The sequence below is a fragment of the Marinobacterium stanieri genome, assembly GCF_900155945.1.
Classification (GTDB): domain Bacteria; phylum Pseudomonadota; class Gammaproteobacteria; order Pseudomonadales; family Balneatricaceae; genus Marinobacterium; species Marinobacterium stanieri.
The window spans coordinates 114,164-226,778 of the sequence record NZ_FTMN01000008.1 but is presented as its reverse complement, the minus strand read 5'-3'; the positions used below and the strand labels follow the sequence as shown (position 1 = coordinate 226,778).

100 protein-coding genes, 4 tRNA genes and 1 pseudogene (1 of these 105 only partly in view) are annotated in these 112,615 nt (G+C 56.3%); 40 read left to right on the top strand and 65 right to left on the bottom strand.

Translation table 11 applies throughout. The annotated features are described in order from the left end of the window. The 4 genes from BW956_RS17210 to catB all read left to right on the top strand — a co-directional run. On the top strand, positions 1-282 hold a 282-nt coding region (locus BW956_RS17210; protein WP_476703395.1), incomplete at its 5' end, for an SPASM domain-containing protein. Positions 283-383: 101 nt separating this feature from the next. Further along, positions 384-794, top strand: coding sequence for a hypothetical protein (locus BW956_RS17205; protein ID WP_076464647.1), 411 nt, complete (start codon positions 384-386; stop codon positions 792-794). Between the two features lie 25 nt (positions 795-819). Further along, positions 820-1,332 carry a DinB family protein gene (locus BW956_RS17200; protein ID WP_076464643.1) on the top strand — a complete coding sequence of 171 codons (513 nt, stop codon included), beginning with the start codon at positions 820-822 and terminating at the stop codon, positions 1,330-1,332. Positions 1,333-1,373: 41 nt separating this feature from the next. Beyond that, positions 1,374-2,006 carry a type B chloramphenicol O-acetyltransferase gene (catB, locus tag BW956_RS17195; RefSeq protein WP_076464640.1) on the top strand — a complete coding sequence of 211 codons (633 nt, stop codon included), beginning with the start codon at positions 1,374-1,376 and terminating at the stop codon, positions 2,004-2,006. A gap of 68 nt (positions 2,007-2,074) precedes the next feature. On the opposite strand, the gene BW956_RS17190 is transcribed toward catB, so the two are convergent. Continuing rightward, the gene (locus BW956_RS17190; protein ID WP_076464637.1) at positions 2,075-2,611 is read right to left on the bottom strand and encodes a hypothetical protein; all 537 of its coding nucleotides are present in this window, start codon (positions 2,609-2,611) and stop codon (positions 2,075-2,077) included. 195 nt (positions 2,612-2,806) lie between these two features. After that, complete coding sequence (locus BW956_RS17185; protein WP_076464635.1) at positions 2,807-3,577, bottom strand: IclR family transcriptional regulator; 771 nt, start codon at positions 3,575-3,577, stop codon at positions 2,807-2,809. A 211-nt stretch (positions 3,578-3,788) separates the two neighbouring features. On the opposite strand from BW956_RS17185, the gene BW956_RS17180 reads away from it, so the two are divergent. The 3 genes and pseudogenes from BW956_RS17180 to tatA all read left to right on the top strand — a co-directional run. Continuing rightward, entirely contained in the window at positions 3,789-5,093 is a 1,305-nt protein-coding gene (locus BW956_RS17180; RefSeq protein ID WP_076464632.1) for an OprD family outer membrane porin, read from the top strand. Positions 5,094-5,107: 14 nt separating this feature from the next. Beyond that, positions 5,108-6,676 carry an amidase gene (locus tag BW956_RS17175; protein WP_083703127.1) on the top strand — a complete coding sequence of 523 codons (1,569 nt, stop codon included), beginning with the start codon at positions 5,108-5,110 and terminating at the stop codon, positions 6,674-6,676. A gap of 57 nt (positions 6,677-6,733) precedes the next feature. Next, positions 6,734-6,877, top strand: a pseudogene (gene tatA / locus BW956_RS17170) (twin-arginine translocase TatA/TatE family subunit); the annotation flags it as partial. Positions 6,878-6,942: 65 nt separating this feature from the next. On the opposite strand, the gene BW956_RS17165 reads toward tatA, so the two are convergent. Continuing rightward, entirely contained in the window at positions 6,943-7,674 is a 732-nt protein-coding gene (locus BW956_RS17165; RefSeq protein ID WP_076464630.1) for a calcium-binding protein, read from the bottom strand. A gap of 484 nt (positions 7,675-8,158) precedes the next feature. On the opposite strand from BW956_RS17165, the gene BW956_RS17160 reads away from it, so the two are divergent. Together BW956_RS17160 and BW956_RS22310 are read left to right on the top strand one after the other, a co-directional pair. Continuing rightward, positions 8,159-8,617, top strand: coding sequence for a hypothetical protein (locus BW956_RS17160; RefSeq protein WP_076464627.1), 459 nt, complete (start codon positions 8,159-8,161; stop codon positions 8,615-8,617). Between the two features lies 1 nt (position 8,618). Beyond that, positions 8,619-9,125 (top strand): hypothetical protein, encoded by a 507-nt coding sequence (locus tag BW956_RS22310; protein ID WP_139327220.1) that lies wholly within the window; start codon positions 8,619-8,621, stop codon positions 9,123-9,125. Between the two features lie 123 nt (positions 9,126-9,248). Here the strand turns inward: BW956_RS22310 and BW956_RS17155 are convergent, their stop codons facing one another. From BW956_RS17155 to BW956_RS17130, 6 genes are read right to left on the bottom strand one after another with little or no spacing between them, the layout of a single operon-like run. After that, on the bottom strand, positions 9,249-10,088 hold the full coding sequence (locus tag BW956_RS17155; protein ID WP_076464624.1) for a class III extradiol dioxygenase family protein: 840 nt from the start codon (positions 10,086-10,088) through the stop codon (positions 9,249-9,251). Next, positions 10,081-10,443 (bottom strand): protocatechuate 4,5-dioxygenase subunit alpha, encoded by a 363-nt coding sequence (locus BW956_RS17150; RefSeq protein ID WP_076464621.1) that lies wholly within the window; start codon positions 10,441-10,443, stop codon positions 10,081-10,083. The genes BW956_RS17155 and BW956_RS17150 overlap by 8 nt, the downstream gene beginning before the upstream one ends. Before the next feature lie 16 nt (positions 10,444-10,459). After that, a complete protein-coding gene (locus tag BW956_RS17145; RefSeq protein ID WP_217695145.1) occupies positions 10,460-11,332 on the bottom strand; it encodes an amidohydrolase family protein in 873 nt (290 codons plus the stop codon). 21 nt (positions 11,333-11,353) lie between these two features. Further along, positions 11,354-12,418, bottom strand: coding sequence for a 4-oxalomesaconate tautomerase (locus BW956_RS17140; RefSeq protein ID WP_076464618.1), 1,065 nt, complete (start codon positions 12,416-12,418; stop codon positions 11,354-11,356). Next, complete coding sequence (locus tag BW956_RS17135) at positions 12,411-13,088, bottom strand: 4-carboxy-4-hydroxy-2-oxoadipate aldolase/oxaloacetate decarboxylase (RefSeq protein WP_076464615.1); 678 nt, start codon at positions 13,086-13,088, stop codon at positions 12,411-12,413. The genes BW956_RS17140 and BW956_RS17135 overlap by 8 nt, the downstream gene beginning before the upstream one ends. 14 nt (positions 13,089-13,102) lie before the next feature. Next, positions 13,103-14,116: an amidohydrolase family protein gene (locus BW956_RS17130; protein ID WP_076464612.1), complete on the bottom strand. Its 1,014-nt coding sequence runs from the start codon at positions 14,114-14,116 to the stop codon at positions 13,103-13,105. Positions 14,117-14,300: 184 nt separating this feature from the next. Between BW956_RS17130 and BW956_RS17125 the strand changes: the two genes are divergently transcribed. The 8 genes from BW956_RS17125 to BW956_RS17090 all read left to right on the top strand — a co-directional run bounded on the left by BW956_RS17125 (position 14,301) and on the right by BW956_RS17090 (position 22,621). Beyond that, the gene (locus BW956_RS17125; protein WP_076464609.1) at positions 14,301-15,521 is read left to right on the top strand and encodes a LysR family transcriptional regulator; all 1,221 of its coding nucleotides are present in this window, start codon (positions 14,301-14,303) and stop codon (positions 15,519-15,521) included. A 164-nt stretch (positions 15,522-15,685) separates the two neighbouring features. Continuing rightward, positions 15,686-16,639, top strand: coding sequence for a Gfo/Idh/MocA family oxidoreductase (locus BW956_RS17120; RefSeq protein ID WP_076464607.1), 954 nt, complete (start codon positions 15,686-15,688; stop codon positions 16,637-16,639). Positions 16,640-16,686: 47 nt separating this feature from the next. Next, on the top strand, positions 16,687-17,682 hold the full coding sequence (locus BW956_RS17115; protein WP_076464605.1) for an aldo/keto reductase: 996 nt from the start codon (positions 16,687-16,689) through the stop codon (positions 17,680-17,682). A 105-nt stretch (positions 17,683-17,787) separates the two neighbouring features. Further along, positions 17,788-18,816 carry a TRAP transporter substrate-binding protein gene (locus BW956_RS17110; RefSeq protein ID WP_076464602.1) on the top strand — a complete coding sequence of 343 codons (1,029 nt, stop codon included), beginning with the start codon at positions 17,788-17,790 and terminating at the stop codon, positions 18,814-18,816. Between the two features lie 21 nt (positions 18,817-18,837). Continuing rightward, entirely contained in the window at positions 18,838-19,350 is a 513-nt protein-coding gene (locus BW956_RS17105) for a TRAP transporter small permease (RefSeq protein WP_076464599.1), read from the top strand. Continuing rightward, the gene (locus tag BW956_RS17100; protein WP_076464596.1) at positions 19,347-20,633 is read left to right on the top strand and encodes a TRAP transporter large permease; all 1,287 of its coding nucleotides are present in this window, start codon (positions 19,347-19,349) and stop codon (positions 20,631-20,633) included. Before BW956_RS17105 ends, BW956_RS17100 begins: the two co-directional genes overlap by 4 nt. Before the next feature lie 59 nt (positions 20,634-20,692). Then, positions 20,693-21,616 carry a helix-turn-helix domain-containing protein gene (locus BW956_RS17095; RefSeq protein ID WP_076464593.1) on the top strand — a complete coding sequence of 308 codons (924 nt, stop codon included), beginning with the start codon at positions 20,693-20,695 and terminating at the stop codon, positions 21,614-21,616. Positions 21,617-21,688: 72 nt separating this feature from the next. Then, complete coding sequence (locus tag BW956_RS17090; RefSeq protein WP_076464591.1) at positions 21,689-22,621, top strand: AEC family transporter; 933 nt, start codon at positions 21,689-21,691, stop codon at positions 22,619-22,621. A gap of 54 nt (positions 22,622-22,675) precedes the next feature. On the opposite strand, the gene BW956_RS17085 is transcribed toward BW956_RS17090, so the two are convergent. The 3 genes from BW956_RS17085 to BW956_RS17075 form a co-directional block, all read right to left on the bottom strand. Further along, on the bottom strand, positions 22,676-24,520 hold the full coding sequence (locus BW956_RS17085) for a bifunctional sugar phosphate isomerase/epimerase/4-hydroxyphenylpyruvate dioxygenase family protein (protein ID WP_076464588.1): 1,845 nt from the start codon (positions 24,518-24,520) through the stop codon (positions 22,676-22,678). A gap of 320 nt (positions 24,521-24,840) precedes the next feature. Continuing rightward, complete coding sequence (locus tag BW956_RS17080; protein WP_076464585.1) at positions 24,841-25,512, bottom strand: GntR family transcriptional regulator; 672 nt, start codon at positions 25,510-25,512, stop codon at positions 24,841-24,843. A gap of 187 nt (positions 25,513-25,699) precedes the next feature. Further along, positions 25,700-26,551, bottom strand: a complete 852-nt coding sequence (locus BW956_RS17075) for a shikimate dehydrogenase family protein (protein WP_076464582.1) — start codon at positions 26,549-26,551, stop codon at positions 25,700-25,702. Positions 26,552-26,997: 446 nt separating this feature from the next. On the opposite strand from BW956_RS17075, the gene BW956_RS17070 reads away from it, so the two are divergent. The 5 genes from BW956_RS17070 to pobA all read left to right on the top strand — a co-directional run bounded on the left by BW956_RS17070 (position 26,998) and on the right by pobA (position 31,726). Further along, entirely contained in the window at positions 26,998-28,017 is a 1,020-nt protein-coding gene (locus tag BW956_RS17070) for a DctP family TRAP transporter solute-binding subunit (RefSeq protein ID WP_076464579.1), read from the top strand. 93 nt (positions 28,018-28,110) lie between these two features. Then, on the top strand, positions 28,111-28,584 hold the full coding sequence (locus tag BW956_RS17065) for a TRAP transporter small permease (RefSeq protein WP_076464576.1): 474 nt from the start codon (positions 28,111-28,113) through the stop codon (positions 28,582-28,584). Between the two features lies 1 nt (position 28,585). Beyond that, positions 28,586-29,854 (top strand): TRAP transporter large permease, encoded by a 1,269-nt coding sequence (locus BW956_RS17060; protein WP_076464574.1) that lies wholly within the window; start codon positions 28,586-28,588, stop codon positions 29,852-29,854. A gap of 15 nt (positions 29,855-29,869) precedes the next feature. Further along, on the top strand, positions 29,870-30,298 hold the full coding sequence (gene aroQ, locus BW956_RS17055; RefSeq protein WP_076464571.1) for a type II 3-dehydroquinate dehydratase: 429 nt from the start codon (positions 29,870-29,872) through the stop codon (positions 30,296-30,298). Between the two features lie 216 nt (positions 30,299-30,514). After that, positions 30,515-31,726, top strand: a complete 1,212-nt coding sequence (pobA, locus tag BW956_RS17050; RefSeq protein ID WP_217695147.1) for a 4-hydroxybenzoate 3-monooxygenase — start codon at positions 30,515-30,517, stop codon at positions 31,724-31,726. 77 nt (positions 31,727-31,803) lie between these two features. On the opposite strand, the gene BW956_RS17045 is transcribed toward pobA, so the two are convergent. Next, positions 31,804-33,738 (bottom strand): FAD-dependent monooxygenase, encoded by a 1,935-nt coding sequence (locus BW956_RS17045; RefSeq protein ID WP_076464566.1) that lies wholly within the window; start codon positions 33,736-33,738, stop codon positions 31,804-31,806. A gap of 97 nt (positions 33,739-33,835) precedes the next feature. Here BW956_RS17045 and BW956_RS17040 point away from each other — a divergent pair, with 97 nt between their 5' ends. Further along, complete coding sequence (locus tag BW956_RS17040) at positions 33,836-34,759, top strand: LysR family transcriptional regulator (protein WP_076464563.1); 924 nt, start codon at positions 33,836-33,838, stop codon at positions 34,757-34,759. A 110-nt stretch (positions 34,760-34,869) separates the two neighbouring features. Next, positions 34,870-35,292, top strand: coding sequence for an acyl-CoA thioesterase (locus BW956_RS17035; RefSeq protein WP_010322716.1), 423 nt, complete (start codon positions 34,870-34,872; stop codon positions 35,290-35,292). A 97-nt stretch (positions 35,293-35,389) separates the two neighbouring features. On the opposite strand, the gene katG is transcribed toward BW956_RS17035, so the two are convergent. Next, positions 35,390-37,570: a catalase/peroxidase HPI gene (katG, locus tag BW956_RS17030; RefSeq protein WP_217695144.1), complete on the bottom strand. Its 2,181-nt coding sequence runs from the start codon at positions 37,568-37,570 to the stop codon at positions 35,390-35,392. A 224-nt stretch (positions 37,571-37,794) separates the two neighbouring features. Further along, the gene (locus BW956_RS17025) at positions 37,795-39,051 is read right to left on the bottom strand and encodes a GGDEF domain-containing protein (RefSeq protein ID WP_076464557.1); all 1,257 of its coding nucleotides are present in this window, start codon (positions 39,049-39,051) and stop codon (positions 37,795-37,797) included. Positions 39,052-39,226: 175 nt separating this feature from the next. Between BW956_RS17025 and BW956_RS17020 the strand changes: the two genes are divergently transcribed. Then, a complete protein-coding gene (locus tag BW956_RS17020; RefSeq protein WP_076464554.1) occupies positions 39,227-39,448 on the top strand; it encodes a hypothetical protein in 222 nt (73 codons plus the stop codon). Between the two features lie 167 nt (positions 39,449-39,615). Further along, a complete protein-coding gene (locus BW956_RS17015) occupies positions 39,616-41,145 on the top strand; it encodes a cryptochrome/photolyase family protein (protein WP_083703126.1) in 1,530 nt (509 codons plus the stop codon). 1 nt (position 41,146) lies between these two features. On the opposite strand, the gene BW956_RS17010 is transcribed toward BW956_RS17015, so the two are convergent. Beyond that, positions 41,147-42,754, bottom strand: coding sequence for a tetratricopeptide repeat protein (locus BW956_RS17010; protein WP_076464551.1), 1,608 nt, complete (start codon positions 42,752-42,754; stop codon positions 41,147-41,149). Positions 42,755-43,072: 318 nt separating this feature from the next. On the opposite strand from BW956_RS17010, the gene BW956_RS17005 reads away from it, so the two are divergent. Further along, positions 43,073-43,996 carry a histone deacetylase family protein gene (locus BW956_RS17005; protein WP_010322722.1) on the top strand — a complete coding sequence of 308 codons (924 nt, stop codon included), beginning with the start codon at positions 43,073-43,075 and terminating at the stop codon, positions 43,994-43,996. A gap of 95 nt (positions 43,997-44,091) precedes the next feature. On the opposite strand, the gene BW956_RS17000 is transcribed toward BW956_RS17005, so the two are convergent. From BW956_RS17000 to BW956_RS16940, 13 genes are all read right to left on the bottom strand, one after another. Beyond that, the gene (locus BW956_RS17000; RefSeq protein WP_076464548.1) at positions 44,092-45,393 is read right to left on the bottom strand and encodes a sodium ion-translocating decarboxylase subunit beta; all 1,302 of its coding nucleotides are present in this window, start codon (positions 45,391-45,393) and stop codon (positions 44,092-44,094) included. An 11-nt stretch (positions 45,394-45,404) separates the two neighbouring features. Beyond that, positions 45,405-47,198, bottom strand: coding sequence for a sodium-extruding oxaloacetate decarboxylase subunit alpha (gene oadA, locus BW956_RS16995; RefSeq protein ID WP_010322724.1), 1,794 nt, complete (start codon positions 47,196-47,198; stop codon positions 45,405-45,407). Between the two features lie 44 nt (positions 47,199-47,242). Next, complete coding sequence (locus BW956_RS16990; protein ID WP_010322725.1) at positions 47,243-47,491, bottom strand: OadG family protein; 249 nt, start codon at positions 47,489-47,491, stop codon at positions 47,243-47,245. 346 nt (positions 47,492-47,837) lie between these two features. Next, complete coding sequence (thiI, locus tag BW956_RS16985; RefSeq protein ID WP_076464545.1) at positions 47,838-49,298, bottom strand: tRNA uracil 4-sulfurtransferase ThiI; 1,461 nt, start codon at positions 49,296-49,298, stop codon at positions 47,838-47,840. 69 nt (positions 49,299-49,367) lie between these two features. Beyond that, a tRNA-Arg gene (locus BW956_RS16980) sits at positions 49,368-49,444 on the bottom strand. Positions 49,445-49,464: 20 nt separating this feature from the next. Continuing rightward, positions 49,465-49,541, bottom strand: a tRNA-Arg gene (locus BW956_RS16975). 28 nt (positions 49,542-49,569) lie between these two features. Beyond that, positions 49,570-49,646, bottom strand: a tRNA-Arg gene (locus BW956_RS16970). Positions 49,647-49,655: 9 nt separating this feature from the next. Continuing rightward, positions 49,656-49,743 (bottom strand) — tRNA-Ser (locus tag BW956_RS16965). A 64-nt stretch (positions 49,744-49,807) separates the two neighbouring features. Continuing rightward, a complete protein-coding gene (gene csrA / locus BW956_RS16960; protein ID WP_010323508.1) occupies positions 49,808-49,996 on the bottom strand; it encodes a carbon storage regulator CsrA in 189 nt (62 codons plus the stop codon). Between the two features lie 178 nt (positions 49,997-50,174). Then, positions 50,175-51,410, bottom strand: coding sequence for an aspartate kinase (locus tag BW956_RS16955; protein WP_076464542.1), 1,236 nt, complete (start codon positions 51,408-51,410; stop codon positions 50,175-50,177). A 54-nt stretch (positions 51,411-51,464) separates the two neighbouring features. Then, positions 51,465-54,059, bottom strand: coding sequence for an alanine--tRNA ligase (alaS, locus tag BW956_RS16950; protein ID WP_076464688.1), 2,595 nt, complete (start codon positions 54,057-54,059; stop codon positions 51,465-51,467). Positions 54,060-54,217: 158 nt separating this feature from the next. Then, positions 54,218-54,682, bottom strand: coding sequence for a regulatory protein RecX (locus BW956_RS16945; protein WP_076464539.1), 465 nt, complete (start codon positions 54,680-54,682; stop codon positions 54,218-54,220). 100 nt (positions 54,683-54,782) lie between these two features. Continuing rightward, positions 54,783-54,941: a DUF1127 domain-containing protein gene (locus tag BW956_RS16940; protein ID WP_083703125.1), complete on the bottom strand. Its 159-nt coding sequence runs from the start codon at positions 54,939-54,941 to the stop codon at positions 54,783-54,785. A 157-nt stretch (positions 54,942-55,098) separates the two neighbouring features. Between BW956_RS16940 and BW956_RS16935 the strand changes: the two genes are divergently transcribed. After that, positions 55,099-56,523, top strand: a complete 1,425-nt coding sequence (locus tag BW956_RS16935; RefSeq protein ID WP_076464536.1) for an aminotransferase-like domain-containing protein — start codon at positions 55,099-55,101, stop codon at positions 56,521-56,523. Between the two features lie 77 nt (positions 56,524-56,600). On the opposite strand, the gene recA is transcribed toward BW956_RS16935, so the two are convergent. Both recA and BW956_RS16925 read right to left on the bottom strand, forming a co-directional pair. Further along, complete coding sequence (gene recA, locus BW956_RS16930) at positions 56,601-57,644, bottom strand: recombinase RecA (RefSeq protein ID WP_010323514.1); 1,044 nt, start codon at positions 57,642-57,644, stop codon at positions 56,601-56,603. Positions 57,645-57,732: 88 nt separating this feature from the next. Then, the gene (locus tag BW956_RS16925) at positions 57,733-58,209 is read right to left on the bottom strand and encodes a CinA family protein (protein ID WP_076464533.1); all 477 of its coding nucleotides are present in this window, start codon (positions 58,207-58,209) and stop codon (positions 57,733-57,735) included. A 114-nt stretch (positions 58,210-58,323) separates the two neighbouring features. On the opposite strand from BW956_RS16925, the gene mutS reads away from it, so the two are divergent. Beyond that, entirely contained in the window at positions 58,324-60,924 is a 2,601-nt protein-coding gene (gene mutS / locus BW956_RS16920) for a DNA mismatch repair protein MutS (protein WP_076464530.1), read from the top strand. 67 nt (positions 60,925-60,991) lie between these two features. Then, on the top strand, positions 60,992-61,315 hold the full coding sequence (fdxA, locus tag BW956_RS16915) for a ferredoxin FdxA (RefSeq protein ID WP_076464528.1): 324 nt from the start codon (positions 60,992-60,994) through the stop codon (positions 61,313-61,315). Between the two features lie 53 nt (positions 61,316-61,368). Here the strand turns inward: fdxA and rpoS are convergent, their stop codons facing one another. From rpoS to rpsB, 26 genes are all read right to left on the bottom strand, one after another. After that, positions 61,369-62,406, bottom strand: coding sequence for an RNA polymerase sigma factor RpoS (gene rpoS, locus BW956_RS16910; RefSeq protein WP_244894386.1), 1,038 nt, complete (start codon positions 62,404-62,406; stop codon positions 61,369-61,371). A 62-nt stretch (positions 62,407-62,468) separates the two neighbouring features. Beyond that, positions 62,469-63,242: a peptidoglycan DD-metalloendopeptidase family protein gene (locus tag BW956_RS16905; RefSeq protein WP_139327219.1), complete on the bottom strand. Its 774-nt coding sequence runs from the start codon at positions 63,240-63,242 to the stop codon at positions 62,469-62,471. Positions 63,243-63,270: 28 nt separating this feature from the next. Then, positions 63,271-64,191 carry a DUF368 domain-containing protein gene (locus BW956_RS16900; protein WP_217695143.1) on the bottom strand — a complete coding sequence of 307 codons (921 nt, stop codon included), beginning with the start codon at positions 64,189-64,191 and terminating at the stop codon, positions 63,271-63,273. 14 nt (positions 64,192-64,205) lie between these two features. Continuing rightward, positions 64,206-64,868: a protein-L-isoaspartate(D-aspartate) O-methyltransferase gene (locus BW956_RS16895; protein WP_202798497.1), complete on the bottom strand. Its 663-nt coding sequence runs from the start codon at positions 64,866-64,868 to the stop codon at positions 64,206-64,208. Then, on the bottom strand, positions 64,868-65,623 hold the full coding sequence (surE, locus tag BW956_RS16890; protein ID WP_010323522.1) for a 5'/3'-nucleotidase SurE: 756 nt from the start codon (positions 65,621-65,623) through the stop codon (positions 64,868-64,870). The genes BW956_RS16895 and surE overlap by 1 nt, the downstream gene beginning before the upstream one ends. A 9-nt stretch (positions 65,624-65,632) precedes the next feature. Continuing rightward, positions 65,633-66,673 carry a tRNA pseudouridine(13) synthase TruD gene (gene truD / locus BW956_RS16885; RefSeq protein WP_076464519.1) on the bottom strand — a complete coding sequence of 347 codons (1,041 nt, stop codon included), beginning with the start codon at positions 66,671-66,673 and terminating at the stop codon, positions 65,633-65,635. After that, positions 66,670-66,966 (bottom strand): cell division protein FtsB, encoded by a 297-nt coding sequence (gene ftsB, locus BW956_RS16880; protein WP_010323524.1) that lies wholly within the window; start codon positions 66,964-66,966, stop codon positions 66,670-66,672. Before ftsB ends, truD begins: the two co-directional genes overlap by 4 nt. 85 nt (positions 66,967-67,051) lie before the next feature. Further along, positions 67,052-68,347 carry a phosphopyruvate hydratase gene (gene eno / locus BW956_RS16875; RefSeq protein WP_010323525.1) on the bottom strand — a complete coding sequence of 432 codons (1,296 nt, stop codon included), beginning with the start codon at positions 68,345-68,347 and terminating at the stop codon, positions 67,052-67,054. Between the two features lie 33 nt (positions 68,348-68,380). Further along, positions 68,381-70,009 carry a CTP synthase gene (locus BW956_RS16870; RefSeq protein ID WP_076464516.1) on the bottom strand — a complete coding sequence of 543 codons (1,629 nt, stop codon included), beginning with the start codon at positions 70,007-70,009 and terminating at the stop codon, positions 68,381-68,383. Positions 70,010-70,087: 78 nt separating this feature from the next. After that, on the bottom strand, positions 70,088-71,416 hold the full coding sequence (gene tilS, locus BW956_RS16865) for a tRNA lysidine(34) synthetase TilS (protein WP_083703124.1): 1,329 nt from the start codon (positions 71,414-71,416) through the stop codon (positions 70,088-70,090). Further along, the gene (accA, locus tag BW956_RS16860) at positions 71,400-72,359 is read right to left on the bottom strand and encodes an acetyl-CoA carboxylase carboxyl transferase subunit alpha (protein WP_010323528.1); all 960 of its coding nucleotides are present in this window, start codon (positions 72,357-72,359) and stop codon (positions 71,400-71,402) included. Before accA ends, tilS begins: the two co-directional genes overlap by 17 nt. 95 nt (positions 72,360-72,454) lie before the next feature. Continuing rightward, positions 72,455-75,955: a DNA polymerase III subunit alpha gene (gene dnaE / locus BW956_RS16855; protein WP_076464513.1), complete on the bottom strand. Its 3,501-nt coding sequence runs from the start codon at positions 75,953-75,955 to the stop codon at positions 72,455-72,457. Further along, positions 75,948-76,556 carry a ribonuclease HII gene (gene rnhB, locus BW956_RS16850; protein WP_076464510.1) on the bottom strand — a complete coding sequence of 203 codons (609 nt, stop codon included), beginning with the start codon at positions 76,554-76,556 and terminating at the stop codon, positions 75,948-75,950. The genes dnaE and rnhB overlap by 8 nt, the downstream gene beginning before the upstream one ends. Next, complete coding sequence (lpxB, locus tag BW956_RS16845) at positions 76,543-77,706, bottom strand: lipid-A-disaccharide synthase (protein ID WP_076464676.1); 1,164 nt, start codon at positions 77,704-77,706, stop codon at positions 76,543-76,545. The genes rnhB and lpxB overlap by 14 nt, the downstream gene beginning before the upstream one ends. A 7-nt stretch (positions 77,707-77,713) precedes the next feature. Further along, positions 77,714-78,484, bottom strand: coding sequence for an acyl-ACP--UDP-N-acetylglucosamine O-acyltransferase (gene lpxA / locus BW956_RS16840; protein ID WP_175612036.1), 771 nt, complete (start codon positions 78,482-78,484; stop codon positions 77,714-77,716). Between the two features lie 2 nt (positions 78,485-78,486). Further along, complete coding sequence (gene fabZ, locus BW956_RS16835; protein WP_010323533.1) at positions 78,487-78,924, bottom strand: 3-hydroxyacyl-ACP dehydratase FabZ; 438 nt, start codon at positions 78,922-78,924, stop codon at positions 78,487-78,489. Beyond that, positions 78,921-79,973, bottom strand: a complete 1,053-nt coding sequence (gene lpxD / locus BW956_RS16830; protein WP_076464504.1) for a UDP-3-O-(3-hydroxymyristoyl)glucosamine N-acyltransferase — start codon at positions 79,971-79,973, stop codon at positions 78,921-78,923. The genes fabZ and lpxD overlap by 4 nt, the downstream gene beginning before the upstream one ends. A gap of 2 nt (positions 79,974-79,975) precedes the next feature. Then, positions 79,976-80,473, bottom strand: a complete 498-nt coding sequence (locus BW956_RS16825; protein WP_010323535.1) for an OmpH/Skp family outer membrane protein — start codon at positions 80,471-80,473, stop codon at positions 79,976-79,978. 18 nt (positions 80,474-80,491) lie between these two features. Then, positions 80,492-82,801: an outer membrane protein assembly factor BamA gene (gene bamA, locus BW956_RS16820; protein WP_076464501.1), complete on the bottom strand. Its 2,310-nt coding sequence runs from the start codon at positions 82,799-82,801 to the stop codon at positions 80,492-80,494. A 48-nt stretch (positions 82,802-82,849) separates the two neighbouring features. After that, positions 82,850-84,208, bottom strand: coding sequence for a sigma E protease regulator RseP (rseP, locus tag BW956_RS16815; RefSeq protein WP_076464498.1), 1,359 nt, complete (start codon positions 84,206-84,208; stop codon positions 82,850-82,852). A gap of 16 nt (positions 84,209-84,224) precedes the next feature. Beyond that, positions 84,225-85,019: a phosphatidate cytidylyltransferase gene (locus BW956_RS16810; RefSeq protein WP_076464495.1), complete on the bottom strand. Its 795-nt coding sequence runs from the start codon at positions 85,017-85,019 to the stop codon at positions 84,225-84,227. After that, entirely contained in the window at positions 85,013-85,777 is a 765-nt protein-coding gene (uppS, locus tag BW956_RS16805; RefSeq protein ID WP_076464492.1) for a polyprenyl diphosphate synthase, read from the bottom strand. Before uppS ends, BW956_RS16810 begins: the two co-directional genes overlap by 7 nt. Positions 85,778-85,812: 35 nt before the next feature. After that, a complete protein-coding gene (gene frr, locus BW956_RS16800) occupies positions 85,813-86,370 on the bottom strand; it encodes a ribosome recycling factor (protein WP_076464490.1) in 558 nt (185 codons plus the stop codon). Further along, a complete protein-coding gene (gene pyrH / locus BW956_RS16795; protein ID WP_010323541.1) occupies positions 86,363-87,121 on the bottom strand; it encodes a UMP kinase in 759 nt (252 codons plus the stop codon). Before pyrH ends, frr begins: the two co-directional genes overlap by 8 nt. A gap of 90 nt (positions 87,122-87,211) precedes the next feature. Next, positions 87,212-88,072: a translation elongation factor Ts gene (tsf, locus tag BW956_RS16790; RefSeq protein ID WP_076464488.1), complete on the bottom strand. Its 861-nt coding sequence runs from the start codon at positions 88,070-88,072 to the stop codon at positions 87,212-87,214. A gap of 104 nt (positions 88,073-88,176) precedes the next feature. After that, entirely contained in the window at positions 88,177-88,914 is a 738-nt protein-coding gene (rpsB, locus tag BW956_RS16785) for a 30S ribosomal protein S2 (RefSeq protein ID WP_010323543.1), read from the bottom strand. A gap of 279 nt (positions 88,915-89,193) precedes the next feature. Between rpsB and map the strand changes: the two genes are divergently transcribed. The 4 genes from map (at position 89,194) to BW956_RS16765 (ending at position 94,416) form a co-directional block, all read left to right on the top strand. Further along, positions 89,194-89,967 (top strand): type I methionyl aminopeptidase, encoded by a 774-nt coding sequence (gene map, locus BW956_RS16780; RefSeq protein WP_076464485.1) that lies wholly within the window; start codon positions 89,194-89,196, stop codon positions 89,965-89,967. A gap of 18 nt (positions 89,968-89,985) precedes the next feature. Beyond that, complete coding sequence (locus BW956_RS16775) at positions 89,986-92,679, top strand: [protein-PII] uridylyltransferase (RefSeq protein ID WP_076464482.1); 2,694 nt, start codon at positions 89,986-89,988, stop codon at positions 92,677-92,679. Positions 92,680-92,797: 118 nt separating this feature from the next. Then, positions 92,798-93,409 (top strand): LPP20 family lipoprotein, encoded by a 612-nt coding sequence (locus BW956_RS16770; RefSeq protein ID WP_076464479.1) that lies wholly within the window; start codon positions 92,798-92,800, stop codon positions 93,407-93,409. A gap of 56 nt (positions 93,410-93,465) precedes the next feature. Further along, complete coding sequence (locus tag BW956_RS16765) at positions 93,466-94,416, top strand: LysM peptidoglycan-binding domain-containing protein (protein ID WP_076464477.1); 951 nt, start codon at positions 93,466-93,468, stop codon at positions 94,414-94,416. On the opposite strand, the gene BW956_RS16760 is transcribed toward BW956_RS16765, so the two are convergent. After that, positions 94,410-95,843, bottom strand: a complete 1,434-nt coding sequence (locus BW956_RS16760) for a penicillin-binding protein activator (RefSeq protein WP_076464474.1) — start codon at positions 95,841-95,843, stop codon at positions 94,410-94,412. The genes BW956_RS16765 and BW956_RS16760 overlap by 7 nt on opposite strands. A 77-nt stretch (positions 95,844-95,920) precedes the next feature. Here BW956_RS16760 and BW956_RS16755 point away from each other — a divergent pair, with 77 nt between their 5' ends. Together BW956_RS16755 and zapB are read left to right on the top strand one after the other, a co-directional pair. Beyond that, a complete protein-coding gene (locus tag BW956_RS16755) occupies positions 95,921-97,147 on the top strand; it encodes a flagellar assembly protein T N-terminal domain-containing protein (RefSeq protein WP_076464471.1) in 1,227 nt (408 codons plus the stop codon). Between the two features lie 48 nt (positions 97,148-97,195). Further along, entirely contained in the window at positions 97,196-97,390 is a 195-nt protein-coding gene (zapB, locus tag BW956_RS16750) for a cell division protein ZapB (RefSeq protein WP_010323550.1), read from the top strand. A gap of 53 nt (positions 97,391-97,443) precedes the next feature. Here zapB and BW956_RS16745 read toward each other — a convergent pair whose 3' ends face one another. Further along, entirely contained in the window at positions 97,444-98,100 is a 657-nt protein-coding gene (locus BW956_RS16745) for a YiaD family glycine zipper/OmpA-like lipoprotein (RefSeq protein ID WP_010323551.1), read from the bottom strand. Positions 98,101-98,303: 203 nt separating this feature from the next. On the opposite strand from BW956_RS16745, the gene BW956_RS16740 reads away from it, so the two are divergent. Further along, positions 98,304-100,214 carry a beta-ketoacyl synthase gene (locus BW956_RS16740; protein WP_076464468.1) on the top strand — a complete coding sequence of 637 codons (1,911 nt, stop codon included), beginning with the start codon at positions 98,304-98,306 and terminating at the stop codon, positions 100,212-100,214. An 83-nt stretch (positions 100,215-100,297) separates the two neighbouring features. Then, entirely contained in the window at positions 100,298-100,687 is a 390-nt protein-coding gene (locus BW956_RS16735) for a hypothetical protein (protein ID WP_076464465.1), read from the top strand. Here BW956_RS16735 and BW956_RS16730 read toward each other — a convergent pair. The 3 genes from BW956_RS16730 to BW956_RS16720 form a co-directional block, all read right to left on the bottom strand. After that, positions 100,681-101,490: a TatD family hydrolase gene (locus BW956_RS16730; protein WP_338066354.1), complete on the bottom strand. Its 810-nt coding sequence runs from the start codon at positions 101,488-101,490 to the stop codon at positions 100,681-100,683. The genes BW956_RS16735 and BW956_RS16730 overlap by 7 nt on opposite strands. Further along, positions 101,491-103,068: a peptide chain release factor 3 gene (locus BW956_RS16725; RefSeq protein WP_010323555.1), complete on the bottom strand. Its 1,578-nt coding sequence runs from the start codon at positions 103,066-103,068 to the stop codon at positions 101,491-101,493. Positions 103,069-103,189: 121 nt separating this feature from the next. Further along, on the bottom strand, positions 103,190-105,301 hold the full coding sequence (locus tag BW956_RS16720) for an EAL domain-containing protein (protein ID WP_076464462.1): 2,112 nt from the start codon (positions 105,299-105,301) through the stop codon (positions 103,190-103,192). Between the two features lie 326 nt (positions 105,302-105,627). On the opposite strand from BW956_RS16720, the gene BW956_RS16715 reads away from it, so the two are divergent. Next, the gene (locus tag BW956_RS16715) at positions 105,628-107,265 is read left to right on the top strand and encodes a methyl-accepting chemotaxis protein (protein ID WP_076464459.1); all 1,638 of its coding nucleotides are present in this window, start codon (positions 105,628-105,630) and stop codon (positions 107,263-107,265) included. Between the two features lie 58 nt (positions 107,266-107,323). Here the strand turns inward: BW956_RS16715 and BW956_RS16710 are convergent, their stop codons facing one another. The 3 genes from BW956_RS16710 to BW956_RS16700 all read right to left on the bottom strand — a co-directional run bounded on the left by BW956_RS16710 (position 107,324) and on the right by BW956_RS16700 (position 111,661). Beyond that, positions 107,324-108,079 (bottom strand): 3'-5' exonuclease, encoded by a 756-nt coding sequence (locus tag BW956_RS16710; RefSeq protein WP_076464456.1) that lies wholly within the window; start codon positions 108,077-108,079, stop codon positions 107,324-107,326. Then, a complete protein-coding gene (locus BW956_RS16705; RefSeq protein ID WP_076464454.1) occupies positions 108,079-109,950 on the bottom strand; it encodes a DUF294 nucleotidyltransferase-like domain-containing protein in 1,872 nt (623 codons plus the stop codon). Before BW956_RS16705 ends, BW956_RS16710 begins: the two co-directional genes overlap by 1 nt. 79 nt (positions 109,951-110,029) lie before the next feature. Next, entirely contained in the window at positions 110,030-111,661 is a 1,632-nt protein-coding gene (locus BW956_RS16700) for a BCCT family transporter (RefSeq protein ID WP_076464453.1), read from the bottom strand. Positions 111,662-111,941: 280 nt separating this feature from the next. On the opposite strand from BW956_RS16700, the gene BW956_RS16695 reads away from it, so the two are divergent. Further along, on the top strand, positions 111,942-112,615 hold the 5' portion of the coding sequence (locus BW956_RS16695) for an ATP-binding protein (protein ID WP_083703122.1). It continues 526 nt past the right edge of the window; the window shows 674 of its 1,200 coding nt (coding positions 1-674); its start codon is at positions 111,942-111,944; the stop codon falls past the right edge of the window.

The window sequence follows — 112,615 nt, the reverse complement described above, 5'->3', positions numbered from 1 at the left end:
CAGCATATCTGGCATGAGTCGTTCGGATTTAACCACTTCCGCGGCGATGACTGGATGCAGGAGCCCTGTCGTTCCTGTGACGAAAAGGAAAACGACCTGGGTGGCTGTCGTTGTCAGGCCTATATGCTGGCCGGTGACATGAACGCAGCAGACCCGGTGTGCAGCAAGTCACCGCATCACCAGAAGATCCTTGACGCCCGCGCGGCGGCTGAGCAGACTAGTGCGGATGCGCCCATCACCTTCCGAAACGACCGCAACTCCCGTGTCTTTGCCAAAGGCTGAACGCCTTTTTCGTCTGGCCAGACCCTGTTGAAAAGTCGCTGAAACAGCGGCATTCTGGTGGGTCTGCCGCCAAGGAGCGGTTCAAGGCGAAAGGACACACGATGAAGCCCGTTATTCAGGAAGAAACCACCGGCTGCGGCATTGCTGCCTGCGCAGCGCTTGCCGGCGTCAGCTACAAGGAAGCCAAACAGCTTGCCGACACTCTGGGTATCCGAGCAGCCGATAAGGCGCTCTGGTCCGATACCCAATATGTGCGCAGGCTGCTGGCGGCCTTCGATATCTCGGCATCATCTTCAGAAACTGCCTTCACATCCTGGGATGCCCTGCCTGATCGAGCCCTGCTGGCGATCAAATGGCACCTGGAGCAAGACACGCCGTTCTGGCACTGGGTGGTATTCGTTAGAGAAAATGGCGTGGCCAGAGTACTGGACTCCAAACAGGCACTTAAATCCAATACCCGAAAGGATTTCGGCCGCATCAAGCCAAAGTGGTTTATCGAAGTCACCGGCTAACCTAACCTCCAGAAGGAATCATACGATGATCGCAGCTCAGGCGCGGGATATGGCCGCCTACAACCGCTGGATGAATGAGCGTGTATACTCAGCCTGTGCACAACTTTCAGATGAGCAGCGCAAGCAGGACCGAGGTGCCTTTTTCGGCTCCATCCATGGCACGCTGAACCACCTGCTGGTGGGCGATAAAATCTGGCTGGGCCGCTTCACTGATACGCCTTTCAGTATCACCGGCCTGGACCAGGAACTGCATGCCGATTTCGACGCCCTGCTGGCTGACCGTGAAGCCACCGATCGCCGGATTACAGGCTGGGCCAACGCCTTAACAGACGAATCCCTGCAGGGCACTTTGGAATATACAAGTGTGGTTAATCCTCAGCCCCGTCGCTATGAAATGTGGCTGGCGGTCGCACACTTCTTTAACCACCAGACCCACCATCGCGGCCAGCTCACCACCCTGCTGAGCCAGGCCGGACAGGATTGCGGCGTAACGGACCTTATCTGGCTGCCCGACGTTATGGAACGCAATAGCCTCTAATACCACTGGGCAAATGCCCGGAGCCCCCCCACGAGGAACAGATGAGCAACTATTTTGACAGCCCATTCAAGGGCGTCCCACTGACCGAGCAAGTCACCAACCCGAATATCAAGGTCGGCCGCTACAGCTACTACTCCGGCTATTACCATGGTCACTCGTTTGATGACTGTGCACGCTACCTGATGCCGGACCGTGACGATGTGGATAAGCTGATCATCGGCAGCTTCTGCTCCATCGGAACCGGGGTCTCTTTTGTTATGGCCGGCAATCAGGGCCACCGTCATGACTGGATTACGTCTTTTCCGTTTTTCTTCATGGATGAAGAACCTGCCTTTGCCGACGCCATCAATGCCTATCAACCGGCGGGTGATACGGTCATTGGCAATGATGTCTGGATCGGTGCTGAAGCCATGATCATGCCCGGTATCAAGGTGGGCGATGGCGCTGTTATCGGCAGCCGCGCACTGGTTACCAAAAATGTTGAGCCCTACACGATTGTCGGCGGCAACCCGGCTAAGGTGATCAAGCAACGCTTTTCGGATGACGAAATTGAAAAGCTTCTGGAAATGAAGTGGTGGGATTGGTCGCAGGAGCAGCTCAAGGGTGCCATGCCACTGCTGTGCTCGGGTGATATTGCTGCGCTTTATACTTACTGGAAAGGCCTGGCTGCCTGAGTCCCGCAACGGGGAGCCCGGTGACACGCCAGGCTCCCCGTTTAGGCTCCTAATCACTCGCAGTCAAGTCAATCCCGCTCTCCAATTGGCACCATGATGTGGGCATAGGGCGTCCCTTTCCACATCACATAGGGTCCACCTGCATCAGGGTTATCGGTAATCGAATCGGCCAGATCACCGGGAACAATAAGCATCAGGTGAGGGCCTTCCCTGATGAAATCATCCGCATTCATATGATCGGCATGGTAAGGATCGGAGTTACTGACGCCACCTTTCTCCCCATCCCCCTGCAACATGTAAGAGAACCCCATTTGACTGGCTTCATAGGGCGCCTTGGTTCCTACCGCCTGCATCATCTCCATCCATACAGCGTCGTTACACATGGGGGAACCATCATCGGGCATTGTTTCGGGTAAACACACCCAACCATTGCTGCCTTCTGCCAGCACTTCTCCTCTATACATGACCGTTGCATCTGCACTTACCATTGAAGGTGCTGCAGAGCGTGCCAGCTCTATCAAAGCGCCGTGATCCTCGGCCTGCGCTGACACAGTGACTGCGGCCAGTCCTGCCATGACCAACCATTTGCCTATTAACGTTTTCATTTTACTGCCCTGCTTTCTATTGCTCGGGTACTACTGACCGCTTGCCAGCAAGTTTTGGCAACTGACAAGTCGTGCAGGTAAGTGTAGTTCAGACCTACATGGCGGGCTCTACAGGGCACTGAAAAGGGAATACGGGAGAATGCAGGGTATAAAGCAGGACGATTGAAGCCGACAGAAATTACACAAAGGGCAAAGCTAGTAATTCAATGCCAAGGCTGCCCGTTGATATAGCCGACTGCGTTCAATTAAAAGGTGCTCAATACTGGCACGGGCCTGCTGCAGCAGGCCTGCCAAATCGCACTTTTGCTCGGCAACTCTCAGGCTTTGAGCATCCGCATAAAGACTCAGGGCAGCCAGCGTTTGCCCCTCGTAACGGACCGGAACCGCTCGGGCAGCAATTACGAAGGGCTGGGCGAAGTTGTATTCCCAGGTATTGTCGATGCGAACATAGAGGCCTTGCTGCTTTTCCCGATCCAGTGACGACAAGCAATCCTGATTCCCTGCTGCCGCCTGAACACAGATATCCTGCCGTTCTGCATACAATGCTCGTCCGGCAGCTGATACCAGAGGAGATGGTCTGGCACCAATCACGGTCCCTGCGGCGGTACGAATATTGGACAGGCTGAAGTTGCTCTCGATGATTTCAGGCCTTCCCGCTCTGGCCATGACAAAGTCAGATAACAACCCGGTATTCTGATGCAACTGACGTAAGACTGGCGCTATATCGCGCGCCAGCAAATGCAGGGGATTAAAGTTGTCGCTATCAATACTGAGTACCACATAGCGTTTATCCCCCAGCCGTCTGTAAACAACGCCCAGCGCCTGGAGGTCATCCATGATGCGTGTGATTGTTGGCTTGGGGTAGCCGGATAAAATATGCAGGGTTTCCAGGCCTGCCGAATCCAGACCGGAGGTCGAAAGAAGCTCAATCAGGGCTTTGGCTTTTTCCGTTGCTTTGGTTGTCATCGCCAGATGCTCTTTTAGACATCACTGCAGTATAGCACCTCGAATGTAACCGCATGTAACTGGTGGTTTTATAATGTAACGCTTTTATCCTTTTTGTTAATTCATTTTCTTGTTCCACATTATGGAACCATGGTTTGTTTACTCTGCCGACTTTTTCCATAGGATCGATATACGCCCCCTTTGATTCGACCTAAAACTAAAAAGCAGACACATGAAGAAAAAAAATTATTTATATTGGGGCGCTCTGGCACTGGCGGCTCCTGTGCTTGCAAGCGCAAGCGATTTTATAGATCAGTCCGAAACATCTATTCGGTATGCGCAATATTACTGGGATGAAGACCCTGATAAAGGATTCGGCCCTACCCGTGATGAGTGGGTACATGCCATTCAGGCGACCTTCAAATCCGGCTACTTCGCTGACCGAGTCGGTCTGGACTTGAGTGCCGCTTTGGCCGGGGACCTGAACGTAGGCGGCGAGGCCAACAGTCTGACCAACTTGAGCCCGAACACAAGTATTCAGGACCCTCACGGAATTGGCAAGCTGACTGAAGCCTACCTGCGCTTCCAGCCTCTGGGAGCCGACAATACGGGGCTTAAACTGGGTATCGGCAAGAAGGTCAGGTCTCGAACTCAGTATGCCGACAATACTACCCGTATCCTTCCAGCCAGCACTACAGGTGCCGACCTGGATTATGCGTTCAAACACGGGTCAGTTTATTTCACTCAAATTGAAGGCTTTAGTCCAAGGAATACTTCAGCTTCTTCCAACTCATTGGAAAACTTCAATGGTGATAAAATTGACCACCTTCGCATTTTAGGCACCAATTTAAAGCTTCCTTTTAATATAAGCGCCAATTTGGAGCACGCCGAGTCAAAAGATTATCTAAAATCATCTTTTGCCAGTCTGAGCAAATCCTTCACCCTCAATAATGACGCCAAAATCCAACTGCATTTCAAATACGGCAACCAGCAGGACGCCGGTGATCTTTTTGAAACCACGGGTGCAGGCCCCTACGCGGCAGAATCTGATCACGATGCAACCTTCTATGAACTAGGCGGCAAATACAGTCAGGGTCCCTATTATCTGGGTGCCCATGTCACCAAGACCCGTGGCGATGACTATGACCGTGTATTTTTTGCCGAAGACTATGGCCACTGGAGCAGTGCCGCCAAAAACTTCTACTGGTTCGGCCTTGAAGATGAACAGATGATCAAGCTCAGCGGCGGTATGAGTTTTGCTGACCTTGGTATTCCCCAGCTGCGTTGGGATGCGCACTATGCCTGGTCTGACGATGCAGCCGGCTTTAATGACTTTGAACGCACAGAACTGCAGAGCGTCCTGCAATACCGCTTTGATGGTGCGCTGAAAGGACTGCACCTGGCCTGGCTTCATGTCGAACATGACACCGAAGGTACGCCGGATGGCGTGCGCCGCACCTCTCTTCCCTTTACCCCTGCCGGCATCATTACGCATCACGCCGACCGGATTTACCTGAACTACACCGTGAAATTCTGATACGAGGTAATACCATGGCATCTTCCAGCACTCTTTCACGCCGTAGCCTGCTGAAGGTCGGCGGCGGCCTGGGGCTTCTCGCAGCCGCATCTCAGATCACCCCGGCCTGGGCTACAGGCAAGGGTACAAAAGTCAGCGTCAACTCTCCCGAGCAGCTACTATCTCTGTCTGCGGTCGACCTGTCGCAGGCCATTCGAGGCGGCAGTGTCAGCTGTTCCGAGGTAATGACGGCCTATCTGGACCAGATCGAGACGTACAACCCCACCTATAACGCCATAGTGTCATTGCGTGACCGCGAGCAGTTGATGGATGAAGCCTCCCGTGCCGATACCGAGCTGCAGCGGGGCCAGTATCGTGGCTGGATGCATGGCTTCCCCCATGCCGTTAAGGATCTGGCCGCCACCAAAGGGCTGAAAACATCCCTTGGCTCACCCATTCTGAAAGACTGGGTTCCGGGTCATGACGCCATTTTCGTTGAACGCCTGCGCGAGGCAGGTGCCATCATTATCGGCAAAACCAACACCCCTGAATTCGGCCTGGGCTCTCAAACCTACAATTCCGTGTTTGGCGTAACCCGCAACGCCTATAATCCGGACCTGTGTGCCGGTGGCAGCAGTGGCGGTGCCGCCGTGGCCATCGCCACGGGTATGGTCCCGGTGGCGGACGGCAGTGACATGATGGGTTCATTGCGTAACCCGGCAGCCTATAACAACATCATAGGCTTCCGCCCGTCTCAAGGCCTGGTACCTTTTGGCCCCACCAAGGAAGTGTTCTATCAGCAGCTGGGCTATGAAGGCCCTATGGGTCGCACCGTACAGGATACCGCCATGTTGCTGTCTACCATGGCCGGTTACGACTCACGCGTTCCCCTGTCACAGAAGTCCAACCCAACTTCCTTCGCTGGTAACCTGGACACCAATACCCAAGGCCTCAAGGTTGCCTGGCTAGGCGATTTCAACGGCTACCTGGCCACGGAGCCAGGTGTACTGGACGTGTGTGAACAGGCGCTCAAGCACTTCAACACCATTGGCGGCACCGTGGAAGCGGTGGATATGAAGTACCCAATGGAAGAAGTCTGGCAGACCTGGCTCACCCTGAGACACTTCCTGATAGCCGGGATCGCCAGTGGCTTGTATTCCAAGGAAAGCAACCGTGCACTGATGAAGCCCGAAGCGATATGGGAAATCGAAGGCGGTTTGGAGCTGTCGGCCATGGATGTGTATAAAGCCTCCAAGGCACGCACCAGCTGGTATCACGCGCTGGATAAACTCTTTGACACCTACGATGTGGTGGCGCTGCCATCAGCGCAGCTGTTCCCCTTCTCCGCCGACACGCATTGGCCCAAAGAGATCAACGGCCGCACCATGGACACCTATCACCGCTGGATGGAAGTCGTGACTCCGGGCACGCTGAGCGGTTGCCCTGTAGCCAATGTGCCGGCCGGCTTCGACAGCCAAGGTCGTCCCATGGGTATTCAGCTGATCGGCCGAAACAAGGAAGACCTCAAAGTACTCAAAATCGCGCATGCCTATGAGCAAGCCGCAAAGCTGACACAAACCAACCCTACACTGGTCAAGTCATAACCGAAACTGAGAGGGCTCAGGCCCTCTCGTTCCCGACAGCTTAAAAAGGTAATCGCCATGCTCGCTGGTATCAGTATCTGGCAGCTGTTGATTGTATTTGCAATCATTATGCTGCTGTTTGGCACCCACAAACTGCGCTCGGCAGGTACGGACCTGGGCAGTGCATTGAGTTCGTTTCGCAAAGCGGTCAATCACGACGAGTAACGCAGTGCAGGAGCTGGCGCTCCCCTTCCGCCAGTTTCTGCTCTTAAGAGCCTTCTTTCGGATCAGATAAATATAAAGTCGGTCTCAACCAACTCCATCACGCCGGTCAGCAACACATATTCATCCACATCCAACTGCATGAGCACGCCACCGGCATCCTCGCTGTATTCCCACACCACCTCATCAAAACTGTCATAAGTAGAGACATTCAGCTTATCGCCCGAGTCTACATCTGAGGTGAAATCAGTGATGGTTTTGGTTTGAATGACGCCTTCATCAAGTGAAGCTAAATATGCAAGATATGCAGCGAGGCCTCCTGGCCCAAGATCACCCAAATCCACATTCACGGGCTCTGTATCATCCACCTCATCGAAGACAAACAGGTCCGAGCCCTTGCCACCGCTCAGCATGTCTTCACCCAGGCCGGAGTAGATAACATCATCCCCCTTGCCACCATCTATCTGGTCGTCGCCACGGCCTCCCATGATCAGGTCATCCCCCCGACCACCATAAAGGCTATCCTTGCCCAGGCCACCGTTTATCTCGTCACTGCCATTATTGCCGTAAATTTCGTCGGCATGGCGGCCACCCAGAAGCAAATCCTTGCCATTACCTCCGTGAATTTCATCCGCACCCCAGTTGCCACGAATTTCATCCTTGCCGTTGCCGCCGTCTATCTTGTCCTTGCCTTTACGGCCATAGATTTCATCACCGCCATTACCGCCGCTGATAACGTCAGCTTCATCAGAGCCTTCAATGAGGTCCGCAGCATTGGTTCCATCATAATCAGCCATCACACACTCCCTATCCCCTGAATACAGTATTCGATTTATGGCCCATAGAGCCTGTCGCTTGCCCCCTGGCACAGGAAGCAGACAGCTAGGGAAGGCTAGCAAAGGCCTTCAGATCAACCAGTGTGACCATCCAACAACACTAAAAATGAAAGTCTTTGGTTTCAGTCGGTTAGCCAACAGGACCTATAGGAACACTCAGGTTTGTGCACGGAAATATGAGAAAAAGACAGGTTCAGCACCAAAGAAGTGCAGCCCTGGACAAAAAACGCCCCGCAGCAGGCGGGGCGTTGAGCGATGATTTTTGGGCAATGTATGTCTATTTAGTCGAAGGTCGTCTTCATTAAGATTAAGCGTCTTGATCATCATATAAATGCATGAAAATTTTCAAAAATCACGTTGCAATTTTCATACAGTTGAAAGATTCATCAATATAATAGTAATATTTATAAGATATTTTTATCACCATTTTTAAAAAGGAATTTAAATGGATTTCAGATATCTCACACCTGGTGAAAAAGAGCTAGCAAGAAGTGTTTTCTTTAATGAAATAGATTATTCCAAGATAAGAATTTACAATAGAAAATGGCAGTTTTTTCAGCCAAAAGATAGAGCAATGGCACCTAATGGAAACATCTATTATCCACAAGGCAGTAATCAATACAGCAGTAATTTTTACAACGCCGACATTCATAAAAGGGCAACATTCATACATGAATTGGGACATGTATGGCAACATCAAAATAAAATAAATGTAAAGTTAAGAGGCACTTTTGAGAGATCATACGATTACCTACCATTAAGTCCCGATACAAACTTTAATGATTTAGGTATAGAGCAGCAGGCACAAATGATCCGAGATTATTATTACCTCATGCATGGGTTCAGAGGTGATGGCTGGCCTGACATTGAAATATATAAATTAGTAATCCCATTTATAAAATAATATGAAAAATCTCATAGCAAGTTCGTTGATATTTTTTTCAGCATTTTCCTATGGTGGCGAAAAGGAAAAATGGCGTGATATTCAAGACAGTGTGTTAAGCCAAGTCAATAATGGTAACACACAACAGGCGTGGTGTACCGCCTGGCCTTTGGTTAAATCAAAGGATCCTGAGGCACTTGCTGATATTACTGCAGGTGTCATGAACAGTTTCATCTATCCACATAATTACCCTGAGGATAAGTTCAGCCACCTAAGGCTTTCATTCGTTTTGTCCTTTCAGGTGCTTGCAGAGAGCAAAGAGTCTAACCTCGACTTAATATATGTGGATTTTTTAAGACACGTACTTAATAGTGAGCTGTTTAAATCAGACGCTATGCAAACACGTTCCTGCTTAAACGATTCCAAGCCTAGCTACAGTGACTGCTTGGATATGGCACGTGAAGCTCGGTTGTTACCAAGCTGGGGACAATTCACATCGTCATTAGATGGTTACTGCCCTTCTCTCTAAAAAATAAATTAGAAGGCTATTTAAATGGCCGCTCTTGTCTTAGGTGGCCGGTAATCAGAGAGTAATACGCAAAAAAACGCCCCGCAGCTGACGGGGCGTTGAGCGATGATTTCTGGGTAACTATTACTTGTTCAGCAACAGTTGAGTACCGGCACCGGTATTGGAAATCGGCGCCACATAGTTGCGGTGAACCTCTTCCACATCACCCAGCATGCAGCCGCGCATGGCGATCCACATATTCAGTTCTACGCCTTGAGCACCAGCAATTTCGACCAGGTCGTCGATGCTGTACTTGGTCAGAGCTTCAGGATCGCTCACCAATTTGTCCATGCATTCGATATCGAAGTCAGCATTGATAATGCCGGCACGCTCACCGTCCAGCTGGTGGGACAGGCCACCGGTACCAAAGACAACAACTTTCTGGTCGCCTTCAAACGACTCTACCGCACGGCCAATCGCCTGACCCAGCGCGAAGCAGCGTGAAGGCTTGGGCATGGGGTGACGCTCGCAGTTGATGCACACCGGGATCACTTTCATGTGCTGGTAGTTGCGACCGGGGTACATGATCGACAGCGGTACGGTCAGGCCATGATCCACCTTGATGTCCTGACACACGGTCGGGTCGAAGTCGTTTTCTACCAGCTCATTGATGATGTGCCAGGACAGCTCGGTTTCACCGGTCACCGGTGGAATAGTGGCGATACCCCAGCCCTCATCCGCATTTTCATACTGGGGTGCACAACCGATCGCGAAGGTCGGCTTCTTATCGAGGAACATCTCCAGGCCGTGATCGTTGTAGAACACGATGGCAATATCCGGCTGTTCCTTGTTCAGCCACTCGCGAATGGGCGGGTAGCCGGCAAAGAAATCTTTCCAGTAAGGGGTGTCTTCAATGCCCTTATCCATGGCGATGCCGATCGCCGGAATGTGGGAGGTGGTGATACCACCGATGATTTTAGCCATTGTTTTTCCCCCTGCCCTGACTGTCTAGATAGGCCTGAAATTCTTCTGTGGTGCGGCCGGTTTGAATGCCGCCGACATCCTGCACGTTGAGGCCGAGCACACCCGCAAACTTGGCCAGGTAGTAGATGCTGCCGCCCTCGCGCTCCAGCGTCATGATGTCACGTTTAAGCACGGCTTCTTTCTGGACCTCGGTCAGTCCGAACTTGTCGCAATAGGCAGCTTCATCCTGCTTGAACGCTTCACGGCCTTCGGCGTTGTTGAATGAAAAGCACATTTTATTCAGTGCATAGCCTTTGGTGGCCATGGCACCGTCAAAGAAAATGGTGCCCGGAATGTCGCGATGTTTGGAACTCATACTGAACCCTCCTCAGTTACGACCAGTAAAGTCGCATCGGGTTGTCGATCAGCAGCTTTTGCTGCAACTCGGCCGTGGGGGCGATCTGCGGGATAACATCCACCAGCTGACCATCATCCGGCGTATGGGATTTCATATTCGGGTGCGGCCAGTCGGTGCCCCAGAGCACGCGGTCCGGGAAGGTTTCCACCAGTGTTTTGGCAAACGGCACCACATCGGAATAGTCCGGCGGGGTCTGGGTCAAACGCTCAGGGCAGGACACCTTGGTCCAGATTTTGTCGTTGTTCTTCATCAGGTCGATAAAGCGCTGAAAATCCGGATGGTCCACACCCTTGGTCACATCGGGACGCCCCATGTGATCAACCACAATCGTGGTGTTCAGCTCATTCAGGAAGGGCGTCAGCTCTTCCAGGTCCGGTGCTTCGAAATACACCACGATATGCCAGCCCAGCGGCTTGATCTTCTCGGCAATCGACAGGAATACCTCTTTGGGTGTGGTGTCCACCAGACGCTTAACGAAGTTGAAGCGCACGGCACGTACACCGGCTGCGTCCATCGCCCTGAGTTCGTCTTCGCTGATGGCCGGATCAACCACCGCCACACCGCGGGCCAACTCACCGGCGCTTTCCAGCGCATCGATCAGCGCTGCATTATCGGTGCCATGGCAGGAGGCCTGCACGATCACATTGCGGGAGAAACCCAGGTAGTCACGCAACTCAAACAGTTTTTCCTTGGACGCATCACAGGGCGTGTACTTGCGCTTGGGGTGGTAGGGAAACTTGTCCGCCGGACCAAACACGTGGCAATGGGCATCCACGGCACCCTCGGGCGCCTTGAACGCAGGCTTGCTCGGGTTGGCATGGAACGGAAGGTAATCAGGATCCATCATCTTGCTACACCTGGTTCTCAGTTAATTATTATGGGCAAATACGACGCCATCAAACAGCTTGCGCGCCGTGCGCAGGATGGCGGCAGAAGTGACCTGGCCAGTGCTGTCCATGTCCAGAATCACGCTCATTTCGCCAATCGGATGCTCCACCGACAGGGTTTTACGGGCACCAACGGGAATATCAGCCACGGCAGCAGCGGGTGAACCGGTCAGCACGGCAGCCGTGGCCACACTCACTGCGCCCAGCACACCGATGGAGGCATGGCAGCGATGCGGAATAAAGGTACGCGTAGAAAGGGCGCCGCCATTGATCGCCGGGCTGACCATGCTCATTTTGGGGACCGATTTCTCGCTTACGTCACCCAGGTTCATCATTGGACCGGCCTGCAGCCGAATCGACTCCAGCTTTTCTCGCAGGGCCGTATTGGCTTCCAGCTCTTCGCGAGACTCAGTACCGCTGATGCCCATATCCTCGGCGCGCATCACCACAACCGGCATACCGTTGTCGATCAACGTAACCTCAACACCATCGATCACGTCGACTGCATTACCGGTCGGCAGCAAGGCACCACAGCTGGAACCGGCGGTATCCTCGAAGGTAATGGGCACCGCCGCTGAACTGCCCGGCACACCGTCGATACGGGCATCGCCTGAGTAACTCACCTGTGCGTTGGGCGTACTGACACGGGCACGGGCGATCTGACCGGTATTTTCCATATAGATACGCACTTCAGTTTCGCCATCCTCTGCCTTAACCAGACCACGTTCAATCGCGAAGGGGCCCACACCGGCGAGGATGTTGCCGCAGTTCTGCGCATCGGTGACGATGGCCTGATCCACGAATACCTGCAGGAACAGGTAATCCACATCGGCATCATCACGCTCGGACGCTTTCACCACCGCGACCTTTGAGGTGAGCGGGTCAGCGCCGCCCATGCCATCAATCTGGCGCGGGTCTGGCGAGCCCATCATGCCCAGCAGAAAGGCATCGCGCTCGGCCACATCAGAGGGCAGATCAGATGCGAGGAAGTAGCCTCCCTTGGAGGTACCGCCGCGCATCCACATGCAGCGTATGCCCTTAGACATACTTCAGGCCCTTCTCTTTCAGACGCGGGCGCATGTCATAGATATCCAGACCCAGCTCGCCGTTGGCCATGCGCACGCGCTTGGACTCTTCAAGCGCCATACGCTTCTGCGCCAGCTCCAGCACTTCGGCAGCCTTCTCGCGGCGTACAACGACAACACCGTCATCATCGGCCACGATCACATCACCGGGATGGATCAGCGCATCAGCACACACCATCGGTATATTCACCGAGCCCAGTGTCTCCTTGATGGTGCCTTCGGCGAAGACCGCCTTGGACCAGACCGGGAAGTTCATCTGGCGCAGGTCACGGGTATCACGCACGCCGCCATCGATGATCAGACCAACAACGCCGCGGGACTGTGCCGAGGTTGCCAGCAGGTCACCGAAGAAACCATGAACCGAAGGAGATGTGGGCGCAAACACCATCATGTCACCGGGCTGACATTGCTCGATGGCTACATGCATCATCCAGTTGTCACCGGCAGCACCGGAGATCGTCACGGCAGAACCGGCGACCGCCACATCCTGCTGGATAGGACGCATATAATGCGCCAGCAAACCGACACGGCCCTGAGCCTCATGAATGGTGGCCACGCCACATTCGGCCAGACCATCGATCACGCTCTGCTCGGCGCGTTCAATATTCTGTACGACAATATTCTCTCTCATGCTCGACTCCTCCCTCAGGCCGGAATTTGCAGGCGACTGAATACACGACGGCTGTTGTGCTCGAAGATCTCCTGCTTCTGCTCAGCAGTCAGGGCAGTATTGCCGTCGATATAACGCTTGGTGTCATCGAAGAAATGACCTGTCTCCGGGTCGACCCCGCGGACCGCGCCGATCATTTCGGAGGCGAACAGGATGTTCTTGGTGGGGACAATATCAAGCAACAGGTCGATACCGCGCTGATGGTACACACAGGTATCGAAGTAGATGTTGTTGAGTACGCGCTCTTCCAGCTCGAAGCCCTGGTCCAGCGCCATGCCACGGAAACGGCCCCAGTGATAGGGAACAGCACCACCGCCATGCGGGATAATGATTTTCAGCTCGGGGAAGTCCTTGAACACATCGGACATCATCAGCTGTTGGAAGCCGGTAGTGTCGGCACCCAGGTAGTGTGAGCCGGTGGTGTGAAAGCACTCGTTGCAGGCCGCACTCACGTGCACCATGGCCGGGATATCGTACTCGACCATCTTTTCATAGATCGGGTAGAAGGAGCGGTCCGCCAAAGAGGAACCGTTCCAGTGACCGCCACTGGGGTCCGGGTTCAGGTTGATGCCGATAAAGCCCATCTGCTCAATGGTCCGCACGATTTCAGGTACGGACTTGGCCGGATCAACACCCGGCGACTGCGGCAGCTGCGCAACAGGGGCAAAGTTTTTCGGGAACAGATCACAGACGCGGCGAATCAGATCGTTCTGATGTTCGGTCCAGAACTGGCTGGTATGCTCGTTACCGATATGGTGACCCATCCAGCTCGCACGCGGCGAGAAGATGGTCAGGTCGGTGCCGCGTTCCTGCTGCAGGCGCAGCTGGTTCTTTTCGATGGTTTCACGGATCTCATCATCACTGATGATGATCTGACCTTTCTCACCGATGAAATCGGGGTCCTTGGCGACCGCTTCTTTTTGTTTTTCTCGGTACTCACCTACCTGCGGCGGCGTGGTGGTGTAGTGACCATGACAATCGATAATCATCTCAGACAACCTTCAATAGAATTGCTTTAACTGAATCGCACGACTGAATCACGTAAATGAACGCAGCGTTTCCTGATGCCCCCTAGTATTGGCACTAAAATGGAGACTGGCCATTTCAATTTGACCGCAATACTATTGATTTTTGAGAACGCCTCGTCGATAACTCAACCTTTCCGGAGCCGCCATGCAGTTTTCAATGCCCAACCTGCGACACCTGCGCGTATTCATGGAAGTCGCCAAATACCGCAGTATCAGCAAGGCTGCGCCTCAGGTTTTTCTGTCTCAACCGGCGATTACCCAGGCGATAGGAAAACTGGAAGCTTTATTGGAAACGGACTTGTTCGAGCGCCACTCCAACGGCATGTTTCCGACGCCATCGGGCGAGGTCTGGCGTAACCGTGTGGGGCGTTGCATGGACTACTTGGAACGAGGTATCCGTGCTGCCCTGAAGAGCAGCCAGGCGCAAACGGGCAGCCCGGCACAACTGCTGCCCCTGCTCACCACGACGCAACTGAGGGCGCTTATAGCCGTCACCGAGAGCCACAGTTTCAGTGTCGCCAGCCGTCATCTGGAGCTGTCACAGTCATCGTTGCACCGGGCCGGACGAGAGCTGGAAAGTCTGCTGGGTATCACATTATTCGAAAAGACTCGCAGCGGTATAGTGCCCACCCGCGCCGCCGAGATTCTGTCCCGTGCGGCCAAGCTGGGCTTTTCCGAAATTGAACAGGGCTTCTACGAGATCAGCGCCCTGCAGTTTCGGGAGGTGGGCAAGATCGTCATGGGCAGCATGCCCCTGGCCCGTACCTCGATTCTCCCGGATGTAATCAACCGCTTCAGCGAAGCGCATCCGGATATAGGTCTCAATGTGGTTGATGCTCCCTATGATGACCTGCTGTTCCACCTGCGCTCAGGCGATCTGGACCTGTTGATTGGTGCCCTGCGCTTTCCACCGCCCGCCGACGACATCATCCAGGAAGAGCTGCTGTCGCCACCGCTGGCTATCGTGGCACGCAAGGACCATCCGCTGCGCAAGGCCAGTGCGCTCAGCCTGGAGCAATTGGCCCAGTGCAGCTGGGTTGTGCCCCGCAGTGGAACCCCTACACGTGCATTTTTTGATACCCTGTTCAGTGACAGGGGCATTGCCACCCCCACCCGCCTCGTCGAAACCAGTTCACAAATACTTATTCGAGAACTTTTAAGAGGCAGTGACCGTTTGACCCTGATTTCCACCCATCAGGTGGAGCATGAATTACGTCAGGGCATCCTCAGTGTCATCCCCTTCTCCCTGAGCCACACACGCCGGCCTATCGGCATTACGGTACGTCGTGACTGGCAGCCCACACCCACACAAAGTCATTTTCTGGAGATGCTGAAAGAGGCCGCCTTGCGCTACTCCGACATCTAGCAAAACCACCCTGCTTTGCAAAAATTGAATACCTGAAGAGATTATTCAATTACTCAGTTGCCGAGGTCGGTGTTAGATTTCCTGTACTAATCTAACGTCTCGAGGCAGTCAGTCGCTGCCAGCGGACAACAGAATTTTTGCATTGAGTAGCAGGAGACAAGCTGATGAGACTCTGTGTTGCAGGCGCCAGCGGCGCTTTTGGCATGAAACATATGGACGCCATCGATGCGATCGACGGCGCGACCGTTACCTCGGTTGTGGGTACAAAAATCGACGTGATTCGTGAGTTTGCCGAAGAGCGTGGCGTGCCGCACTACACCACCGATCTGGCGGAAGCCCTGGCCCGTGACGATGTGGATGGCGTGATCCTGGCCACCCCGACACAGATGCATGCCTCTCAGGCGATTCAGTGCCTGGAAGCCGGCAAGCATGTGATGGTCGAGATTCCCATGGCCGACAACATCGAAGACTCCCGCAAGCTGGTCGAAGTCCAACAGAAAACCGGTCTGGTCGCCATGGCCGGCCATACCCGCCGCTTCAATCCCAGCCATCAGTGGATTCACAACAAGATCCAGGCCGGTGAACTGAAGATCCAGCAGATGGATGTTCAGACCTATTTCTTCCGCCGCACCAACACCAATGCCAAGGGTCAGCCGCGCTCCTGGACCGACCACCTGCTATGGCACCACGCCTGCCATACCGTGGACCTGTTCCAGTATCAGGCCGGTGAAGCCGCCACCAAGGTGCAGGCACTGGAAGGCCCGCATCACCCGGATCTGGGCATCGCCATGGACATGAGCATCGGCATGAAAACCGGCAGCGGTGCACTCTGTACTCTGTCCCTGTCATTCAATAACGATGGTCCTTTCGGCACCTTCTTCCGTTACATCTGCGATAACGGTACCTACATCGCCCGTTACGACGATCTCTTTGACGGCAACGAGAACAAGATCGACCTGACCGGTGTTGCAGTCTCCAACAACGGTATCGAGCTGCAGGACCGTGAATTCATCGCTGCCATTCAGGAAGGCCGTGAACCTAACTCCAGCGTGGCCCAGTGTCTGCCGGCCATGGAAACCCTGCACCAGCTGGAACAGTGCCTGGAAGCGGACCGCTAAGCGGTTCGACTTTCCGGACCTGATTTTTACAACACAGGGATATTCATATGAGCAAGCTGCTGAGCCAAGACTTCAACCCCCCCGGCATTGGATTGGGCTGTATGAACCTGTCCCATGCCTACGGAACGCCCGTTTCGGAAGCTGAAGGAGTTCGCGCCCTGCAGCAGGCATTCGACATGGGCTACCGTCACTTCGATACCGCCACGCTTTATGGTGGTGGCCGTAACGAGACGCTGGTCGGCAAGGCGTTGAACGAGAAGCGCCAGTCCCTGTTTCTGGCCAGCAAGTGCGGCATGGGCATCGGCCAGGAAAGTGGCGTCAAGGAGATTGATGGCCGCCCGGAGACACTCAAGGCTCAGTGTGAAGCCAGCCTGCGCCGCCTGCAGACCGATCATATCGACCTCTACTACTTGCATCGTCGCGACTTCAACACGCCCATCGAAGAGAGTGTAGGCGCTTTGGCGGAGCTGGTTAAGGCAGGCAAGATCGGCGCCATCGGACTGTCGGAAGTGTCGGCCGAAACCCTGAAACGCGCCCAATCCGTGCACCCGATTGCGGCGCTGCAGACCGAGTACTCACTCTGGTCCCGTAACGCCGAGATTGCCGTACTGGATGCCTGCCGCGACAGCGGTACCGCCTTTGTTGCCTTCAGTCCGCTGGCCCGTGGTTACCTGACCAACACCCTGCAGGATGTGACGTCACTGGTGGAAAAGGACATTCGCCGCAACATGCCACGTTTCAATGAGGACAACTACCCACAGAACCTGCAGTTGCTGAGCGGCTATGTTGCCATCGCCGAGGAAGCAGGTTGCTCACCCGCCCAGCTGGCGTTGGCCTGGCTCAAGGCCAAGGGCGATCACATCATTCCCATTCCGGGAACACGCTCGGTCGAGCATATGCAGGAAAACCTGCTGGCAGATCAGGTCAGCCTGGACGGGGCACTGGTGGCGCGCCTGGATGCGCTGATTAACCAGAGCACCGTGCATGGCCCACGTTACAGCGCGGCCCAGCAGGCTGAAATCGATACCGAAGAGTTCGCCTGATAACAGGCGAACCGGCTCCACCCGTACACCGCTGCAACAACGCTCGATATAACAAGCACGCAATAAAGACAAAAAGAAACACAATAAAAACCGAGGCAACCACCCATGAAAAAGATGCTCAAGACCGCTGCGTTCTCGGCTGCTCTGGCTGCCACTGCAACCGTTACCGCACCCACCGCCATGGCGGCTGACTACACCCTGCGTTTTGCTCACTTCTTCCCGCCCGTTGCGGCCCCCCATAAAGAGGTGTTCGTTGCCTGGGCCGACAAGGTGAAAGCCGACTCCAACGGTCGCATTGAAGTAGAGCTCTACCCTTCCTCCACCCTGGCCAAACCACCGGCTCTGTATGATGCAGCCGCCAATGGCATCGCCGATATCAGCGCCACGGTGCAGGGTTATACTGCCAACCGTTTCCCGCTGACCCAGATCGTGGAACTGCCCGGTATCGTGACCGATGCCCAGCAGGGTTCCTGTGTGATCCAGTCCCTGTACGATGAAGGCCTGGTTGCCGACGAGTACAAGGAAACCAAACCGCTGTTCATGTTCACCCACGGTCAGGGTCACATTCACACCAAGGAAAAGCTGATCGAGCAGCCATCTGACCTGGCCGGTATGCGTATCCGTCGCCCCACTGCGGTGGTCGCCAAGATTCTGGAAGAGGTTGAAGCCCAGCCGGTGGGCATGCCGGCACCCGAGTCTTACCAGTCCATGCAGCGTGGCGTAATTGATGGCGTCTCCCTGCCCTGGGAAGGTCAGAAATCCTTCCGCCTGAATGAACTGGCCACCAAACACACAGAAGTGGGTCTCTACAGCCTGTCGTTCGTGGTCACCATGAACAAGCGTGTGTACAACTCCATGCCGGATGACCTGAAGAAAGTGATCGATGACAACTCGGGTCAGCTCTGGGCCGCTAATGCCGGCAAGGTGTTCGACCAGCAGGATGCAGCAGGCCGTAAAGATGCTGTGGATGCCGGTCATGAAATCCTCACCATTGAAGGCGGTGTGGATAACCCGGCCTGGAAACCGGTCGTCGCCGCGGCAACCGAAAACTACCTGGCCGAACTGGAAAACAAGGGTCTCCCGGCACGCAAGGTGTACGCCCGTGCACTCGAACTGGCTGACAGCTGTCAGTAAGCCTGCGCCCTGGAGTCAAACATGAAACAGATCGCACACCTGATTGATGCCATCGCCTTCTGGATGATGCAGCTGAGTGGCGTTGTGATCGTGACAATGATGGTGACGGTCCTTCTGGACGTCACCACCCGCTTCCTGTTCGGGGTTACCGACGGTGGCATCGATCTTACCTTCATTGGTGGCATCGAAATCATCAAGTTCGGCCTGTTGTTCACGATTCTGTATTCGCTGCCCTATTGTGTTGACCGTTCTCAGGTCGTGGTGGACCTGTTTACCGAACGACTCAGTGAACGCAAGAAAGCCTTCCTCGAAGGCATCTATTTTCTGGGCTACATGTTACTGGCGCTGGGTATGACCATCCGCTTTTTTGAAGCGATCCATGCCGCCAACATGACCGGCGAGACCACTCAGGATCTGCTGGTGCCCATGAGTTACATCTACGCAGCCACCGTTTTTGGCACCGCCATGCTGGGTATTCGCGCCCTGCTGACGGCACAACGACGCTTCTGCACTGCAATGGGGTTTAACGCATGAGTTCTGCCATGATCGGTTTGACCTGCATCGCCTTGATGCTGGTCATGATGGCCCTGCGCGCACCCATCGCGCTGGCCATGGCTTCTGTTGGCTTTATCGGCTTTGCCTGGATTATCGCCTTTGATCCGGCCATGGCCATTCTGGAAGGAGGCCCCTTCGAGACCCTCTCCAACTACAGCTTCAGCCCCATTCCCATGTTCATCATGATGGGCGTGTTTGCCTCCCGGGCCAAGATGTCGGACCAGCTGTTCAGTGGCGCACGCTCCCTGTTCGGTGCCTGGCGTGGTGGTATTTCCCTGGCGGCGATCCTGTCCTGCGGCATATTCTCCGCCATCTCGGGCTCTTCAGTAGCGACTGCGGCCAGCATGTCACGCGTAGCCCTGCCGGAAATGCGCAAGCATGGTTACGCTGATTCTCTCGCCACCGGTACTCTGGCTGCCGGCGGTACCCTGGGTATCATGATTCCGCCCTCCATTGCGCTGCTGCTGTATGCCCTGATCACCGAACAGTCGGTGGGTGACATGTTCATCGCCGGCCTGATTCCGGGCATTCTCGGCCTGGTGCTCTACTGTGTGACCATCAGTGTACTGGTCAAACTCAAGCCCGAACTGGCCACACCGGGTGAGGCGACTTCCCTGAAAGAAAAACTGCTGGGGCTCAAGGGACTTGTCCCCTTCTCGGCAGTATTCGCCATCATCATTGGTGGTATCTACCTGGGTATTTTCACGCCGACCGAAGCCGCTGCCATCGGAGCCTTTGCCACGCTGGTAATGGCGGTCATTCGCGGGATGAACTTTGAAGGTTTTCGCAGCGCCATTCAGGAAACCCTGACCACTTCGGCGATGATCTTTTTCATGATTATCGGTGCAGAGATTTTCGGGTATTTCCTCAGTGTCTCCCGAATTTCCTTCGAGCTTGTGAGCTTCGTAGATAGCCTTCAGCTGACACCGTTCATGATTCTGATCTGCGTACTGGTGCTGTTTATGTTGCTCGGCTGCGTCATGGACAGTATCGCCATGCTGCTGCTGACCGTGCCCGTGGTATACCCACTGGTGGAAGCCGCCGGCTTTGACCCCATCTGGTTCGGCATTGTCGCCGTGATTACGGTGGAGCTGGGCTTGATCACACCTCCGGTAGGCATGAACGTGTTTGTGATAAAGGCCTTTGCCAAGGACGTGTCCATCGGTTCCATTTACAAGGGGGTCATGCCTTTTGTGATTTCCGATCTGGTCCGCCTGGCTCTGCTGATCACTTTCCCGGCACTGGCTCTGGGGCTACTCTAGTCCTCACCTGACTGACCCCGGTCTCCGGGGTCAGTATTTGTTCACAGGAGGCACCCGGCATGCCCTCTACCACCCGACCAGACAGCGGTCATCGCCCATCAAAGGCAGGTATCTCAACCTATGCCCTCTACCGGGAAGCCCCTTCCCAGCAGGATCCCGAGTTTTTCCACATTGAGGACATCAAGTCCCGCGCCCGCCTGTTCAACTGGAATATTGGTATTCACCAACACCCGCGCATGTACCAGCTGGTATATGTCAGCCATGGCCAGGTCAAGGCACACCTTGATGGTCAGGAGCATTGTCTGGAAGGGCCCTGCCTGTTTACCTTGCCGCCCTCGGTGCCCCATGGTTTTGAGTTCGAGCGCGATGTCACTCTCGGTTATGTCATTACCCTGTCTCAGCTGCTGCTCAGTGATGAACGGCTGAGCCGTAACTCGGCCGTCCATGATGAACTCATGCGCTCGGCACAGGTGATAAGGTTAAAGAGCCACCCTGAAGACAGACAGTTTATCGACCAGTCCATCAATCAGCTGTTGAACGAATACAACAACAATGAACCGGGCAAGCAGCAGCTGTTCGAGTGCCTGTTGTTCGCCATGCTGATCAAGCTGGGGCGTCACCTGCACGCCCACCATCGCCAGCGCCACGAGGGACATTACGATACCCGCTATCAGCAACTGAGCGAACTGATTGAACTGCACTACCGTGAGCATCTGCCGTCCCAGTTCTATGCCGATGCCCTGTGTACCACTCCGATTGGCCTCAACCGGGCCTGCAAAGCCACGACCGGAAAAAGCCTGGGTGACCTGTTGCAAGACCGCCTGGCGCTGGAAGCCCAGCGCATGCTGATATACTCCTCGGCCCCGGTATCCCTGATCGCCTATGAGCTGGGCTTTGCCGACCCGGCCTATTTCGCCCGTTTCTTCAAACGGCGGGTGGGGACTACACCTAGTATCTTCCGGGAACACCGTGAACAGGCCTGACAGGTTAGTGTCATCACCGCGTCAGCGGCCTCTGGTACACCCTGATACAACTGACACAAAAGGAGTTGCTGCATGCTGAGCGTGCTGTCCATTACCGCCCCCATTTTCATCCTGATTGGCCTGGGCTACCTGGCTGTCAAAAGCGGCATTCTGCCCGCAGCTGCTGCCCCGGGCATGGGGCGTTTTGTACTCTATTTCAGCCTGCCGGCACTGATTTTCGGGACGCTGTCGCGCATGGAGTTCAGTGAGGTCATCGAGCCCAGCTATCTGCTGGTGTATGCCACCGCATCCCTGTTGGCACTGCTGATTGGCGTCACCCTGCACCGCAAACTGGTGGGCAATACGCTGCCGTTAAGCGGCGTAAAAGGCATGGGTATGGCCGTCTCCAACAGTGCCTTTATCGGCTATCCGGTGCTATTGCAGGTTTTTGGCGAGCCGCCCGCGCAGGCGTTTGCCATGTCATTGATGGTGGAGAATCTGCTGATCATTCCACTGGCACTGATCATTATCGAATCGGGTGGACGGGATGACGCCACCTCCAGACGCCAGCATTTCACTGCCGTGTTTGCCCGCGTGCTGAAGAATCCGCTGGTACTGGCCATCGGTGCCGGCATGCTGGTTTCACTGCTACAGCTGCCTATCCCTCAGGTCATCGACAAGACCCTCAGCATGCTGGCTCAGGCCTCGGCAGCGGTCGCGCTATTCAGTATCGGGGGTGTTCTGGTGGGTACGTCCATTCGAGGTAATGTCTCGGCTATTCCGGCGGTCGTAGCGGGCAAGTTGCTGCTGCACCCCTTGCTGGTGTTCCTGCTGCTGATGCTGGTACCGGGGATGGACCCGGACCTGAGGCTTTCCATGCTGCTGCTCGCCTCCATGCCCATGTTCAGCGTCTTCCCGATCATTGCCGGTAACTACGGTTTTGGCCAAACCAGCGCCAGCATTTTGATCATCACCACGCTGATGTCCTTCTTTACGCTGACACTGATGATTGGTTTGCTGACCTGAGGCGATCGATAGGGAAAGGGGTAACCGCCCTCGAGTGAGGGCGGTGTGGAGAAATCAGGCCTGCGCCAACGCATACTGACGCGACTGCGCCGCCAGACGTATGTGCGCGTTGGCCTCACCATAGCGGCTATAGCCACCAGTGCGTTGCAGCACTTCAAAGAACACCCCGTGGGTTTCCCGGGTGTAGAAGTGGAACAGCTCACCGCCCTCTTCGCTGAGGTCATACAGCAGGTTGTGAGCTTTCAGCTTGGCCACAAACGCTGGCTCCAGCGCAAAACGCGCTTCGATATCGTCGTAGTAGTTGGCCGGAATCGGCAGCAGATTTTCGGGCCCGGCACCGGCCGCTGCCTTGAAAATATCCTCGCACTCGAAGGCAACCTGCTGGAAGCCTGCCCCCTTGGAACGCTGAATAAAGCGCTGCGGCGATGCCTCACGGGCGTCTGTCATGTTGATCGGAATACGCACCCGGCCGTTGGCGCTTTTAGCGGTGCGGCTGACCACCAGACCAAAGATGTCGGGCAGGTCCTGGCTGGGTTCAATATCAAAATCGAACAGGGATTTGTAGAAGAACGAGGCTGACAGGAAATCGGTTTTGGCGACTGATTGCCCCATATGGTCAATGCGTTGTAGCCCCAGCTGTTCCTGCTCAGCTTCAACCGGAACAAAGTCGATATCGAAGAAACGATAAGCGCCGTTGCGTTCGACGAAGTACACCAGGCTGTCACCCACGCCTCGAATCGCCGGTATATTCAGCTCACCGGGACCGGCCTGATGCTCAAAGCGCTGCAGGTGATAGCGGTCGGCACGGGCCAGGGTCGACTTGAGATTGCTGCTGGCGAAAGCAAGCGCACAGACGGACACCCCGTGACGCTGAAAATGCTCATGTGCCTGACTCTCCGGCTCGCGGTTGAGGATCAGGTTGATGTCACCCTGACGCATGAGGCTGACATTTTTCGAGCGATGGCGATGGGTTTCCCGAAAGCCCAGCTGGTTAAGCAGGCCAATCAGCTCTTCTCCCGTATCGCCTTCAACAGCGAACTCCACGAATTCGATATCGGTGATCTCACTGGCCTGCTCCGGCTCTTTCTGTGACGCCTGCTCCTGCAGCCAGATCATCGAGCGCATGCCGTCAACCGCCTTCTCTTTCGCCGACGAAGAGCGGAACTCATCATTGAAGATTTCATGCGACAGGTAGTCGTTGAAGCCCTTGTCCTGCAGACAACGCACAAAATCCACCACCGGCAGATCCCCCTGACCGGGGAAACAGCGGAAGTGACGGCTGTACTGGAGCACATCCATCTGCATGATCGGTGCATCGGCAATCTGCACCAGTGCAATCTTATCCACCGGAATTTCATCCCGGAGGCAATCCAGGGTATTACCGCGGGCAAACATGTGGAAGGTATCCAGGTTGATCCCCAGATTGGGATGGTCGGCACGTTTGACCAGATCCCAGGCATCCTCATAGTCGGCTATGAAGCGCCCCCAGGCCAGGGCCTCATACCCCAGTGTCAGCCCTTCCTGAGCTGCCATGTCCGCCAGGGCATGCAGATCGGCTGCACACTGCTCGCGGTCACCGCTGGCATGAGGTGACACGTTACTGCACATCAGCAGACGCGAGGTGCCCAGCTCATGAGCCAGGGCAAACTTGCGCTGCAGGTAGCGGAATTTCTGACTGCGGTAGGGCTCGGGCATGCCTTCCATATCGCGGAATGGCTGCAAAGCGATGATCTCCAGCCCCAGCCCTTCAGCCATACGCCGAACATCGGCTGGCGAGCCTTCATATTGCAGCAGATCATTTTCAAAGATTTCGACGCCCTGAAATCCGGCCGCCGCAGCAGCTTCCAGTTTGGCTGGCAAGGTGCCGGACAGGGTTACTGTCGCCAGTGCAGTTTTCATTGTTTGCTACCCCGATTGTGCAGATGCTCACCAGCCTGCCGTCCTTTGGTCAGCCGCTGGCATCTTGTTTTAATTATCTGACAAAACCAATAATACCCTATATTTTTATAAATCATAGGATACAAAGACATCGATTGCACTCAGACAAACAGCGGCACCCAGTAGCACCTGCCTGGTGTCGGTATGTGGATAACTCAGTGTTGTGTACAGGGGGAAACAGCCCAAGCAGGCACGCGACACACGACCACTCGCCAGAGCGGCCTGCATGTTCGGAATAGCGATAAATCAGCTACAGGAGGGTGAGCCAGCCTTGAACAGGCTTATACGGGGACTTGACTGCCCTTGCGGATATGGGCTTCCAGCGCCGCAACAGCGCCTTCGACATCATCATTTACCAGGCAGTCCAGCAGGGCACGATGTTCATCGGCGACCTCCTGACCACGGAAGGGGCGCTTCTTCAGCGCCAACAGCTGATAGCGCATGAACTGCTCCAACACGGAGGCGTGATAGCGGATCAGCTGGTTGGAGCCACAATTGGATACAATCGCCATATGAAAGTCACGGTCGACCCTTTCCCATTCGCTGACATTGACTGTCTCGTCTTCCATCATCAGCTTTTCCATGCAGCTGAGTCGGTAGTGAGCGCTGATGAGGTGTGCTTTCCATTCCACCGGATTGCCGGTATCGGCGTTGGCAAAGGACTTGCGCAGTCCCAGCGTTTCCAGCACCACACGCAGCTCGATCAACTCTTCCAGATCGGCAACGGATACCGGCTTAACCTTGAAGCCTTTCTGCTCTTCAACAACGACAAAGCCATCGGATACCAGGCGCATCAGGGTCTCGCGCAGAGTATTCACACTCACGCTATAGCGTGACTTGAGCGCATTCAGCTTGAGCTTCTCACCCGGCATCAGGCTACCGCTCATGATGTCATTGCGTAACTGCTCGTACGCTGACTGCCCTACAAGTTTGCGATCAAGGTCGCTGTTCATACTCTGTCCTGCAAAATGAATGTCACCAACCGGCGGTATGTTACTACATCAGGCCCAGCGTCGCGCCACCTTTGCCGGAACGGCGCCGTACCTCATATAAAAAAGGGGTGTACCTGCCACCCCAAGCAACCAACATTGCAACCGATACACGTTGGCTTGAGCACCGCAAAACCACAAAACCGCTAGATCAGTCGATCAGCGCACTCTTGATGTCAAAACGCGCCTTGAAAGGCTCCAGTACGCGTGCCGGATCAACCTTCATATCAGCAAAAATTTCGAACGCATCCAGCCCCTGGAAAAAGAACAGGTCGAACCCCGTAACCAGTTCAAGACCGGCCGCCTTGGCAGCCACCAGAAACGGCGTATCCAGCGGCGTGTAGACCGCATCGAAGGCCCAGCGCTGTCCCTGAATGTACTCGGCAGGCAGCGGAATGCCCGGCGTCTTGTAGTGACCAATCGGCGTACAGTTGATCAGCCCGTCTGCCTGCCGTGCCGCCTGCCCCAGTTTATCGTCGCTGACGGCAGTGGCCTTGATACCGGCTGCACAGAGCGCTGCGACCAGGGATTCGGCCCCTTCATGGCTGAGGTCATACACCGCAATTTCCGTGGCACCCAGCTCCAGCAATGCAAAGGCAACCGCTCGCCCGACACCACCTGCGCCCAGCAGAAGCACTGAGCCGGCAGCCTTATCGCCCATGCGCGCCTGATAGCCACGAATGAAACCTGTGTAGTCGGTATTGCCGGCAAACAGCTGCTCGCCAAAGGCCAGCGTGTTGGTGGATCCTACCCGCTGCACCGCTTTATTCATCTGCTGTGCATGGCTGACGGCAATCTGTTTGTAGGGAAAGGTGACATTACAGCCACGGTAACCAGCCTGTTGCAGCTCCCGCAGTGTGTCAGCAAAGGCTCCAGAGCTGGCATCTTTGGGCTCATGCAGTGCATAGCTCACCTCCAGTCCATGCAACTCACCCAGCATGGTATGCAGGGCAGGCGCTCGGGATTGAGCAATGGACTGCCCGATCAGGCCAAGCTTCAACATGTTTGTGTCTCCATCGTGCATGCGGCAGTCCCCTTACAGCCTGTAGCAGGGCTGTCCGCTTATTATTCTGTTGTGGGCCTGGCCTCTCGGATGTACGGAAGGCACTCATCCGCCCCATTGATAGGATATTTATAAAATCATCCTATATTTTTACACTTAATGACAACTGCTTTTTTCCAACCGGTTCCGTGCCAGTGCTACATTTTTCCCGCAAAAAACCGCTTAAAATCGCAAAATTGCTGACAAATTTTGGATTTATGACCTATTAGTAGTTAATTAGCCAAAGGAACAATACGCAAAAGTATAGGATATTTTTCTTTTAACCCCATAATATTGACCTCACCCAATCCTGTTGCTAGCCTCCAACCTATCGATTCGGACAGTTGATCGACCCAAAACAACAATCAGCAGGCATACCTGCCCAACAAACAGAGATGGAACGAAGCATGAAAATTTCCACAACAAAAATAAAACTGGGACTTGCGGCTGCGGTCGCTGCTATCTCCTTCCAGGCACAGGCTGCCGATCTCACCCTTACCCTGGGCCATGTTGATCCTCAGGAGTGGACCTCCTCCAAGAAAGGCGCTGCTGCTCAGGTGTTCAAAAACCTGGTCGAAGCCGAAAGTGGCGGCCGTATTGAGGTGAACGTTTACCCGGCCGGTCAGCTCGGCGGTGAAACCGAACTGCTGCAGTCCGCACAGGACGGAACACTGAGCATGGCCATGGTGTCCGGCGCCTTCTCCAAGCTTTGCGCGGAAGCTGCCGTATTGGAGATTCCCTACCTGTTCCCGTCTGCACCAGTCGCCTGGGAAGTACTGGACGGTGAGTTCGGCAAAAACCTGAGCCAGCACTGCCAGAGCAAAACCGGCCTGCGCACCCTGGCCTACGGTGAAACCGGTTTCCGTAACTTCACCAACTCCAAGCGCCCGATCAAAACCCCGGCCGACCTGGATGGCCTCAAGATTCGCGTGATGACCACGCCGCTGTACGTGGAAATGGTCAAAGCCATGGGCGGTGAGCCCACACCAATCGCCTGGCCTGAAGTGCCCTCCGCACTGACCACGGGTGTTGTCGATGGTCAGGAAAACCCGGTCGGCGTTATCTACAACGCCAAATTCTATGAAATGCAGGACTACCTGACCCTGGACGGACACGTGTACGGCACCGACTTCCTGGTTATCAACGATGATATCTATCAGGGCCTGTCCGATGCTGATCGCGCCATCGTGGACCGCGCTTCCAAGGTTGCCGGCACCGTTGGCCGTGCCATCCAGCAGTTCAACTCTGCCGAAGGCCTGTCCAAACTGGCAGCTGAAGGTATGGAGATCACCTCACTGACGGCTGACCAGATGGCCCAGTTCCGCCAGGCCGCTCAGCCCGCAGTTATCGAGTGGCTTAAAGGCGAAATCGACAGCAGCTGGATCGATAAAGCCCAGAACGCCGTCAAGGCCGCTGAATCCAACTAAACTTCCAGCCACAGGAAGTAATTAACAAAAACCGGGGATGGAGCCCCATCCATTCCCGGTTTTTTGACGCCCTATTATGTGTTGGATAGTCCGATGAAACTTCTATATTCCAAGCTGCTGGCCTGGCTGACAGGGGGCTCTCTGTTCATCGTCTTCGCCGTCGTGCTGTGCAGCAGCCTGTCCCGCTACCTGCTTAACTACCCGATTCAATGGAGTGAAGAAGTTGCCCGCTACGCCATGATCTATGGCGCCATGTTCGGCACGATTCTGTGTTACCTGCAGGATTTGCATATCAAATTCGGCTTTCTGGAGCACAGCGTACCGCCCTTTGTGAAGCGCCTGCTCCATTTGGCATCAGACCTGATTGCACTGGGAACCGGCATTATCGTGGCCTGGTCCGGCTATCAGTTTGTGCTCAAGCGCGGCGGTATCGATGCGCCCGGCACCGGACTCCCCATGAGCCTGTTCCAGTCCGCCATGATTGTCGCCGGCGTGGGCCTGGCCATTGCGGCACTGCTCAAGCTGCCCGACCACCTGCGCGCCAAGCAAGCACAGAGCGAAGAATGATATGACCGGTTTTCTGATTCTCCTGTTTCTGCTGCTGATCGGCAGCCCCATTGCGTTTGCCATTCTGTTGGCAGTCACTGGCTACCTGACCCAGACACCTTTTCCCATCAGCCTGATCAGTCAGCGCCTGTTCTCCGGTCTGGATTCCTTTGCCATCCTCGCGATTCCCCTGTTTGTGCTGGCCGGTGAGTTGATGAACGAGAGCGGTATCACCGGTCGTATCATCAAGTTTGCCAATGCCTGTGTCGGTCACATGAAGGCGGGCCTTGCTCAGGTCAACATCTGGGCCTCGGTGATCTTCGCCGGCCTGTCCGGCTCCGCTGTTGCCGACACCTCGGCACTGGGCCGCATCTTCATCCCCGAGATGGAAAAAGAGGGCTATCCGCGTGACTTCGCCGCAGCCCTCACCGCCGCTTCATCCGTGATCGGCCCCATGATTCCGCCCAGTATCCCCGTCATTATCTATGCTCTGATCACGTCGGGCGTGTCCGTGCCAGCGCTGTTCCTGGCCGGTGTTGTACCAGGGTTACTGCTGGCTGTCGGCCTGTCCATCTATGTCCGTATCAAGGCTGCCCACTATGCGCCCCAGCATCCGCGTATGCCGTTCAAGCAACGTCTGATCGCACTCAAGGATGCCTGGATTCCGCTGTTCATGCCGATCTTCATTGTCGGCTCAATCCTCACCGGTATCGTGACACCGACAGAGGCAGCTGCACTGGCGGCAGGCTATGCCCTCTTTGCCGGCATGTTCATCCTGAAAAGCCTGCACCTGAACCAGCTGCCTAGCATTTTTGTGCGGGCCATGCGTGACTCCTCGGTGATTCTGATCATTATCGCGGTGATCTCAGTGGCCAACTGGCTGCTGACCTTCTCGCAGGTACCGCAGAAAGTCAGTGAGATCGTGCTGGAGCAGGTCTCGAGCCCCTGGATGTTCCTGCTGGCGGTAAACATGATTCTGCTGGTGATCGGGCTGTTCCTGGAAGGGATTGCCGCCATGCTGATCCTGCTGCCGATTCTGCACCCCATCGCCATGCAGCTGGGGCTGGACCCGGTTCATTTCGGCATTGTGGTGATTTTCAACCTGATGATAGGCCTGGTCACGCCGCCCATGGGGATATGTCTGTTCGTGTCGAACTCCATCGCCAATGTGGGGGTTGGTGCCATCTCCAGGAAGATCATGCCGCTGTTCCTGGTTGAATTGGCCGTTCTGGCAATTGTCACCTTCATCCCCGACACCGTAACCTTCCTGCCACGCCTGTTTGGTTATTAACTTGGAGATCGGATTTTGAGCAAGCTGATTTATGTGTTGAACGGCCCCAATCTGAACCTGCTGGGCAAGCGCCAGCCGGAAATCTATGGCCATGAAACCCTGGCCGATGTGCAGAAGCGCATGGAAAAAAAAGGGGATGCACTCGGATTGGAGATTGCGTTTTTCCAGAGCAATCACGAAGGGGAGCTGGTGGATATTATTCACCAGGCGCGTGAACAAGCCGCCGGTATTGTGATCAACCCGGCCGCCTATAGTCACACCTCAGTAGCTATTCTGGATGCGCTCAACACCTTTGAAGGTCCGGTGGTAGAGGTGCATATATCCAATATCCATAAGCGTGAAGCCTTCCGCCATCACTCCTATGTTTCCAGCCGTGCCGAAGGCGTGATTGCCGGTCTGGGTACGCTGGGCTACGTCTTGGCGCTGGACTATTTCGCGCAGTAAACAGAGCTTTCGAAAGCTCCACCTTCCAGGCCCCGTCGACAGGCAACTGTCACGGGGCCTTTTCGGTTAGGACTGTTCCCTTTCCCACGTCCCTCAAGTGTTCAAAAAGTACCGGCAAGCGTTGCTTTATTCCATTCATCGTCTGACCACTATCCCCGATCATGAAGGCCATACGCGATTCATATTAACCAAGAATAAGAGAACGCCATGAAGACGATTCAGACTCAGGTTGCCATCATTGGTGCAGGCCCTTCCGGTCTGCTGTTGGGACAGCTGCTGGCACGCAAGGGTATCAGCAATATCATTCTGGAACGCGTGACCGGGGACTATGTGCTGGGCCGTATCCGCGCCGGTATTCTGGAACAGGGCTTCGCCGATCTGGTGCGTGAAGCCGGTGTCGCCGAACGCATGGATGCCGAAGGGCATGTCCACGAAGGTGTGGAGCTGGTGGTGGACGGCACGCGCACCCGCATCGACCTGAAAGAACTCACCGGTGGTGATGTGGTGGTGTGCTATGGACAGGTAGAGATCACGCGCGACCTGATGGAAGCACGTCAGGCAGCCGGACTGGATACCTATTACGAAGCTGCCCAGGTTCAGCCCCATGACGTCAAAAGCGATCAGCCATTTGTCACTTTTGAGCACAACGGCGAAGAGTACCGTCTGGACTGCGACTTCATTGCCGGCTGTGACGGCTTCCATGGTGTATCCCGCCAGACCATCCCGGAAGATGTACGTACCGAATTTGAACGCGTCTACCCCTTCGGTTGGCTGGGCCTGCTGGCTGACACTCCGCCCTGCCACGATGAACTGATCTACGCCAAGAGCGAACGCGGCTTCGCCCTGGCCAGCCAGCGCTCAACTACACGCTCGCGTTATTACCTGCAGGTGCCTCTGACCGACAAGGCTGAAGACTGGTCGGATGACGATTTCTGGAACGAGCTGAAGAAACGCTTGCCTGAAGAAATTGCGGCCAAACTGGTGACCGGCCCCAGTCTGGAAAAAAGCATCGCCCCGCTGCGCTCCTTTGTCTGTGAGCCCATGCAGTACGGCAACCTTTTTCTGGTAGGCGATGCTGCACATATCGTCCCGCCCACCGGAGCCAAGGGGTTGAACCTGGCCGCATCAGACGTGGCCACCCTGTACAAGATTCTGACCCGCGTATATGAAACCGGTGATCGTCGCTATATCGAGCAGTATTCCGAGATCGCCCTGCGCCGGGTGTGGAACGGCGAGCGCTTCAGCTGGTGGATGACCAACATGATGCACGATTTTGGCACCGAGGTGAGCAACAGCGGACTGGAAGGCCAGATGTTCGGCCGCTTCATGACCTCCGAGATTGATTACTACCTGAACTCGGAGCACGGCCGCAAGGTCATTGCCGAACAGTATGTGGGGCTGCCCTACGAAGAACTGAAAGAGTATTGAAGCCCTTCAGCTCACGATATGAAAAGGCCGGATGCGAAATGTTCCGGCCTTTTTCGTAGTCTCACACAGGAGTCTAATCAGGCGTCCAGCAGGACCCTGCTAAAGAAGTTGGCCACCCCGGCATAATCGTCCAGTGGCAATACTTCAGCAACATACTGGTCGGGTCGCACGATCAGGATGCAGCCTTTCTCCCTGTCGATGCCGCGCATCTCATAAATGTTCATGCCACCACCGGATGACGACGGTCGGTTATCCACCGTGAACACCTTTTCATGGTCACGCAGCCCGTATTTGCCTTTCTCAGGCGTCAGCAGCGGATGCAGGCTGCCGGTTTCAATCGTCTGATGATGCGGCTGGAAAATCGCCCGCACATCGATCACCGCATCCTGCTCCGCATTCGCGGGCGTGTGTTTCCTCAGCGGAGAACGCTCATCCCTGTCCAGAAACTCACAGAGTGCCTTCACGCCACAGTTCTCTGACATGGGCTCGGCACTACCGGCAAAGGCGTAGAGGCGATAGGCACCATCGGCCAGATGACAGTGTCCCAGTTGCACAGGTTTGGCATCCGCCAGGCGCACAACAGGGGCCGAATGGAAGCGCTTACCAACCGTAAAACCCTTGGCCAACGCCTGATGCTGCCCTTCACCGACCATAATGGAAGGACGGTACTGGATGGAGACGCCGGCGGTGTATTCGCCAAACAGCTGGAAATAGCGCTGAAACTCTTCCGGATCGACACCGTCCGGGTTTTCAGCCGATCTGGGCTTGGCACTGAACATACGCGAGAACTCGCGATCAAAATCGATCAGTGCCTGACCGTATTCACGACGCTCATCGGAGTAGGTTTTCAGAATTGACTCATCCGCACGACCGGTGAGCACATGCGCCAGCTTCCAGCCCAGGTTCCAGGTATCCATCACCGAGGTATTCAGCCCCTGTCCCGCTTTAGGGCTGTGGGTGTGGCAGGCATCTCCTGCCAAAAATACCCGAGCCGCGCGGGTATCGGTAGAATCATCAAACGCAGTGGTAATGCGCTGACCTATCTCGTACACGCTCCACCAGGCCACCTCTTTTACATCGATACTGTAGGGCTGGAGGATGCGGTTGGCGGCTGCGATCAGCACCTCGGGGGTCATCTGATCACGGGCCACACGCTCGCCTGCTTTCAGTTTGTCCAGCTCAATATAGATACGCACCATGTAGCCGCCTTCACGCGGAATGATCAGCATGTTGCCTTCGTGACTGGAATGGATCAGCGATTTCAGACGAATATCCGGGAAGTCAGTATTGAGCAGCACATCCATCACACCCCAGGCCTGATTCAGTGCATCACCCACCAGCTCCTTGCCAATGGCCGTTCGGACATTGGAGCGAGCGCCATCACAGCCCACCACATAGCGGGCTTTAACGGTTTCAATCTCCTGCGAGTACTGGGAGTAGTTCACCAGCCGTTCGATTCGCGCCGTCACCGGGTAGTCCCCGGCATCGGGATCAACCTCCAGTTCCAGCAGTTTACGCTGGTAATGGGGCTCCACCTTACCGGGGTTTTGGCGCATCACATCCAGAAACATGTCGTGCACACGGGCCTGGTTGATGATCAGGTGCGGCATTTCCGACAGGTCATCGGCCACATCCTGCACCTTGCTGCTGCGTGTAATATGGCCGGGCTGGTCAACATCAGGTTTCCAGAAGGCCGCTTCATTGACCTGATAGGCTTCCTGGATAATTTGATCAGCAAAGCCGTACGCCTGGAACATCTCCATCGTACGGCAGGCAATGCCATCGGCCTGCCCAACCAATAGCCTGTCGTCCTTCTGATCAATAATGGCCACCTGGATACCGGCAAATTTGGTCAGCTGTGCCGCCAGATTCAACCCGGCCGGGCCACAGCCCACGATCAGCACATCGACCTTTTCCGGCAAGGGACGCTTAATCGGCGGAGGAACAACTCGGTCCTGAGGGTCTGAAAAACGCGGGTCGCCCGGGTAGAAACCATCAACGTGAAACTGCATGGGGTACTCTCCTCTCATTATTATGGGAAAGACTTTAAACAGCTTCAGATATCAGCAAAAATAGATTTTTATACCCAGATAAAAAGAATTTGCATACATGAACCCCAACCTGTTGAAACAACTGGCGATTGTCGTGAAACAGGGATCAATCAGTCGTGCCTCTGAGCACCTCTATGTGACCCAACCGACACTGACCCGCAGTATCAAGCAGCTGGAAGCGAAAGTGGGCGCTCCCTTACTCACCCGTTCCCGTTACGGAGTGGAACCCACCGAAATCGGTGCGCGGCTGGCCCGGATCGGGGAGCGCATTCTGGCCGAATCCGATCATGGCGACGAAGTGATCCGGCAATGGCACAGTGGCTACCATCAGGAGTTTGTGATCGGGATCGACCCACTCTGGGAGTTCGCGGCGGTGGAGGAGATGACCTCCGCACTTCTGCAGGAAAGCCGCTACGTATTTCACCTGAGGACGGCATCGGCTGCCACCCAGATCCAGTTGCTGCAAGCGGGAGAGCTGGATTTCCTCATTTCTCATGCCCATCTGTCCGTATCCCAGGGGCGCTTGAATCGTGACATCCTGTTCCGGGATCGCACCGGTGTATTTGCCGGCCGCAAGAGCAAGCTTGTAAGTACTCACACACAGATAGACGCCAACCAGTTGGCAGAACACAACTGGATGATTGCGGGCGCCAGCGCAGGTTTCCTCGATACTCAAGAAAACCTGACCGCCCCCTTGCCGGCACGCATGGCACTAACCGGCAGCATACACTCGGTGCTGCACCTGCTGAATACCACCGACCTGTTGGTGCGTTTGCCGGCACGCCTGACCTTGATGACCGGCCAGGTATCACCGGAGCAACTGCTGGAAGTGGACGGCCAGCCCGGCCCCCGGCGTGACCTGGCACTCTGGTCCCGCATCGACCGAGAGGAGAGGCCCGAAATGGTGAAAGTTCGGCACATTATCAGCGAGCTTCTGCGCCAGCTGGATCGGGATAAACCCACCTACGGGCTTTCGCTTTAGGCTTGTGATCGGATATGGAACTGTCGTGAAATGGTAATGACTTGCAGCCAAGGCTGTGCGACGCTCTACGACTCGCTTGATCCTAACTGCTGATGTTCAAGGACAGACTTATGACGCATACACTCAGCGATTTCCCCCTGCAGACCTACGACAAGCTGCGCTTTGCCGATACCGACAGTCAGGGGCACGTGAACAGTGCCGTGTTTTCCACCTTTCTGGAAACGGGCCGTGCCGAGATGCTCTACGATGCCGAAGCCCCGCTGGTGGCAGAGGGTGCCGTCTATGTGATCGCCAAACTGGACCTGCAGTTACTGGGTGAGGTCCGCTGGCCAGGACGTGTGGATATCGGCACAGGCGTTTTGAAAGTCGGCAACAGCTCAATGACGCTTTATCAACAGCTTTATCAGAACGAGCAGTGCGTCGCCACAGCTGAGACAATCATCGTGCAGATGAACGAAACAACACGCAAATCCCAGCCGCTATCATCTCAGGCCAAAGAGGCACTGAGCCGGTTTCTGTTGACTGAGGCTTGAGCAGACGGGCTTCCCACAGACTTTTGCAGCCATACAAAAACGCCGACTCTCAAGGAGCCGGCGTTTTGTTTTTGAGCTCACTTCAACCAGGGCAGGTTTAGCTCAGATCAAAGCGATCCGCGTTCATCACCTTGGTCCAGGCCGCGACGAAGTCCTTGACGAACGTCTCCTTGTTATCGTCCTGAGCGTAAACCTCAGCATAGGCGCGCAGGATTGAGTTGGAACCGAACACCAGGTCGGCACGGGTGGCTGTCCATTTAACGGCGCCACTGTTGCGATCGACAATCTCGTAGCTGTTCTTGCCGGTCGGCTTCCAGCTGTACTGCATGTCGGTAAGATTGACGAAGAAGTCATTGCTCAGCACGCCTTCCTTATCAGTAAAGACACCGTGTTTGCTGCCACCATGGTTGGTGCCCAGCACGCGCATACCACCAACCAGTACAGTCATTTCCGGTGCGGTGAGGCCCATCAGCTGGGTACGGTCCAGCATCATCTCTTCCGGGCTGACCACATAGTCGCCTTTCACCCAGTTGCGGAAGCCATCGTGCAGCGGCTCCAGGTACTGGAAGGAATCGGCATCGGTCATCTCGTCTGTGGCATCACCACGACCCGGTGCAAAAGGTACCTTGATGCTGACGCCTGCATCCTGAGCGGCCTTCTCAACCGCTGCAGTACCGCCCAGTACAATCAGGTCGGCCATGCTGACCGGCTTGCTCAGACCAGACTGCACACCTTCAAGCGCCTTGAGGACCTTGGCCAGGCGGGCAGGTTCATTACCTTCCCAATCTTTCTGCGGTGCCAGGCGAATACGACCACCGTTGGCGCCACCGCGGAAGTCGGATCCACGGAAGGTACGCGCGCTGTCCCAGGCGGTTGCAACCAGTTCGCCCACACTCAGGCCAGTGGCCAGAATCTTGCCCTTGATGTCCTCTACTTCAGCGTCTGTCAGGGTGTAGTCCACAGCCGGAATCGGGTCCTGCCAGATCAGGTCTTCGCTTGGTACATCGGCACCCAGATAACGGCTTTTTGGCCCCATGTCACGGTGGGTCAGCTTGAACCAGGCACGAGCAAAGACATCATCGAAATACTCGGGATCCTTGTAGAAACGCTCGGAAATCTTGCGGTATTCCGGATCCATTTTCAGTGCCATATCGGCATCGGTCATCATCGGCATGCAGCGGATGGAAGGGTCTTCCACATCCACCGGCATATCCTCTTCCTTGATATCCACAGGCTTCCACTGGTTGGCGCCCGCCGGGCTCTTGGTCAGCTCCCACTCATGGTTGAGCAGCATATCGAAGTAACCATAGTCCCACTTGGTCGGCTCGCTGGTCCAGGCACCTTCAACCCCGCTGGTCACGGTGTTGCGACCGATACCACGCCCCACCTTGTTGTTCCAGCCAAGGCCCTGCTCTTCTACGTCAGCGCCTTCAGGCTCAGGCCCCAGATCATCGGCATTACCGTTACCGTGTGCTTTACCCACTGTATGGCCACCGGCCGTCAGAGCCACGGTCTCTTCATCATTCATGGCCATACGCTCAAAGGTGACACGCATGTCCTGAGCGGTTTTCAGCGGGTCAGGGTTACCATCCACCCCTTCAGGGTTAACGTAGATCAGGCCCATCATCACGGCTGCCAACGGATTTTCCAGATCACGTTCACCGGAATAACGCGACCCCTCACTGCCGGTCGGCGCCAGCCACTCTTTCTCGGAGCCCCAGTAGATATCTTTTTCCGGATGCCAGATATCAGGGCGACCACCGGCAAAGCCGAAGGTTTTGAAGCCCATGGACTCATAGGCCATGTTACCGGCCAGGATGATCAAATCGGCCCAGGACAGTTTGTTGCCGTACTTCTTCTTGATCGGCCACAGCAGGCGGCGCGCCTTGTCGAGGTTACCGTTGTCCGGCCAGCTGTTGAGCGGGGCAAAACGCTGGTTGCCGGTGCCACCACCGCCTCGACCATCGGCCACACGGTAGGAACCCGCAGCGTGCCAGGCCATACGAATCATCAAGCCACCGTAGTGGCCCCAGTCGGCCGGCCACCAGTCCTGGCTGTCGGTCATCAGCGCCTTGAGATCGTTCTTGACCGCTTCCAGGTCGAGCTTCTTGAATTCTTCTGCGTAGTCGAAGTCTTCGCCCAGAGGGTTCGTCTTGGTGTCATGCTGGTGGAGGATGTCCAGGTTGAGCGTATTAGGCCACCATTCCATATTATCGTTACCGCTGGCGGTGTTGCCGCCATGCATGAAGGGGCATTTACCTGTGTTGTTCTGGCTCATTTCCATTTCCTCTGCTTGTTATCCAAAGACTCACAAACCGGTGTTCATAAGTGCCTGATTGCTCAGGAAACACCGTTCTCAACCTTGAGTTGGACCTGTTGTGTTTTGGTTAGCTTCAGACTAGACGCTGGCTGTGGATTAGCCAAAGTGACATTTCTAATGGCAACGATAGGCAAGACCTATCGGAATGCATGCAAAGCCCGGATGAACCCGAAACTGATCTGTTATGCAGGCAACTGTTCCTGCTCAAACCCGTTTCGCCCGGCATGCTTGGCGTTGTAAAGCGCCTGATCAGCACTTCGAAGCAATGAATCGGCTGTCATTATTTGTGACAAATCCCGGTTACACACCAGGCCAATGCTGATAGTGACCTTAAGGAGTTCACCGGTTTCGGTCCTGACCTCCAGCTCACGCACCCGTTGCAGCAGGCGCTCGGCCAGTTTGGATGCCTCACCCGCGTCCGTGTTCGGCAAAATCACGGTAAACTCCTCACCACCGTAACGACCGATGCTATCCACCTTGCGCAACTCATGCCGCAGTGCCTGAGCCACTGCAATCAGCACCCTGTCACCCTGAGCATGACCAAAACGATCATTCACCTGCTTGAAGTGGTCCAGGTCGATCATCATCAGTGCCAGGGGTGAAGCAAAACGTTGTGTCCGCTCGACTTCCTGCTCCAGCCGACTCATCAATTCTCGACGGCTTAGCACACCGGTCAGATAATCAGTCTCGACCAGTGATCTCAGTCGTTGCTGCACCGATTCACTGCCCATCAGGCGCTGCCAGAAGCCGAAGGTCAGGCTCGCCAGCACAGACGCACACACCACCAGAACCGCCCAAACCCAGAGATGCATGTTATCCACCCGTTCAAGCATGCCATTGACCAGAGGGTCCATGCGTTTGGCATCGCGGCTGAAGCTGATGCCGCCACGCAGATCCCCGATTTTGTAGCCCATCTGCTCATGACACGGCAGGCAGCTGTGGACAATATTAAGCCCTGCCATATAGCGATAACGGCCTTCAAACAACTCCACCCGCTCCAGCTCTCCGCTTTGCTCCATCCAGGTCAGGGCAGAGCGCTCCCATTCATCCGGTGCATTAGTAGGGTTAAGCGGTTTAAGGCTGGTAATGCGCAGGGCCACATCCTGACCCTCAAGCTGCTCCGATATCTGCCGCGTCATATAAGCAGGGTTGATACGTGTTAGCTGGCGGCCATGGTTATCTGTGATGTCTCTATCCGGGAGGTGTAAGTAGGGGTTGGGATGAATATCAGGGGACACTGGAACATAGACGCCCTCCGTATCAGCATTCCAGTGACGTGCAGCCCGAATCAACTCGAACGCCGCACGCCCCTGGGCCTGGAACACGGACAAACCCGCCCCTTCGAGCGCATTCCGATTCACCAGCCAGGAAAAGCCGACGATAAGGCTGCACAGCAGCACGACGATAAGGTTGATCAGGAACAGCTGGCGCAGTTGCATCCATTTCCCACTCTTGAAGACTCCTTAAAGAATATAAGGGTTTGCTCAGGCTTCAAGCATCTGCCGATCTGTTTTTTTCCTGCAATTGTCTGTTGATCACTAAACAGACAATTGCTTCACATATTAACTCTATGTATACTACTAAGGTCTAACACACATTTTGGGGAGTGTTGTTATGAACCAGAAGCACTACACCGGTCTTGCCAATGAAGATCGTCGTATCCACCAGGAGCTGGTGGCCATGGGTTACACGGATGCCGAGGCATCTGAAAGCCAGGGTGCTGTTGCCAAGCTGTTCAACCAACTGGCCGACCTGCTGACGTGGATGCGTTGGAAAGGGGAAGTCGGTGTTTATGGTTGCCGTATTGGCGCACCGCGTCACGTCTGCAAGGCGTAACGCACGATCTTCACTTCATGGTGTTGATTCCTTATCTGTTGTTTGTTGTTTGATGCCCACAGGTTCTGCCTGTGGGCATTTTTTTCGCCTGTCGTTTGTACCTGCCGCAAAAATCCATCCCGGTTTCTCTCACGTAAATCTCAGTTCTACGTCTACGGAGCAAACCTGTGCCTTCTCCCCGCTTGCGGCTGATCCTGGGTGATCAGCTAAGTCTGAATATTAGCAGCCTCAAAGATATCGATCCCGAGCAGGATCTGATTCTGATGTGTGAGCTGCACAGCGAAGCAACCTATGTGGCACATCACAAAAAGAAACTGGTTCTGGTGCTGTCAGCCATGCGGCACTTTGCCAAGACGTTGAAGGAAAAAGGCTATCGCGTCTGCTATCGACGCCTCGACGATACGGACCGGTATTCTGACTTTATCCGGGAAGTTGAGCATATTCTCAACGCCTCAGGCTGCCGCCACTGTGTCATCACCAGACCTGGCGAATACAGGTTGCTGCAACAGTTTCAGCAGTGGCAACAGACCTCGGACGCACATATTGAACTGCGCGAAGATGACCGTTTTCTGTCCTCAACAGACGATTTCAGAGACTGGGCTCAGGGCAGGCGTCAGCTGCGGATGGAGTACTTTTACCGCAACCTGCGCAAGCGCTACGGTATTCTGATGCATGAGGGCAAACCCGTGGGTGGGCAATGGAATTTCGACAGCTCCAACCGCAAGGCAATGCCCGCAGACCTGACACCACCCGCCCCCGCCCGCTTTGAGCCTGACAGCATCACCCAAGACGTTATCGACCTGATTCAGACAGGCTTTCCCGACCACTTTGGAGAGCTGGATGACTTTCACTATGCCGTCACCCGTGCCCAGGCACTTGAGGTACTGGACCAGTTCATCCGTGAACGCCTGCCCCTGTTTGGTGACTACCAGGATGCCATGCGCCAGCAGGATCCCTGGTTGTTTCATTCCCATCTGAGCTTCTATATCAACCTGGGATTACTGGAGCCTCGCGAGGTGATCGAAGCGGCTGAAACGGCTTATCAACAGGAAAAGGCACCTCTCAACGCCGTCGAGGGATTTATCCGCCAGATTCTGGGTTGGCGCGAGTATGTGCGTGGCCTCTACTGGCTGCAGATGCCGGCATATAAAGAAGGCAACTACCTGAAGGCCGACCGCCCCCTGCCCGGACTCTATTGGGGGCAAACCACTGCCATGAACTGCCTGCACCAATGTGTGGAGGATACGCGTCGCCATGCCTACGCCCATCATATCCAGCGGCTGATGGTGCTGGGTAACTTCGCCCTGCTGATAGGGGCCAACCCCGCGGAGGTGAATGAGTGGTACCTGCTGGTCTATGCCGATGCCTATGAATGGGTGGAAATGCCCAACGTGCAGGGCATGATCCTGTTTGCCGATGGGGGCCTGATGGCCAGCAAACCCTACGCAGCCAGCGGTGCCTATATCAACCGCATGTCGGACTATTGCCAACACTGCCGCTACGACGTGAAACAGAAAACGGGCGCCAAAGCCTGCCCTTTCAATTATCTGTACTGGGATTTTCTGGCACGTAACCGGGAACAGCTGGAACAGAATCCGCGCCTGGGGCTGGCCTATCGCAACCTGAACAAGATGTCAGACGATGCCAGGGAAGCCATTCAGGAGAGTGCGCGTATCTTTCTGCAGCAGCTGGACTGAATCAGCGCAGCAAGCTGCCCAGTGAGCCGGGCGGCAGGGTATCCAAGGGTTGCTTGCGGTATTTGAGCAGCTGTGTCTGGCGCAATTTCTCAGCCGGCTCCAGTGGTAGTCGGTCCGTGAGTCGCAGATAGCGGTCCACCATGCGGAAACGCTCGTCGCGCTTGCTGGCATTATCGCGCGCCGCCTCCAGGAACAGCTGGGCCAGATTCAACAGCGCCGGTACATTACCCGGGTCGTACTCGATGGCCAGGCCAAAATAGCGGATTGCCTGAGACAACTTGCCGGCCAGATAGTGCTTAACGCCCAGACGATTAACCTTGTCACTCATGGCATGGTCGCGACGCACACCACCCTTGGCTGCAGGCTCCTGAGTGGTTTCAGGCTCAAGCATGGGTACCTTGTCACCGGACAGCAGCAACTGCTCTCGATCCAGTTGCAGAGGCTGCTCAAGTGACTGGTTATGCTCATTGGCAACAGAACGAAACTGCTGTGCCTGGGAAGCTTCCCCCAGGTCTTCACAAATCTTGGCTCTGAGCAGGTTGGAGCGCACCTTGAGCGTGTTATCCCTCGGGAAAGCAAACTCGGCGTTATTCAGCACCACATCGAAGTCGTTACGCAGATCAATCTGGCGACGGCTGTCCGCGTCCAGCATTTCCAGGCGTCGAATATTGGCCAGACGCAGATAGGGCTCCGGGGAACGGTAGCAACTGCGGCGCCCCAGCTGGATGGATTTGCGGTAGGCTCCTTCGGCCATATCCAGCACACGGGTTTGGGTCGCGACTCGTCCCAGTTCCATCTGGCGCGGAATCCCCATGGGGGATTTGGACGTCGCCTGTTTTAAGATATCTCGCGCGTCATCAAGATCACCGTTTTTCTCATGCACCTTGGCCAGTAGATCATAGGCCGAGATCAGCAACGGGAAGTTTTCAATCAGGCTGCCCAGCAGCTCTTTGGCTTCATTCAACCGGTTCATGGCCGCCAGAGATTCGGCCATCACCAGGCCTATTTCCTTGTCCTGAGTCTGCCAGAACAGGGGTTCCAGCACCTCATAGGCTTCGTCCGGTCGTTTCAGCTGTATCAGCAGACTGGCTTTAAGGCGGCAGGCGTAGTCGTAGTTAGTGTCCTGACGCGGGATATCGTCACAGGCGATGACAGCACCTTCCAGATCTCCGACTTCGATGGACTGCTCCACCGGTCGCAGTACCTGCTTGCGCAGGACCAGCTGATCAAGACGACTCTTGAGTTCGTCGATGGTAAAGGGTCGGGTCAGCAAGTCGTCAGGACGGCTGTCGATGGCATGCAACACCACTTCCTGAGACGCATCGCTGGTCATGAAAATCCAGCCGGCGGTAGGTCGGATATAACCCCGGTAACGTGCCTCTTCGAGCAGTTGCATACCGGTGACCGAATCGCTGCTGTTGTGGCCCAGCAGAATAATGTCGTAGGAGGACTCCTGAATCAGCGTCAGCACCTTGTCGTTCACCGTGGTGGCGAGAAGGTTTTTAACGCCCAGTTCGCGCAACATATAGTAAATGGTCGACCGCAGATTACCGCTGCTGTCGATCAGGAGTACGCTTTTATTAGAGTAGTCGACTGTCCTGGACGCCACTGTGGCTGTTTACCTATTACCAAACGCTGGGAACCCTTATCGGGCGGGGTTGCTAACAGTATACAGAGGGAGGTGCGGGCGCAGAAGACTAGGGGGGCGACAAACAAAAAAACGCCGAGCATCGGGTGAGCATGCTCGGCATCAAAGACAGTTCTATGCTGTGGGTTCACTATAGAGAATCACCGGGTGGGCGTTTATGATGTCGATCAATTTTTGCGCTGCAACGAACTGACCCGCATCAATTAATACCAACGCCTAACACGCCTGCCTGCCGTTTTCCTCTAAAATGTCGACAATACGAGGAGAAAAATAAAGACAATGACTACGGCCCTGATTTCACACAAGGACTGCCAGCTGCACAACCTGGGTCCTGAGCATCCGGACAGCCCCATTCGCCTGGCGGCGATTCACAAGGTACTGGAACGTACCGGCCTGATCGACCAGCTGGACCAGATCACCGCAGTACCGGTCACCGAAGAGCAGATTTCGCTGGCACACCATCAGCTGCACAGCAAACGTCTGGATGCCCAGCAACCCGGCTCTGGCATTGTCTATACCGATGATGATACCGCCATGTGCCCGGACAGCATGAATGCTGCACGGCTCGCGGCCGGCGGTGTTATTCTGGCGGTTAACCGTGTGCTTGCCGGCAAGGCCGAGAATGCCTTTTGTGCCGTGCGCCCACCCGGCCATCACGCCGAGTACAACCTCGCCATGGGCTTTTGCCTGTTCAACAATGTGGCCATTGGCGCTGCTCATGCACTGCAGCAAGCCGATATTCAACGCGTGGCCATCCTCGACTTTGACGTGCACCACTGCAACGGCACTGTGGATATCTTCAAGGACCGCCCCGAGGTACTGGTCTGCTCGACCTTCCAGCACCCCTATTATCCGGAGCGCTACCACCAGATCGATCGCCCCAACATCGTTAACTGCCCGATCGCGGCGCACACCGAACCACATATTTTCCACCGCGCCGTGGAAGAGCACTGGCTGCCGGCCCTGGATGCACACAAACCGGACATGATCTTCATCTCCGCCGGTTTCGATGCACACAAGGAAGACCCCATGGCCGACCTTAACCTTGATGAAGAGGACTACCGCCAGGTAACCAAAGTGATCAAGGCCGTAGCCGAACGCCACTCACAAGGCCGCATCGTGTCCGTGCTGGAAGGCGGATACAACCCTGTCGCACTGGCATTCAGCGTACAGGCACACCTGGAAGTACTGGCCGGTTTCTGATCCGACCTTTCCTTTCTTCTCGTTGCCGCCTGTAAAAAGGCATAAAAAAACGGAGCCCTGGGGCTCCGTTTTTCGTTCAACGCTCTGTCGCTGTATCAGCCGACAAACTTGATCATCACACCGGCCGCTACCGCCGAGCCGATAACACCGGCCACGTTCGGGCCCATGGCGTGCATCAGCAGGAAGTTCTGCGGGTTGGCTTCCAGACCCAGCTTGTTGGATACACGCGCCGCCATAGGCACCGCGGATACACCGGCTGAACCAATCAACGGGTTGATGGCATTGCCACCCTGCAGCTTGTTCAGGCCCTTGGCCATGAGCACACCACAGGCGGTACCGATACCGAAGGCAACAATACCCAGCACCAGGATACCCAGTGTCTGCACATCCAGGAATTTGTCGGCAGACAGCTTGGAGCCTACAGACAGACCCAGGAAGATGGTGACGATGTTGATCAGTGCGTTCTGGGCGGTATCGCTCAGGCGGTCCACAACGCCACATTCGCGCATCAGGTTACCGAAACAGAACATACCCAGCAGCGGTGCCGCATCCGGCAGCAGCATGGCTACCAGGATCAACAGCAGGATCGGGAACATGATCTTTTCGACCTTGGATACGTGACGCAGCTGGCTCATGCTGATCTTGCGCTCGGACTCGGTGGTCAGGGCACGCATGATCGGTGGCTGAATCAGCGGTACCAGAGCCATGTAGGAGTAAGCTGCCACAGCAATGGCACCCAGCAGGTGCGGAGACAGCAGGCTCGCCACATAGATCGCCGTCGGACCGTCAGCACCACCGATGATACCGATAGCCGCTGCGTCCTGAATGCTGAAGTCCAGAATGCCAAAGCTGCTCAGCGCGACAGCACCCAATACGGTAGCAAAGATACCGAACTGAGCCGCAGCGCCAAGGAACAGCGTCTTGGGGTTAGCCAGCAGCGGACCGAAATCGGTCATGGCACCAACACCCATGAAGATGATCAGCGGAGCGGCACCGGAGGCGATCGCAACGGTATAGAAGTTGTACAGCATACCGTTGTTGTAGCCATTATCCTGCGCAACCAGACTGGCGGCCGCGTGGGTGCTGGCATTGGAGTTGTGGTATGCATGCGCCAGCTCGTGCACGTCGGTACTGTTGACACCCAGTACACTCGCCAGGCCCTGCAGCACTTCCGGTTTGGCAAAGTGGATCGCATTTTCCACTGCCGACATCGCCAGACCCGCTTCCGGGATATTCGCCAGAATACCGCCGAAGCCGATCGGAACCAGCAGGAGCGGCTCAAAATTCTTGCGGATAGCAAGAAAGAGCAGCACCAGACCAATAATCATCATGGTCAGCTGGCCAAAGGAGATATTGTATACCCCCGAGGCCAGCCACAGATCGAGTAGCTTATCCATGCAGCGTTACCTTAGGCCAGGGTGACCAGAGAGTCACCGACCTGAACGGCATCACCCTCTTTCACGTCTACGGAGACCACAGTACCGGCGCGCGCGGCACGGACTTCAGTTTCCATCTTCATCGCTTCCAGGATGACCAGCACGTCGCCTTCCTGAACAGCCTGACCAGCAGCAACCTGGACCTTCCAGATGTTACCTGCCAGCGGTGCACCCACAGGCTCACCGGAACCTGCTGCAGGTGCAGCTGCCGGAGCAGCGGCAGGCGCGGCAGCCGGAGCCGACTGAATGGAGGACACATCGCCGCCCTCAGTCACCTGAACCACGTAGTTCTGGCCGTTAACGTTGATGGTGTAGACTTCCGGTCCGTTGTTTTTCGGGGCTGCCATGGTTTTTGCGTCCTCAAGAGTCGGTACAGGTTCAAAGGCGTCAGGGTTACCGCGGTTTTCCAGGAATTTCAGGCCAATCTGCGGGAACAGTGCATAGGTAAGAACGTCATCGATCTCATTGTCACCCTGTTCCAGCTGGATGCCTTTTTCACCGGCAATCTGCTTCAGTTCGGTGGTCAGCTTGTCGACCTCCGGCTGCAGCTGATCGGCCGGACGGCAAGTCAGCGGTTCCTGACCGTCCAGTACACGGGCCTGAAGCTCGGCATTGTAGGGCGCCGGTGCAGCACCGTATTCGCCTTTGAGAATACCCTGAACTTCTTTCGAAATGGTTTTGTAGCGCTCGCCCATCAGGACGTTGATAACTGCCTGAGTACCCACAATCTGGGAGGTCGGTGTCACCAGCGGGATGTAACCCAGGTCTTCACGTACACGCGGGATCTCCGCCAGCACGTCATCAAACTTGTCTGCAGCGCCCTGCTCCTTGAGCTGGCTTTCCATGTTGGTCAGCATGCCGCCCGGTACCTGGGCAACCAGAATACGGGAGTCGGTGCCGCGCAGGGAGCCTTCAAACTTGGCGTACTTCTTACGCACTTCACGGAAGTAGGCCGCGATCTCTTCCAGCGCCAGCAGATCCAGACCGGTATCACGGTCGGTGCCCGCCAGAGCAGCAACCACGGACTCGGTCGCAGTGTGGCCGTAGGTCATGGACATGGAGGAGATAGCAGTGTCGACACGATCAACGCCGGCTTCAACGGCCTTGAGGATAGTCATGTCAGACAGGCCCGCAGTGGCATGAGCGTGGAACTGAACTTCCAGGCCGGTCTGCGCTTTCAGGCGGGAGATCAGGTCAAAGGCATTGTAGGGCGTAAGAATGCCGGACATGTCCTTGATGGCAATGGAGTCAGCGCCCAGATCTTCAAGGCTCTTGGCGTAGTCGACCCATGTCTCGATCGTATGCACCGGGCTGGTGGTATAGGAGATAGTACCCTGTGCATGCTTGCCGCAGTTCTTCACCGCCTTGATGGCACGATCCAGGTTACGCGGATCGTTCATGGCATCAAAGATACGGAAAACATCTACGCCGTTGGTCGCAGCACGTTCAACAAACTTGTCGACAACATCGTCAGCGTAGTGACGGTAGCCCAGCAGGTTCTGGCCACGCAGCAGCATCTGCTGCTTGGTGTTCGGCATTACGGCTTTCAATTCACGGATGCGTGTCCAGGGGTCTTCGCCCAGGTAACGGATGCAGGAATCGAAGGTCGCGCCGCCCCAGCTTTCCAGGGACCAGTAACCGATCTTGTCCAGTTTCTCGGCGATCGGAAGCATGTCATCGAGTCGCAGACGTGTCGCAAACAGAGACTGATGCGCGTCACGCAGTACGACGTCGGTGATGCCTAGCGGTTTTTTTACGTCGGACATGAGTTAGCCTTTATCTAGCAAAATGTTCTTGTTATTCAGCTGCGTTACTTGGAGCGGTACTTGTGTACTGCTGCTGTAATCGCGGCAACAATTTCATCGTTGTTGCTGGCTGCTCCACCGGCGGCTGCCGGCTGGGGACGAGGCTGGGGCGCCTTGGCGACCGGTTCTGGCAGGAACCGTGTGGCCAATCGCGACATAATGCCGGTTGCAAACACCAGCAACGTCAAGAAGACGAAGACGAAACCCATGCCGAAGGCCATGAGCGTAAGGCCTTCCGAGAACAGACTATCCATCTGTGGGTGCTCCTGTGTAGTTGAAACCCTTAAACCTGTCAGCGACTTTTGGCCGCACTCACCTCCTCTGGCATCAGAGATGAGTCACAGGCTGATGTTCTGACTCTGTGAGCAGGTTGGCTGATAGCTATCGACCTGACTCACATAATCAATCAAATCTATTCTAACGCAAACTCAGGGGGCCAATGCAAGATTGTCGACAATCTGTAATTTTTTTACAGAAACGGCCTCTCTGGCTTCAACGTGCGACAATCAAACAGATACAGGTACTAGTAATGCCGATAATGGCAACAATAAGACATTAGCCTTTCGGCTAATTTACAAGGAAGGGAAACAAAAAAGCCACTCATTGAGTGGCTGGACGGAAAACTTTCACATTATTGAAACCCAATTCATGCAAATGCTGGGCATGCATCTGGGACATCACGCCCTTATCGCAGTACAACAGGTACTCCCGCTCCTGCGGCAAGGCTGCAAAATCGGCTTCCAACTGGTAGAAGGGAATCACGCGAACCTCGCAACCGGGCATGTTCAGAGGCTTGCGCTCCTGCTCACGCGGCGGACGGATATCCACCAGCGTCTGGTTGTCTGCCACACGTGTCATCGCTTCAATCTCAGAATTGATATTCTGATTTTCCACTATGTCATCAATGCGGATGACTTCTGTCTGCTCCAGCGCGCGCTCCAGTACTTCATAATCGAAGTTGCTCTCTTCCGCTTCAACCCGTTCACGACGCGCGTGTGTGGTCGGCTTGTCAGAGATAACGCCACAGAATTCCGGCATGGCGCTGGCAAACTCGAAAGCACCGATCTGGCGTGAAATTTCGATGATATCCGGCTTGTCCATGGTAACCAGCGGACGCAATACCAGATGGTCACAGCTTTCATCGATCAAACGCAGGTTAGGCAGTGTCTGGCTGGATACCTGGGCCACGCTCTCGCCGGTCACCAGCGCATTCAGTTTCATACGGTCGGCCACCTTATCGGCCGCTCGCATCATCATGCGCTTGAGCACCACACCCATATGAGAGTGATGAACTGACTGCAAAATTTCGCCAACCACTTCTTCAAAAGGCACGGTAATGAATTTCACACGTGCTGAAGAGCCATAACGGTTCCACAGGTATAGCGCGACCTGTTTTACCCCGATCTCATGGGCATGACCGCCCAGGTTGAAGAACAGAAAGTGGGTCTTGCTGCCACGACGCATGGTCATGTAGGAGGCGACAACAGAATCAAAGCCACCGGAGATCAGGGACAGCACATCTTCCTGTGTGCCCAGTGGATAACCGCCGAGCCCCTGGTGTGTCGCAGTAACAACAAACAGCTTGTTGTCCTTCACTTCCAGGTCAACCCAAACCTCGGGGTTACGGACATCAACACCCCCTGCCTCTGTGTGCTGACGCAGGCCGCCACCGACGTAGCGCTCCAGCTCTACAGAGGTGAAATCATGTTTGCCGCTGCGCTTGACGCGTACCTTGAACGTTTTGCCCTTGAGGCGCTCTGCATAGGCCTCACGCGTGAGCTCAAAGGCATTATCGAAATCACCCAGGGGATACTCGCGCACTTCCAGGAAGCTCTGAATGCCCGGCACGCGTGCCATGGCATCAATGATCTGCTCGCACAGTGCTTCGTTCTGACCCGGGTAGCTCACCTCAACCTTGTCCCAGAAGCCACTGACCTTGATATCGTCATCCAGACGCTTGAGCACGATCTGCAGATTACTTTGCAGGCGCTGAATAAGGCGACGACGAACAGGACGACTTTTGATCGTGATTTCGGGAAACAGCTTAGCGATGAATTTCATGGTCGTTCCGGAAGATAGCGTTTAATTTAGGCATCCGGCCTGGGAGGAAAAGCTTAATTCAAGAGGGGATGGCGCGCCCGAGAGGATTCGAACCTCTGACCGCCTGGTTCGTAGCCAGGTACTCTATCCAGCTGAGCTACGGGCGCATACCGATGGGGAGAAAAGATGGCGCGCCCGAGAGGATTCGAACCTCTGACCGCCTGGTTCGTAGCCAGGTACTCTATCCAGCTGAGCTACGGGCGCACACATGTTTTCATGTCGTTGAAGTAGATGGCGCGCCCGAGAGGATTCGAACCTCTGACCGCCTGGTTCGTAGCCAGGTACTCTATCCAGCTGAGCTACGGGCGCACATCGTGATGGCGGTGAGTGAGGGATTCGAACCCTCGATACCTTGCGGTATACGCCCTTAGCAGGGGCGCGCCTTCAGCCACTCGGCCAACTCACCTCGTCAACAACGGCGCAAATAGTACAAGACTGATTTTAAAAAGAAAAGGGTTAATTGAAAAAAATTATTCCTGATCTTCGTCTTGCTGTTTTTCACGCTGGATGCGCTGGTAGATCTCTTCGCGATGAACAGATACATCCTTGGGCGCATTGACACCGATGCGGACTTGGTTGCCTTTAACACCGAGCACAGTGACGGTGACGTCATCACCGACCATCAGAGTTTCGCCGACACGGCGGGTTAGAATCAGCATTTGTGGCTCTCCTTAATTTGTCCTGGGGCGCTGAGTTCTCTTCATGAAAGCGGTCGCACTTTCTCCTAATCGTCCATTCGACCATACAGGTAGTACAGCGGCGACCCTCTCAAGCCGATCGTGGGGGCATGCGCGTAATGATAGAACACTTGCATACCCCCGTCATCCGGTACTGTCGTTATTCCCTGACTGTATCTGAATCGTCAAGGTCAAACGCAGAATGCAGGCCGCGTACAGCCAGCTCCAGATATTTCTCGGCGATCACCACGGACACCTTGATCTCGGAAGTCGAGATCATCTGGATGTTGATGTTCTCGGCGGCAAGCGCGTCGAACATCTTGCTGGCGACCCCTGCATGGGAACGCATTCCCACGCCAACTATGGACACCTTGGCGATCTTATTGTTTCCGACTACTTCGCGAGCTCCCAGTTCCTGCTTGACCTGCTGCAAGACCTGCTCCGCTTTATCATAGTCGTTTCTATGCACAGTGAAAGTAAAGTCAGTGGTTTTGTCAGCCGCGATGTTCTGCACAATCATATCGACTTCGATATTCGCCTGACTGATCGGCCCCAGAATGCGGGAGGCCACACCGGGGATATCCGGCACGCCCTGCACGGTCAGTTTGGCTTCGTCACGGTTGAACGCAATACCCGAGATAACCGGTTTTTCCACAGCGGCATCATCCTCTATCGTAATCAGTGTGCCGGGGCCGTCCTCAAAACTGGACAGTACCCGCAGCGGGACCTTGTACTTGCCGGCAAACTCAACTGCCCGGATCTGCAACACCTTCGAGCCCAGGCTGGCCATTTCCAGCATCTCTTCAAAGGTGATTTTTTCCAGACGGCGAGCGCCTTCAACCACACGCGGATCGGTGGTGTAGACGCCGTCCACATCAGTATAGATCTGACATTCATCAGCCTTGAGCGCCGCTGCCAGAGCCACACCGGTGGTATCCGAACCGCCACGCCCCAGGGTCGTGATATTGCCGTCTTCGTCGACGCCCTGGAAACCGGCTACGACAACAACGCGTCCCTGGTCCAGGTCAGCGCGCATGCGGCTGGTTTCAATATCCTGTATACGTGCCTTGGTATGCACGCGATCAGTCAGAATGCGGACCTGCGCGCCGGTGTAAGAGCTGGCGTCCACACCCCGTGCCTTGAGCGCCATGCTCAAGAGGGCGATGGTGACCTGCTCCCCGGTGGACACCAGAGTGTCCATTTCACGCGGATCGGGGCGTGACTGAATTTCATTGGCCAGGGCGATCAGCCGGTTGGTTTCTCCACTCATGGCGGAGACAACCACAACTACATCGTGCCCCTGCTCGCGAAAGCCTTTCACTTTCTCGGCAACCGCTTCGATTCGCTCTATCGAGCCAACCGAAGTGCCACCAAATTTCTGCACATATAATGCCATTTCACAGCTTCCAATCGGCTGCCGGCACCGAAACAGCGCCGGCAGTGCCTGTTGTTACAGGCTTGCCGCTACCAGTTCGGGCACCGCACTCAGCGCAGCCGGCATGGCACCAACATCGGTACCGCCGCCCTGCGCCATGTCCGGGCGCCCGCCCCCTTTGCCACCCAGACGCGAAGCCAGCTCGCGTACCAGATCGCCCGCCTTGACCTGACCGGTCAGATCCTTGGTGACGCCCGCCACCAGGCTGACCTTGTCATTCTGAGCGGTCATCAATACCACAATACCGCTGCCCAGCTTGTTCTTCAGCTGATCCAGCATGTCACGCAGTGCCTTGGGCTCAACACCCTCCAGCTGTGCAGCCAGAACCTTGATGCCGCCAACTTCCTGAACCTGATTCAGCAGATCACCGCTCTGGGCGCTGGCCAGCTTGGCGGCCAGTCGCTCGATCTCTTTTTCCAGCTGGCGGCTGCGCTCGTTCAGGCCGCGGACCTTGTCCAGCGCCGTTTCACGATTGCCTTTCACCAGTGAAGCGATCTCGCTCAGAACCTGCTCACCGCTGTTGATCCACTGCAGTGCCTGCATGCCGGTCACCGCTTCGATACGGCGTACGCCAGAAGCGATACCGCTTTCGGCAACCACTTTCAGCAGACCGATATCACCGGTGCGCTTGGCGTGAGTACCGCCACAGAGCTCAACGGAGAAGTCGCCACCCATGCTCAGCACACGTACTTCGTCATCGTATTTCTCGCCAAACAGCGCCATGGCACCTTTTTCCTTGGCGGCATCCAGCTCCATCAACTCGGTTTCCACCGCCGAGTTGGCACGAATCTGATCGTTGACCATACGCTCAACCTGCGCAATCTCGTCGGCACTCATGGCTTCAAAGTGGGCAAAGTCGAAACGCAGACGTTCAGCATCAACCAGAGAACCTTTCTGCTGTACATGGTCACCCAGGACCGTGCGCAGGGCAGCGTGCAGCAGGTGCGTGGCGGAGTGGTTCAGTGCCGTGGCCTGGCGCTTGGCCATGTCCACTTCAGTGACCACCTGGTCACCGACCTGAAGTACACCTTCACTCAGGCTGCCGTGGTGCAGGTGATGGCCGCTTTCCTTGGTGCAGTCGCTTACATCGAACTGACCACGATCCCAGCGCAGTACACCCTGGTCACCCACCTGACCGCCGGACTCGGCATAGAAAGCGGTATTTTTCAGTACCACCACGCCGTTTTCACCGGCGGACAGCTGCTGCACTTCTTCGCCTTCACGGAACAGAGCGATCACTTCAGAGCGATCTTCCAGGCTGTCATAGCCGTTAAATTCCGTGCTGCCGTCCAGTTTAATCTGTTCGTTGTAATCTACGCTGAACTGACCGGAGGCACGGGCACGCTGACGCTGGGCTTCCATGGCAGACTCGAAGCCGTCCATATCCAGGCTCAACTCATGCTCACGGGCCACATCGGCTGTCAGGTCGACCGGGAAACCATAGGTATCGTACAGACGGAATACGGTTTCACCCGGAATAACCTTGCCATCCAGGTCGGCAATCGCCTGCTCCAGCAGCTGCATGCCGTGGTCGAGAGTCTTGGCAAACTGCTGTTCTTCCTTCAGCAGGATACGCTCAACCTGCTCCTGCATCTTCGCCAGTTCAGGGTAGGCCTCACCCATCTCTTTCACCAGCGGTGCAACCAGCTTGTGGAAAAACGGCTCTTTGGCACCCAGCTTGTTACCGTGACGAATAGCACGGCGCATGATGCGACGCAGTACATAACCACGACCTTCGTTGGACGGCATGACACCATCGGTGATCAGGAAGGAGCAGGAACGGATGTGGTCAGCAATCACGCGCAGGGATTTGCTGTCGATGTTATCCAGTCCCAGAACGCTGGCGGTTGCTTTCAGCAGGTTCTGGAACAGATCGATTTCATAGTTGCTGTGCACGCCCTGCAATACAGCCGCTACACGCTCCAGCCCCATACCGGTATCGATGCTCGGACGCGCCAGCGGCTCCATGTTGCCGTCAGCGGAACGGTTGTACTGCATGAATACCAGGTTCCAGATTTCGATGTAACGATCACCATCTTCATCCGGGCTGCCGGGAGGGCCACCGGCTACATCAGGACCATGGTCGAAGAAGATTTCGGTGCAGGGACCGCAGGGGCCGGTATCGCCCATGGCCCAGAAGTTGTCTTCGTCCAGCTTGGAGAAGCGCTCCGGGTTAATACCCATCTCTTCTTTCCAGATCTTTTCCGCTTCGTCATCGGTGTAATGAACCGTGACCCAAAGGCGCTCTTCCGGCAGCCCCAGGCGCTTGGTCAGGAAATCCCAGGCAAACTTGATCGCTTCACGCTTGAAGTAATCACCAAAGCTGAAGTTGCCCAGCATTTCAAAGAACGTGTGGTGACGCGCAGTATAGCCGACGTTCTCCAGGTCATTGTGCTTGCCACCGGCGCGCACGCAGCGCTGCGAGGTGGTGGCACGGCTGTAGGAACGCTTGTCTGACCCGAGGAAGACATCCTTGAACTGCACCATACCCGCGTTGGTGAACAACAGCGTCGGGTCGTTACCCGGAATCAGCGGGCTGGAGGCAACAATTTCATGCCCCTGCTGGTTAAAGAAGTCGAGAAATGCCTGGCGGATTTCCGCACTTGTCATGTATTTCATATCAGGTCCGTTGCGTCTGTACTGGTTGGCACGACTGTCCCGCATACCCCGGCTGGGCAGCGGCGATCTGTACGCAAAAAAATAGCTGGATAGTATATAACGCGGGTAAAAAATGTACGATAGTCTGGCGTGGCGCGAAGACCGAGAATTCAGTCTTCGGCAGGGGTATTGATCGCTTTTTTGGCCTCATCAAAGCCAAAGCCTCGGTTAACCAGAAAGCGCATGCGACGGGCATACTCCTTCGGTGTGTCCGGCGGCATTTCGCCAAAACGGCGGCGGCAGGCATCCAGTGCCTGTGCATAACTGTCGTCTTCCTGACTTTCCAGAGCCTGCTCCACAAGGTCAGAGTCGATCCCCTTGCGACGCAGCTCCTGACGCACCCGCATGGCACCATAGCCAGAACCCAGGCGACTGCGCGTGAACACTTCAGCAAAGCGTTCATCGCTCTGGTAGCCCGCCTCCTGCAGCCCATCCAGTGCACGCTCCAACAGTCCTGCTTCCTCTACACGCGGACTCAGTTTGCGCCATAACTCGGCGCGACTGTACTCACGTCGCGCCAGCAGGTTGATCGCTGCGGCACGCACATCTGCCTCGTTTTCCAGCGCTTTTGCCATGCCAGTACATAAACTCTTTCAGTTAGTGATGGCGCTATAGTAACGTGCAGGCAGGCAATCTTCGATGCTCCACTAACAGACTCTCTCTAATGGCCTGGACTCACTTTTGCCAGAACCACTTTGCTCCCTCCTGCTGGGCTTCGCATCGAGTCAGGCCTATATCCTTCAACTGTTCACGGCTCATTGTAAGCAACTCCTTGCGTGACTGATTTTGGCGATAGAGCTTCAATAGCCGCTTCAAACCTTCAAATAGTTTCATGATTTGCCCCTTTGGTTATTTCTCAAAGAATCAGAATACGAACAGGGCAATATTGAATACAGACTAAGATAATTTTAAATTTAGATACACAGATGTAGATTTTTTTATCTGTACGCTGATTTTTTCTCTATCTGTACTGTTTTATTGAGGACATTCCATGAAGCTGTATGAAGCCTTGACTGAGCATCTGCGCGGTCAGATCAATCAGGGAATATTTGTCCCGGGCGATCGGCTACCCTCCATTCGCAGTCTGACCAGAGAGCATAAAGTCAGCATCACAACAGTACAGGAGGCCTATCGACAACTGGAGTTGCTCAACCTGGTAGTGGCGCGTCCCAAATCCGGCTACTTTGTAAGGGGGCAAGCACCGTCACACCCACTCCCCACTACAGCACGTGCTGCCAAGCGGCCTATGGAGGTTTCCCAGTGGGAAGGGATTCTGCAAATGCTGGGTGCAGACAAATTAGCACCGGCGTTCTCCCTGGGCCATGCCATGCCCGACCTTACCAGTGATACGCTGACGCCGCTGCTTCGCCTTTGGGCTCGGATTGCCCGGCGGGGTGATCTAAGCCTACTCGAGTACGACAGCCTGCGTGGTAATCTGGAGCTCCGTGAGCAGGTAGCGCGACTGGCAACACACAGCGGTAACCAACTGGACCCTGACGATATCGTCATCACCACTGGCTGTCAGGAAGCTCTTTTCAGTGCGCTCAAGGCAACGACCGAACCCGGCGATGTAGTTGCCGTAGACTCCCCCTGTTTTTACGGGGCCATGCAAGCCATTAAGGCCAACGGCTTGAAAGTTATGGAAATTCCTACCCACCCCGAACAGGGTATCAGCCTTGACGCGCTTGAACTGGCTATGGAGCAGTGGCCGATTAAGGCGATTCTGGTCACGCCAACCTGTAATAACCCGCTGGGCTACACCGCCAGTGATGCCCACAAGCAAGCACTCTACCGGTTGGCGCAAAAATTCGATATCGCCATCATCGAAGATGATATATACGGAGACCTGGCCTACACCTGGCCTCGCCCCATCACCATCAAGTCACTGGATACCGATGACCGCGTGCTACTTTGCAGTTCATTTTCCAAAACACTGGCGCCAGGCCTGCGCCTTGGCTGGATCGCCCCCGGACGTTTCCGCAGCGCAGTGGTACACAGTAAGTTTGTCGCCACTGCAGCCTCGAGCACGCTGCCCCAACAGGCGGTAGCCGCTTTTATTTCGGAAGGTGGTTATGAACGTCACTTGCGCAAAATGCGGGGGCAATATCAGCGTAACCGTGACAGGATGCTGCCATGGCTGGAGGCACACTTCCCTGCCGGCACCCGTATAAGCCATCCTACTGGCGGTTATATTTTCTGGCTGGAACTGCCGGAAGAAATAGACTGCGTCGAATTGAATCGTCGCCTGGAGGGAGAACCCTACTGCATTGCACCTGGAGCCCTGTTTTCTGCCTCCGGCAAATACCGTAACTGTATGCGACTCAACTATGCAGAAGGCTTGACCGCCCAAACAGAACAGGCCCTGCTTTCACTGCTGAAAACCTTTCCCGAGCAAAATACATCCATCGCCAACTAAAGATTGGCAATACGCATCCCGCAAACGCAAAACAGGGGCACAAGGCCCCTGTTCGGTGTCATCTGTTCAACAACGGATCAGAGATCAAGCTGACCCGCTTCTTCTGCCTGTTCCGGCTGCTCTTTGGGCTTGGGCACATTCAGCAGCTTGGCACGGATTTCACCTTCGATCTCGTTGGCGATTTCCGGATGATCTTCCAGGTACTTGGCGGCATTGGCCTTGCCCTGACCGATCTTGTCACCCTTATAGGCGTACCAGGCACCGGATTTGTCCACCAGTCCCTGCTGCACACCCAGATCAACCACCTCACCCATGTGGTAGATGCCCTGGCCGTACATGATCTGGAACTCAGCCTGACGGAACGGCGGCGATACCTTGTTCTTGACCACTTTGACACGGGTCTCGTTACCGACCACTTCGTCGCCCTGCTTCACGGCACCGGTACGGCGGATATCCAGACGCACGGAGGCATAGAACTTGAGCGCGTTACCACCGGTAGTGGTTTCCGGGTTGCCGAACATCACACCAATCTTCATACGGATCTGGTTGATGAACACCAGCAGACAGTTGGACTGCTTGACGCTACCGGTCAGCTTACGCAGCGCCTGGGACATCAGACGCGCCTGAAGACCTACATGAGAATCACCCATTTCACCTTCGATCTCGGCCTTGGGCACCAGTGCCGCTACGGAGTCGACGATGATGACATCAACCGCACCGGAACGGGTCAGCATGTCGGTGATTTCCAGGGCCTGTTCACCGGTATCCGGCTGGGACACCAGCAAGGCATCCACATCCACACCCAGCTTCTCGGCGTAAACCGGATCCAGCGCGTGCTCGGCGTCAACAAAGGCACAGGTTTTACCCTGCTTCTGCGCCTCCGCAATGACCTGCAGGGTCAGCGTGGTTTTACCGGAGGATTCCGGACCGTAGATCTCGACTACTCGACCAAAGGGCAGGCCGCCAATACCCAGGGCAATATCCAGACCCAGGGAACCGGTGGACACGGACGGAATCGCTTCACGGGGCTGGTCCCCCATGCGCATCACAGCGCCTTTGCCGAACTGGCGCTCGATTTGTGACAGGGCGGCATCAAGTGCTTTTTTTCTGTTTGCGTCCATCGGGAAACCTTTCATTAGCCGAGGGTTAAATACTGTATGTCTGAACAGTATTATTCCACAACCTGATCAGATTGCAACCATCCTGAGATTACTCCGGCAGATAGGCCATGATGCCTTCCAGCGCCTGCTCAACCGCCTGCTGACGAATGTCATCACGGTCACCGTTGAAGAAACTCAGACAACTCACGGTCGGGTGCCCTTCAATAGCCCAGGCCAGCCATACCGTCCCCACGGGTTTGTCCTCCGAGCCCCCATCCGGACCGGCAATGCCGCTGATAGCCACGGCAATATTGGCATCACTGTTCCGCAGTGCACCTTCCGCCATCTGCGCGACCACCGGCTCGCTCACTGCACCACTGCTTTCCAGAACCTCAAGATCCACACCCAGCATTTTCTGCTTGGCCGTATTGGAATAGGACACAAAACCACAATCGAACCAGCCTGAACTGCCCGGCACTGCCGTCACTGCCTGGGCCACCCAGCCCCCGGTGCATGACTCCGCCGTTGCCATTTTCAGGCCCTTGCTCAACAGCGCCTGCCCTACTTTTTGTGCCAGGTTTTTCATCGTGTTACTCCCAAGCCGCGACTACGCAGGCTGCCGTGTTTAACGTACAATTCCCCCATTAAAACCCTGAGCCAAATCCGATTCAATCCCCGCAACAGGATGACAGCGTCAACTATGTCTTCAGCAAGCAAGAGCACCCAGCACACTCCCATGATGCAGCAGTACCTGCGCATCAAGGCACAGCACCCGGATCAACTGCTGTTTTACCGCATGGGGGATTTCTACGAGCTGTTCTATGACGATGCCAAGAAGGCCGCTGCGCTGCTGGATATTTCACTGACGGCACGGGGCAAGTCCGCCGGCGAGCCGATTCCCATGGCCGGTATTCCCTACCACTCTGCCGAAGGTTATATCGCCCGCATTGTTAAAGCCGGTGAGTCCGTGGTGATCTGTGAACAGGTTGGCGACCCGGCCACCAGCAAGGGGCCTGTCGCACGTGAAGTCGTGCGTATTGTCACCCCCGGTACGCTGAGTGATGAAGCTCTGCTGGATGAACATCAGGACAACCTGCTGATGGGCATTGCACGCTATCAGGACCAGTTTGGCCTGGCGATGATCGATATCAGCTCCGGACGCTTCAGCCTGTTCGAGGTGAAGGGAGAGGACGCCCTGCTGGCCGAGCTGGAGCGTCTTCGCCCTGCCGAACTGCTATACCCGGATGATGCCGAGGTTCCCGAAGCGGTCAGCAAGCGCCCCGGAGCCCATGCACGCCCGCCCTGGGAATTTGAAGACGATACCGCTCGCCGTCTGCTGTGCGACCAGTTCAAGACCCGCGACCTGAGCGGCTTTGGCTGCGACCACCTGAGTCTGGCGATCTGCGCGGCCGGCTGTCTGTTGCAGTATGCCCGCGATACGCAACGCAGCAGCCTGCCTCATATTCGCCGCATCCAGGTCGAGCAGCATGATGAAGCCGTTATTCTGGATGCTTCCACGCGCCGCAATCTGGAGCTGGACGTCAACCTGTCCGGAGGCCGCAGCAACACCCTGGCCTCGGTACTGGATAAATGCGGCACCCCCATGGGCAGCCGCCTGTTGCGCCGCTGGCTGCACCGCCCCCTGCGTGATCGCAGTACTCTGGAAGCGCGCCAGGACGCCATTCGCTGGCTGATGCGTCCGGACTGCAGTGACAACATTGCCGAACAACTCAAACCCATTGGCGATATGGAGCGCATCCTGTCCCGAGTAGCCCTGCGTTCAGCACGTCCGCGCGACCTGGAGCGCCTGCGCAATGCGCTGGCCACGCTTCCCGAGCTGCAGAATTCACTCAAGGCTACCGATGCCGCCCGCATCAAATCCCTGTCGCAACAGATCGCGACCTTCCCCACAGAAGCAGACCTGCTGGCACGCGCCATCATTGATGCCCCGCCCGTCGTGATCCGTGACGGCGGTGTGATCGCGGCAGGCTATGATGCCGAGCTGGATGAATTACGCGGCCTGAGCGAAAACGCTGGTGAGTTCCTGCTGCAGCTGGAAGCCCGTGAGCGTGCCCGCACCGATATTTCCACGCTGAAGGTGGGCTACAACCGCGTGCATGGCTATTACATCGAGGTCAGCAAGGCTCAAGCGGTCGACATGCCGGCCGAGTATATCCGCCGCCAAACGTTGAAAAATGCCGAGCGCTTCATCACCCCCGAACTGAAAGAGTTTGAAGACAAGGCCCTGAGTGCCAAGAGCAAGGCTCTGGCACGGGAAAAGCACCTGTACGACGAACTGCTGGAGCAGCTGGCCGAACAACTCGCTCCCTTGCAGGAAAGTGCCGCCGGCCTGTCCGAGCTTGATGTACTCTGCAACCTGGCTGAGCGCGCCCTGGCGCTGGATTACCAACGTCCACAACTGGTGGACGAGCGTTGCCTGCAGATTGAAGGCGGTCGCCATCCGGTGGTGGAAGCCGTGTTGGACACCCCTTTCGTGGCCAACGACCTGCGCCTGGACGAACAGCGCCATATGCTGGTGATTACTGGCCCCAACATGGGCGGTAAATCCACCTACATGCGCCAGGCCGCACTGATCACGTTGCTCGCGCATATCGGCAGCTATGTGCCTGCCCAGTCAGCCAATATCGGGATTGTGGACCGCATTTTTACCCGCATGGGGTCCTCGGATGATCTGGCCGGCGGCCGTTCCACCTTTATGGTGGAGATGACTGAGACGGCCAATATTCTGCACAATGCCAGCGACCGCAGCCTGGTGCTGATGGATGAAGTTGGCCGTGGCACCAGCACCTTTGACGGCCTGTCACTGGCCTGGTCCTGCGCCGAGTTCCTCGCCCGTGAAACCCAGGCCTTCACCCTGTTTGCCACCCACTACTTCGAGCTGACCAGCCTGCCGGAACGGGAAAGTGGCGTGGTAAACGTGCACCTCACCGCCGTTGAACATAATGACCATATCGTCTTCATGCATGAAGTTCAGGAAGGGCCGGCCAGCCAGAGTTACGGCCTACAGGTGGCGCAACTGGCCGGTATTCCGGATAAGGTGATCAGAAATGCCCGCGATAAGCTGGTGATTCTGGAACAGGACAGCCGCAGCCCCAGTGATAACGTGCCGCGCAACCCTGAACCGGATACGGCCGCAGTGGCAGACGCGCCGCTGCAGGGAGACATGTTTGTCAGCCAGCCCTCACAGGTGGAGCGTCAGCTGAAGCAGCTGGATCTGGATGACCTAACGCCCCGCCAGGCATTGGAACAACTGTACGCGCTGCGGGACATGATGTCCTGAGCAGCGCTGGCCTGAGCCAACAAGCGCACTATACTGCAGGCAGACCTGAGCCAAGGAGAGCTGCAAGATGACCTACATCGTCACTGAAAACTGTATTCGCTGTAAGTACACCGACTGTGTTGAGGTCTGCCCCGTGGACTGCTTCTACGAAGGCCCCAACTTCCTGGTGATTCACCCGGACGAGTGTATCGACTGCGGCCTCTGTGAGCCGGAATGCCCGGCTGAAGCCATACTGCATGAGGATGACCTGAGTCCTGAACAGGATCAGTTCTACAAGATTAATGCCGAGCTGGCAGAAGTCTGGCCCAATATCACTGAGCGCAAACCGCCACTGGATGATGCTGAAGAGTGGAATGGCACTCCAGACAAGCTCAAGTATCTGGAGCGCTGAAGCGCCGGCAATCAAAATACTGAAAAGGTCTTGATACCGGCCCGGACCTGCTGCTACTGCAGCAGATCTTCACCGCTGAGGCCATTCTTTTCAACAATCTCGCGGAGTTTACGCAGTGCTTCCACCTGGATTTGGCGTACCCGTTCACGGGTCAGCCCGATCTCTTTACCCACCTGCTCCAGCGTGCTCATCTCGTGGCCACGCAAACCGAAGCGGCGGGACAACACATCCGCATGCTTCTCCGGCAGCATATCCAGCCAGCGATTGAGGTTACCGCTGATGTTGTTGCTTTGCAGCAGGGTTTCAGGGTCCGCCGCTTCGTGGTCGGCAATGGTTTCCAGCAGCGGCTTGTCGGCCCCCTGGCCTGCAGGCACGTCGACCGAGCTTACCCGCTCGTTGAGCCCCAACATGCGTTCCACATTCGCCACCGGCTTATCCACCAGTGCGGCAATCTCTTCCGCGGTGGGCTCGTGATCGAGTTTCTGCGCCAGCTCACGGGAGGCACGCAGGTAGACATTGAGTTCCTTGACCACATGAATGGGCAGACGGATGGTGCGGGTCTGATTCATGATGGCACGCTCAATGGTCTGGCGAATCCACCAGGTCGCGTAGGTTGAGAAGCGGAATCCGCGTTCAGGGTCGAATTTTTCCACCGCGCGAATCAGGCCGAGATTACCTTCCTCAATCAGGTCGAGCAGGGTCAGCCCTCGATTGATGTAGCGGCGTGCAATTTTCACCACTAGACGCAGGTTACTTTCGATCATGCGCTTGCGGGAAGCTTCATCTCCCTTGAGCGCTCGGCGTGAGAAATAGACCTCTTCCTCTGCTGTCAGCAGGGGAGAAAAGCCGATTTCATTGAGATATAACTGAGTGGCATCCAGCGAACGGGCGTTCACCAGATCCTTATGCGCCATGGAACCCCGTCCACGGCCGCTGTTCATGAATGCAGGCAGTTCTTCCGTTTCAGCGTCAGAATCCGAGGCTTCAACCGTTTCCTCTTCATCATCACGCTCCAGTGTCTCGACATCCTGGTCATAGTCACTGTCACCCACCGGAACCTTGGCCCCGTGTTCCTTATCCACGCTCACCATGTGTTACCCCCAGTTTGGACGATGGTCTGAGCCATCTATGTATGTTGTTATTATTGTTATCGTCAGCGCTTAGGCAGATAGCGCATAGGATTTACGGGATTACCATCCCGCCGGATCTCAAAATGCAGCATTGTGCGTGCTGCACCCGTACTACCTATTTCGGCTATTTTTTCGCCTGCTTTAACCTTATCACCCTCTCGTACAAAAATGCGACTGTTATGGGCGTAGGCACTCAGGTACTGGTTGTCATGATTTAGAATAACCATATTCCCATATCCAAGCAGGCCATTACCGGAATAGACCACCACCCCGGCGGCAGCCGCTTTCACCGCATCACCCTGTTTACCGATGATATCGATACCCTTGTTGGCCGGCTGACCACCGCCGAACCCGGACAGGATTCGTCCAGGATGTGGCCATTGCCAGCGCACCGGGCCGGTTGAGGCAGGTGCGGGCGCGGGCTTGGGTTTACTTGTGGGCTGGGGCTTACTGGCAGCTGGTGAGTTGCTGCCACTTGAAGCGGTGGTTTTCGCGCCACTGCTGGAAGAGCTGGATGAAGATGCGGAACCGCTACTGGAACGCTGACTGGACGGGGCCAGGCGCAGACGCTGACCGGGGTAGATGTAGTCACGACTGCTGATCCCGTTCCAGCGGGCAACCTGACGGTAGTCGAGCCCATAGCGGAAAGCGATGGAATAGAGTGTATCGCCTTTCTGCACGCGATAACTGGCAGGCGCCGGCCCTTTACTGGCAGAGCGGGCCCCCAGCGACTGGTCCGTGACAGGCGCATAACCGGAGGAGCAGCCCCCCAGCAGCACAATCAGCCATCCTGTCAATATCAGCCGCCAGGGCACTCGCGCCTCCTTAGCCCTGCTGCCGATCCATCAGCACACCCAGCAGGGCTCCCATGAACATAAGTGCCAGTGCCGGCCAGAACTGGGGATCCAGTCCGGTCAGGACCTCATAGCTGCTGGGCAGCAGGTTATCCTGCATCAACGGCACCTCCTCTCCCTTGCCATTGATACTGTAGGCCAGGGTATATTTCCAGGGCCATACCTTGTTCAATGAGCCGAGCATGAACCCGCCCAGCAGAGCCAGTGTGGTCATGCGATGATGGTGGAAAGCCCAGCTCAGCACCCGGGAAAAACTTAGCAGTCCCAGTACACAGCCCGCGCAGAATAGACCCAGGGTGCCCCACTGTAGTTCCTTCACCGCTTCAAGTACGGGCGCATACATGCCCATCAGCAGCAGAATGAAGCTGCCGGAAAGCCCCGGCAAAATCATGGCGCAAATCGCAATCATGCCGGCCAGGAAAGTCATCAGCGTGGTGGGCTCCAGCATGGCCGGCCCTCGTGAAGTTATGAAATAGGCCAGCATGCCCCCCAGCACAAAGGTGGACACCAGGTTGGTGCTCCAGCCACGAATATGGCGCAGCACGCTCCAGGTCGATGCCAGGATCAGGCCAAAGAAAAATGACCAGATCAAGATCGGGTGGTGCTCCAGCAGATATAGCGTCAGGTGAGCTACACTGACCAGGCTGAGAAGAATACCGGCCAGCACCGCCAGCAAGAAGCTGCCGTTCACATAGCGCCAGCAGGCCACCGGCCCCTGCGAAAACAGCAGGCGCAGGGCCTCGGTATTAAAGCTTTTCAGGGTGTCGATCAGCTCTTCATAAATGCCGGTAATAAAGGCTATGGTTCCGCCCGACACCCCGGGCACCGCATCGGCAATCCCCATCATCATGCCTTTGGCGGACAGCACCAGATAATCGCGTTTGTTACGCACGCTTACTCCTGTCGTCAACGCACCGTGCCACTGAGCAGTGGCACAAAGCGTACTTTTTCCATCACTTCCGTTGTGTACTCGTCGTCCGCAGTACGCGTAATGCGCTTAAGTGCCTGCTCTTCATCCCCGACCGGAATCACCAGGCAGCCACCAATCGCCAATTGTGACAGCAGTTCCTGAGGTACCTCACGCGGAGCCGCTGTCACCAGAATACCGTCAAAGGGCGCCTTGTCAGGCCAGCCCATGCCACCATCTGTGTGCCGCAACATCACATTGTGCAGTTTCAGGCGCTGCAGCCGTTTACGGGCTTTTTCCTGCAGCGGGCGGATACGCTCAACACTGAACACCTGATCAACCAGCAGGCCAAGAATGGCCGTCTGATAGCCCGAACCGGTCCCCACTTCCAGCACCTTGTTGCGCGGCCCGCCTTCCAGCAGCAGCTCTGTCATGCGGGCAACGATATACGGCTGAGAAATGGTCTGGTTGTAGCTGATCGGCAGCGCCGTATCTTCATAGGCACGATGGGACAGCGCCTCATCAATAAAGATATGCCGCGGGGTATCGATGACTGCATTCAAAACACGCTCATCCGCAACGCCCTGATCACGCAGACGCTGTACCAGGCGCTCACGGGTACGCCTGGAGGTCATGCCGATTCCCTGTAGATCGCGGTCGATCACATCAAATCCTCCAGCCATTCGCCCAGGTTATCCATGCCTGAATAATGTGTCATATCGATCTGCAGAGGCGTGACTGACACAAAGCCGTTCTCGACGGCAAAGAAGTCAGTTCCCGGATCCGAATCGGCTGCCGCACCAGCACCGGCAATCCAGTAACGGGTACGACCACGAGGGTCTTCCATCGCTACCGGCGGATCTGCGCGATGGCGGTGCCCCAGACGGGTAACGTGAATACCCTTGATCTGATCCAGCGGCAGGTCTGGTACATTGATATTGAGTACAGTCCGTGGTGCCACCACCAGTGCCTCCAGACGCTTTACCAGCGTGGCGACAATCTCGGCACCGGTTTCGTAATGCTTGGGATGGAAGCTGTGCATGGACACCGCAATTGGCGGCAGACGGCAATGACGCCCTTCGGTTGCAGCGGCAACAGTGCCCGAATAGAGCACATCATCCCCCAGGTTGGCACCTGCATTGATACCCGATACGACGATGTCGGGGCGGCGCTCGTCAGTGAACAGACCGGAGCTGCCAAGATGGACACAATCGGTCGGTGTACCGTTAATGCCGAAATAGCCGCTGGAATGGCGGTGCGCTTCCAAAGGGCGGTCTAGCGTGAGAGCGTTACTGGCACCACTGCGGTTGCGATCAGGTGCGACCACACAGGTTTCGGTATCCTGTGCCAGGCGCTCGGCCAGAGTTGCCAGGCCTGGCGCGTACACACCATCATCATTGGAAATCAAGGTCAGCATTTTTCCCGATTACTCCTGCTGAAAATTTGCGTTGCGCCACTGACAGAGTTCACGCAGAACACTGGTGGCAAAAGCTCCGGAGGGCAATTCAAACTCCAGTCGCCATTGCTGTTCCTGTTCTTGCTCAGCCTTGAGGCCAAGCGGTAGCAGACGCATGCTGCGCCGCTCCTGGTTCAGACCCAGGCCTTCCAGCCCATTACACAAGGCTTGCCAGGGCTCCAGTACTTGCTGTTCAAAAGCTGCGGCATCGTCACGCGTCATCAGCTCACCTCGCCCCCACATGGGTGCGGTAAGATGCACATCACCTGCGGCTAGACGCTCGGCCAGGTCACTGGCTTCGGGCTCCGCACGGAAACAGCTCTGCGAGCCGTTCAACATCAATACATCGCCCGGCAGAATACGCTCCCAGTACCCCTGGCGAATACGATCGCTGACCACCTGATTGAACAGCCAGGAACGCAGCGCGGAGATATAGAGTCCCTTCTTATGCCGCTGACGCTCTTTCAGGCGCCCCTCCAGCATGGCCAGACCCTTGTCGAGGTTACCGCCTTCAATGCCGAAACGCTGCTCGCCGAAATAGTTGGGCACACCGGCGCGAATCTGTTCGACCCGCGCCGCAAACGCCTGCTCATCGGTTACATCACGCAGGCGCAGTACAAAACGGTTGCCCTCAAGGGCCCCCAGACGCAGTTTGCGACTGTGACGAACCGATTCCAATACTTCAATGCTGTCGCCCCCGAACAGGGACCAGGTGAGCGAACGGCCGATAGGCAGGCGCACACTGAACCACTGTTCGGTCACGGCATGGCGGTCCTTTTTGCCGGCATAGCCAACATCGCGCGGACTCACCTGACAGAAATTCGCCAGCTGACGGGCAACCCAATCGGTGTTTTCACCGGTTTTGCGAATATACAGGAAGACATGCTCGCCTTCCCCGTCCGGCGTGAACGGCAGGCGTTCAAATACCTGAAAGTCTTCGGGCTGGGAACGAAGCTGGGCCTGGGATGAGGGTTCGCCATACAGCCATTCAGTGGCGAGTGAAAAGTTCAACGTCGCGGGTTCTCCGGCTCGGGCTCAATGAGCTGAAAAAAGGTTTCCCCCTTGCGAACCATGCCCATTTCACTGCGGGCACGTTCTTCCAGGGCAGACAGTCCCTGTTTGAGATCCTGTACTTCGGCTTCAAGGCGCTTGTTGCGCTCGGCCAGCTGCTGATTGATTTCTCGCTGCTCCAGAATCTTGTCTTCCAGCTGCCACACCTGGCGCAGGTTGGCTTCTCCAAACCAGAGCCGGTACTGCAAACCGAGCAGCATCACCAGCAAAATCAACAACAACCAGCGATACACGCAGTTTCCTCTTGCTTGCACAGGGCCCAGGGTCAAAAATCAAAAAAGGGGGCCAAGAGCCCCCTTTTTATCATACTTTCAGGCTTCAGGCCTGACCTTTGATCTCTTTCAGACCCTTGTATACCGCATCGGCACCGAGCTCTTCAGCAATACGCAGCAAACGGTTGTACTTGGCAACACGGTCAGAGCGGCACAGGGAGCCGGTCTTGATCTGGCCCGCTGCAGTACCCACTGCCAGATCGGCAATCGTGGTGTCTTCGGTTTCACCGGAGCGGTGAGAGATAACAACAGTGTAACCGGCATCCTTGGCCATCTTGATCGCATCCAGTGTTTCGGACAGAGAGCCGATCTGGTTGAACTTGATCAGGATGGAGTTACCGATGGACTTGTCGATACCTTCCTTCAGGATCTTGGTGTTGGTCACGAACAGGTCGTCACCGACCAGCTGTACCTTGTCACCGATCTTGCGGGTCAGGCTGGCCCAGCCGTCCCAGTCGGATTCGTCCATGCCATCTTCGATGGAGACGATCGGATAGTTTTCGCACAACTGCGCCAGGTAGTCACCAAAACCTTCAGCGTCGAAGACTTTGCCTTCACCGGCCAGGTCGTACTTGCCATCCTTGTAGAACTCGGAAGATGCACAGTCCAGCGCCAGGGTCACGTCGGTACCCAGCTTGTAGCCGGCATTGTCGATCGCCTCCTTGATCACAACCAGGGCTTCTTCGTTGGAACCCAGGTTCGGCGCGAAACCACCTTCGTCACCTACTGCAGTGTTCAGGCCGCGAGCCTTGAGTACAGATTTCAGGGCGTGGAAGATTTCGGCGCCGCAACGCAGGGCATCACCAAAGTTGTCGAAGCTCACCGGCTGAACCATGAACTCCTGGATATCAACGTTGTTATCCGCGTGCTCACCACCGTTGAGGATGTTCATCATCGGAACCGGCATGGAGAACTGACCCGCGGTGCCGTTGATGTCGGCAATGTGCGCGTACAGCGGAATGCCTTTTTCGGTCGCAGCCGCTTTCGCCGCTGCCAGAGACACCGCCAGAATGGCGTTGGCGCCCAGGTTGGATTTGTTTTCGGTACCGTCCAGCGCCAGCATCTTGTCATCCAGTGCACGCTGGTCGGTTACGTCCATGCCAACCAGGGCTTCACGGATTGCACCGTTAATCGCAGCAACCGCTTTCTGAACGCCCTTGCCCAGGTAACGGGACTTGTCACCGTCACGCAGTTCCAGCGCTTCGCGGGAACCGGTAGACGCACCTGAGGGTGCACAGGCAGAGCCCATGACACCGGAGGCCAGGATGACATCCGCTTCTACAGTCGGGTTACCACGGGAATCCAGAACTTCGCGTGCCTTGATATTCGCAATCTGAGCCATTGTATCTGTGTCTCCAGTTAACTCGTAAAAAGGTTACTGCTGCGCCTGACGTGCCAGCGCGGCCTTGATGAATCCGGTGAACAGGCCGTGCCCGTCGCGCGGGGTGGACGTAAATTCCGGGTGGAACTGACAGGCCACGAACCAGGGATGATCCGGGGCTTCCACCACTTCAACCAGCTCGCCATCCACGGAGCGACCGGTAATTTTCAGACCAGCCTCTTCCAACAGCGGCACGTAGTTGTTGTTCACCTCAAAACGGTGACGGTGACGCTCACGCACTTCAGTGCTGCCGTAAGCCTCAGCAACATTGGAGCCTTCAGCCAGGTGGCAGGTCTGTGCGCCCAGGCGCATGGTACCGCCCAGATCGGAGTTCTCGCCACGGACTTCCACTTCACCGGTGCGATCGGTCCATTCAGTGATCAGGCCGATCACCGGGTGTTTGGACTGCTGGTCAAATTCGGTAGAGTTGGCGCCCTCAAATCCGGCCACATGGCGCGCGTATTCAATCACGGCAACCTGCATACCCAGACAGATACCCAGGTAGGGAACCTTGTTCTCACGGGCAAAGCGGACCGCTTCGATCTTGCCTTCAACACCACGCTCGCCAAAACCGCCCGGTACCAGAATGGCACTAAAGCCTTCCAGGATCTGGCTGCCTTCACGCTCAACACGCTCGGAGTCGATGTACTCGATCTTCACCTTCTTGCGCAGCGCAATGCCGGCATGGGAGATCGCTTCGATCAGCGACTTGTACGCGTCAAGCAGTTCCATGTACTTACCGACCATGGCGATGGTCACTTCACCTTCCGGATGCAGGAACGCATCGGCCACACGGCTCCACTCGCTCAGGTCTGCCGGCTTGCAGTTGATGCGGAAGCGCTCGGTCACAATCTCGTCCAGATGCTGTTCCCACAGCATGGCCGGGATGTTGTAGATGGTATCGGCGTCCGGCAGAGAGATAACCGCACGCTCATCCACGTTGGTGAACATGGCCACTTTCTTGCGTGAAGACTCGTCCAGCTCCTGCTCGGAACGGCACACCAGGATATCCGGCTGGATACCGATGGAGCGCAGCTCTTTAACGGAGTGCTGGGTCGGTTTGGTTTTGGTCTCGCCGGCGGTGGCAATGTACGGCACCAGCGTCAGGTGCATGAACATGGCGCGGGACGCACCCACTTCCACCTTCAGCTGACGCACCGCTTCCAGGAACGGCAGGGATTCGATATCACCGACGGTGCCACCGATCTCGACCAGAGCGACATCTGCATCACCGGCACCCTCGATCACGCGACGCTTGATCTCGTTGGTGATGTGCGGAATCACCTGCACGGTGCCGCCCAGGTAGTCGCCGCGGCGCTCCTTGCTCAGCACGTGCTGGTACACACGTCCGGTGGTGAAGTTGTTGCGCTTGCTCATGGTGGTGCGGATGAAGCGCTCATAGTGGCCCAGGTCCAGGTCAGTTTCGGCACCATCATCGGTGACGAACACTTCGCCGTGCTGGAAGGGGCTCATGGTACCCGGATCCACGTTTATATACGGGTCCAGCTTGAGCATTGTTACTTTGAGGCCACGGGCCTCGAGAATAGCCGCCAGAGAAGCTGATGCGATGCCTTTGCCCAATGAGGACACAACACCGCCTGTGACGAAAATATAACGCGTCATGCGGAACCTGTCAGATCGAGATGTATGGGAGGAGAAAACGTACTCAAGATGGGGTTGCAGGATAGCAAAAAGCGCCCCTCAGGACAAACCAAAAGCGTGCCAATGCGGCACCAATCCCTTTTCAACCAGGCCAGGCTCACACAGGCAGATGCCGGGCACTGCCCGAATCTCTCCATCGGACCAGAGAATCGGCTGCAGCGGACGCAACCAGGGCGGCAAGCCAGACTCCTGCAGCAGCTGTTTCAGTGCTACCGAACCGCCCCGCCCAACAGGTCGCAAACGTTCACCGCCCTGGCGGTAACGCAGCTCCAGAATGGTACCTTCTGCCAACCCTGCACTTTCACGATGCCAGCTTAGTCGGCCCGTCGGCAACTCCAGGTCCTGCCCCACCCTCACAGCCACAACCGAATCTGACGCGACAACCGGCAGCGGATCAGGCACAAAGTGCAACTCATCACGGTAGCGGCGCAGGTGATACCCCGGGAAACGCTCTTCGGGACTGGCATCCGATCGTGTGGATAACATTGACCGCTGCAGATTCTGCAGGCGCTGGCGGCTTAATCGATGACCCGTCTGCCGCATTATCCAATGATGCAACAGGTTACGCTGGCGTGCTGAGGAGAGTTGGCATAATTGACTGAGACACAACCCGCCCGATGCTTGCCGGCAGTGCTGCAGATCCTCTTCAGCGCGTTCCTGTAACAGCTGGTCGGCATCACTCATCAGCGCCGTTGTGTCCTTGCAGCGCTGCAACAGGGACGGCCAGTGCTGCTTAAGGCGCGGCAGGATGTGCAGGCGCAACCAGTTGCGATCATAGTGATCCTGCACATTGGTCGGATCTTCAACCGGAGCAAGGCCCAGTTCTGCCGCGGCTGCTTCCAGTCGGGCTCGAGGCTGGCTCAAAAGAGGACGCAGCAAGCGCGCCTCTCCCAAAGCCCGCCCCGCCGGCATGGCAGCCAGACCGGCCACCCCTGAACCACGAAGCAGACGCAGTAGCAGAGTCTCCGCCTGATCATCGGCGTGTTGTGCCATCAACAGGCAGTCGCCGGGTTGCAGCAGTGCCTCGAAAGCCTGATACCGAGCTGAGCGCGCACTGGCTTCCGAGCTCGATGCCGGATTGACTGGCACGATCTGGATGGGAACCCCCAGCCGTTCACAATGATCACGACAGTGATCACGCCATTGGCGGGAGACTGCTTGCAGTTGATGATCAATATGCACAGCCAGCAAGGGTTGTGGCAGGTTCAGACGGGCACAGAGTTCAAGCAGAAGGGAGGAATCGAGCCCGCCGCTGAAGGCCAGAACCCAGCGGCGGACATCCGGTTCGGCAGCCAGTTCGGCAGCCAGAACCTCCAGCAGTTCAGGCAGCGTCGACGCTGCCCGCTCAGCCTTATTCTTCGAAGACACCGTAGGACATCAGGCGTTCGTAACGGCGCTCCAGCAGTTCGTCGGATTCGAACTCGCTGAGGCGGTCCAGCGTCTCAACCAGATGCTTCTTCAGGTTGGCAGACATCAGTTCCAGGTTACGGTGCGCACCGCCCAGCGGCTCGCTGACCACCTGATCAACCAGGCCCAGTTCGTGCAGACGGTCAGAGGTGATACCCATGGCCTTGGCGGCATCGGATGCACGCTCGGCACTTTTCCACAGGATAGACGCACAGCCTTCCGGCGAAATTACAGAGTAGGTACCGTACTGCAGCATCAGCAGTTCATCGCAGACACCAATCGCCAGTGCACCACCGGAACCACCCTCACCGATAACAGTGGAGATGATCGGGGTGTTCAGCTGGGACATTTTGGCCAGGTTGAAGGCGATGGCTTCTGACTGACCACGCTCTTCAGCATCGATGCCCGGATAAGCACCCGGCGTATCGATAAAGGTCAGAACCGGCATTTTAAAGCGCTCGGCCATTTCCATCATGCGCAGCGCCTTGCGGTAGCCTTCGGGACGCGGCATGCCGAAGTTGCGACGCACCTTTTCCTTAACTTCGCGGCCTTTCTGGTGCCCGATTACCATTACCGGACGGCCGTCCAGACGCGCCAGACCACCCACGATTGCCTGATCATCGGCAAAGTGACGGTCACCGTGGATTTCATCGAAGTCATCAAAGATGTGCTTCACATAATCCAGAGTGTAGGGACGCTGAGGGTGACGGGCGATCTGCGAAATCTGCCAGGCGGACAGGTCCTTGAAGATGGACTCGGTCAGGCTGCGGCTTTTTTCCTGCAGTTTTTCCAGTTCGTCGCCCAGATTAAGCCCCGCCGTGTCCTCGTTGACATGGCGCAGCTCACTGATTTTGGCTTCCAGCTCGGCAATCGGCTGTTCGAAATCCAGATAGTTAGGATTCATGCGTGTCTGCTTCTATTCAGTAACTTGGGGCCCGGTAAACAGGGCACGGAATAATCAATCAATTCTAACGGCTGAGCGGTTTGATCTCCACCCTGTCAGTCATAACAAAGGCTGACGTTATCGTTGCCAAACTGAGACTTCAGCTGCAACAGGAGATCATCCCCGGGCTCTACGGCCCAGCTTTCATCCAGCCAGAGACGCGCTGCGGCGTCTTCACGCTGGTAGTTCAGCGCCACCGGCAACTTGAGCAATACGCTGCGATGAGCCTTGAGAGTATCGCCCAGCTGCTTCATCTGCTGGCGGCCCAGCTGGTTACGGTCACACAGGATTTCAACACAGCGTGCAGCACCGGTACGTACCTGCGCCATGCTCATCACCTTGCTGGCGCGCACCTTCAAGCCACCATTGTAGTCATCCTGGGCCACCTCGCCTTCCACCACCAGCACCGCATCCTTGTTGATCAAGGAACGGGCGGCGTCGAAGACATCGCCAAACAGGGTAATTTCCATGCGTGCACTGCGATCATCCAGCGTCAGGAAGCAGAGGGTATCGCCCTTTTTGGTTTTCTTCAGGCGCATGTCGACTACCAGCCCCGCCATCTTCTGGGTGGCGCCACGGTTGGGCTGAAGTTCGACCAGCTTGCGGCTCACCAGGCGTTTGAGCTCGGATTCATACTCATCAATGGGGTGACCGGTGACGTACAGCCCCAGGGTATCCTTCTCGCCCTGCAGGCGCTCCTTGTCGGTCCAGTCACGGGCCTTGCCGAACTCCGCATAGGGGTCTCCCGGGCTTTCCGCTTCCACTTCACCGAACATATCCATCATGCCGGCGTCCGCATTGCGGGCGCTCTGATCAGCCGCCTTCAGCGCCGAGGCAATGGCTTCCCAGAGCACGGCACGGGACGGACCCAGGCTGTCCAGTGCACCACAGCGCACCAGCGCTTCAAGCACACGCTTGTTGAGGCGACCGGCACCCACACGCTCGCAGAAGTCGAACAGGTCCTTGAACGGACCGCCTTCCTTGCGTGCCGCCATGATCGCGCCAACCGGACCTTCACCCACGCCCTTAACAGCCCCCAGACCATAGACCACCTCATCCGCATCATTGACGGTGAACATGTAGTCACTGTCATTGACGTTGGGCAGGCGCACGGTCAGGCCCATCTGGCGGCACTCTTCAATGAAGATCACCACCTTGTCAGTGTTCTGCATATCCGAAGACAGTACCGCCGCCATAAAGGCCGCCGGGTAGTGCTGCTTCAGCCATGCGGTCTGGTAGGAAACCAGTGCATAGGCTGCGGAGTGCGATTTGTTGAAGCCGTAGCCGGCGAATTTCTCTACCAGGTCAAAGATGTTGCCGGCCAGATCCTTGTCGATACCCTGGTTGGCGCAGCCCTCGAGGAAGATGGCACGCTGTTTGGCCATTTCCTCGGGCTTTTTCTTACCCATGGCACGACGCAGCATATCCGCGCCACCGAGGGTATAGCCCGCCATCACCTGGGCGATCTGCATGACCTGTTCCTGGTACAGGATGATGCCGTAGGTGGGCTCCAGTACCGGCTGCAGGCTGTCGAGCTGATAATCCGGATGCGGCCAGGCCAGCGGCGCGCGACCGTGCTTACGGTTGATGAAGTCATCCACCATGCCCGACTGCAGCGGCCCGGGTCGAAACAGGGCCACCAGCGCGACGATATCCTCGAAGCGGTTAGGCAAGAGGCGACGGATCAGGTCTTTCATACCGCTGGATTCCAGCTGGAATACGGCGGTGGTCTGGGCGCTTTGCAACAGTTTGAAGGTGGCCGGGTCTTCCAGGTCGATGGATTCGATCTCCAGCGGCCCTTCGCCTTCCTTCTCGCGCTTGTGGTTAATCGTTTTCAGCGCCCAGTCGATGATGGTCAGGGTCCTCAGACCCAGGAAGTCGAACTTCACCAGCCCCGCTTCTTCGACATCGTTCTTGTCGAACTGGGTCACCAGGCCATGACCTTCTTCGTCACAGTAGGTGGCGGCGAAGTCGGTCAGCTTGGTGGGTGCAATAACCACGCCCCCGGCGTGCTTGCCGACGTTACGTGTCACCCCTTCGAGCTTGTAGGCCATCTCCATGATCTCTTCGGCTTCTTCATTGCCGTTAACGAAATCACGCAGCGCATCTTCCTGCTCCCAGGCCTTGCTCAGGGTCATGCCCACTTCGAACGGAATCAGCTTGGACAGACGGTCCGCCAAACCGAAAGGCTTGCCCTGTACACGCGCCACGTCTCGCACCACCGCCTTGGCGGCCATGGTGCCGTAGGTGATGATCTGGGATACGGCATCACGGCCATACTTGCGCGCCACGTAGTCGATCACCTGGTCACGGTTATCCATGCAGAAGTCGATATCGAAGTCAGGCATTGAGACACGTTCCGGGTTCAGGAAGCGCTCGAACAGCAGGTCGTATTCCAGCGGATCCAGATCGGTGATCTTGAGTACGTAGGCCACCAGGGAACCGGCACCCGAGCCTCGTCCTGGCCCTACGGGTATACCGTTTTCCTTACCCCACTTGATGAAGTCCATTACGATCAGGAAGTAACCGGGGAAGCCCATCTGGATAATGATATCCAGTTCAAACTCGAGGCGCTTCTCGTAGGGTTTGCGCTTTTCCTGATAGTCGGGATCGTTCTTGTCGAGCAGAAACTCAAGACGTTCTTCCAGTCCGTCCCAGGATACCTGACGGAAGAAGTCATCCATCAGCATGCCTTCCGGCACCGGGAAGCGCGGCAGGTAATAGGTACCCAGCTCTATCTCGATATTACAGCGACGGGCAATCTCGACTGTATTTTCCAGCGCGCTGGGAATATCACTGAACAGCTCTGCCATCTCTTCAGCGCTGCGGAAGTACTGCTGATCCGAGTAATTACGCGGACGCTGCGGATCTTCCAGGGTGCGGCCAAGGTTGATACAGACGCGGGCCTCATGGGCCTCAAAGTCTTCCTGCTTGAGGAACATCACCTCATTGGTTGCCACCAGCGGGCAGCCTTTACGGGCCGCCAGTTCCACACTGGCATGCACCAGCGCCTCATCACCCGCACGGCCGGTGCGCTGGATCTCCAGATAGTAATTATCCGGGAACATCGCCTGCCACTCAGCCAGCAGAATCTCCGCCTGGTCCGGGTTGCCCGACAGCAAAGCACGGCCCACATCCCCCAAACGGCCACCGGACAGCGCGATCAGGCCATCTGCTTTCTCGGCAATCCAGTCCTTACGCACCAGGGCCCGCTCGGGCACGATGTTCTGCCCTTCGGCATAGGCGCGCGATACCAGCTCCATCAGATTGCGATAGCCCTGACCGTTGCGCACCATCAACGTGATACGGAACGGCTCGCCCTCGGGCTCTTCCGGGTTTTCAACCCAGAGGTCTACACCGCACAGAGGCTTTACGCCGGCTCCCAGTGCAGCCTTGTAGAACTTGACCAGTGCAAACAGGTTGGTCTGGTCGGTAATCGCCACCGCCGGCATATTCTGCGCGGCAGCCGTATTGACCAATGACTTGATGCGGACCAGACCATCAAACAGGGAGTACTCGGAATGGACACGCAGGTGTACAAATGCAGGTTCAGACATCAGATGACTGCTCCAGACGTAATCGAACCGGACGGAAGCTGCGACGGTGCTCGGGCAAGGCCCCCAGCCGCTCCAGCGCTTCCAGGTGTTGCGGGGTCGGATATCCCTTGTGGCGGTCAAAGCCATAATCCGGATACTGGTGATGCAGTGCCAGCATCTGCCGGTCACGATCAACCTTGGCCAGAATGGATGCCGCACTGATCTCGGCGACCTTGGCATCTCCCTTCACGACAGGCTCAGAGGGACAGGCCAATGCGGGACAGCGGTTACCATCGACCAGGGCGTAGTCAGGTGCAATCGATAGCCCTTCCACTGCCCGCTGCATGGCCAGCATGCTGGCGTGCAAGATATTGAGTTCATCAATCTCGGCAGGCGTTGCTGCTGCCACACACCAGGCCAGCGCTTTTTCCTTGATTTCGCCATACAGGCGTTCGCGCTTCTTCTCAGTGAGTGCCTTGGAGTCTGCCAGGCCCTCAATCGGGTTGTCCGGATCAAGAATGACAGCCGCCGCCACCACATCTCCAATCAGGGGGCCGCGCCCCACTTCGTCTACACCGGCCGTATGGCCTGCCGGACGAAAATCAAATTCAGCGCTCTGCACGGCGACTCTCCAACAATTCAATCACGGCATCCGCCGCTCGCTCGCTGGCATCCTGGCGCAGCTGTTCGCCAATGACGCCAAAGACCCGCGCCAGACGCTTACGGTAAGGCTCGTCTTCCAGTGCACGCAACACCAGCGGCCCCAGCACTTCAGGCTCAACACCCTCCTGCAGTACTTCGGGCACCATCTCTTCACCGGCCAGCACATTGGGCAAGGATACCCATCGGCTTTTAATCAAACGTGAATAGATACGATAGGTCAGGCTGGCCATGCGATACGCAACGACCATGGGTTTCTGCAGCAAGCAGGCTTCCAGCGTTGCCGTACCCGAGGCGATCAGGATGGCATCCGAAACCGCCATCACTTCACGGGAGCCTTGCAGGACCAACGACAGATTCAGGTCGTTAAAATCTTCATTTACCAGATCCTGCAGCTGTTCAAAACGGTACTGGTTGGCCGCCGGCAGCACAAAGTGCAGTTCAGGTCGTTGTGCCTGCAACCAGCGTGCCGTTTCCAGAAACGGGCGCGCCAGGTATTTGATTTCACTGCCCCGACTACCCGGCAGCAGCGCTACCATGGGGCGCTCATCTCCAGCCGGCGAGCAATAGCGCTTTCGGGCCGCAGAGAAATCGATTGCAGCCGGTATCTCGTCGGCCAAGGGATGGCCCACGAACCTCAGGTTTTGCTGAGTCGGCTGGTAGATCTCTGCTTCAAACGGAAACAGCGACAGCAGCAGATCGGTACTCTGCTTGATCTTGTAGATGCGCTTGCGCTTCCACGCCCACACGGACGGACTGACATAGTGCACGGTGGGAATGCCGGCATCCTTGAGCTTGCGCTCCATGCCGAGAGTAAAATCCGGCGCATCGATACCGATAAACAGATCAGGCGGGTTATCAATGAAGTAACGCACAAGACGGCGACGTTCGCGCAGCAGTTCAGGTAGGCGGCCCAGCACTTCGACCAGCCCCATCACCGATAAGCGTTCCAGCGGATACAGGGGCTCACAGCCTTCCTCCAGCATCAACTCACCGGCGATGCCTTCGAAACGCACTTGTGGATAACGCTGCCGCAGGGCACGAATGAGGCCGGCACCAAGAATGTCACCCGATGCCTCACCCGCCACTATTCCGATTCGCAAAGGCCGCATCACAGCCTCAGCGGATGATGCCACGGGTCGATGCTTCCAGTGACTCGATCAATAGTCCGACTTCGGGACAGCCTGGCAGCAACTCATTGAGCCCGTCCAGCGCCTGCTCAACGGTCAGGCCCTTACGGTAAATCAGCTTGTAGGCCTGGCGCAGGGTGCTGAGTGCATCACGCTCAAAGCCTCGGCGCTTCAACCCTTCCAGATTGATGCCGTGCGGCTTGGCGCTATTGCCACTGGCCATCACGTACGCAGGCACATCTTTCAGTACCACGGTACCGGCACCGCACATTACATGCGCGCCGATGCGGCAGAACTGATGCACGGCAGTGAAACCACCCAGAATGGCATGATCACCGACATGAACATGGCCAGCCAGCGCAGCGTTGTTGGCCAGAATGATGTTGCTGCCGACACGACAGTCATGGGCCACATGGGCGTACGCCATCAGCAGGTTATTACTGCCGATACTGGTGAGGCCTTCATCCTGTACCGTGCCACGATGAATGGTGCAGCCTTCACGGATGACGTTATTGTCACCAATTTCCAGGCGGGTCGGTTCGCCAGCGTATTTCTTGTCCTGACACTCTTCGCCGATGGTCGCAAACTGGAAAATGCGATTACCTTCGCCAATGCGAGTAGGCCCCTTGATCACCACATGAGATTCGATACGCGTGCCGGCACCGATCTCGACGTCAGGACCAATCAGGCTCCAGGGGCCGATTTCGACGCCCTCGGCTATACGAGCCGAGGGGTCAACAATTGCTTGCGGGTGAATCAATGTCACACCTTTCTATCTGCACAGAGGATGGTTGCACTGCTGACGGTGTCACCTTCCACACTGGCACGCACATCAAACTTCCAGATACCGCGACGCTCGGAAATCACCTTGGCTTCCAGCTTGAGCTGGTCACCCGGCACCACCGGACGCTTGAAGCGCAGGTTGTCTGCACCGACGAAGTAATAGATAGAGCCGTCTTCAGGGCCCTTGTTCATGGTTTTGAAGCCCAGCACGCCTGCGGCCTGTGCCATGGCCTCAACAATCAGAACACCCGGCATGACCGGATGATCGGGGAAATGGCCGTTAAAGAAAGGCTCGTTCACGGTCACGTTCTTGATTGCCGTGATTGACTCGCCCGGTTCCAGAGCCAAGACCCGGTCCACCAGCAAAAAAGGATAACGATGAGGCAGGTATTTCCGGATCTCTTTAACATCCATCATGTGTTTGGACCTTCAGTAGAATGCTGTTCTGTAGCCTGTTCCAATTTACGGACCCGGCGAGCCAGCTCATCCAGCTGTCGGAAACGCACAACATTGCGTTTCCACTGACGATGGGGCTCCATGCCGGTTCCGGATGAGTACACACCAGGCTGGGTAATGGATCGACTGACCAGGGACATGGCCGTCACATGCGTACCATCCGCAATCTGCAGGTGCCCGGTAATACCGGCATGACCTGCAATAGTGCAGCGCTCGCCAATTCTAGTGCTTCCGGCCACTGCGGTACAGCCCGCAATGGCGGTGTAACGCCCGACAACCACGTTATGGGCAATCAGCACCTGATCATCAAGCTTCACGCCGTCTTCGATTATAGTGTCGTCCAGAGCGCCACGATCGATGGTAGTACAGGCGCCAACCTCAACGTTATCACCAATGCGCACACCGCCCAGCTGGCAGATTTTCTCCCAGCCTTTTGCCGTCGGCGCAAATCCGAAACCGTCAGCGCCAATCACGGCACCGCTGTGGATAAGTGAGCGGCAGCCGATGCGGACATTGGGATACAGCGTAACCCGAGCTTCAAGGCGGGTGTTCTCGCCAATGTAACAACCACGTCCCACCACGGAACCGGCACCAATCACGGCCCCGGCCGCAATGACGGCACCCGCTTCTACCACCGCCTGAGGCCCGACTTCTGCCGAGGGGTCAATCTGGGCACCTTCGGCAACAACGGCACTGGCATGAATGCCCGCCTGCACGTCCTCGCGCCAATCGAACAACTGACTGGCCCGGGCAAAGGCGAGATAGGGGTTTTCCACCAGAATGGCATCAACCGGACATTCGTCTTTCAGCGCCGGTGTAATCAGAACGGCAGCCGCTTTGGTGTCCTTAAGCTGGTTCAGATAACGAGCATTGGCAAAGAAAGACAGGGCATTGTCGCCGGCAGATTGCAGGGTGGCCAGTTGCGTGATCGGGGTATCGGGGTTGCCGGCAAGCGTGCCACCCAGGCGGGTGGCCAGCTCGGCCAGCAGGAAGGTTGTATTGCCTGCCATGATTACTGCTTGTTCAGCAGTTCAATGACACGCGGGGTCAGGTCAGTGTCCTTGTTGGCATAGACCGTAGCCTGCTTGGACAGGATGAGGTCATAACCTTCTGTGTCCAGCAGTTCACGAATCGCTTTATCCAGACGCGGGCGCATTTCGGCGATGAACGCCTGCTCGCGCTGACCACGCTGCTGCTGCATCGCCTGGCCACGACGCTGGTACTCACCAAAGGCTTTCTGGAACTGCATGCGCATCTGTTTCAGATCTTCTTCAGAGGCCAGTCCTGCATTTTTCTGCAGCTTGTCGCGCAGTTCACGCGCCTGCTTTTCCAGTGCAACCAGCTGCTTTTCCTCGTCGGCAAATTCCGCCTTCAGCTCTTCACGAAACGACTTGGCCGCATTGGAATTGAGCAGTGCTTCTTCCACGCCCAGTACAGCAACCTTTTCGGCCATGGCCTGAGCACTGAACAGTACCACTACCAGTGCAGCAATTCGGGTTACGAGCTTCATACAATCTCCTTAAAAACCTTAAAACGTCTGGCCCAGCGCGAACTGGAACACTTCAGTATCATCACCGTCCTTGTCATTCAACGGCATACCCAAGGACATGGACAACGGGCCAATCGGGGTCAGCCAGCTGACACCCAGACCTGCAGAATAACGCAGCTCGGACAGATCAATATCTTCAGAGCAATTGGTCTGGCTGCTGTAGCAGTTGGTGGTATACACATTACCGGCATCCAGGAAAATCAGGCTGCGCCAGGCACTCTTGTCACCCATGAACGGCATGGGGAAGATCAGCTCGGCCGCACCGGTCACCATCACGTTGCCACCAAAGGGATCCGAGTTGGAATCCTGCGGGCCCAGAGAGTTGTTGGAGAAACCACGTACCGTCTTCAAACCGCCAGCATAGAAGTTCTTGAAGAAGGGGTAGGCGTTATCGCCAAAGCTGTCACCGTAGCCCAGGCGGCCACGCAGGCTGAGCACCCAGGTTTCGTCATCATTGAGCGGGCGATACCACTTGTTGCGGTAGTTGGCGCGCATGTAGGCCAGATCACTGCCCGGCACAGCCACTTCCATGGAAGCACTCTGCATGTAACCACGGGTCGGGAACAGACCCTTGTTGAGGCGGTTATCACTCCAGCCTGCCGTCAACTTCCAGTTCATGAACTCTTCACCTTCATCTTCGATGAATTCGAACACCTCATCTGCGGTTTCGTCATAGGTGTTCAGGCGGATGAATTCAAAATCACCACTGAAACTCAGGCGCTGGTAGTCGTCAATCGGGTAACCGAAAGTAAGACCAACACCCGCCTCATCTGCGGTGTAGGAACTGATATCGTCTTCTTCGTAGTCCTTTTCACGGTAGAACGCGTTGAAGCCGCGGCTGACACCATCAACCGTATGGTAAGGATCCAGATAATTGAAGCTGTACTCGGTGGTGGTGGAACTGTTGGTGATATTGAAACCAACCTTGTTACCACTGCCGAGGAAGTTGTCCTGCTGAACACCCAGGTCCAGAATCAGACCATCGTTCTGGGAGAAGCCCACACTGGCCGTAAACTGGCCGGACTGCTGTTCCTCAACTGCATACTCTAGATCCACCTGGTCATCGGTACCGGGCACCGGACGGGTTTCCACGTTTACACTGCGGAAGTAACCGGTTTTATCCAGGCGACTCTTGGAGCGTTCGATATCCTTGGTCGAGGCGACACTGGCTTCCATCTGCTCCAGCTCACGGCGGATAACGTGGTCAGCGGTACGGGTATTGCCCTTGATGGCGATACGGCGAACATAGGTACGCTTGCCCGGCTCGATAAAGAAGCGCACGGACACGGTGTTGTCGTCCTGAAGCTCGGGTACAGGACTCACGTTGGCAAACATGTAGCCTTCATCACCCAGCAGGCGCACCAGTTTTTCCTGGCTGCGGGTCATTTTCTCGCGCGAGAAGACTTCGCCTTCCGCCAGAGTCACCGCGCCATCCAGTACATCCTGAGGCACAACCATTTCACCGGCAACGGCCACATCACGCACACGATACTGTTCACCTTCGCTCACGGCGATGGAGATGTAGATATGCTTTTTATCCGGGGTAATGGAAACCTGGGCCGAATCGATACTGAAATTGGCGTAGCCGTGATCAAAGTACCAGGAGCGCAGACGCTCGAGGTCACCGGTCATTTTTTCACGGGCATAGCGGCCGTCCTGGGTATAGAACGACCAGAAGTCGGGCAGATCGAGGGTAAAGAGCTCTTTCAGCTCTTCATCACTGAATACCGTGTTGCCGACGATATTGATGTGCTGAATGCTGGACTCTTCGCCTTCGTTGATATTGATGTTCAGCTGAACGCGGTTGCCGGACAGCGGTTCCACCTCGGTGGAAATGTCAGCACCATAGCGACCCTGTGAGGTATACACACGCAGCAGATCCAGACGGATCTGGTCCAGCGCGGCACGGCGGAACACATCACCTTCCTGCAGACCGGACTGTTCCAGCCCGCGCATCAGGTCCTCTTCCTTGATGACATCGTTGCCTTCAAGGTTGATCAAGGCAACTGAAGGACGCTCCTTGAGCTTGAGCAGGAGCACATCGCCCTCGCGTTCAGCCTGGATGTCGGCAAAGTAGCCGGACTTGAACAGCTGACGCAGCGCATCGGACAGCTGCTCCCGTTGCAACTGATCCCCGGCGCTGACCGGGAAGTTCCGGAATACAATGCCGGGCTCGACCCGTTGCAAGCCTTCCAGCTTGATATCACTGACTTCGAACAGCGGAGCCGCAGCTTGCGCCTGCGCCATCCATAGCATCGATACAAAAAACAGACCCAGCTTGCGATTCATGCTGTACTTCTTACTTTTATGGCTGACTGATAGGAAAACTGGCTTGCTTCAGAAAAGCCGGGCCAGATCATTGACGATGGCAAGCGCCATCAGGCTGAACAGCAATGCCATGCCAACTCTCAGCCCCAGCATCTGCACCTGCTCACTGACCGGGCGACCCCGAACCAATTCAACAACGTAATAAAGCAGGTGACCACCATCCAGCATCGGTATCGGCAGCAAATTCAGCACACCGAGACTGACACTGAGATAGGCCAGAAAACTGACGAACGACTCCAGACCCGAGGCGGCCGAAGTCCCCGCCACTTTAGCAATGGTTATCGGACCGCTCAAGTTTTTTACCGAGATGACGCCCGCGATCATCTTGCCGATCGACTCCAGCGTCAGGGTGATCATCTGTCCGGTTTTTTCCACTCCGGCCACCAGGGCATCGACAGGGCCATAGCTGAGGGTACGCTGCATTTCCGGTGGGAATTCAAACTCGGCCACCCCGGCGCCGATGTAGCCTTGAACGGCACCATCCTGTAACTGGCGACGAGCAGGCGTCAGCAGCAGACTTTGCTCCTGTCCCTGACGTTCGATCAACACTTCCAGCTGACGCTCCGGTGAGGCCTGAATGATTTTCACCAGTGCTACCCAGTCCTGCACAGGCTCACCATCAACCGCCAGAATCCGGTCACCCGATTGCAGGCCTGCCGCGGTTGCGGCCCCGTCAGGCAGTAGCTGGCCAATCACCGGAGGAATTTCTGGGCGCCAGGGCGTGATGCCCAGCGCAGTCAGTGGCGATTCACGTTCCAGGTCCACCTGCCATTGATCAATCGGCACCGTGTAACTGCGCGCCATGCCGCGGGCCGGCTCACCCACTGTCAGCTCGATGTTTCCCGTCTCACCGACATGTGAGGCCAGACGCAGGTTGATCTCGTTCCAGGACTGTACCTCCCGCCCATCGACCGCCAGCACTTCCTGCTCGACAGGCACCGCCGCCCGCGCTGCCGGCGAGCCCGGTGTAATTTCACCGATCACCGGAACAACAACGCTGATACCGGACAGAAACAGGAAAGCATAGGCCAGAACGGCAAAAATAAGATTGACCAGCGGGCCCGCTGCAACAATGGCGATGCGCTGATACACGGACTTGTTATTGAAGGCCTTGTCGCGCATTGACTCGGGCACATCACCCTCACGCTCATCCAGCATGCGGACATAACCGCCCAACGGGATGGCCGCCACGGCATACTCGGTACCGTCACGCCCCTTGCGCATCCACAACGGACGCCCGAAACCGACAGAAAAACGCAGGACCTTTACGCCGCAACGCCGCGCCACCCAAAAGTGTCCCCATTCGTGAATGGTCACCAGAACACCCAGCGCGACCAAGGTCGCAAGCAACGTCTGCAACAAGTCCATCAGTGTGTAACTAACCTCAAATCAGTGTCAGGCCGACTGCGAACACAGGTGCGGCAGCCGTTAAACTATCGATACGATCCAGAACGCCGCCATGCCCCGGGAGCAGGCGCCCGCTGTCTTTGATGCCGCGCTCACGCTTGAGCATGCTTTCAAGCAAGTCACCCAATACCGATGCCAGACCGGTCAGCAGCGCCAATACGCAGAGTTTGATTCCACTCGACAGCGGGAGTTCCAGCCAAACCGAAAAACCGATACCGATCAGCACACAGGTCAGCAACCCGCCCCAGAGGCCTTCACGGGTTTTACCGGGGCTAACGGCAGGCAGCAGCTTGTTCCGCCCCATGCTTTTGCCCGCGGCATAGGCTCCCACATCGGCGCCCCACACCAGCATCAGTAACATCAACAGCATGGTCAGGCCCGACTCACCGGCACGCAGATCCAGCATGGCATACCAGGCAGGCACCAGCACCAGAAAGCCAAACAGCACGCGCTGTGGCATGCCGCTCCAGCTCGCAGTACGCGGATAGGCCAACACCAGCAACAGGGCGAAACACCAGAAAGCGACCGCCAGCCATACCGCCAGTTGCGCCAGCTCCGGCACGGCCAGCAGCCCCCACATCAGACCGCCAAGAGCGGCCAGCAGGAGGGCGGTTCCCGGCACAGAAAGTCGACAGAGGTTGGCCCATTCCAGGCCGCCATATATGAAAACTGCCGCCAGAACCCAGATAAACCAGGTCTGCGGCAGTACGAACAGTGCCAATAGCGCGATGGGCGCCAGCACCAGTGCGGTCAATATGCGCTGTTTCAACACGGTTTATCGGCCTCCAGCTGCTCGCTGGTACGACCGAAACGGCGCTCCCGCGTCAAAAACGACTGTATCGCGGCAAACATTTCCTGTTTGCCGAACTCTGGCCAGAAGCAGTCAGTGAAGTAAAACTCGGTATACGCCATCTGCCAGATAAGGAAATTGCTGATGCGCTGCTCACCACCGGTACGGATACACAAATCCGGTGCCGGCAGGTCAGCCAACGCCATACAGCTACCCAGCAGCTCTTCATCAATCTGGTCCGGTGTCAGATCACCATCCAGGCAGCGCTGAGCCAGATGCTGCGCAGCCTGAGTGATATCCCAGCGTCCGCCATAATTGGCCGCAATATTGAGCGTAAGCCCCGTATTACCAGCCGTCAGGGCTTCGGCCTCATGGATCTTGGCCTGGAGATCGGGACTGAAGCGAGTCACATCACCGATAATCCGCAGACGGATATTATGCCGCGCCAGCTTGCGTACCTCATGGCTCAACGCACGCATAAACAGCTGCATCAAACCTTTTACCTCGAGCGCCGGACGCTTCCAGTTTTCACTACTGAAAGCGAACAGTGTCAGAGCATCAACACCCTGCTCCACACAGCACTCGATGACGGCACGAACACTGTCCACGCCCGCCTTGTGTCCCGCCAGGCCCGGCAGTCGCTGTGCCTTGGCCCAACGGTTGTTGCCATCCATGATGATGGCGATGTGACGGGGCATACTGCGCCCCGGCGGTATGGTCAATTGCTGTTCAGAAGCCATGCAATTCCGTAGCGGGGCATGCCCCGCCTGTCCGTTTAGATTTCCATCAGGTCCTTTTCTTTCAGCGCCAGCAGGCTGTCAGCCTCGGCCACGTACTTGTCGGTCAGTTTCTGGACCTGATCCTCGCCACGACGGCTGTCATCTTCAGAGATCTCTTTCTCTTTCAGGAGATCCTTGATGTCACCGTTGGCATCACGACGGATGTTACGGATTGCGACACGTGCGTTTTCAGCTTCGGTGCGCGCCTGACGGATGTAGCCCTTACGGGTTTCTTCGGTCAGCGGCGGCATGGGAACACGAATAACATCGCCGGCCGAGCTGGGGTTCAGACCCAGGTCAGACTTCATGATCGCCTTTTCGATATCGCTGACAACCTGCTTTTCCCAGGGAATGATGGTCAGCGTACGCGCATCTTCAACCGACACGTTGGCAACCTGCTGAATCGGCACATCAGAGCCGTAGTAGGAAACGGTGATCGAATCCAGCAGACTAGGATGGGCACGCCCGGTACGAATCTTCTTGAATTGTTCTACCAGGGATTCGACACTTTTCTGCATGCGGCTTTCCGCATCACTTGTAATCTCATTAATCATCGTTTTCTCCAGCAGTCGAGCCGCTATCAATCAGTGTTCCTTCATCACCACCTACCACGAGGTTAACCAGAGCACCGGGCTTGTTCATGTTGAACACACGCACCGGCATGTCATGGTCACGCGTCAGGCAAATGGCCGTCATATCCATCACACCCAGCTGTTTTTCCAGCACTTCATCGAAGCTCAGGTGCGTGTAACGCGTCGCTTCAGGGTCTTTCATCGGGTCTGCCGTGTAGACACCATCCACTTTGGTGGCCTTGAGAACCGCATCCGCTTCAATCTCGATGCCGCGCAAACAGGCAGCAGAGTCTGTTGTGAAGAACGGATTACCGGTTCCCGCCGAAAAAATCACCACATCGCCCTGACTAAGATAACGCAGAGCGTTGCGGCGGTCATACTGATCAACCACCCCGCTCATCGGAATCGCTGACATGACACGCGTCGCAATATTACAGCGTTCCAGCGCATCACGCATGGCCAGGGCGTTCATAACTGTTGCCAGCATACCCATATGGTCGCCGGTCACTCGATCGAGGCCAGCCGCACTCAGCGCCGCACCACGGAAGAGGTTACCCCCGCCAATCACGATACCCACCTGGACCCCAATACCCACAAGCTGCCCGATTTCGAGCGCCATACGGTTAAGCACCTTGGGATCGATGCCAAAATTTTCATCACCCATCAAGGCTTCACCGCTCAGTTTCAGCAGCAGACGCTTGTATCGGGAAGATTGTTTATCAGTGGCAGGCATGTTCAGTCTCCGCGCGGATGAAATGGCAAAAGTGTAGCAGGAAAGCGAACGGCCAGACGCGAGAGCGTCCGGCCGAAGGGAGGTTGCGAATTAGCCTTTCAGCTGTTCAGCAACTTCAGTAGCGAAGTCTTTTTCTTCAACTTCGATGCCTTCACCCACTTCTACGCGGACAAAGGATACAACCTCGGCACCAGCTTCCTTGACCATCTGGCCAACAGTCTGATCCGGGTTTTTAACGAACGGCTGCTCAACCAGGCTGTTTTCAGCCAGGAACTTCTTGATACGACCGCCAGCCATCTTCTCTTTGATTTCCTGCGGCTTACCTTCCATATCCGGCTGAGCCATGATGATGTCTTTTTCACGCGCCAGCTCTTCTTCCGGCATATCTTCCGGACGGGCAACACGCGGGTTAACCGCGGTTACGTGCATGGCAACATCACGAGCTACTTCTGCATTACCGCCTTTCAGAGCAACCAGAGCTGCCAGACGGTTAGTGCTGTGAACGTAAGCATCAACCTGCTCACCTTCTACCAGCATGACGCGACGCACGCTGATGTTTTCGCCGATTTTCTGAACCAGCGCTTCACGCGCAGATTCCAGTTCGCCTTCCATCAGGGCAGCAACATCAGCCTGCTTGTCGGCGAACGCCTTTTCCAGAACAGTGTTTACAAAGTTCAGGAAGTTGTCGTCTCGCGCAACGAAGTCAGTCTCGGAGTTAACTTCAACTGCCAGAGCGTAGGTGTTGTCGTCAGATACTTTAACAGCAACAACGCCGTCAGCAGCGGTACGGCCAGCCTTCTTGGCAGCCTTCATGCCAGACGCTTTGCGCAGATCATCGATCGCTTTCTCGATGTCGCCTTCAGCTTCAACCAGTGCTTTTTTGCACTCCATCATGCCCAGGCCGGTACGCTCGCGCAGTTCCTTAACCATCTTCGCAGAGATATTTGCCATGTCGCATTCCTCTCTATAATTCGCTTGTATTAAATCCAAAAAAGGGGAGCCAGGGCTCCCCTTTCAATATCCAGTCACACTAGCGACTCAAGTTGTCAGGTCGATTACTGAGCAGCAGCTTCAGCGTCAACTTCAACGAACTCGCCTTTTTCGCCAGCGTTAGCAGACGCGCCTTCAGCACAGGCATCAGCAACGGACTTCGCGTAGATCTGGATCGCACGCAGAGCGTCGTCGTTACCCGGGATTACGTGGTCGATGCCATCCGGGTTGCTGTTGGTATCAACAACACCAATAACCGGGATACCCAGCTTGTTGGCTTCGTTGATAGCGATGCGCTCGTGTTCAACGTCGATGACGAACAGTGCGTCAGGCAGACCACCCATGTCCTTGATACCACCGATGGACAGCTCCAGCTTTTCCATTTCGCGGGTGCGCATCAGGGCTTCTTTCTTGGTCAGCTTCTCGAAAGTACCGTCCTGAGCCTGGGTTTCCAGGTCACGCAGACGACGGATAGACTGACGGATAGTCTTGTAGTTGGTCAGCATACCACCCAACCAGCGGTGGTTAACGTAAGGCATGCCTGCACGAGAGGCTTCCTCTTTGATCACTTTGCTTGCTGCACGCTTGGTGCCGACAAACAGGATCTTGTTCTTGTTGCTGGCCATACCCTGGATTACGTCCAGCGCGTTGTTCAGCGCCGGCAGAGTGTGCTCCAGGTTGATGATATGGATCTTGTTACGCGCGCCGAAGATGAATTTGGACATCTTCGGGTTCCAGTAACGAGTCTGGTGACCGAAGTGTACACCTGCCTTCAGCAGGTCGCGCATAGATACTTTTGCCATTGTGGTAAATCCTCTGACGGGTTATAACCTCCACATATCCCATCGCCCCACCGCAAAGCGGCACCCAGGACGGATGTGTCGATATGTGTGTGTTTTGTTGATTAAATTCAGAAATGCCGGAGCACCTCTTTCGGGAGCGCGATTTATAGCATAGACGACTCTGCATTTGAAGTACTCTTTGGCGCTATGCCCAGGCTTTGGGTACAATATTGGCCAATATCAAAAGGGCGGCTCAAGTTACAGCTGCGCACCCCCTTCTCTGCCAACACGCGAGACGTTATGACTATCAAAATCAAGACCCCCGAAGAGATCGAAAAAATGCGCGTCGCCGGCCGCCTGGCTGCCGAGGTTCTGGAAATGATCGAACCGCATGTAAAACCGGGTGTCACGACCAACGAGCTGAACCAGATCTGCCACGACTATATAGTCAACGAACAGAAGGCAATCCCGGCACCGCTCAACTACCACGGTTTCCCCAAGTCCATCTGCACCTCAATCAACCAGGTGGTCTGCCACGGCATCCCCAACGACAAGAAAATGAAGAATGGCGATATCATCAACATCGATATCACCGTCATCAAGGATGGCTACCACGGCGACACCAGCAAGATGTTCTACGTCGGTGATGTAGCCCCGCACGCCCAGCGCCTGTGCGAAGTGACACGCGAGTGCATGCTGAAAGGTATCGAACTGGTTAAACCGGGTGCGCGCCTGGGCGATATCGGTGAAGTGATTCAGAAATACGCCGAGAGCATGCATTACTCTGTGGTACGTGAATACTGCGGCCACGGTATCGGCAGCGAATTCCACGAAGACCCTCAGGTACTGCACTACGGCAAGGCCGGCACCGGTGAAGAACTCAAGGAAGGCATGATTTTCACCATTGAGCCGATGATCAACGCCGGCAAGCGTCAGGTAAAACTGAACAAGCGTGACGGCTGGACCGTGGAAACATCGGACCGCCGCTTGTCTGCCCAGTGGGAACACACCGTACTGGTCACCGCTGACGGCTACGAGATCCTGACTCTGCGTAACGAAGAAAAATCCGCCTGATTGATACGAGTATCTGCCATGACCCTTCCTGCTCACTCCCTTGCAGCTATCCCCGAAATGTTCGATCCAGCCCAGCTGGAGCTTCAGCTCAAGTCCGGTGAGCAGCCGGTCATCAAAATACTCAAGCAGGCACTCAAGGATTCCCAGGCGCGCCTGGACGAAGCCTTCAAGGCCGGCGAAGACATTCGCCGTCTTATTTATGGCCGCGCCTGGATTCTGGACTGCATCCTCAACCTGGCCTGGAATGAGTTCGATTGGCCAGCCGAAAACCAGGCATCGCTGGTTGCGGTGGGCGGCTATGGTCGCGGTGAGCTGCACCCGTTTTCCGATGTGGATATCCTGCTCCTGTTTAACGAAGTTGATCCTCAGGACTGGCATGACAGCATCAGCGGTTTCCTGACCCTGCTTTGGGATATCAACCTGGATCTGGGCTCCAGTGTGCGCACCCTGAAAGAGTGCTACGACGAAGCCCGCAACGATATCACCATCGCCACCAATCTGATCGAGTCCCGTACTCTGGCCGGTGACCCTGAGCTGCAGGCCGAGATGTACGAACGTGTGACTTCTGAAGGCGCCTGGACCGACAAGGAGTTCTTCAAGGCCAAGCTGGCCGAGCAGAAAGAGCGCCACGAAAAGACCAACAACACCGAGTACAACCTTGAGCCCAACCTCAAAACCTCCCCGGGGGGCCTGAGGGATATTCAGACCGTGGGCTGGGTCGCCAAACGGCATTTTGGTGCCACTTATATTCGCGACCTGGTGGATCACGGTTTTGTGACCGAGTCCGAGCTGGATACCCTGAACAAGGGCGAACTCTACCTCTGGACCGTCCGCTACGCACTGCACATGCTGTGTGGCCGCCGTGAAGACCGTCTGCTGTTCGATCACCAGCGCACGCTCGCGGCCTACTTCGGCTACGAAGACCAGGAAGGCTCACTGGCGGTCGAGCAGTTCATGAGCAAGTACTACCGCGTCGCCATGGCCATGTCCGAATTCAATGACATGCTGCTGCAGCATTTCGACGAAGCCATTCTGCGCGTGGATGATGAACAGAGCATTCGTCCTCTGAACAACCGCTTCCAGGTGCGCAACGACTTCCTGGAAACCGTCTACGACAAGGTGTTTGAACACCACCCATTCGCCATCATGGAGCTGTTCGTGCTGATGGCACAGCACCCGGAGATCAAGGGTGTACGCGCCTCAACGATCCGCCTGGTAAGGGATCATCGCCACCTGATCGACGATGACTTCCGCAACGACATCCGTAACACCTCGCTGTTCATGGAGCTGCTGCGCTCACCGGAAGGTGTATCGACCGAGCTCAAACGCATGAACCGCTACGGTATTCTGGGCCGCTACCTACCAGAGTTCGGCAAAATCGTCGGCCAGATGCAGCACGACCTCTTCCACATCTATACCGTGGACGCGCACACCCTGAAGGTCATTCAGAAGATGCGCCAGTTCCGCCATCGCGAGTATCGCGAGCAGTTCGCCATCGCCCACCGCATCGTCAACCAGCTGCCCAAGATTGAGCTGCTGTATATCGCCGGCCTGTACCACGATATCGCCAAGGGCCGCGGCGGTGACCATTCCGAATTGGGTGCAGAAGACGTGATCAGTTTCTGCCGCCGCCACCACCTGGGCAAGTGGGATACCCATCTGGTGTCCTGGCTGGTTCGCAACCACCTGAAAATGTCGATGACCGCTCAGCGCCGTGATATTTCCGACCCTGAAGTCATTCACGACTTCGCCATGGATGTACGCGATCTTGTGCACCTGGATTACCTGTATGTTCTGACCGTGGCCGACATCAACGCCACCAACAACACTTTGTGGAACAACTGGCGCGCCACCCTGTTACGTCAGCTCTACATGGACACCAAGCGCGCTCTGCGCCGCGGACTGGAAAACCCGGTCAACAAGGAAGACCGTATCGAGCAGGTACAGCATGAAGCCATGCTGCTGCTGTCTCGCAAGGGCGTCCCTGAACAGGAAGTGCTGGATTACTGGAAACTTCTGGGCGACGACTACTTCCTGCGCGAAGATGCACACAACATCGCATGGCACACTCGCGCCATCATCGAGCACGGCGACAACCCGTTGCCCCTGGTATTGATCCGCAAGACGTCTTATCGGGTGTTTGAGGGCGCGACCGAGATCTTCATTTACAGCGAAGATCTGCCGACCCTGTTTCCGGCCACCGTGGCCGCCATGGATCAGCTCAACCTCAACATCCAGGATGCGCGCATCATCCTAACCGACCATGGCCGCACCCTGAACACCTACACGGTTCTCACCGATGATAACCAGCCACTATCGGAAAACCCCGAGTACCTGGCCCATATCCAGCAGCACTTGACCGAAGAACTGGATGACCCCGAAGACTACCCGGACATCATCCAGCGCCGCGTACCACGCCAGCTCAAACTGTTCACCACGCCGACACGCATGACCATCAGCAACGACCCCGTCGTGCAGCAGACTGTTCTGGAGATCATTACTCCCGACCGCCCGGGTCTACTGGCCCGCATTGGCCGCATCTTTGTCGAATTCGACATCTCGGTGCGCAAGGCAAAAATTTCCAGTATCGGCGAGCGCGTAGAAGACTTCTTCTTCATCACCGATAGCCAGAATCAGCCCATCAGCGACCCGGAACTGTGCCGGGAACTGCAACAGGCGATTTGCCAGCAACTGGATCAGCACGTGCATTAAACCACGTGCAAGCGTCGCTTTTTTGCTAAAGTTGCGCGACATCTCGCCGAAACAATCGCTTGGGTGCAACTCTTAAAGCTGCTGCTTCGGTCAAACGACGATAAGGAACGCGTGGTTTATGAATAATCTACTCAAACTTACAATCACCGCGATTGCCGCAACTCTGATTGCCGGCTGCGCCAAGCAAACCACTTGTGGTAGCTGTGGCCAAACCGAGTGGTCTCTCACTGTTCCGGCGGTTTCCGTCAGTGCCATTCAGCCAGGACGCGGAGGCTCTCCCGAAGCTGCGGCCCAGGCGGAGAGAGCAGCTGAAGCCCTTTACAATGATGTCCAGATTATCAGCGTTACTGGCTATGGCGCTCCCAAAAGCACCTTTGAAAACCTGGCCCAGCGCCGCCTGATGGCCCTGCGCGCTTCAGAGCTGGATGCCTACCGCAAGATTACCGAACAGGTTTCGGGTCTACACATTGTTGGTGACACCCGAGTGGATGACTACATCACCAACCGGGATCGACTGCGCACCTATATCAACAGTTTCGTACAGGGCGCTGCCATCATTCGCCAGGATTTCGAGGCGGACGGCATGGCGACGACTGAAATGTCTTTGAAAATCAGCCGCAGCCAAATGCGCAAGCAGTTGGAGCGTGAGCGACTCTGGCACGCAAGAGGTGGCCACCTGCCCGATGGCGCCGCTTACCATGACGGGGGCCTGTTCCTGCCGCATTATTGATGCGGCCCTAAATTCGGTCAGGACCTCTTCGCTCATGCCTTGCACAAGGAGCACTCATGCTTAAACCGGCCTGCGCGGCTGCCGCTTTGATGGCATGCCTGCTCACTTCCACAGCCGTTTCTGCCGAGCAGCGCTATGTTGTAAAGCGGGGCGACAGCCTGTCATCCATTGCGGCTCAGCAACTGGGAGCCGCAAATCGGTGGCGTGAAATCTGGGCGCTAAACCCCAGCATTCGACGCCCCGAACAGCTGGCAGCCGGTGCGACACTGCGCCTGCCCTCAGCGGGCACCAGCACCACAGCCACACAACCCTCAGCCCAGGGTGGAAAACAGCAGGATTCCATTGAAACAGACCCTGCCTATCAGCTTGCATTGGAGCAAATCAAAAGCAGCAATATCCGCCGCCTGAGACAAAACTACCGGCTGCTTGATAACCCCCGAAATGCCATACACCTGCATGCCGTTCGACATGAGCAGGATGGCCTGTACCTTTATTCGCCTGGCTACACCCAACAGACTTCACAGGGGGTGCAGTACGGAATTTTTGAACCCAGCGCCGAGCCTGTCACTTCATCCACTACAGAGTTGACTCGCATTGGCAGTGCCAAACTTGCCCTGCAGCAGGGATCTCTGGCCGGCTTTCATGTGACCTCGAGCTTGAAGCCCCCTCAGGAAAACGCGCTTTTACTGCCGATCAATACAAAAACCACTGTCATAGAGCCCCACTACCCGGCCCAAAACACCAGCGTAGAGGTGCTGAAAGCACTCTATGAACAATCGGGTGGCTATATCCTTTTACTCGACAAGGGCGCTCGACAAGGGTTGGCTCCCGGTGCACTGCTCAAACTCCATCAACGCAATCCGGTCGAGTCAGAGAGTGGCAATGCGATGGAGTTCCCCGGCCACGCAGCTGGCTGGGCGATGGTATTTGAAGCGGGTCGGGAACTCAGTTTGGCCCTTGTGCTTAGCGCGCAACGAACACCAGCGGTTGGTGACAGGCTTCACTGAGCCGAGCGCCCATCCCCCCACATATAAGGTTCTGGCACACCTTGTTTAAAGCGAGCGCACAACAGCGTTCGCTCCAATCTTGATGCGTTCCACAACCGCAGGTTGCCTGTTTCTCCTTCAAAGTATCCCGGCACACCTGCACGCAGCTTCGGCAACGCTCGATGTATTGACCCTGCATCAACACCCAGAGCAAAGAACACACTGGATGAAACCGGCCCAGACCGTTTCAACAGACGCCAGGGCATATCGCAAAACCGGATACCCTCCAGATCCCTGTCCTTAACCGGATCAGGCGTGCCTTCAAACAGGTGTGAGCTGCCATAGGTCGGCAGGGTATTGGCGTGATGATAATTTAGTACAGGCTTAAGCAGCCGCGCCTGCCAAGGCCGTGCTATCAGCAGCACCGCATCGATGTCCTGGCGACGTCGCGGAATGAATTGAGGCTTGCCTGACAACACTTGCCCCAGATTATCAGCACGATTTTGGCTGGATTTGATAGCTAGCCAGGAGCCTAGCTGGCGCCTCAACTCTGGCAGCCGGGAGCCAAACCTGAATGGTCCCACCTGACGCAGCCCTGCCGTGCGCATCTGTTGCCCCAACCAGAGTAGAAGTGGCTCCACCCAGGCCTCATCAGTCGGTGCCAACACCAGCACACGCCGCTGCCCTTCCCGGCGCATCAACTCAACCAGTTGTCGTAATTCCTGATCGGAAGCCAAATCAAGCTGAAAGCCATTAAAACGCCGACCACCACTGCGGTTTAATGTCAGTACCGGCACTGCAAAGGGTTGATCCAGGCGTGTGCTGAGTGATTGCTGCATGGGACCTACCAGTAAATCCAACTCATGGCGTAGCGCAGCCTGCCGGATGAATTCGGTTGGTTCGACTACAGTTTGGCTGTCAAACACCTGCAGCTGCGGCACAGCAAAACCTCTGCGCATATCCCAGTTTTGTGCAGCACGGATACCCTCCAATACAGCCTGCCCCTGTTCAGCAAAAGGCCCACTCAAAGGGAGCAGCACTCCCATTTGGCGCACGCTCGTTGGCACTTCTGCTGAAAGCACGTTTGCGACACCGATACGCTCCAGCCAGGCAACAGCCGGATGGTGAAACCAGTCGCGACGCCAGGCTTCAAGCTGCTGCTGACGTTGCCCGCTGGCAGCCAGCCGGTAGGTTTTGGCCAGCTCAAACCACCCCTGTTCGAAGTAGTTGTTGTCCTGACTGCTCGAGAGTTCGATTATCCGGGTAGTGGAAAGCCCTTGCAGCTGCTGCCACACCGTCTCGAATTCTCCTGAGGACATTGCCCCGGGGTTCGCATTAATACGGTCACGCACCATCACGGCATCGGACGCTGCATGAAGCCAGGATGACCCCAATACCAGTACTGCCAGCAAAGCCCACTGAGCCCACATCACCTTGATTGCCGTCATACGCGCACGCCTGTTACAAGCAAGCCTTCCCCGCTACAATCGAATTCATACACTTTTATCAGCCGAGCTATGAATACATGAAACAGCCCGCCAAGGCCCTGTTCAAATGCTTTTTGTTTGTCATGATGCTGCTGCCTGGACTGGCCAATGCCGTTGCCATTGAGGCTACCGGCCAGGCACCCTATTCAGAGGATGACCCTGGCCTCTCGCGACAGCAAGCCTTACAACGGGCCATGCAGCAGGCCAGCATTCAGGCGTCTTCATGGCTCGGCTCAACACGTCAGGCTCGCGATGGCATCCTGGAAATCGATACCATCAGGCTGCGCAGCCTGGGCCAGGTAAACAATGTACGCGTGATCAACGAGGAGGTCGATAAGGGGCAAATCAGTGTCACGATCATCGCTGATGTCGACATCGCCCTGGGCTGCAAGGACAGCCACCCAGATACGGCCTACAGCAAATCCCTGGCCGTTACCCACTTCCCGCTGCAGCGCCCCCAGGACGCCAGTTATGGCTATCTGCAGGATATCCAAGGAGGCCTTGCCACTCTGCTTTCCTATGAGCTGAGACGCAGCAGCACGTTCAATGCACTCGACGTGGGTGAGCTGAACATTATCGGCGATCCTCAGCGGGCACCTGTCCGTATCCTGCCCGAAGGGACGCTGACCACCTTGCTGGATCGATCCGAGCAGCACAATGTCCAGTACCTTGTCAGCGGCGTGATCCGCAATATGACTCCGCACCATGATGCCGAGCCCCGCTCGCCCAATGTTCTGACCGACATCTACCGTCAGGTCGACTACTTTGATGAAGGCTATGCGAAGCGCGACCTGGTGCTTGAGCTTTTCATCCATGATGCCTTTACCGGTGCCCTGCAGCACCAGCAGCGCTATCACCTGACCGCCGATTGGACTGCCGATATGCACACCAAGGTGGGATTCGGCACCCCCGAGTTCTGGCAGCAGCCCTTTGGTAAACAGGTACGCGCGCTGATTCGTACGCTCAGCAATGATATTCAGCTGCAACTGACCTGTGAGCCATTCAGAGCCCGTATCACCCAGACACGTGACCGCCAGGTCTGGATTAATGCCGGTAGTCTGGACGGTCTGCAGACAGGTGATCGCCTGAGTGTATACCGTCGTTTCACCCATTACGGCCTCGATGGCGAGACGCGCTCTGAACTTGAGAATACCGGCTATAGCCTGACTCTGGAGACACTTCAGCCGCACTTGGGACGCGGTCTGCTGGAATTACCCGCCGCCGGCATCAACATTCAACGTGACGATATTGTAATTGCGCATTAGGCCGCTTAGTCTTGCCCTTTTGTCCGATACGAAAGGAGCATTGATTCCATGCAGAGCGAACTCTTTAAGGAACTGGAAGGGAAAATTGAAGGATTGATCGAAGAGGTCGAACTGCTGCGACTGGAAGTCAGCGAGCTGCGCGAAAGCAAGGCTTCTCTGGAACAGGAACAGTCGCAAACAGAAGATCAGCTGAAACGCATGCTGGGCAAGTTTGACCGCCTGCAGGACAGCGCCAATCTGTGATGTCTTCGGGCACCCGCCTGTGCAGGTGCCCGTACTTTAAAGCCGCCTTTTGATCAGGAACGGCTGCCACGAATTTTGATTTCCACCCGGCGGTTCTGTGCACGCCCTGATGCCGTTTCATTACTGGCGATCGGATAGCGCTCACCATAGCCACGCACTTCCAGACGCAAACCGTTTACGCCCACTGAATTGAGGTAGCGTGCCACACTGTTGGCTCGACGCTCTGAAAGCCCCTGGTTGTGCTCAAACGATCCCGTGGAGTCGGTAAAACCTTCCACTGCAACCTGAGTCTTCTCGAATTTCATTAGCACCTTGCCCACCGAGTCCAGTACCGAGTAGAAACCGGGGTCGACACGGTCACTGTCGGTAGCAAAGGTAATGTTGCCCGGCATAATCAGGCGGATGCTGTCGCCGACACGCTCCACCCGAACACCGGTGCCTTCCAGTTCCTGGCGCAGCAGCATCTCCTGCTGGTCCATGTAATAACCAATGCCACCGCCCACAGCGCCGCCAATCGCAGCGCCAGCCAGAGCACCACGACCTCGATCGTCGTCATTGGCAGCCGCACCAATAACCGCGCCGGCCAGTGCGCCGATTCCTGCCCCCTTGGTGGCGTTGGCGGTTTTCGACTCCTGGGTGTAAGGGTCCATCGTAGTACAGCCCCCCAGTGTCATGGCGGCCACTGCCGTCGCAAGAATGAGCTTTTTCATGTTATCTCCTTGAATGCTTGAGCGCTCCGTTCTCGGGAGCTTTGCGCCCGACTATGTACCTTAGCTTAGCTGAACTGAGCGTTAAAAGCAGAGTTGATTTATGGTCCTGAAGGCCGCCACAAAGCTGGCCAGTAATGACCTCAGGCGATAAAATACGCTGTTATCCTTTACTGTCATCGCGTCACCACTCCGAGGAGTTTCTTTTGTCACAACTGCCTGTCATTGTCGGTTTTGGTGGTATCAGCCCTGCTGGTCGTACATCCTTTCATCAAGGCTACCGTCGCCTGGTTCTGGATCAGCTCGATTCGGCCAGCCGCCAGGAAACTCTGGTCGATCTGGCGACGCTGACCGGAACAGCCAGCCGTGACGATAGCGGTCGTTTCCTGCTGGGTGAAGCCCTGCTGGAAAAAGACGCCCTGGCCGCGGCCGTGGAGCAGCAGGTCTGCAACCAGACACTGATCCGACGCATCCATGCCGACTGGTTTGATGTTAATGCGGTACTGTTCAACCGCCCCGCTACCGCCAAACCCGCCGAGCAGGCCATCACATTCCGTTTACGCAATCGCCAGCTGCCGCAGGTGATCCCCTCCAATTGGCAGGTTCAGGACCTGGGTTCCGGCCAATCGGAAGTGACCATCGATGGTAATTGCGACCTGATTTTCCCGGATACCAAAACCGCGCTGGTACAAAGCGCCGGCATGCTGCCAACAGGATTCGAACCGGGCAAACTGTATCAGTCCCGTAACCACCCCCGTGGCCTGCAGATGGCCGTATACGCTGCATCCGACGCTCTGCGCTCGGTGGGTATCGATTACGATGAACTGGTCAATCGTTTGGCACCGGATCAGATTGGCGTGTTTGCCAGCAACTCGATCGGCCAGCTGGACGACCTGGGCTTTGGCGGCCTGACCAAGTTCCCGGCACTGGGCAAACGCACCTCTTCCAAGCAGATGCCGCTGGGCTACGCGCAGATGCCGGCTGATTTCATCAATGCCTATCTGCTGGGCAATGTCGGCACGACTGGCGGTGCGCTGGGCGCCTGCGCAACCTTCCTGTACAACCTGAAAAACGGTGTGGAAGCCATTCGCAGTGGCCAGTGTCAGCTGGTACTGGTCGGCGGCAGTGATGCTCCGGTTACCCCGGAAATCATTGAAGGCTTCCGTGCCATGGGCGCACTGGCAGAAGACAAACAGCTGATGGCACTGGACGACCTGGCCGAGCTGGCAGAAGAACACTATCGTCAGGCCTGCCGTCCCTTCGGTCAAAACTGCGGCTTCACCATCGGTGAGTCCAGCCAGTTCCTGGTGTTGATGAGCGATACCCTGGCCCTGGAGCTGGGCGCCGATATTCAGGGCGCGGTGGCCGATGTTTTCGTGCATGCTGACGGCCACAAAAAATCGATTTCGGCACCGGGTGTCGGCAACTATATGACACTGGGCAAAGCCGCGTCTCTGGTCGGCGACCTGCTGGGTGAAGAATCCTTGCGCCAGCGCAGTTTCGTTCAGGCACATGGCACCAGCACCCCGCAGAACCGGGTGACAGAATCCCATGTCATCAATGAGACAGCCAAGGCATTCGATATTCCTGCCTGGACCACCAGCGCCGTTAAGGCTTACCTGGGCCACTCTCAGGGAACCGCCGGTGGTGACCAGCTGTTTGCCTCCTTGGGCGTCTGGAAACACGGTATCGTGCCCGGTCTGACTACAACTCCGGCGATTGCCGACGACGTGCACAGCTCCAACCTGAACCTGCCGCTACAACACCTGGAGGTGGGTACCGAGGGTAAGGACTCGGTCCTGATCAATGCCAAGGGCTTTGGTGGCAACAATGCCAGCGCCGCAGTACTGGCACCTCACGTGGTCGAACAGATGCTGACGCGCCGTCATGGCGAAGCCGCCATGAACAGCTGGCGCCAGCGCCGTGAGCAGGTGCGCGAGCAGGCCGAGGCCTATAACCAGTCTGCCGTCAATGGTCTGGCACGCCCGATCTACCGTTACGATCACAATGTACTCACAGGTGAAGACCTGCAGATCAGTGCCGATGAGATCCGCCTGCCAGGCTACGCCAAGCCGATCTCGCTCAAGGTGAATAATCCCTACAAGGATTTTTGCTGATACCTGGTACAAAGGGGCCTGCTTGAGCCCCTTTGTTTTCTGCTACACTCGCACGCAATCCACTGATTAAACAGGATGTTGCCATGAAGCATTTGAGTCTGCTGGTCGCAATGGTTTTGCTGGGCGGCTGCATGAGTTTGGGCGGTACCAAAGACGAGTCCATCGGTGAGTTCTATTCACTGGATACCCGCGATTTTCGCCTGTGCAAGGGCACCAGTACACACTGCGTCAGCCTGATCACGGTTGTATCCATGCAGCATGAGCTGGGACCTATTGAGGATAAGTTCGGACGTTCGGTTCGTGGCCCCAATTACCCGCTGGACCTGACCCGCATGCTGATCAGCCCGCCCAACGAGGCGTACACCAGTCAGCGTCTGGATGCAGAAGGCCGTTACCGCCGCCTGCCGGTCAATAGCCAGACCAACACCGTCTGGTCACTGATGAAGTCCGGCTCAGAACAGATGTATCACTGAGGCAGGTGAAGTATCTGACGAGCGTTGGCGCAGGTTTGCTCGGCAACCTGCGCCAGGCTTACCCCTCTGAGTGACGCCAGTTGCTGTGCCACCTCTGCCACACGGGCCGGCTCATTCCTTTCTCCCTGATAGCCGGCCAACGGCATATCCGGCGCATCGGTTTCCAACACCAGCCATTCTAATGGTAGTTCCGCGGCCAAACGCTGTAACTTGCGCGCCCTGGCATGGGTAAAAGCCCCGCCAAACCCCAGCTTGAACCCCAGCTTTGCATATTCACGCGCCTGCTGCTCACTGCCGGAAAAGGCATGCACGATGCCGCCTCTGGGCAACTGGCACTGGCGTAAGCGTTTCAGCACCTCGTCATGGGCCTTAACCACATGCAGCAAGACGGGCAGGTCGTGCTCACGGGCCAGTGTCAGTTGCTGCTCGAAAAGCGGCACCTGAATCTCGGCTGGCGCTTGCCCCGGGCGAAAATCCAAACCTATTTCGCCGACGGCAACCGGGTGATGGCTAGTCAGCACCTGCCCCAGCTGTTCAATGGCTGCAGCAGGCTCATGGGTAAAACAGGGATGCAGCCCCAATGCGGGAAACAGTGCAGGCGCACCCGCACACACGTCCAGAACGGACTGAAAGTTATCCACAGTCACCGACGGCACCACAATCTGCTCAACACCCTCAGAACGCGCACGCTCTATCACCGCAGCGCGGTCAACAGAAAAATTCGGGAAGTCGAGATGGCAATGGGTATCAATCAGCATGAGGAAAGTATGGCACAGGCCTGAACGGCCTGTGCCGGCGAGCAATCAGTGCTCACGTGTGGCGCGGAAGCGAACCTCCGGCCAGCGCTCTTCGGTCAGAGACAGGTTTACGCGGGTCGGTGCCAGATAGGTGAGCAAACCGGCACCATCGTAGGCCAGGTTTTCGTAGGCTTTACGCTCGAAGTCACCCAGCATCTTGTTGTCATCGCACTCAACCCAACGCGCCGTCTGCACACTGATCGGCTCGTACAGGCAATCAACCTTGTATTCGTCCTTGAGGCGGAACACCACCACATCGAACTGCAGCTGACCAACCGCACCCAGAATCAGGTCGTTGTTCTTCACCGGCTGGAACAGCTGTACCGCACCTTCCTCGGACAGCTGCTGCAGGCCTTTCTGCAACTGCTTCATCTTCAGCGGATCCGTCGGGCGGACACGGCGGAACATTTCCGGCGCAAAGTGCGGGATACCGGTAAATTTAAGTGCTTCGCCAGAGGTGAAGGTGTCACCGATCTGGATGGTGCCATGGTTATGCAGGCCGATAATATCGCCCGACCAGGCCTCTTCCACATTCTCGCGGTCACCGGCAATGAAGGTCACCGCATCGGCGATGCGCACATCCTTACCAATACGCACATGTTTCATTTTCATGCCGCGGGTGTAGGAACCCGAACAGATACGCATGAAGGCGATACGGTCACGGTGCTTCGGGTCCATGTTTGCCTGGATCTTGAACACGAAACCGCTGAAGCCCTCTTCATCCGCTTTGACTTCACGGGTTTCCGTAGCGCGGGCCGGCGGTGCCGGAGCCCACTCGACAAATTCGTCCAGCATCTCTTTAACGCCGAAATTACCCAGCGCGGTACCGAAGAATACCGGAGTCATTTTACCGGCCAGGTACGCATCCTGATCCCATTCATGACAGGCACCCTTCACCAGTTCGATCTCTTCAACGTAGTCGTCGTACTCATCGTCCAGCAGTGCGCGGGCTTCATCGGAATCAAGCCCCTGGATCCGCTTGTCTTCCGGCAGCGCATGTCCCTGGCCCGGTGTAAACAGGTGGATGGTGTCGGTGTACAGGTTATACACCCCCTTGAACCACTTGCCGGAGCCGATCGGCCAGTTGATCGGTGACGCCTCGATTTTCAGTACTTCTTCGATCTCGTCCAACAGTTCGATGGGGTCGCGGATATCGCGGTCCAGTTTGTTGACGAAGGAAAAGATCGGCGTGTCGCGCAGACGACAGACATCCATCAGTTTGATGGTGCGTTCCTCGACACCCTTGGCGCCATCCACCACCATCAGCGCCGAATCCACGGCGGTCAGAGTACGGTAGGTATCTTCCGAGAAGTCTTCGTGCCCCGGTGTATCCAGCAGGTTCACAGTACGGTCATTGTAGGGGAACTGCATCACGGAAGAGGTGATGGAGATACCGCGTTCCTGCTCCATGCTCATCCAGTCAGAGGTAGCATGACGGTCACTGCCACGCCCCTTGACGGTACCGGCCACCTGGATCAACTGACCGAGCAGCAACAACTTCTCGGTGATGGTGGTCTTACCGGCGTCAGGGTGAGAAATGATCGCAAAAGTGCGGCGGTTGGATACTTCCTGGGCTATGGACATGAATTCGGGTCTTATGCTCTGAACAGGGACAGGGGCACAAGCCCCCTGTGTGCGGTTAGTCGTGAATTAGGCCTATTTTCGCCGATCAGCCCCGGTGAAACAACGCCCTTGCGGATATCTTTCATGCGGAGGCGGTGGCAGGGAGCGCACGTTCAGCATGTTGATCAACGAACGCCGGGATCTGTTCGGCACGTAGCGACCGACTATACAACCACCCCTGTACCGAGACACGATCCGTATTCAGCACATATGCAAGCTGCTGTTCGGTTTCGACCCCTTCGACAATCACCCCCAGTTCAAGGGCTTCGGCAAAACTGAGAATGCCATTGAACACCTTGGAGCCCTTATCGGTTTCCAACGCATTTACAAAACTGCGGTCGACCTTGATCACATCTATCGGATACTGGCTCAGATAGCCCAGCGCGGAAAACCCTGTACCGAAGTCATCGATGTGCACCTGAACATCCAGCTCACGAATGCGTTCTATGTGATGTCGCACTGTCTCGGGACTGGCCGAGAGCGAATCTTCCGTGATTTCCACCGCCACACGGCCATGACACTCGGTGAGGAGGTTGGTCAGCGTATCGATCACCTCCGGCGAGCTCAAACCTTCGGCCGAGATGTTGATACTGACCGGAAATGTGTAGCCCCGATCGGCCCACTCATCAGCCTGACGACAGGCCTCTTCTGCCACCCACAGGTCCAGCGTTTTGAGGACTCCGCCCCTTTCCAGTTGCGGTAAAAATTGTGCCGGAGACAACAGCCTGCCATCGGAGCTTTCCGCTCTTACCAGCGCCTCTACCCCGGTCACCTGCCCCGTTACGGGGTCCACCTGCGGCTGGTATTCCAGCAAAAACTCATAATCACCCAGCTCACCAAGATCACGCTGCAACTGGATCTTGCTCTGCCGCTCACGCAGGCCATCGGTGACAGGATCCTGGGACTGATATTGCGCTTCCTCGAAACGTCGTGAAAACAGGGTTTCGATTGAGCGCATGACAGCCCCTTGCCCCTCTTCAAAGCGGGCTTCCAGGCCTCGAACAAAGGGACGATAGAGCAACATGCCCACCGCAAGATTGGCGAATTGCAGCAATACAGCCCCTGCATCGCCCCCCGTCGCCAGATAGGCATTCAATACTATAGGACTGTTGAAAGGCACATCCATGAAAGGAGCCTGCACCCAGCCGGCCTGGATCACGGCCAACCCAAGCAATACATTCGCCGCCGGGACAAGCATAAAAGGGATCAGCAGGCGCGGATTGAAAATGATCGGCAGACCGAACAGCAGCAGCTCGTTCACATTCATGAACGCAAACGGCAGGCTGGCCAGTGCCAATACGCGCAGGGCCTTGACCCGAGTGGTCACCAGCAGTGCCAACGCCAAAGACAGGGTCGCCCCGCTGCCGCCAATAAACACGAAAGCGCCGAGAAACGAGGTATTCATTGGATACTCGAGGCCCGAGCCACCGGCCATCACCGTGGTGTGATTCAGCATCAGAGCCTGGTTCAGGCCCTCCAGCACCGGCAGAAGCGCATGGTAGCCATGCACACCAAAGAACCAGAGCAGGGAATTCAAAATGCTGTAGGTCAGCCCCACTTCATAGGGCTCGTTGGCCGCATCCAGAAACAGGTAGTAATTAATCCACTTGGGGTCGGGTAGTACCAGGATGACACCCAGCATCACCAGAATAACGGCAGCAGCCACCAGCATGCCGGGAATAATAAAATTCAGCGTATCCCTGACCTGGCTGCCAGCCCCCTCGGCACGTGTCAGCTGACACCATGACTGAGCATGCAGAATCGCAAGGCCACGGGTGGCCCAGATGGGAATCAGCAGTGCACTGAGTAGAAACAGCATGCGCGCAGCACCGTTGAACTGCTCCATCAGCTGATCCACACAGATCAGGTAAGCGACATTCAAAAACAGCACCGGCAAGCGAGGCAAGTGCAGTTGAATAGCAATCATGTAGGCGATTGAAGCGGTAACCAGATAGGGAATGGCAACAGTGATACGTGAATGCAGCTCACTGAACACAGCGACCCGGCTTTGATCAGCGCCAGCCATTTGCAGGCACACCGAGATCAGCAGAAGGGTTGCCGACAGAATCAGACAAGGCACAACCCCCAGCAGCCCATCACGTATGGCTCTGAGCGTTGGCCTGCTGGAGAGCTGCTCGACGTATTGATCCAGTACTCGTATAGCGCCGCGAAGAGGCTTGACCGAGCCCGGCATCAGCCCTGCCCCCCGTCCGTCAACAGGGCAGATCCGCTTACAGCCTGTTCATTTGCCAACATCCAGCGTACAACCATCAGGCGAAGGCCCCCTGGCAGCTTAGACACCTGCGCTTAAGCTCCCTTGCAGCGCCAATGAAAATTGAGTCGAGACATACCCCTTGTCTCTTTGAATGCGATCCATAGTGACACAGGTTAAACCTTAGCCCAAACCGGGCAAAAACTCTCACGAAATCCTGATGTTGGTTAACACCCGACCCGCTTCTCATGCCTATAATGCCCTCATAACTATAAGCGTCACTTCGGTGTCATCCAGAGGTCAGACTTATGTCTATTCTGAATAAATTCGGGTTCAGAACCCGTGTCGCTCTCCCCTTCGCACTTACCGCCATCGCACTCGTGCTGACGGGCCTGTTGAATGGCTATACTTCGCGCCACCTGGTATCCGAAAGCCTCGTCATTACAGACGACTATCTGCCTGCGGTCAGTGCCATCCTCAACGGTGACAGGGATCTCTATCAGGCCCTCGTCGCTCAGAATGCCTATATCGATGCCCAGTTTCAGCAGCAGAATGCAACTGATCAACTGGACAGCTTCGATGAAAACCTGAATCAGGCCCGTGACCGTTTTCTGGCATCCGTAAAGCTGTTGCCAGCCGGAGAAGTTGCCAGTGCAGAGCAGCGTTTTCAGCAGGACTTCAATCGCTGGGAAGCCTCTGCACGCAAGGCGCTGCAGCTGGCTCAGAACGGTCAGCCCGGCGAGGCCATTGCCGTAGCCAAAACCGAGACGGCACCACTGTTCAGCAGCCTGCGTGACCACTTTGACACTGTGGGTGCCCACCTTGAAGAAGAAACGCACGCCCATGCCGATGAAGCGGCAGCTCAGAGTGAAAATGCCCTGTGGATTTCCACGCTCGTCACTCTTGCGGCCATACTGATCAGTTTGGGACTGTTTGTGGTCTTCATGCGCCTGATCATTCAGTCCATCACCCGCCTGCGTGACCAGCTGGATAACATTGCACAGGGTGAAGGTGACCTGACCCAGCGTATCCCGGTGGAATCGAATGATGACCTGGGCCAGCTCGCCAGCATCTTTAACCAGGTACTCAACAACCTGCAACAGATGATTGCCAGCGTACAGAAACTGAGTAACGACCTGGGCCAGGAGTCCAGCCACCTGGCCCGTGCAGCTCATGAAAACGACGAAGGCGTGAGCCGCCAGACGGACTCCATCGCCATGGTCGCCACCGCGATCAACGAGATGCACAGCGCCATTGAAGAGGTAGCCGGCAATGCAACCCGGGCCTCCCAGCTGACACAGGACGCCAATGATACCGGTACCCGTGGTGCCGATATTATCCACCAGTCCTCACAACAGGTACGTCAGGTAGCGGATCAGGCCGCTCAGGCGGTAGAAGCCGTTCAGGTACTGGCGAAGGACTCCGACAATATCTCCACCGTGCTGGATGTCATCCGTGATATCGCCGATCAAACCAACCTGCTGGCGCTGAACGCAGCCATTGAAGCGGCCCGAGCCGGTGAGCAGGGACGTGGCTTTGCGGTTGTCGCGGACGAAGTTCGTACCCTGGCTCAACGCACTCAGGAATCCACCGAGAACATCCAGAAAATGATCACGGCCCTGCAGTCCGGTGTAGGCAGCGTGGTCAACCTGATGGAAGTCGGCAGCCGCCAGGCCCGTGACACCGAAGCCCTGTCGGAACAGGCCGACAGCGAGCTGCAGTCCATTCTTCAGGGACTTGCCCACATCAGTGACGTCAACACCAGTGTGGCATCCGCCACTGAAGAACAAACCCAGGTGGTCGACGAGATCAACCGCAGTATCACCGAGGTCAATGACCTGGCAGCGGCCGGTGCCCAGCGCTCTCAGGAGATCGGCAGTATCAGCCAATCACTGGATCGCTATGCGCAGTCTCTGCAACAGCAGGTGGGCCGGTTCAGGGTATAACACCCTGCCGGGTTGCCAAGGCAAGAGCCGAGTACTGAACAACTCTGGCCCTTTTGCGTTAACGCCAAAGCTCCGAAATGGGCGTCTCTGGATCAAAGCGATTGGCCACTTGTGCCAGCAGCAGCTCACCGCAGGCAATGGCATCCGTCAGGGCATGATGAGGGCGATAGAACGGCAGGTGATACCGTTCCCGGCTTTGCGCCAGCCGTATGGATACCGGCTTGCGGCCGATCAAGCGAGCCCAGAGGCTGGGACGCTTGCTGCGGTACAGGCGCGCTTCCAGCTCCATGGTATCGATGACCGGAAACTCGATTCCCTCACGAATCCGCGCTTTGAGGGCTGAATTCAGGAAGGCCCGCTCGATACCACGGTGGTGCACCACTACCACCTTGCCCCTGAGCTGTTCCAGCAGCTCGTCCAGAATACGAATCAGATCCGGCGCGGCTTCCACTTCTGAGTGGGTAATGCCATGCACCACCACCGACTCGCTGCTCAGCCGCGCACGTGGCTTGAGTACCCAGTGACGAGCTTCAGAGCTTTGAATACGGTGAATGCTCATCGGCACCAGCCCGATGCTGACAATGCCGCCCTGCTGAGGGTTCAGACTGGTGGTTTCAAAGTCCAGTGCCACCAGAGGGACATCCACCAAAGGCGTATCCGGCGCGACGACGCCCGCCGCATAGTAGGCTTTCAGTGCCGGATAACCGGCACTGAAAGCCAGCTCGGAAAACCGCTGCGGCCAGTCGGTGACATCCGGATCCTGTACCGCCATCGAGGGTTCGTTTTGCAGTTTCTCCTTGTTGAGATACAGCATCAGCCCACCCGCCCCGGTTGATAACGGTACTTCAGGAATTTCTGTGCATTGGACAGTATCTGGAATGCATCCTTGAGATTCTTGCGCTCAAAGTCCGACAGGTTTTCCGGCTCAACGTTGTTGTCCGGCTCATTCCCTGCCTCCACATCCAGCGCCTGGTGGCGAATACGCACCATGGCGATCAGCTCCAGCGCATCTCGCAGGTCAGGCCCCCGCCCGCGCGGCAACAGGTCGGAGTCGATGATGTCCCTGAGACGATCAAAGGTATTGTGCTCCCGCGAGCCTATCGCCAGGGCGTGCACGCGCACCAGATCGGCCAGAGGCGCTGTACCCCGGCGTTTCATATTGATGGAGTTGCTGTGGCGACCGTCGGTCTCCATCACAAAGTCCTTGAAGAATCCCAGCGGCGGCGTGCGCTGCAGGGCGTTACGCGCCATACAGGCCAGGAAACGCGGGTTCTTGCGCGCCTTGCGCAGAATCAGGTCATTGAGCATCACTGCCCAACGGGTTTCACCCCAGACCCCTTCAATATCAAAGAAGATGGAGCTGTTAAGCAGAAACTCGGGGGTCGGCTTTTCAATCCAGTCGGTAAAATACTGCTCCCAGACTTTGAGCGGCTGACGCCAGCGCGAATTGGTGGCCATGATATCGCCGTTGCAATAGGTGTAACCGCAGGCATCCAGACCGTCACAGACAAACTGCGCCAGTGCCTTGAAGTACTCATCATGCTGGTCAGGGTCATAGCGGTTATCCAGGATCATGGCGTTGTCCTGGTCGGTAACTATCAGCTGCTCTTCACGCGCCATGGACCCCAGCGCCAGGAAGCAGTAGGGAATCGGGGGTGGCCCCAGCTTTTCCTCACCCAGCTCCAGCAGGCGTTGTTTGAAGCTGCGTCCGATCACCGACATGGCGGTGCCAATCATCTGCGAGTTGGCATCTTCATTGACCATGCGCAAGAAGCAAGCACTTACATCACTCTTCAGGGCACTCAGCTCCTCCAGGCTTTGCGCGCGGAAGATGCTGCTGACCACAAAGAGACTGTTCTGGGACTCGTAGCGGATAATATCCGAGATGGCGATCACCCCAAGCGGACGCTGCTTTTTGAGCACCGGCAGGTGGTGCACGTTGTGCCTGAGCATCAACAGCATGGCTTCGAATACAAACTGGCCATACTCCACCGAAATCAACTCTGAGGTCATGATCTCGCTGACCGGCGTATCAAAACTGAGCCCCGGGGTGATCAGGCGGTTGCGCAGGTCCCGGTCGGTGATAATTCCCACCACCGGCTCCTCTTCCATCTGCTCATCCAGCACCAGCACCGAGGAAACACCTTCCTCACTCATGCGAATGGCCGCTTCACGCACACTGGCCGTGGGCGGCAGCGTTACTGCATCCCGGCCTACCAGGGTTTCGATTTTGGCGGTCATCAGCTCATTGGCATCTTCTCGCCGCCGTGCCACCGCCTGCCTGAGGCGGGTGCGGTCCTCAACCTCGACAATATCGGCAAAGGCTTCATTGTTATCAAACAGATCGTTAAAGACATCTTCCGGTATCAGGTACACCAGGGTGTCTTCCAACGCCTTGATGGGAAAGCGTACCCGTCCATGCCGCAGCAGCCCGAACTCACCAAAGAAGCCGCCTTCACTGAGCCGGTTATAGAGATCGCCGTTGCGACGATAAACCTCCACCGCACCACTGCGAATGATGTACCAGTCGCTGATTTCGTCACCGAACTCCTTGATCTGGGTACCGGCCTTGAAATAGGCCACATCCACTTCGCCTGCCAGCTGTTCCAGCCGATCTTCGGGCAGGAGATTAAATGGCTGGTGGCGGGCAAAAAACTCTGCAACTTCCAACTGTTCGGCATGCATGGCTACACACTCATATCGTCAAAACAAAAACAGGCGGAGCCGCACTAGGCCGCCCCGCCTGTTATCCGGTCAGTCGCGCTTAACCGCGCGGCTCAGAGGCCAGACCTTTCACCATGGAGAAGGCGGCCATCAACAGCACCAATGTAAACGGCAAACCGGTGGATACGGCCATCGCCTGCAGAGCAGCCAGGCCGCCCCCCAGAATCAGGGCGATTGCCACCAGACCCTCAAAGGTACACCAGAACACACGCTGAGGTGTGGGCGCATCAACCTTACCACCCGCCGCGATCACGTCGATTACCAGCGAGCCGGAGTCAGACGAGGTCACGAAGAATACCACCACCAGCACAATAGCGATGAAGGAGGTGATCTGCGCAAGCGGCAGCGCGTCCAGCATGGTGAACAGCTGCAGCGGCAGCGCTGCTTCCTTCAGTGCGGTGTAGCCTTCAGTGAAGTACAGGTCGATCGCAGTACCGCCGAAGACACTCATCCACAGAACACAGGCAGTGGACGGTACCAGCAGTACCGCGATGATGAACTCACGTACACTGCGACCACGGGATACACGGGCAATGAACATGCCGACGAACGGGCTCCAGGAAATCCACCAGGCCCAATAGAAGGCAGTCCAGCCAGAGGCAAAGTTGCTGTCTTCACGACCAACCGGGTTGGACAGCGCCGGCAGGTTGGTGATGTATGCCCAGAGACTCTCGAAGAAGCCGGTCAGGATCAGCAGTGTCGGACCCACAAAGATCACGAACAGCAGCAACAGCACCGCCAAAATCATGTTGATCTCGGAAAGACGCTTAACACCGGCATCCAGGCCCGCCAGTACGGATACCAGCGCGATGGCGGTAATACCGATAACCAGCAGGATCTGGGTGGTATCACCCAGCGGGATATCAAACAGGTAGTTCAGACCCGATGCGGCCTGAGACGCACCGAAGCCCAGCGATGTGGCCAGACCGAACAGGGTCGCCAGTACCGCCAGAATATCGATGATATGACCCGGCCAGCCCCACACGCGCTCACCCAGCAGCGGGTAAAACACGGAGCGAATGGTCAGCGGCAAGCCCTTGTTGAAGGAGAACAGGGCCAGACCCAGCGCCATCACGGCATAGATCGCCCAGGGATGCAGTGCCCAGTGGAAAATGGTCGCCGCCATACCCAGCTGACGTGCCGCTTCCTGATCACCGCCGGCAGCTCCCAGAGGCGCCCAGTCCGTACGCAGACCATTTTCACCCAGGCTGGTGCCGCCAAAGGAGCTCAGCGTATGTGACATGGGCTCTGATACGCCAAAGAACATCAGACCGATGCCCATACCTGCAGCAAACAGCATGGAGAACCAGCCCAGATAGCCATAATCCGGCTGAGCTTCGGTACCGCCCAGGCGCACCCGGCCAAGCGGCGTAAAGATGAGCACAAAGCAGATAATAACGAAAATATTCGCAGCGCCTATGAAGAACCAGTCAAGGTTCCCGGTGAGCCAGTTGCGCAGCCCGGTAAACATGGGCTCGACCTGAGTCTGAAAGGCTAGCGTGAGGATCACGAACGCTACAACGGCAAGGCCGGAGATAGCGAATACGCGGTTGTGGATGTCGAGCCCGAACGGGCCCACGTTGACAACAATGTTATCCTGTCCGATCTGATAATCCGTATCGATAGGATTGACATCACCATCGGGGATCATAGGATCTTTATTGTCCGTCATTATGGACTTTCTCCCTCAGGTTATTCATTTATTCCAACTGTAGATTAGACGACTGAACACTACTTTGCGTCGCCCTCTCATACAATAGTATCTAAAATCCGTCACTTACCTCGCAACCATAGATTTATTAAGGTTGAATTGCGACCTTTGGTCGCACCCTGTTCTGTCGCTGTCGCGGTATACTTTTCAGTCTCTATCCAAACGGCTCCGGAGGCTCCTGCTGAACGGTTTTCACTCTGCCCTGCTGCAACTGACGTATGTACGCACGCTGGTTCTTTTTTTGCTCAGCTGCGCACTGCTGTTCGCTGTATACGGCCTCTACCTGCCTCTGGATGTCTGGCTGATCGGGTCCGCACTGGCAGGCCTTGCCATTCTCAACCTGGTCACCTTTGCCCGTTTGCATTCACCCTGGCCCGTGACCGAGATCGAGTTGTTCAGCCATTTCTGTGCCGATGCGGTCATTTTCGGTTTTCTGCTGTTCCAGACCGGCGGTGCTACCAACCCCTTCATTTTTCTATTGCTGGTTCCTCTGCTCAGTGCCGCCGCAACGCTGTCTCGGGGTTTTGTTGCCTTGATGGCGGTGATTGTCATCCTGCTCTACACCACGTTGCTGCAGGTATACCAGCCCCTGCTGGCTCCACAGACCTCCCATCAGCACAGTGTGCTCAATTTGCTGGACCTGCACGTCACCGGCATGTGGATCAATTTTCTGTTCACGGCGGTACTGGTGACCTGGAGCATCAGCCAGATGCAGCAGTCCTTGAAGCAGCGTGAAAGCAACCTGCAACGGGAGCGGGAGAAACGCATTCAGGACCAGCAGTTACTGGGGCTGGCAACCATGGCCGCAGGTACTGCTCACGAACTGGGCACTCCACTGTCGACGCTACGCATCACGCTCAGCGAGCTGGCCCACACGCATCCGAATGATGCAGAGTTGCTGGAGGATGTCGCGTT

Coding starts and splice junctions, on each gene's coding strand:
- BW956_RS17205 (WP_076464647.1), top strand. CDS start 384: ATGAAGCCCGTTATTCAGGAAGAAACCACCGGCTGCGGCATTGCTGCC.
- BW956_RS17200 (WP_076464643.1), top strand. CDS start 820: ATGATCGCAGCTCAGGCGCGGGATATGGCCGCCTACAACCGCTGGATG.
- catB (WP_076464640.1), top strand. CDS start 1,374: ATGAGCAACTATTTTGACAGCCCATTCAAGGGCGTCCCACTGACCGAG.
- BW956_RS17190 (WP_076464637.1), bottom strand. CDS start 2,611: ATGAAAACGTTAATAGGCAAATGGTTGGTCATGGCAGGACTGGCCGCA.
- BW956_RS17185 (WP_076464635.1), bottom strand. CDS start 3,577: ATGACAACCAAAGCAACGGAAAAAGCCAAAGCCCTGATTGAGCTTCTT.
- BW956_RS17180 (WP_076464632.1), top strand. CDS start 3,789: ATGAAGAAAAAAAATTATTTATATTGGGGCGCTCTGGCACTGGCGGCT.
- BW956_RS17175 (WP_083703127.1), top strand. CDS start 5,108: ATGGCATCTTCCAGCACTCTTTCACGCCGTAGCCTGCTGAAGGTCGGC.
- BW956_RS17165 (WP_076464630.1), bottom strand. CDS start 7,674: ATGGCTGATTATGATGGAACCAATGCTGCGGACCTCATTGAAGGCTCT.
- BW956_RS17160 (WP_076464627.1), top strand. CDS start 8,159: ATGGATTTCAGATATCTCACACCTGGTGAAAAAGAGCTAGCAAGAAGT.
- BW956_RS22310 (WP_139327220.1), top strand. CDS start 8,619: ATGAAAAATCTCATAGCAAGTTCGTTGATATTTTTTTCAGCATTTTCC.
- BW956_RS17155 (WP_076464624.1), bottom strand. CDS start 10,088: ATGGCTAAAATCATCGGTGGTATCACCACCTCCCACATTCCGGCGATC.
- BW956_RS17150 (WP_076464621.1), bottom strand. CDS start 10,443: ATGAGTTCCAAACATCGCGACATTCCGGGCACCATTTTCTTTGACGGT.
- BW956_RS17145 (WP_217695145.1), bottom strand. CDS start 11,332: ATGATGGATCCTGATTACCTTCCGTTCCATGCCAACCCGAGCAAGCCT.
- BW956_RS17140 (WP_076464618.1), bottom strand. CDS start 12,418: ATGTCTAAGGGCATACGCTGCATGTGGATGCGCGGCGGTACCTCCAAG.
- BW956_RS17135 (WP_076464615.1), bottom strand. CDS start 13,088: ATGAGAGAGAATATTGTCGTACAGAATATTGAACGCGCCGAGCAGAGC.
- BW956_RS17130 (WP_076464612.1), bottom strand. CDS start 14,116: ATGATTATCGATTGTCATGGTCACTACACCACCACGCCGCCGCAGGTA.
- BW956_RS17125 (WP_076464609.1), top strand. CDS start 14,301: ATGCAGTTTTCAATGCCCAACCTGCGACACCTGCGCGTATTCATGGAA.
- BW956_RS17120 (WP_076464607.1), top strand. CDS start 15,686: ATGAGACTCTGTGTTGCAGGCGCCAGCGGCGCTTTTGGCATGAAACAT.
- BW956_RS17115 (WP_076464605.1), top strand. CDS start 16,687: ATGAGCAAGCTGCTGAGCCAAGACTTCAACCCCCCCGGCATTGGATTG.
- BW956_RS17110 (WP_076464602.1), top strand. CDS start 17,788: ATGAAAAAGATGCTCAAGACCGCTGCGTTCTCGGCTGCTCTGGCTGCC.
- BW956_RS17105 (WP_076464599.1), top strand. CDS start 18,838: ATGAAACAGATCGCACACCTGATTGATGCCATCGCCTTCTGGATGATG.
- BW956_RS17100 (WP_076464596.1), top strand. CDS start 19,347: ATGAGTTCTGCCATGATCGGTTTGACCTGCATCGCCTTGATGCTGGTC.
- BW956_RS17095 (WP_076464593.1), top strand. CDS start 20,693: ATGCCCTCTACCACCCGACCAGACAGCGGTCATCGCCCATCAAAGGCA.
- BW956_RS17090 (WP_076464591.1), top strand. CDS start 21,689: ATGCTGAGCGTGCTGTCCATTACCGCCCCCATTTTCATCCTGATTGGC.
- BW956_RS17085 (WP_076464588.1), bottom strand. CDS start 24,520: ATGAAAACTGCACTGGCGACAGTAACCCTGTCCGGCACCTTGCCAGCC.
- BW956_RS17080 (WP_076464585.1), bottom strand. CDS start 25,512: ATGAACAGCGACCTTGATCGCAAACTTGTAGGGCAGTCAGCGTACGAG.
- BW956_RS17075 (WP_076464582.1), bottom strand. CDS start 26,551: ATGTTGAAGCTTGGCCTGATCGGGCAGTCCATTGCTCAATCCCGAGCG.
- BW956_RS17070 (WP_076464579.1), top strand. CDS start 26,998: ATGAAAATTTCCACAACAAAAATAAAACTGGGACTTGCGGCTGCGGTC.
- BW956_RS17065 (WP_076464576.1), top strand. CDS start 28,111: ATGAAACTTCTATATTCCAAGCTGCTGGCCTGGCTGACAGGGGGCTCT.
- BW956_RS17060 (WP_076464574.1), top strand. CDS start 28,586: ATGACCGGTTTTCTGATTCTCCTGTTTCTGCTGCTGATCGGCAGCCCC.
- BW956_RS17045 (WP_076464566.1), bottom strand. CDS start 33,738: ATGCAGTTTCACGTTGATGGTTTCTACCCGGGCGACCCGCGTTTTTCA.
- BW956_RS17040 (WP_076464563.1), top strand. CDS start 33,836: ATGAACCCCAACCTGTTGAAACAACTGGCGATTGTCGTGAAACAGGGA.
- BW956_RS17035 (WP_010322716.1), top strand. CDS start 34,870: ATGACGCATACACTCAGCGATTTCCCCCTGCAGACCTACGACAAGCTG.
- katG (WP_217695144.1), bottom strand. CDS start 37,570: ATGAGCCAGAACAACACAGGTAAATGCCCCTTCATGCATGGCGGCAAC.
- BW956_RS17025 (WP_076464557.1), bottom strand. CDS start 39,051: ATGCAACTGCGCCAGCTGTTCCTGATCAACCTTATCGTCGTGCTGCTG.
- BW956_RS17020 (WP_076464554.1), top strand. CDS start 39,227: ATGAACCAGAAGCACTACACCGGTCTTGCCAATGAAGATCGTCGTATC.
- BW956_RS17005 (WP_010322722.1), top strand. CDS start 43,073: ATGACTACGGCCCTGATTTCACACAAGGACTGCCAGCTGCACAACCTG.
- BW956_RS17000 (WP_076464548.1), bottom strand. CDS start 45,393: ATGGATAAGCTACTCGATCTGTGGCTGGCCTCGGGGGTATACAATATC.
- oadA (WP_010322724.1), bottom strand. CDS start 47,198: ATGTCCGACGTAAAAAAACCGCTAGGCATCACCGACGTCGTACTGCGT.
- BW956_RS16990 (WP_010322725.1), bottom strand. CDS start 47,491: ATGGATAGTCTGTTCTCGGAAGGCCTTACGCTCATGGCCTTCGGCATG.
- thiI (WP_076464545.1), bottom strand. CDS start 49,298: ATGAAATTCATCGCTAAGCTGTTTCCCGAAATCACGATCAAAAGTCGT.
- csrA (WP_010323508.1), bottom strand. CDS start 49,996: ATGCTGATTCTAACCCGCCGTGTCGGCGAAACTCTGATGGTCGGTGAT.
- BW956_RS16955 (WP_076464542.1), bottom strand. CDS start 51,410: ATGGCATTATATGTGCAGAAATTTGGTGGCACTTCGGTTGGCTCGATA.
- alaS (WP_076464688.1), bottom strand. CDS start 54,059: ATGACAAGTGCGGAAATCCGCCAGGCATTTCTCGACTTCTTTAACCAG.
- BW956_RS16945 (WP_076464539.1), bottom strand. CDS start 54,682: ATGGCAAAAGCGCTGGAAAACGAGGCAGATGTGCGTGCCGCAGCGATC.
- BW956_RS16940 (WP_083703125.1), bottom strand. CDS start 54,941: ATGAAACTATTTGAAGGTTTGAAGCGGCTATTGAAGCTCTATCGCCAA.
- BW956_RS16935 (WP_076464536.1), top strand. CDS start 55,099: ATGAAGCTGTATGAAGCCTTGACTGAGCATCTGCGCGGTCAGATCAAT.
- recA (WP_010323514.1), bottom strand. CDS start 57,644: ATGGACGCAAACAGAAAAAAAGCACTTGATGCCGCCCTGTCACAAATC.
- BW956_RS16925 (WP_076464533.1), bottom strand. CDS start 58,209: ATGAAAAACCTGGCACAAAAAGTAGGGCAGGCGCTGTTGAGCAAGGGC.
- mutS (WP_076464530.1), top strand. CDS start 58,324: ATGTCTTCAGCAAGCAAGAGCACCCAGCACACTCCCATGATGCAGCAG.
- fdxA (WP_076464528.1), top strand. CDS start 60,992: ATGACCTACATCGTCACTGAAAACTGTATTCGCTGTAAGTACACCGAC.
- rpoS (WP_244894386.1), bottom strand. CDS start 62,406: ATGGTGAGCGTGGATAAGGAACACGGGGCCAAGGTTCCGGTGGGTGAC.
- surE (WP_010323522.1), bottom strand. CDS start 65,623: ATGCTGACCTTGATTTCCAATGATGATGGTGTGTACGCGCCAGGCCTG.
- eno (WP_010323525.1), bottom strand. CDS start 68,347: ATGGCTCAGATTGCGAATATCAAGGCACGCGAAGTTCTGGATTCCCGT.
- BW956_RS16870 (WP_076464516.1), bottom strand. CDS start 70,009: ATGACGCGTTATATTTTCGTCACAGGCGGTGTTGTGTCCTCATTGGGC.
- accA (WP_010323528.1), bottom strand. CDS start 72,359: ATGAATCCTAACTATCTGGATTTCGAACAGCCGATTGCCGAGCTGGAA.
- dnaE (WP_076464513.1), bottom strand. CDS start 75,955: ATGTCTGAACCTGCATTTGTACACCTGCGTGTCCATTCCGAGTACTCC.
- lpxB (WP_076464676.1), bottom strand. CDS start 77,706: ATGCGGCCTTTGCGAATCGGAATAGTGGCGGGTGAGGCATCGGGTGAC.
- fabZ (WP_010323533.1), bottom strand. CDS start 78,924: ATGATGGATGTTAAAGAGATCCGGAAATACCTGCCTCATCGTTATCCT.
- lpxD (WP_076464504.1), bottom strand. CDS start 79,973: ATGGCAGGCAATACAACCTTCCTGCTGGCCGAGCTGGCCACCCGCCTG.
- BW956_RS16825 (WP_010323535.1), bottom strand. CDS start 80,473: ATGAAGCTCGTAACCCGAATTGCTGCACTGGTAGTGGTACTGTTCAGT.
- bamA (WP_076464501.1), bottom strand. CDS start 82,801: ATGAATCGCAAGCTGGGTCTGTTTTTTGTATCGATGCTATGGATGGCG.
- rseP (WP_076464498.1), bottom strand. CDS start 84,208: ATGGACTTGTTGCAGACGTTGCTTGCGACCTTGGTCGCGCTGGGTGTT.
- uppS (WP_076464492.1), bottom strand. CDS start 85,777: ATGGCTTCTGAACAGCAATTGACCATACCGCCGGGGCGCAGTATGCCC.
- frr (WP_076464490.1), bottom strand. CDS start 86,370: ATGATTAATGAGATTACAAGTGATGCGGAAAGCCGCATGCAGAAAAGT.
- pyrH (WP_010323541.1), bottom strand. CDS start 87,121: ATGCCTGCCACTGATAAACAATCTTCCCGATACAAGCGTCTGCTGCTG.
- tsf (WP_076464488.1), bottom strand. CDS start 88,072: ATGGCAAATATCTCTGCGAAGATGGTTAAGGAACTGCGCGAGCGTACC.
- rpsB (WP_010323543.1), bottom strand. CDS start 88,914: ATGGCAAAAGTATCTATGCGCGACCTGCTGAAGGCAGGTGTACACTTC.
- map (WP_076464485.1), top strand. CDS start 89,194: ATGACTATCAAAATCAAGACCCCCGAAGAGATCGAAAAAATGCGCGTC.
- BW956_RS16775 (WP_076464482.1), top strand. CDS start 89,986: ATGACCCTTCCTGCTCACTCCCTTGCAGCTATCCCCGAAATGTTCGAT.
- BW956_RS16770 (WP_076464479.1), top strand. CDS start 92,798: ATGAATAATCTACTCAAACTTACAATCACCGCGATTGCCGCAACTCTG.
- BW956_RS16765 (WP_076464477.1), top strand. CDS start 93,466: ATGCTTAAACCGGCCTGCGCGGCTGCCGCTTTGATGGCATGCCTGCTC.
- BW956_RS16760 (WP_076464474.1), bottom strand. CDS start 95,843: ATGACGGCAATCAAGGTGATGTGGGCTCAGTGGGCTTTGCTGGCAGTA.
- BW956_RS16755 (WP_076464471.1), top strand. CDS start 95,921: ATGAAACAGCCCGCCAAGGCCCTGTTCAAATGCTTTTTGTTTGTCATG.
- zapB (WP_010323550.1), top strand. CDS start 97,196: ATGCAGAGCGAACTCTTTAAGGAACTGGAAGGGAAAATTGAAGGATTG.
- BW956_RS16745 (WP_010323551.1), bottom strand. CDS start 98,100: ATGAAAAAGCTCATTCTTGCGACGGCAGTGGCCGCCATGACACTGGGG.
- BW956_RS16735 (WP_076464465.1), top strand. CDS start 100,298: ATGAAGCATTTGAGTCTGCTGGTCGCAATGGTTTTGCTGGGCGGCTGC.
- BW956_RS16725 (WP_010323555.1), bottom strand. CDS start 103,068: ATGTCCATAGCCCAGGAAGTATCCAACCGCCGCACTTTTGCGATCATT.
- BW956_RS16720 (WP_076464462.1), bottom strand. CDS start 105,301: ATGCCGGGCTCGGTCAAGCCTCTTCGCGGCGCTATACGAGTACTGGAT.
- BW956_RS16715 (WP_076464459.1), top strand. CDS start 105,628: ATGTCTATTCTGAATAAATTCGGGTTCAGAACCCGTGTCGCTCTCCCC.
- BW956_RS16710 (WP_076464456.1), bottom strand. CDS start 108,079: ATGCTGTATCTCAACAAGGAGAAACTGCAAAACGAACCCTCGATGGCG.
- BW956_RS16705 (WP_076464454.1), bottom strand. CDS start 109,950: ATGCATGCCGAACAGTTGGAAGTTGCAGAGTTTTTTGCCCGCCACCAG.
- BW956_RS16700 (WP_076464453.1), bottom strand. CDS start 111,661: ATGACGGACAATAAAGATCCTATGATCCCCGATGGTGATGTCAATCCT.